Here is a 93810-nt window from a genome sequence, read left to right as displayed (position 1 = left end):
TGAGTCAACTAAATGGTAGTTATGAAATATTGAGAATACACGAGTATTTGGAAGGAAAATTAACTTTATTGAGGGAGTTTAGAACATGTCAGAAAAAGACGAATTTCAAAAAAATGAGATTAAATATAGTATTTGGAATACAAAAGCGGAAGAGATTCATTTAGAGGAGAATGTAAAAAATAGAGCAAATTCATTTAAGAAATCTATGAACAAGCTCGGTGAAGCAGCTAAGATGGATGATGAGGTTAATTAAGCTTTTAAAAAAGAGTTATTGCCCTTTTGTGGGGAGCTGCCTCTTTGCTTTTGAGACACCCCCCATTCCTGTTTTATTAATAATTACCTACTAGAATCTCTATCTTGTTCCCTTTCATCCCCTACTGCAATAGGATTGTCCGGGTATGTAATCCAATCACTCCAGCTCCCTGCGTATAACTTAATATTTGAATATCCTGCTTCATTCAAAGCTAAAATATTTGGACATGCTGAAACTCCAGACCCGCAATAAACGATAATTTCCTTTTCTAAAGGAATATCAGAAAAATGGGCAGTAAGCTCTTCCCTCTGCTTCAAGCTTCCATCTTCATTCAAAATGTCCTTCCAAAAATAATTTCTTGCCCCAGGTATATGTCCAGCTACGGGATCTATCGGTTCGGATTCGCCAAGATAACGCGAATTCTCTCTTGAGTCAATTAAAATTGTATCAGGGTGATGAAGCTTTTCCTTCACCTCAACATGATCAACCCATTTCCATTCAGGATTTACTCGTGGATGTAACGTTTTCCCTGAAGGATTAGGTACGGCATTGAAAATTGGGTTGTTTTCACTTGTCCATTTTTTCCAGCCTCCATCCAATACAGCAGCATTCGATACTCCGATATAGTGAAGCAGCCACCAAAGCCGTGAAGCGATCATTCCGCCTTGATCGTCATAAATGACAACGTGGGAATCATTATCGATTCCAAGTTCACCTAATTTTTTCGCTAATAAGTCTATATCTGGTAAAGGATGACGTCCTCCATGCTTGTTAATTGGAGCTGAAAGATGTTTTTCAAGATCTGCATAAACAGCACCTGGTATATGACCTTTTAGATACTGGTTATAACCTTCCTGTGGTTTGCCTAAATTAAAACGTGTATCGACGATGACCAGTTGGTTATTCTTTCTATCAATTTCACCAGCTAGCCATTCTGTACTGACAATATTTTTCATAGTCATTCTCCTCGTAAAATATTTTTCAAGTGCTTTTTCAAGTTTATTAGATTTGCGTTTTAACTATCATATCATGTTGTCTCATAAATTTTATATTTTCATAACTCATCCAAACTTCCTACTAACATTTTACAACATAGCGGCAATCCTTCATAATAATAGTAAGCTTTGTTTTGAATCGGAGGGAGAACATGAGAATCGTCATTGCTGGTGGGTCTGGGTTTATTGGACGAATATTGACTGACACCCTTCTTCACGAAGGACATGAAATAGTGATCTTAACAAGGAAAAGGCAAATTTCTTCAAAAAATGTTACATATGTACAATGGCTTGAAAACGGTACTTCTCCTGAAAGAGTGATTAATCATGCAGATGCCATCATAAATTTAGCTGGTGTTTCCATTAACGCAGGCAGATGGAATACTGCCCATAAAAAGCAGATTTATGACAGCCGGATGAAAGCAACAGATGAGTTAGTGCGAATTGTTGCCGCTTTGGCCGAAAAGCCGTCTGTTTTTATCAATGCCAGTGCGATCGGTATTTATCCACCTTCATTTGATACTATATATACAGAGGATTCAGTAGAACCAGCAACTGATTTTCTTGGTCAAACAGTCTATGACTGGGAAACAAAAGCAAAACAAATAGAGTCTCTTGGAATTCGTACTGTTTTGATGAGATTCGGTGTTGTGCTTGGTAAAAAGGAAGGTGCGCTTCCTCTTATGGTGCTCCCATACCGATTATTCACAGGCGGTACAGTTGGCAGTGGTGCACAATGGGTGTCTTGGGTTCATGTGACAGATGTTGTCAGAGCTATTGCCTTTGTGATAAAACATGATGCGATTCATGGGCCTGTCAACGTCACAGCTCCAACCCCAGTAAAAATGAAGGAATTTGGAAAGACAATTGGTTCAGTTTTACGTCGCCCCCATTGGCTTCCTGTCCCTTCATTTGTGATGAAACTTATTCTCGGACAGAAAAGCACACTTGTTCTTAAAGGGCAGCATGTGATCCCTAAAGTATTACTTGATAATGGGTTTGAATTTTCATTTCCTTCATTATATTCTGCTTTGGAAGATTTGCTGAAAACGAGGTAATTGAATTCATTTTATTTATCACAGTAGTCACCCTTAAGAAGTCCTAAAACATATGCCAAACGTTTTTGGACTTCTTACATTCTCATAGTGTTTAAAGTATCTTTCCCACCCTGTTTAGCGAGTAATTAGCCAATTTATTTTTTCGGCTAACAAGGTTGAAACGTTTTCGTTCAACATACCTTCTTTCGTATGTGCTGGCGTAAAGCAGCACACCTTCCCGTTTCCAAAGAAATGCTTCCAGCCTGCAATGGTATCTCCTGCGACCCCCGTACTCCAAAGATCTACTTCGGTTTTAGCTTGATCACAAATCACAAAATATTGTTCATCAGAGAGTAAAAATGTCTGTTCTTTTGTATTTTCTTTATCCTTATATCGATATGTAACCTCTTGAAGTCCTGGCGGATGGTAATCAAAATAGCCACGCAGCATTTGAATGTACTTGCTTTCACTTGGGTAGCTGGCCATACCGGCATGCCAAGTGAGTAGATTTCCTCCTGATTCAACATAGTTTACTATTTTCTCATCCAATTCATCAGTTAACCATGTGATCACATGCTCATCCTTTGGGTTTAGCCGGTTCATTTTTGCGTTGATCAATAATGTTGGTTTCTCATCAAGCGCATCTGAAACTTCTGGATGGGTTATATAGTGAACATCAATCTCCGCTTTGTACGGTAATCTTGATAGAGCTGCTTCTAAACCAGCTTTCGCATCTTGAGCGTCATGCCAATAATCACCTAATAAAGCTGCGATTTTTATCATTCTTTTTTACACCTGCCATTTCATTTTTTCTTGTTTCTTTACTACTAATCTATCCTTTTTTATTAATCTTTAAAACTTTATCTTGCTTGGTATAGTTACATTGTTATAATAGAATTAAAGCGCTACCATACTACTATGTTACTAAAGGAGAAGAGAAAATGAAAACGACTACAAAACCTAACAAACCGATTGTCGAGCATATTTACACTGCTGACCCATCTGCACATGTTTTTGAGGGTAAAATTTATATTTATCCTTCACATGATATTGACCATGATGGACCTACAAATGATAATGGTGACCAGTATGCTATGGAAGATTATCATGTATTGTCGATGGATAACTTCGCTTCACCATGTGTCGACCATGGAGAAGTCCTTCATTTGCGCGATATTCCATGGGCAAAAAAACAGTTATGGGCACCAGATGCTGCTTATAAAAACAATACGTATTATTTGTTCTTCCCTGCTCGTGATCATGATGAAATCTTTCGAATTGGTATTGCAATAAGCTCTAATCCTGCCGGTCCATTTTCACCTCAAGAAACTTACATTCCTGGAAGCTTCAGTATCGACCCAGCTGTGCTAGTTGACGATAATGATAAGGCCTATGTTTATTTCGGCGGACTCTGGGGCGGACAATTAGAAAAATGGCAAACTGGCAGCTTTGATCCAAATGGAAAAGAACCTGCTCCAACAGAGCCTGCATTAGGGCCGATGATTGCTGAATTAAGCGAGGACATGCTTCGTTTTAAAGGTGACCCTCAGGAAATAAAGATTGTTGATGAAGCTGGAAATCCTATCCTTGCAGGTGATGAAGAAAGAAGATTTTTTGAAGGTGCATGGGTTCACAAATACAATGGATATTATTACCTTTCCTACTCAACAGGGACTACTCATTACATTGTCTATGCTATGAGTAAAAATCCATTAGGACCTTATGTGTATAAAGGAAAAATCCTCACTCCTGTTATCGGTTGGACGACTCATCACTCCATCGTGCAATTTGAAGATAAATGGTATTTGTTTTACCATGATAGCTCGTTATCAGGCGGGGTTAACCATAAGCGCAGTGTAAAATACACTGAACTAACCTACAATGAGGACGGCACGATTCAAACAATTGATCCTTATAAAGAATAGTGTAATTTAGATGGGCACACTTAGTTGGTTGATTAATTCAACTAAGTGATTGCCTCATTATAACCTCCTGCAAAGACATTAAAATTCACTTCAAGGAAAACCTTTACCATCGAAAGTTTTAATCCCCTGTTTGCACCAGTAATCTAAATCTTTCTTTTCTAATGTACCAATCCCCCTGCTTTTTGTGAAAGCACCTTCATCACTATATTTATTCTATAGCAAATCGGTTTTTCCTTGGTTTTTTCTAAAAAGAATTTTCTAAAAATGAGAATTTGCATGTTGCCTGTTTTCCACTATTTGTATACTTAATAAACATAAAAAAGAGACGCTATCCTAGTAAAAGGAAGCGCCTTTCGTCACATCAATTTTTCTAATTTCCCACTAATCCAGCTGAAACTTTTTTATTAGAAGGCTTTTGTTCAATTTTTTCTTCAGCTTGTCGTACACGCTTAATGAAGAATGCGAGAATTAAGGCTACAGCCGCGATAAATGCTGAAATGTAGAACGAAAAATTAATTCCGTCAAGCATTGCTTCCATCGCAATTTGATGCTGCATTTGAGCAAGGGCAGCTTCTGTTGGCTGACCGGTAAATTGTTTTGTTGCCTCTGCAGTTAAATCAGCAGCTGCTGATTCTGTACGGTTTGACATGATCGTAACCAATAAGGCTGTTCCGATCGCTCCTGATACCTGGTTCAATGTATTGTTCATCGCGGTACCATGAGGGTAAAAGCGTGCCGGCAATTGATTTAACCCGTTTGTTGAGACCGGCATCATCACCATTGAGATCCCGAACATGCGAATCGCATGTATGATCATTAAGTGCGTGTAAGTTGTCTCTAATGTTAACGTACTAAAAAGATATGTCGTAACTGTGGTAATCGTTAAGCCGGTAATCGCTAGAATTTTTCCGCCGAACTTATCGAATAATCTTCCAGTGACCGGTGACATTAGCGCCATAACGAGTGCACCAGGAAGCATCATTAGCCCAGCATCAAATGGTGAAATGCCGCGAATGGTTTGTACGTAGATTGGTAAAAGAAGCATGCCTGAAAACATGGCCATGTTTAAAACCATTGAAATCGATGATGACAAGGCAAACATCGGATACTTAAAGATTCCAAAATTCAACATTGGACGTTCCTGTTTCGTTTGACGCAGGATAAATGCAAATAATGACAAAACGCCAATAATGATTGTTAAATAGACATACGGACTATCCCAGCCTTTGTCACCTGCAGAGCTAAAGCCGTATAGGATACCGCCAAAACCGATGCTTGAAAGGATAAGTGAAACTAAATCAAGACGAATATCCATTTTTTCCTTCTTATCTTTAAGCAAGAAAAAACCAATCAGTAAAATCACGATGGCAATTGGTGTGATGAAGTGGAAAAGCATTCTCCAATCATAATGCTCAATGACCCATCCTGAAAGAGTCGGGCCAATTGCCGGGGCAGCCATTAAAATTAATCCAAAAACCCCCATCGCCGTTCCCCTTTTTTCAATTGGAAAGCTAACAAGCATCACGTTCATTAAAAGCGGCATCATGATCGCCGAACCAGACGCCTGAAGCATGCGTCCCGCTAATAAAACAGCAAATATATCGGTAAAGCCAGCCACAATCGTACCGATCGCAAATAATCCCATCGCAGATAAGAATAGGCGGCGAACAGAATATTTCTGAATTAAGAAGGCCGTTGTTGGAATCATCACGCCATTTACTAACATATACCCCGTTGTCAGCCATTGTACAGTCGCAGCATTAATGTCCAAATCCTTCATTATCGAAGGCAGAGCGATATTTAATAGTGTGTTATTTAAAAATGCAATAAAAGCACCAATCATAAGAATCGCTAAGATCCCATAGTTTGGTCCTTTCGCTTGTTTGATCGTTTGATCCACATAATTCCCCCTCTAAACATAGAGTTCAATTTTTATACCTTCAGTTCACGCATAGAATATAATATACTAACGGTTCAAATAATGCAATAAAAAAATTTCCCTTTAAGATAAGGGTTTGTGGATTGCGAAAAAAAAAGGTACTATTAATTTATACTTGCGGTACAAAAGGGAAAACAGCAATCATTTCATATTTATCTAAAGGTGATGTAGAATGAACAATCGAAAACAGCATGTGATCAAAATGGCCCACCAATTATTTATTGAACGAGGATTTCAAAACACCTCGATTCAAGATATTTTGGAGTATAGCGGCATTTCAAAAGGCACTTTTTATAATTATTTCCCATCTAAAAATGAGTTATTAATTGCTCTTTTTAAGGAAATTTTTAAAAGAATTAAAAAAGAACGTAATGAATTATTAATTGGCCAAGATCGCTCCAATATTGATCTATTTATTAAACAACTTGAATTACAATTAAATACAAATAATAAAAATAAATTATTTACTCTTTTTGAAGAAGTTCTCGTTTCAAATGATGCCGAGCTGAAGCAATTCATGAAAGAAGGCCAATTAAAGATGCTTCACTGGGTTTACCAGCGTTTTCTAGAAATTTTTGGAGAGGACAAAAAGCCCTATTTGTTAGATTGCGCTATTATGTTCATGGGGATTTTACACCATAACGTAAAGTATTATCAAATGGATCATGATTTGAATACAGGTGTACACGAAGTCGTGCGTTATAGTGTGAATCGAATTAAAACGATTGTTAAGGAGCTTGCTGAAACAGGTGAACAATTAAACAAGCCAGAGCTTTTAGAGTGCCTTATACCTGAATTAAGAAAAACAGAGCCCGCCTTTCAAGAAGAGCTTAAGCAAGTTATCGGTATAATGAAGAAAAATGTGAGTGATCATAAAGATCACGCAAAATACGTCGAACTTTTAGATTTTATTTGGGATGAATTTAGACACGGTAAGGATCCCCGTCAATTTTTGATCGAAAGCACACTTTTATATTTGAAGAAGGGTCAGGCATTGTTTGAGAAAGAACAGCTTGAGAAACTTGAACAGCTTGTTTCTCGTTTTTTTACTGTACGAGATGGGATTGAATGAGGGATAACGGGTGATATATTTTTCTACAACGAAATACACAACAACAAATGCATATTTATTTCATTGATCGCAAACACTTTAACTGTTACATATGAAAAGGAGGTCATATAATGGATGTAAAGCGCGCACAAGAAATTGCAAATTCTTCAACTATGGCGAATGTCACGTATAACGGGGCGGGAATCTATATTGAGCATGTAGATCAACAAAACGGAACTTGTACAATCCACCCACTCGATGAACCAACTAATAAACAAAGTGTACCTGTATCAAGCCTTGTTGAAATGGAATAGTACTTCAGCAATAAAACACCACTTTTTAGTGGTGTTTTCCTTTTTGTGCAGAATATAAATCATCCTATAAATTGTTATGGGCTATTTTACTCTTGCTTTGTCTTAAAATGATCAAGACATTCTTTACAAATACAAGATCTTCTCAATTGATGCTCAGGTAACAGGTCAAAGATTTCACGTGGAAAACACTCTTTGCTGCACCAGCATGATTCATAACCACAGTTATTGTATTTTCCGCAAATTGGACATTCCATTGGTTTGATGGTTCCCTCAAACATGTGCAGCACCCGCTTTCCCTTTTAAAAAATTACTGTGCTCCTGCTTCGATTAAGATTTTAGCCGTTTTAACATCTTATTGGTAAGTTGCAATCATTAGTGCTGTTCGTCAATGTCCCCAAATTTTGATTTTAAATAATGATAAACTCCATCTTCGTCACAAGTAAAATTTGTTACATCATCTGCTATTTCTTTTATTTTATCTGGTGCATTTTTCATGGCTACTGCATATCCGGCAAATCGTAACATAGGAATATCGTTATCACTATCACCGATTGCCATGATTTCATGTTCTGACAAATCAAATCGCTTTAACATTTGTTGAATGCCTGTTGCTTTATTCACATTTGCAACCATTAATTCAACATTATGTTCTGAAGATACAGAAATAGTAAAGTCAATTTCGTTCTTTAATAGATCAAGCTCATTTTTCCATTGATTGATATGTTCTTTTGTTCTAGAAAAGAAATAAAACTTCGAAAAGCGATTTCCCTCTATTTTTTCTGTCCAGTTAATTTCTTCTTTAATCGCTTGTTTCCGGGAAAGCCATTCATTAATACCTACGCTGTCAGGCTTCGGCTCTCTAATTTCGTGTTCAACATACGGTTGATCCTGCTTTAAGGTAATTCGGGCTTTTCCGTATGGGAAAAGCTCATAATATACTTTGTTTTTCCTTGCCTTGTCGATAACCATTTCAACTAGCTCTAAAGAAAGAGAATGCTCAAAAACGACATCCTTTCCGACGTATCCAGCCATGCCATTCGAGGTAACAAGCCCATCAACTTGAAAGCCTTCTGGCACTACGCCTTCTATTTCATCAAATGATCTCCCAGTTGCGATAAATACATAGATTCCTTTGTTTCGCAATGTATCAATGATCTCTTTTGTATGTATGCTTACCTGATTATAATGATTTAATATTGTTCCATCCATGTCTAAAAAGATAGCCTTAGGCGTAAACACCACGATCATTCCTCCTGCAAAAAAGTTAATTAGGAAATTATACACCTTTTTGTACGTTTAACATATGAAAAGCGCAGGCGCCTTGCTCGGCCTAGAGTTAATAAAGCGATCATACATAGAAGGTATACTGTACCCTCCACTCATAAGTGGCAAAACTCTAGTGGTGCTAAGCGCAGGCGCCAGGCATAAAAACTATGTTAGAATTTCTTTTTTATTTTTAAAAACAGAGGATCAGATCCCTCCAACACAATATACTGGAGGAGTCAGACCCTTACTTAATCAGACCAAGAAAAGACTATACGGTCAATTCCTTTGTTTGCGTGACTTCCTGAGGCTGCTCCTTGATGAGAAATCCTCCAATTAATCCAATCAATGAAAAGATAACTGGAATCATGAAGCCGTAAAAATATCCGACACTGCTTTCTGCAGCATGAAAATGGTCAAGTACCTTTCCAAAAAGGCTCGGCAGCAGGACGGCACTTAAAAAGCCGCCCATATTTGCAAATCCAGAGGCAACCCCTACCTCTTTCACATCAAACGATTGACGCACAACGGCAAATGTTAAGGCACTAGCTCCATTTCCATAGCCGATCAGTAAAAAAAGAAACATAAGCATAATGATTGGCGGCTTTCCGCTAAATAAGAGAAACGCGGACCAGCTCAAAAGAATCAAAAGATGGACAAGGATATAAGGTTTTTTTATTGAATGATAACGACTTGATATCCAGCTTGTTAACGGAGCGCCTATAAGTGCTCCAATCAGACCAATCATAATAAATTGACTCGCACCAGATCGGGACATATCAAATATATGCATGCCATATGGTACAGCCCATGAACCAATGAAGCCTACATAGGTTCCGACAGCGCCAAAGTGACAGAAAAATGCTGCCCATGCTTGACGATTGGAAAAAATCCGATTCAGAATGACGAGCGTTTTCTCACGTTTTTGCTCAGCCTTAACAGATAATGGTGTGCTTACAGGATGGCTCTTGTGCATACGGTTTGGCTGTTTAATGAGCACAATATAGAGAAGGATTCCACAAAGGCATAATAGGACACCCATTGTTAAGAAAGAAGTTCTCCACCCTGTTAAGGCAATGAAGACAGAAAAGGGCACTGTGGCCATCAAAAAGCCCAGACTTCCTGTCATTCCTGCCATACCGAGCAATTTGACAAATTCATTTCCTTTAAACCATTGGCTTAAAATTAACACTACATTCACCCAAATTGTTGCATCACCTGTTCCTACTATTAATCTAGCAAGAAGCAGTACTGTTTCATTTGGGGCAAGACTATAAATAACCGTTCCTAAACCTGTTAGCAGTGTTCCCACGATAAGAAAGAAATTTGGCCCATAACGATCGGACAAAATTCCAATGGGAACCTGCAAACCAGCATAGGCAAAAAATTGTATACTTGTAAGCAATCCGATGGTGGCTGCTGTCACATTAAAATCATGCATTAATTGATCGGTTATGAGTCCAGGTGCTGTTCTTTGACTCACAATAATAAAGTAAGTAAACAATACGCTGGCAAAAACGATCCATCTGTATTTGCTATTTTGTTTGTTCATTTGTCCTTAACTCCCGTTTCATAGATTCCTTTTCTATTATACTCCATTTAACTAAACGTTTGTTTAAATTTACTAAAACTTCATCTTTTCTTGATTTTTTTATAAAAATAAAGGAAATTCCTGTACAACTCCTTTAGTTGTTTGTTACGGTTTAATTTCCTGGGTAAGCGCATAAACTGACTATTTTCTGCAAAAGATTTTACCTTTTTTCGACATTTTTACATTGCCCGATTAAGGTGAGCGTCACAACATCCCTAAATTTCTCATAGAATGAATTGGGGGTGATTTGATGACGAGATGGTTGAAGGCTGTCATTTTGATCTATCTCTCAATTTTGTTTTTTGGCAGTTTTTTGGTGATATGCGGGTTATGGCTTGGAACATTTGAGAAATCACTGCCTTTCCTTTCCAAAATTAAATTTTTCTTATATTATTTCTTCGCCGGTGCAATTGGTGGATCACTTCGACATCTTTATATGTTTTGTTCTCATTACATGAAAGGTGAACTAAACGACTATAGAGTGTGGGTTATGTATATTTTTTACCCTATCTTTGCAACAGGAACGGCAGTTGTTGCAGTCACTTTAATACAAAGCGGGATTTTCTTAATTGAATTCACTGATTTTGAAGACACCCCTTACGGACAAATCAGCCTTTCCTTTCTAGTAGGTTTCGGATTTAACCGGTTTTTAAATAAACTGAATTCTATCTCTAAAAATCTCTTTCAAGCAAAAAAGCTTATGAATAACAAAAGTTTAAATAAGAATGATGAGTAAGAGGATGGGACAATTTAGGCATAGTCCTCTTGCTTTTACATATTTATTTCACGAATGAGGGAGATTTTTTTCTCTTGTTTACATAATTATATTCTTGAAAACTAAACTTTGCTGATACCTATCCTGGGAACAACTCAAAAAGCAAGGATTCCCTTATTTAAATAAAGGGATCCTTGCTTTTTACACAAATTCTTTATTTGCCATCCACCACTTCTTTTAAAATCTCATACGAACGTTTTTGCTTGCTTGGATCAAAAATATAGGAAACAGCCATGATTTCATCTACTCCATATTTTTCCTGGAAGCTTGTCAATTGCTCTCGAATAGAATCTTTCCCCCCTAAAAGCGTCACACTGGACATGGAAGTCACCATCTCTTTTTCTGGCTGACTCCAAATATGATCCATATTTTCAACTGGAGGACGCATTGGCATTCTAGAACCTCTGACAACATTCAAGAAAAATTGCTTCATCGTTGTGGATTCAAATTCAGCCTCTTCATCGCTTTCCGCAGCAATCACATTCAGACATACCATCATATATGGGCTGTCAAGGTATTCGGATGGCTGAAAGCGCTGGCGGTAAATCGAAATAGCTTCTTCCATATATCGTGGCGCAAAATGGGAAGCAAACACATATGGCAAGCCCAATTTTGCCGCTAAATAAGCAGAATCTGTGGAAGAACCAAGAATATAAATCGGAATATTGGCCCCCACACCTGGATATGCTTTGACATAACCTTGACCCTCTTCCGGACCAAAATAGGTAAGCAAATCATTGATATCATTAGGAAATGTATAAACAGAATCATTTTGTGATCGTCTTAATGCACTTGCTGTCATCATATCAGTACCAGGTGCCCGGCCGAGACCTAAGTCTATACGATTTGGGTAAAGTGCGGCCAGTGTTCCAAATTGTTCAGCAACGACTAACGGAGAATGGTTTGGCAGCATAATACCACCAGATCCTACTCGGATATGGTCTGTATGCTCCAATGTATGTTTAATCAAAATAGAAGTGGCTGAACTTACAAGTGTAGGTGTGTTGTGATGCTCAGCAATCCAATATCTCGAATAACCCATTTTCTCAGTCGCTTGAGCCAAATCAACCATTGCATCAATGGCATCCTTCGTCCCCTGTCCTTCACGAATAGGAGCAAGATTTAAGACGGAAACGGGAATTTTTATATTTGACATGTAAATGATTCCTTTCGTAATAAAGTTACATTACTATAGTAACAGGTAGAAGGACGGAAACAAACTTAAATGCTCGTGACTCAATTGAACATACTTTTTATAAAAAAAGCGCAAGGCGCCTGCCTATCGGCGACAAGCATAAGTCAAACAGGAATAGAAGGTGTTCTTTACCTTCAATTCCTGTTTGACTTATGACCTCGAGCTGATGGCGCCTGGAGCTAGATTCAGAAACGCAAGCTATGGTTAAGAAAATATATAAATTCTGATAGTATAACAATATAACCCTACCTTCAACAAAGGCAGGGTCTTAATTAATCATTCACTCCTGTAGTAAATATCCCTTGTTTATACCATGAGGAAAACGTTGAAACGACCTGCTTTCCTAATAAATAACCTCCTATTGCATATGCTTCCCCTCGTTCTTTAAGTGCTTCTATAATTAGAGAATTTTCATAAATAGTTAAGTCATATGGACGATATTCTGTTTCACCATGAAAAGCTTGGTTCAAATACGAAACAGCTTCGTTTAACGCATGATTGCCTCTATCCATCACTTCATAGAAGGAAACGAATCCATGCATAACACCATTGTAACGAATGGCTTTAACAGCTACGCCGCTCTCGGACAGCCGTTTACCGTATGCTTCACCTTCATCACGTAATGGGTCGAACTCTGCTGTAATAATGAGTGCAGGCGGGAGATTTTCAAGAGAATCAGCATGTAGTGGAGATGCATAAGGATGATTCCACATTTCCTCATCAGGGGTATAATACTTCCTTGCCATTTCCATCACATTTCGTGACAGAAGATAATAGCCGCTGTCATATGTTTCCCTCGAAGAAAACGCGATATCTTTAAAGGTAGTTAACGGATAAAAAAGGGCTTGAGCTGTAATCTTAGGACCGTTTCTGTCACGAGCCATCATCGAAACAGCAGTTGCGATATTACCGCCTGAGCTGTCTCCAACAACTGCCAGCTTAGTTGGATCACCATGAAATGCAGTGGCATTCTGGACAGCCCAACATAATGCCTCAAAACTATCTTCAACAGCGGTTGGAAAAATAGAATCAGGTGCCACACGATAGCCGACAGAGATGACGACACTGCCTGTTCTTGATGCGAGAGCTCGTACTATATTATCATGGGTATCAATACTTCCATATCCCTCCATAAATGCACCACCGTGATAATACATAATAATGGGATGTGGTCCTTCTGCCTTTGGTTCATAGATTCTGATTGATATTTCTTCTCCGTCAGACATCGGGATGTTTAATGTTTCTCGTTTATACGGCGGAGTGCCTGAGCTTGTAAAAAGCTTTGGGGCTTTCGTATCTGTTGTAACTAGGTTTTGATTAACGGCATGTAATAATACCGCGGTCTTTACTGGTACTATGCCAGCTTCTGTTTCCCTCCATTGCTCAACAAAAGCAATAATAACTAGACTACAAAATAATAGAATGCTAACCAACAAGAGGAAGAAGCGTTTCATTCGTTTTGTCATATCATTAGCTGTTTAGCTCTGCCCTCCCTATTAAAATTTGCTGAAGTCTAATTGATCGATTTAATGTTATCTATTTAAGTATAAATGATAGAATCCTAGAAGAAATCAAGCAATTTCAGGAAGAACACCTCTTTAAAAGGCAGCAAAAGGCTGCCGGAAAACCGGCAACCTTTTATCGGCTAAACTATTAAAGGATGATTAGATAATACGTGTTGTTACAATGCCTTGAATAAGCTTAATTTTTTCTTCTAATTGAGGAATGATCTCCCCGTTTACTTTATTATCAATATCAATTAATGTGTATGCATACTCACCACGGCTTCTGTTTACCATATCTGCAATGTTTAAGTTATAGTTTGATAACGCTTGTGTAATCTGTCCAACCATGTTCGGTACGTTTTTGTGGAATGCGGCTACACGACGCTTCCCTGTATAAGGAAGTGAAGCGTTCGGGAAATTCACTGAGTTTTTGATATTTCCTGTTTCTAAGAAGTCCTTCACTTGGCGAGCGGCCATAATCGCACAATTTTCCTCAGATTCTTGAGTAGAAGCACCAAGATGCGGGATTGGCACAACATTTTTCATTTTAAGAACATTTTCATTTGGGAAATCTGTCACATATTTACCAACTTTTCCACTTTCAAGCGCTTCTTTCATATCTGCTTCATTCACAAGTTCACCGCGTGAGAAGTTCAAAATATGAACGTCATCTTTCATGATGCCGAATGTTTCTTTGTTGAACATTCCTTTTGTGTCATTTGTTAATGGTACGTGAACCGTAATATAATCAGAGTTCGCAAAAAGCTGCTCAAGTGTCATTGCGCGCTGTACTTTTCTTGATAAGTTCCATGCTGTATCTACAGAGATAAACGGATCAAATCCAATGACATCCATATCTAAATCTAGAGCATCATTTGCAACAAGCGCACCGATTGCACCTAAGCCGATTACTCCTAAAGTTTTTCCTTTAATTTCTTTCCCAACGAATTGTTTTTTCCCGGCTTCTACAAGCTTTGGAATTTGATCGCCTTCCCCTTCTAACGTCTTAGTCCAAGCCACACCTGCAAAAAGGTTACGAGAAGAAGCCATTAATGTTGTAAGGACCATTTCTTTTACAGCGTTAGCATTCGCACCAGGTGTATTAAAAACAACAATCCCTTGTTCTGTGCATTTGTCGACAGGAATATTATTAACACCAGCTCCTGCACGTGCAATGGCTTTTAAATTGCTGACAAACTCCATTGAATGCAAGTTAAAGCTACGTAAAACAATGGCATCAGGATTTACACTATCATTGTCAATCTTAAAGTTGCCTTGATTGAATACATTAAGCCCGACTTGTGCAATATTGTTTAGGGTTTTGATTGTTTTTACTTTTTCTATCGTTGATGTGCTCATTTTGATTTCTCCTCTTTTCCTTTATATTAGATTTTAAATTTTATGAATATTTATATTTTATTAGAATAATGCAAATTCAGGCGAGTTTCAACCTTAAATATCATTTCCTAATAAACAGAAAGAGGTAAGGGAAGTATTCCCTTACCTCTGCCCAGGCGAACGGCTTCGACACTATGTGCTCCCTCACGGTTATCCGTGTTTCGCCAGTTACACATAGCCTTTTCATTTCTTTTATTTTAACATATTTCTTTCTAACTTCAAGTACATTTTGCACATTTTAAATGCTGATTGAACTAGTAAGCGCTTAGATCGTCGTCCTTAAAAGAATTATGTTGCCGAATAGCCATCATTTTTTGTCATTTCTTTCAATTCATCGCCAAGAATTGTCATTTTCTCTTCAATATACTGCTTCAAGAGTAAATCTAATTTTATTGAAAATGATATATATTCACCGTTTGCCGGACCCTTTTTTGTATATAAATCGTTTAAGTGGTTTTTTAGATTATATATTTCCAATAAAAGATTCATATTTTCTCTTTTGACTTGCTTACTTCCTTTCATCATACACCTCAGAGACTAATTAATTTTTTATGATTTTGGAAGGTGATGACTAAACCCGACAGAGTTGTACGAATCAGAAATTCCAAAACCTATACGATCGTACCATAGTCGTTTTTTGGTGAAAATATGTATAAGTAAAGTAAAAAAATTTAGAAAAATCTATCGAAGTAGTGATATAGCTTTAATTTTACTTAATATGCTAATACAAGAGATCAAATGTTGATAGATAACGGTTTTAAATAAGAAATAGCAAGAATGGATTATTTTATTCCAATAGTATCAACATAAAAAATAAAAATTTTCAGAATCCAGTGATGCAAAGGAGTTAGCAAGTTCCGAACGGATAATCGTTCGACATATAGTAGGAATAAGTTAGTAAAGTGCAGAATTTATTTTTCGAATCGCATAAAATCAAAAGGAGAAAAGAAAATGAGCGAAACGAAAATCAACACAAAAAATAAAGGGAAATTTGGAAAAGCTATTCAAGTGCGTTTAGTATCTGACTTAAAAAAATCACAGGAATACTACCATGATGTCCTCGGTTGTAAGGTAGATGATTGGGGTCACGCAGAACGGAATGGCATGATCGTTTTGCTGCAGCAGGCGAACTCCCCTGATGATGTAAGACCAAATGCCTTGTCAAAAAAGCGGACAGATTATCCAACTGAATGGGAAGGACCTGAATACGGATGGGATACATTTATTCATATAAGTTGGGACGAATTGGACGAATTAGTTGAAGAAGTCCGTGGAAATGGAGGTCATATAGCTGTTGAGCCGTTTACTGATGTACACGGCAAATGGGAGTTTAAAAATTCTTATATAAAAGACCCGGATGGGTATAACATTGTATTGGGTTCTATGCGTGAGATTCAGTGATACAATAGGGATTTGCTTAATACTGATTATACCTTGTATAGAAAAGCTTCTAACTATTTAAAATTGTTGAGCTTTCTCAAAAGGGTCTTACCCATTGATTTCGGGAAAGCTTTACAGGTGGATATTTACCTATTTATTTTATCATAATGTTAATTTAATTAAACGTTTGTTTAAAACACTGTTCATCTAGCGATTATTTTGAGCAGAAATTGAAATTTTATTGCCAAAACAACATAATTCAATCATCCTCCATTGCAAAAGAAACATCTTTCTAACTCTGCAATTGGTTGCTACACTTTATAGAATTTCCTGGGCAAGCGCAATAATTGACTTTTTCCAGCAATAAAGGATAGTATTCGTGGGTTTCAATTCACCGTTGAAATGATCATTACCCTGAATCGTTGCGCCAGTCTCCATTAGTTCCTTTAATTGTTCGATTAAATAATAGCTCACATAAAAAATTATTCTTATTTAGGGTAATATTATGCTAAGTTAAAATTAGTATCTTTTTACACCCATATAAAGAAAGGTTAATATAGAGAAAGGAATGAATCTAAAAATGTTAACGTTTATTCTAGTGGTTCTCATGTTATTCCTAATCCCTGGCCCTGCGGTTTTTCTAACCATATCTCAAACAATTAAAGGTGGAACGAAAAATGGAATTGTTACAGGGTTAGGAATTGCTCTAGGTGACTTAGGGCATACTTTTGCAGCCGTACTTGGACTATCCGCTATTTTAATGACTTCTGCCCTTGCTTTTGAAATCATTAAATATTTAGGTGCGGCATACTTAGTTTATTTAGGGATATGTGCTTTGATTGAAAAATCGAAAACAACAAAGAAACCTGTTATAAAAGAAGGTAAAACGACTGCGTCCTTTCGACAGGCTTTGTTCATTGAATTACTTAACCCAAAGACGTCATTATTTTTCTTAGCCTTCTTGCCACAATTTGTGCAGACAAACGGAATTCCCGTTACCACACAACTATTAGTCCTTGGATTAACCTTTGTGTTTATGAGTATATCTTATACAACACTTTTAGTTTTTCTAACGAGTACTGTAGGTAATAGGTTCTTCTCTAAAACGAATCGATGTTCTCACTGGATTGGAAAAGTAGTAGGGATTGTATATATAGGTTTAGGTTTAAAATTGGCTCTACAAACACAAGAATAAAAAGCCTGTATCATGATTACTTGGTAATCTAAGATATAGGCTTTTTTATTAACAATTTGTTACCTTCCTTACTATATAACTTCAATAAAGCTGTTCCTAATTAAACGTTTTCCTAAGAACAATTAAACTTCCTTCTTTTCTCTTACAATTGCATCAGCGCTTTCAGACTTTTCTTTAAATAAAATAAAGAAGAAAATGGCGACGATCGCTGCAAAACCTGCCGGGTATAACCAGAAGTTTTTCCATTGTAATAGTGCTTCACTTCCTTGGGCAGTTACCGTCGAATTGAAAAGTTCACCAGCAATAAGTGAACCGAAGAACATACCGATCCCATAAGTAACTAATACGATCAAGCTTTGTGCTTGTGCCTTAACTTTTTCATCTGCCTTTTCTTCGGCGTACATAAAGCCCGTTACGAAAAAGAAGTCATAGCAAATTCCATGTAATGCAATACCAATGTACATAAATAGGGCTACTTCTTCTGGTGCACCAAAACCGAAGAAGACATAACGCAATGTCCAAGCAATCATTCCAACGAGTAGCATATATTTGACACCAAACCGTTTAAAGAAGAAAGGAATTAACAGCATAAATAAGGTCTCGGACATTTGCCCAATCGTCATCACACTTCCAACATTATCAAATCCAACAGTACCAAGGAATGGTGATGCGAATGAATAATAGACAGCTAGCGGTATGCATATTAACATGGAGCAAACAATAAAGATCAAATAATTTTTATCCTTTAACATCGCTAATGCATCAAGGAAAAGCAAATCGCGAACAGATAACGGTTTGCCCTTTGCCGGCGCAGGTGTGTGCGGTAATGTAAAACTGTACACTCCGAGCAGTAATGAAACAGCAGCAGCAATTTGGAAAATAATGATGTTATCTGAATAACCTAGTTGACCGATTATGATCCCGGCAACAATCCATCCGACTGTTCCAAACACCCTTATATAAGGGAAATGTTTAGAACCTGACTCTAGATTTTGAAAGGCAACATTATTTGTTAGAGCAATTGTCGGCATATAACAAACATTATAAATAAAAAGAATCCATAATAAAGCGGTTGCATTTCCTGATTCGATCAATCCAGGTACCATCCATAAGAGCACGGCCCCAATCAGATGCAGGATTGCGAGAACTTTTTCTGATGGAAAAAATCGGTCAACCACCATTCCAAGAAAGAAAGGTGCCACGATGGAGGCAATTGCGGCTACTGAATAGGAAATGCCGATAATCGAAGACAATCCGTAATTACTGAGTACCAATCCTGCCGTAGCATACCAGGCACTCCAAACAAAAAACTCCAAAAACATCATAGCTGATAGTCGTGGGACAATAAGAGCATTTCTTTTCATCTGTCATCCACTCCTTTAAAATGTCTTATAAAAAAGATATGTACAACTCTTCAAATTAAACCAATTTTTGAAATTTCTTTTTCCTTTTTTAATAGTGTCAAAAAGCCGCAGCCAATTCACTGCGACTTTTCTTCACACCGATTAAAATGTCTCCATAAGGTGGGTGATGGCTAGAAAAACAAACATAATGACACAGCCAATTAGCACACTGTTTGCTACCCATTTATTTCGGTATTCGGCTGCTACTTTTTTTGAATTAAGTAAAACAACTAATGAAATGGCTAGAAAAGGCATGAATAAGGCACCTAATGCCCCATAAATAATAATTAACTGTACCGGTTTTCCAAAGAATAATAGCAGCAATGGCGGAAAGCTAAGCCATGCTAAGTAAAAGCGATAGGCTGGATCTGTTTCCTCAACAGCTTTTGCTTCATAAGCTTTATTTTTACGAGCCTTTAAAATTCTTATAAAATCCGCAAAAAGATATGGAACACCATTCCAAACACCTAATAACGAACTAAATGCTGCAGACCAAAATGCAATTAAAAATAGCCAGCGCAGCGGTGCTCCGAATTCATCTCCAAGCATTTGAGCAAGTGTCACTAAGCCTTGATCGCCGCTGATTGTAATACCGGTACCAAATAAAAACTTTGCTCCGATTATTAGAGATGCCATTGTAAAAATGGCAGTGACTGTATATGCAACCTTTGAGTCTGTTCTCATGGTTGAAATCCATCTGCTGCCTTGCCAATTCTTTTCTTTCAGCCAGTATCCATAGGAAGCCATTGTAATCGTCCCTCCAACACCGCCAATTAATCCAAGCGCCATCATAAACGAACCCTCTGGAACCTTTGGAACAAATCCCCCGGCAAATTCACCAAGACTAGGCAAAAATAAAAGAGCCGTACCAATAATAGTAATAAACATAATCGCAATTAATGCTGTCATTATCTTTTCGAAGAGAAGATATCTTCCAGTAAAGACGAGGAGGAAGCCTATAACTGAATGTACAATCGCCCAGCCCCAAATTGGCATAATCGGAAACATGGCTTCCATCGCCATCCCGCAAGTTGAGGCAGCAGCAGCTCCATAGACAAAACCCCATATGATCGAATACGTGCTAAAATATCCAGTCGCCCAGCGCCCAAGGGAGCGCCACCCTTCTAAAATCGTTTTTCCAGTTGCCAAATACCAGCGGCCAACCCCTTCATTTAAAAAGTATTTTAGAACAGAACCAACGATAATTGCCCATACAAAGGTCATTCCAAAGGATGTCCCTAAGACAATAGCGGTAATCATATCGGCAGTTCCCACACCAGTTGCAGCGACAGCAAGACCTGGTCCAACATTGGACAATTTCTCCTTTATCGTGCTTGGCCCTTTATATGTCTGACCTGGTTGTCCCCCATTTTTTACCTCTATTTCGTTTTTCATCGTTTTACCCCCTAAGGTTAAAAGTTGTCTGCCATTCCCGCTTCTTTCACCCTAAATACAATTTTCAAAAACAGTGGCAATTCCCTGTCCTCCAGCAGTACAAAGTGTTGCTAATCCATATTTTTTCTTTCGTTTACGCAGTGCATGAATCAATGTGACACTGATTCTCGAGCCGCTGTTTCCGATCGGGTGACCTAAGGCGATGGCACCACCGTTGACATTCACCTTTTCTAAAGGACATTGAAGTTCTTTTATGACGGCAAGTGACTGTGCAGCAAATGCTTCATTTAATTCGATCAGATCGATATCGTCTAACGATAACGAAGCAGATTTCAACGCTTGTTTAGAAGCATGAACAGGACCGATGCCCATTCGATCAGGCGCTACTCCGCTTACTCCCATACCGATGATTTTGGCTAGCGGTGATAAATTGTACTGATTGAGTACCCGCTTTGACACAAGCAAAAGCATGGAAGCGCCATCATTTAAACCCGATGAATTACCTGCCGTTACGGTTCCTCCTTCCAAAAAGACAGGTTTAAGTGCAGAAAGCATGTCAAGATTTGTTTCTCTTGGATGTTCATCCTGTGTAAATGGCTTTGGTGCTTCTTTTCTTTGTGGCACATAAACAGGGATAATTTCATCTTTAAAAAGACCGTTCTGAATAGCAATTGCTGCCTTTTGTTGACTATTCAATGCGAATTCATCCTGTTCCTTCCGACTTATGTCATAATCCTGAGCAAGATTCTCAGCAGTTAGTCCCATTGTTAGTCTACCGTACATGTCTTGCGGCTGTGAACCCGGCTGACTTTCTTTGTTAGGATCTAACAATTCAGCATTCCCTGAGCGATATCCAAAGCGGGCATTTCTCAAATAATAAGGGGCGGTACTCATACTTTCAACCCCGCCGGCTATCACCGCATCAGCCATTCCTGCTTTTATGCTCATGTATGCATTTTGGATCGCTTGCATTCCTGAGCCGCATTGGCGATTGACAGTATATCCAGGTATTGATTCAGGAAACCTTGCTGAAAGGAGAGAATAACGTGCAATATTTGATTGGTCTTGTGTCTGCTTTGCCTGACCGATAATCACCTCATTGATTGACTCTATTGGAATCAGCTGTTTTGAGCGAAGATCTTCATACAATGGTAGCAATAGCTCATCTGGCTGAATATTAACCAAAGCTCCTCCTAGTTTCCCAATCGGGGTTCTTTGGGCACTTACTATATAAACCTCATTTTCCATGTTTCATCCCTCCTTAATTGTATCAGCGATAGCAAAATCACTTTCTGTTTTTCTTTTTACTTCATCAAGAGTTACCCCTGGCATCAGTTCAATAAGTGTCAGTATGTTATCTTGCCTTTCAAATACAGCTAATTCCGTGATGATCATATCTACCTTCCGATTGGAGGTGATTGGGTATGTGCATGTTTTAACAAGCTTAGGCTCCCCCTTTTTATTTGTATGGTTGGTTGTCACAATAATTCTTTTCGCTCCGCTCATTAAATCCATTGCCCCACCAACACCCATTATCGTTTCACCAGGTATTGCCCAATTGGCAATCAATCCCGATTCATCTACCTGAAGCGCACCTAAAATGGCAACATCAATATGTCCGCCGCGGATCATCGCAAATGAATCCGCACTGTCAAAATAAGCGGCTCCGTTCGCTTCACCTACTGGCAGCTTGCCGGCATTAACCAGCAATGGATCAATCTCTTGCTTTAGGTCATCAACCCCTAATAAACCGTTTTCTGTGTGTAAAAAAATCGAAGATGAATCAATATACTTGCTGACAAGTGTCGGAATCCCAATCCCAAGGTTCACGATGTGTCCATCCTGTAATTCTTTAGCTGCTCGCATGGCAATGCTTTCTTTCGGTTTTAAAAGCGTGTTCATCTTATGATCACCCCTTCTTTCGTTAAGATTTTTTCACTATAGATTAGCGCATCAACATAGAGATGAGGTGTCACAATTTCCTCGGGATTCAGCATTCCTGTCTTAACAATTTCATCTACTTCAACAATCACATAATCGGCAGCTGTTGCCATTATCGGGTTGAAATTTCTTGCTGTTTTATAGTAGGTCAGGTTTCCTAATTCATCTGCTTTATGTGCTCTGATAAGAGCAAAATCAGCTTTAAGAGCAGGCTCAAAACAGTATAATCGGCCATCAATGTCTCTTATCTCTTTCCCCTTGGCAAGCTCGGTTGAGACAGAGGTTGGTGTATAATATCCACCTATGCCAGCACCTCCTGCTCTTATTGACTCGGAAAACGTTCCTTGAGGCAAAAGCTGAACATCGATCTTACCAGCATGATACATTTCAGCCACCTCCCGATTACTTGTGAAATAGGAACCGATTGCTTTTTTGATCTTTCCTTGTCTCAGCAGCTCCCCAAGTCCCTTACCTGCCTCCCCTAAATTATTACTAATAATGGTTAGCTCATTGGCGTCATGCTTTGTAAGTGCATCAATTAAGGTTAGAGGTGCTCCAACAAGCCCAAATCCGCCTACCATAATTGTTGATCCTTTTGTAATTGGGCGGGTCGCGTCTTCAATCGCTCTCTTTTTTCCCACTCTTTTTCCTCCTTTATATTTTGTAAATGACTGTGATTCCTTTTTCAACAGCTCATTTTACTACTTAGCGCTGGACTTTTCGGAGTATACAAAAAGCCCAGTCTTGGCCATAAGAAAAAGGAAATACAAAACATTTCCTTACTTCCAATGGATAAGCTGGGCTTTCTTAATTCGTATGAAATGGGTATATTTCATCATTAAGAAGACACTATCCGTCCGTAAGTTTGTTAGCGTTTTTAGTTACGTCTAATTTATAGTAACAAATGAATCTAGCAGGTTCAAGACATCTCTTCAATTTTTTTCTTTTTTTCTATATACCGTTTATATGCAGCTTTTAATGCGACAATCACTGAATTTGTTGATTGTGTATAGTAATGAGCTTCTATTCTCTGGATGAGTGAATCTAATCCGGTTGACAAATCATACCCAACAATTAATCTGCTCAAAAAATCACGTGCTAAATCTGTTACAAAGGTAAACTCTGCATTTACAATGACATTCGTTTCAAAATCAATTTCCAACACAATTCCAGACGTTTTATAAATTTCAAACATTGCACTGCCTTGCGGGGCTTTTGCATATCCAGTTACTAATACTGTTTTCATTTTAAATTGTTTAGTCATGATCGTTAGCATCCCCTTTATCTTTAACATTCTTCTGTTTTATTTTAAAGGAAAAGCAGAGGAATTGATATTTATTAATCATAATATTATCTAAAATATAATGATAACTCTTTTCCAATAATTACGTTTGATAAACACTACATTTCTTACTATACTAATAGTTGTACGATAACTGATTTAATGTTCAGGTAATCGCTGCAGTATTGAGATTACTGCAGAGGAAAGTCCATGCTCGCACAGTGCTGAGATGCCTGTAGTGATCGTGCCTAACGAATTAATAAGTTAGGGCAATTTGGCTTTATAGCTGAATTGACGGCGGGAAAAAACGCCTAAGTCTTCTAAGATATGGCCGAGTATCCCTGAAAGTGCCACAGTGACGAAGTTTATTGGGAAACCAATAAGATGGAACGCGGTAAACCCCACGAGCGAGAAACCCAAATTTTGGTAGGGGAACCTTCCTGAAGGAATCCAAACGGATGGAAGGACAGAGTCTGTGCTCTGTAGATAGATGATTGCCACCTGAGTACGAGGGTAAAACCGCTTCAGTACAAAGGAACAAAACATGGCTTATCGAACATTAATCGAACAGGAACGTACACGCAAAACCTTCATTGGAAGGTTATTTTTTTTGCTTAAAATACTAAAAAAGCGCGTCAGCAATTATGCTGTACGCACCTATTAAATAGCAAATGCATGATTTCCAATCGTTTTCACTACTTCTCGAGTTAAAATCCAATCGCTCGTTGCTGTTTCCGGGTTATAAAAATATAACAACTCATCATTTTTATCTTCATTCTTCAACGCTTCTTGTACAGCTTTGTGCGCTTCTTTATTAGCAGGTTCATTAATGGAGCCGTTTTGAACAGGCTCAAATGCATTTTCTTCATAAATAACGTCTTTCACTGTATCCGGGAATTGTTCGTCTTCAACGCGATTCAATACAACAGTTGCAACGGCAACCTTTCCAGCAAATGGTTCACCCTTTGCTTCTGCATGAACAAGTCGTGCAAGCAAATTCTCTTCTTTTTTCGTAAGTGTTAGAGTTTCCTCTTTCTTTTCAACAAGCGCCATTGGTTCTATATCTGATTGTTCATTTTCTAAAAAACGTACGTCAATCACTTCTGATTCCTTCATTGCAATATCTTCTATCACTTCTGGATCCTTCATTTCAATATCATGTTTTTCCAAAATTAATTGCAGCGTGTCACCAGTCTCAATCACATCTACTTCTTCAGCATGTGATGAATTTGTTGGAAAAACGATATATGAAAGTACAAATGCAACGGAAAAAGTTAAAATAAATGATTTTTTCATATTGTAAACCTCCTGTTTTTCTTTTTTTAAATTGAAACAGGCCCAAGTACAAGGCTAACAGGTTTACAAGTACAAAACATTAGTGAATGATTGGCATTTTTACCAATGTTGTTTAATGGAGATGAAAGAAGATTTCGATTCACTGTCTCGTTTCTTTTATATAAAAATAAAAAAGGGTAACTCTATTTGATTCGAGTTGCCCTTATCTTTGTGCTACATTATTTATTTAACTGTTCTGTTTCCAAGCGTCCGGCACCGTACAAACGGTATGCACCATGCATGGTCGGTCCAACATATTCATTTAGCTTCCAGCCATGGCGGATCGCTTCTGTAATAAAAGCTTTTGCAACGTCAATCGCTTCTAAAACTGATTTCCCTTTTGCCAGTTCGGCTGTAATCGCAGCAGAAAATGTACAGCCTGCACCATGAATATAGGTCGTATCGATTTTTTCATTTTCATAAAGCTTGAATTCATTGCCATCAAATAATAAATCAACAGCTTTGTCATGTTGTAATTTGCTGCCGCCTTTGATCACAACATATTTGGCACCAAGCTGATTAATTTTTACTGCCGCTGCTTTCATTTCATCAATGGTTTTGATTGGTCCAATTTGCGCTAATTGACTTGCTTCAAATAGGTTAGGAGTCACAACTGTTGCAATCGGTACGATCACCTCTCGCAATGCATCAGCTGTATCAGGGTTAAGAACCTCATCCTCTCCTTTACATACCATGACAGGATCGATGACAACCTTTTCTAATCCAGCCTCTTTTATTCTTCTTGCAGCTGTTTCTATCGTTTCAACTGTACCTAGCATCCCTGTTTTTACAGCATCGATACCGACGGACAAAGCTGTATCCAGCTGCGCTTCCAAGGCATCATTTGAAATCGGAAAAACACGATGATGCCAGTGATTATTTGGGTCCATTGTTGCGATAACGGTTAAGGATGTCATTCCATATACGCCTAGCTCTTGGAACGTTTTTAAATCTGCTTGTATTCCTGCACCACCGCTTGTATCAGATCCAGCGATTGTTAATACTTTTTTCATTGTCATTTTATGTACCTCCAAGTTGATTAAATCAATTCGTTAGTTATGATTGTGATCATACTGATTATTTTAATATGATACTCCTGGCATTCCAAAAAGTCACGCATCAATTAGCATACCGATAGCTTCGTTTGAAATCCCTTTGAATTTTAATAAAAATTTTATTGCGTCACAGAGAAATTCCCTCGCAAATGATTAGAATGGGCTATTTCCCTTGGTTTTACAACAAATCGTATGAAAATATCCCTCCAATAGTGGAAGGATTATACTACTAATAATTAATAGTTCATTATTGCTTTCCAAAATTCTTTTGCTACAGCTTGATACCCATCTGAGCTTAAATGGATATCATGTGGATTTGGAATATAGTCTTTTTCTTGTTTTTCGATCACTTTTTCTGTCGGTACGAAGGTATCATTGGCCGCTTGTGAGACACCTTGGATAGTTTGATTTAATGCATCCAATAATGGCGATAACGCTTCTTGCTGGTCTTCAGGTAAGTGTGGGAATGGATGATAGTAGCCCATGACATACACGTTTGCATTTGGATTTAGTTTACCGATTTTATCTAAAATAACATATAGATTCTTTTTTATGCTTTCTAACGTAACTTTTGCCTGAGCTGGGTCCTGTTGGATCTGAGTTAATGAAGTGAGTAAATCATTAGCACCAATATCTAGTGTAACAACCTCTGCTTGTTTGATAGCTTCTTGAATTCCATTTTCATTTGTCATTAATTGATTTATGACATTAACTGTTTTAAATCCAGATACCCCAAATTTTGTTAAATCAACATGATAATTGGATTGTTCAAAACGATCCACTAAATAATCAGCATATCCATCACCAAGCTGTCTATATGGTGTTTGTCCTGCTGCAAGAGAATCACCTAATGAAACATAATCCACTTGTTCTTTATTTAGTTCCTTCGCGAATGAACTAACTGGTAATGCCGCAAAAATCGCTCCCATAATTAAGAAGCTTATAATCTTTTTTCTTCCGTTCATCCTATTCACCCTTACAATATGATCTTTGCAGAAGATTTCATTAAAAACATAATTCCTTCTGTTTTTTATGTAATATGTAATGCTTTTCAAATTTTAATCACTTTTTCCATATTTAATTGAATTAATTTTTTAATATTCCTAAATATTCCGTCCAAGGACCAACATCTTCCTTGTATCTTTTAGCCATTACCCGGACAATTTGAGCAATATGTGTTAAATCATGAACAACCCAGGTTGAAAGCAATTCTCTTATCTTCACTACACCAAATGACGGGTGAAATCCCGTTATTTCAAGTTGGGTATCAGAAGCGATAAGCTTCTTTAGTTTTGATATGTTTTGCGTTCTTCGTGTTTTAAATTCATGCAACTTTTCTTCAATCGAACTTTCAGAATATTGATTCAAGTGAGAAAAACGATCAAAAACAGGAAATGGTTTGCTTTCTCCTTCCCGAAGAATCATTGCTAATCTTGGTATCCAGTTATGTTTTTCGCCTTCAATCAGATGATCAATTACTTCGAAGACATTCCAGGAACCTTCCCCTTCATTACATTGCAACCAGTTATCAGATAAACCTACTAAAAAAGACTCCAATGTTTTCGGTGTCCGCTCAAGTAACTCAATCGCTTCTTCCATTGTAAAATTCATATCATGGCTCCCTTCTAACAGCGCATCAAAGAAAAGGACAACGCAAAATCGTTGCCCCTTGTAACTATTTTTTAATCATTAACATCGAGTTCGCATTTACTTGAAACTCATAAGGAACTTTTCGTTCTTCCACAACAAATCCCATTTGAGTAAGATCGGTTATTAATTTATCAAGATGTTCATATCGATTCCCTTCTAAATCAACCAATGGAAAAATACGAACTTCCTCTTTTGTCACCCTTAATAATTCAGTAACCGTATTTTTATGAAAATCGAAATTTAATCTGTCTGCATAGGTAAACAAAAAATGGGCAGACAGTAGAATATCAAATTCCGCATCTTTAAATGGCAAAAAGGGCAATGTTACAGGAACATATCTTTCATTTGCCTCTTTCATATCATCGGTACATTCGTTTAAGGCTCGTAAACGGTGTTTTCTAAGGGTATCAATATTTTGAAAGCAATCCCAAACATAATTGCCTTTTACTTGTTCCATGTGCTCCATCGCGTGTTCGATATCTTGAAGACCTTTCTTTTTCAGATCCTCTCTTGAATGATAATAGGCAATGTCACAGGCAGTAACATTAAAGCCTAAATGATTACCGACAGCCGTAAACGAACAAGCCCCTGCCGGACAATCAAGTATCTTCTTTCCTTTTAGCTCTTCCTTTGAAAGCGAGAACATCTTCATGTATTCTTCAAAGGTTCTTCCGATAAAAATAATTCGTTCTAAAGCTAATTTTGCACTCTGCTCAACTCTGCTCAACTCATCTCACCTCTTCATAAAGAATTAACTACATATTATCACAGCTAATTGGAAATGTTAACCTATACATTCTTATAGTGGCTTTCTTTTTGAGAAAATTCCATATAATGATACAGAAGGGATCATTGAGGATACTTTAAAGGGAATGGATTCCTATGGTGTTCATTATTCTGAAGAACTTGTAAAAGGTGATTTAGATCCACAAAGTCAGCAAATTGCTGAAGAAGTGATTGATACGAGTCGGAGACATGTACAGCAATTGAAACAATTATTACATTAATATCGAAAAAGAAGACCATTCCATTTTGGTCTTCTTTTTAAAATGAATGAAATTAATGTTCCTTACTCTGTACTTCTGTTTTTTCTTTAGATAAAAACCAACCGCCTAATGCGATCAGAAGCATAACAGCCCAGAAGATGGTATTCCATATTGGTCCTTCAACAAAATCATGTGAAATAATATGAAGAGCTGGATGAGCTAATGTATGCATTAATAGCTTAACCCCAACCCATCCAACCAAAAGCATAGCAGCTGTTTCAAGGCTAGGTCGTTTTGTTAGTAGCTTAACGAAAAATCCTGCTGCAAATCGGATGACAATCAGACCTGCTATAGCACCTAATAATATAACAATAAATTTAGCAGCATCCATACCGCCGATATTCCCCATTGCTGTATCTGGCAAGGCAATAACAAGAGCAACTGCAGCTAAAATTGAATCTACGGCAAATGCAATATCAGCTAAGGCAATTTGTGCAACAGTCATACGATAGCTTCTCACTTTTTTCTCTTTTCCGTCATCATGCTTTTTAAATAAATGCTTTAGCGCAATAAATATTAAATAAGCAGCACCGATTGCTTGAACTTGCCAAACATTGTAAAGAAACGAAATAATAAAAATGGCACCAATTCTAAAAATGAAGGCTAATAACAACCCAATATTAATCGCTCTTTTTTGCTGTTCTGCAGGTAAATGCTTTGCCATAACAGCTAAAACCAATGCATTGTCAGCAGATAATAAGCCTTCTAAAAGAATCAAAATCAGTAAAACCCAGCCATACTCCAATAATAAAGTGAGTTCCATCTTATCCTCCTAAGAAATAGTAATTACTTTTATGTTAAAGATAAAAACAAACGATTTTTTAGTGAAAACAGTTGTCTTTTCTTTTTACAATATTGTCCCGATTTCTTTCATTGCTTATGCAAAGATCTGACAGGTAAATACGTGAAGTATTCTATGATCTTTATTACCCATTTTTCATCCTAATCAATCTTTAGCTTCATTTCATCTACTTCATACGCATGACAAGTTAAATAGTTTCATATTTTTTTAGATTAAACGATTTTTTTCATGAGTTTTGTTAATATTCTCATGCTAAAATAAGACCAATTCGAACTAACATCTTTTATAATGGTTCTAATAAGCTTGTGAGGTGAAACATATGAGAAGTAAGGAAGAAATGATGAACCTGGGAATGAATTTTGCCCTTCAATGTGAAAAAATTAGAATCTTTACTCTAGAAGGCTCACGAACAAATGCAAATATTCCGAGCGACGAATTTCAGGATTATGATTTTAGTTATTTTGTTACAGATATAAACTTTTTTAAAAAAAATGATGATTGGTTAAACTATTTTGGTGAAAGGATTATGATGCAAAAACCAGAAGCAATGGAATTATTCCCGCCTGAATTAGGAAATTGGTTCTCGTATATCATGATTTTTAAAGATGGCACAAAAATCGATCTCACGCTTATTCCACTAAACGAGTATAAAGATTATTTTAAAAACAGTGATGGACTTGTTGAAGTGCTTTTAGACAAAGATAGGTTAATAAAAGAAACCGTAATTCCAACGGACAGAATGTATCATATTCAAAAGCCCAGCGAACAATCGTTCATTGACTGCTGTAATGAATTTTGGATGACTTCTACCTATATTGCAAAGGGTCTTGCCAGAAAAGAATTCCTCTTTGCTGCCGATATGATAAACGGGCCATTTCGCCCGAATTTACTCACGATGTTACGATGGAAGGTTGGAATTGAAACTAAATTTTCACTTAGTATTGGCAAATCAGATAAGTTCTTACATAAATACGTCTCTGAAGACATATGGAATACTTTAATAGCGACATATGAAATGGGTTCTTATCAAAAAATGTGGCATGCACTTTATACGAGTTTTAATCTATTTAGAGAAACTTCTCACTTTGTCGCCCAAACTCTTGGGTTCCGCTATCCGGACTTTGATGAAAAAGTAAGCGCTTATATAGAAGGAATTCGTCAGAAATCCATACAAGAATAATTAAAGGGACAGTCCCCCAAACACAATAGTAAGCTCCATATCTTTGTGTTATTTGGAGGATTTGTCCCATTAACGTTTCTTTAATCAGGTTTAGACTTTACCCAGGCTGCAATGTCATTTACAACATATTCTGGTATGTTAGCTGGTGTAAAGTATTCCATCGGTGTGCTCATTTCCCCTTCTCCTTCTGTAAAGAAGTGATTAAGCTTTGGATATAACCTGTATTCAACATTGGTTCGATCTGAAAGTTCTTTTTTCCAAATTGGTATTTCAACATCTGAAACAACCTGGTAATCGCGCTCGCCTTGAATAATTAACAATGGATCATTTTGCCGTTTTGCCATCTCTGCAGCTTTAATATCATTAATCGAATCCCAAAACACTGAATGTCCAAGCTGGAATTCCGCTGGCGGATTTTCGCCTGAAAAGTTTGGATCATTTAGCATCGCAAATTGTTCCTTAAAAAACGCAGCATCCTGTGGTGTCAATTGGCCAATTGAAAGAAGATAATCAAATTGATCAAGGATGACATCCTGAATGGTTCTTGCTGGTCCGCCCATGACGATTGCACCAGCAATATTATCTCTTTTGTCTTGGTTGATCATTTGCGGCACCATCATACCGCCTTGACTATGACCAAGAATATAGATTTGATCATCATCGATCTTCTTCTCTTTTTCAAGCAAACGTGTTGCTAGAAGAGCATCATTTGTAGTCTCTTTATCAACCGTGTGATATTGATCCGCCGTTGTTTTTACTGAATGCTCGAATGTTCGTTTATTATAACGCAAAACCGCAATACCGTTTGACGCTAGCCCATGAGCCAAATCACGGAATGGTTTTAAGGCATAGGCTGTTTCATCCTTGTCACTTGCCCCAGATCCTTGAACAAGAACGACTACTGGAAATGTTCCCTTTCCTTTAGGGATAGACAGTATACCAGGCAGTGCAAATTCACCTTTTCCGATCACAACCTCCTTTTCAGTAAACAAATCGGGATTGCTGTAAGCAGGCTCTGCTGCTGACGGTCCGAAAAAACTGTTTAATAAGAAATCATTGATCTTTCCGGTTTTGTCCACTCTAATTGTAAACGGATACGCCCCTCTTTCAAATTGAAGCACAACCTCTACATTTGTGTGGACTTTATTTGACTCTATCACCTCTGCTCCACCGATACCAGTGAATGCTCCTAATTGCGGGTGCAGCTGTTGTAAAACTGTGTTCCAGTAGATCTCCAACCATTGTTCAGAAATTGATTTCTTTAAGGCATGTGAAGAGAATTTTAAGGCTTGTCCATACTTACCTGCTTCCATAGCCGTCACAAATTGAACGGCATTATGTACAAAACGATCGTTTTGTTTATCTTTGGCAATATTAAGCCCTTTATTAACGGACTTACTTTGCTCTTTAGTAACAAACCTTGGTATGCCTAGTAGATTAATAGATTTCGATACCGCAAAAGCTTCTGTTTCTTCAATCAAATCCATTGATTGGTTGGTTGAGCTCAATCCAGAAACTGATTCCTTTCCCATTGCCATAGTGGGGATGCTTAAAGAAATCGTCAGCCCCAGTATCAGACATTTTTTTCGAAATGATTTTTTCAAAAGAATACCTCCCCTAAAATCTTTGCTTCTTTTCTATCACTCTTTTTATTACGTTTCTGATAGGAGGAGGTTTCATAATTTCCCTTTTTTTCAAAAAATAGGTTAAAAGAAACAGGATGATCTTGTTACAAAATGGAGACAAAGTAACAAAAAGTGGCATAAAAGTCCTTTGAGATCTTGTTAGATTTTAGTTGGAGAGAAATTTAACTGTTTAATAATTGCTGGCAATTCATTTAAATCATCTACAATTAAATCTGTATCGACATGATTCCATTGCACATCTTTTTTCCAAATTCCTTTGATTCCAACATTTTGAGCACCCCTTACATCGTTTTCAGGATGATCACCAACAAAAATGGCTTCGTGTGGTGGAACAGAAAGTTGATCTAATGCCTTTTTAAATAGAAGTGGATCTGGCTTTTTCATTCCCTCCCACTCGGAAATTAACATAACATCAAAATATTTTTCAATACCTAATGCCAAGATATTATCCATTTGAAATTGTCCAAAGCCATTTGTAATCATTCCTAATTGCAGATTACTATTTTTCAAGTTTTCCAGCATGTCATTCAGATGCGGGAAGGGTACACAGTTATTCTTGAATTCAACTATGTAATAATTAAGTAATTCTTTCCAAGTGATTTTTTCAATCTTAAATTCATTTACTAATTGTTTATATACCTCATCCTTCCAGACATAACCGCGTTTCTCGATTTCGATAAATCGTGAAACATACTTCTCTTTAGGTATGTGGCCAACCTGTTTATGTAATCTTTCATATTGCCGATTAATGAATAGATTTACCGATTCATCTCTATTTAATAACGTTCCGTCTAAATCAAATAGTGCTGCTTTGATCATCTAAAAATCACTCTCCTTTTTAAAGATTCTTTCTTGATTATTAAGCAAAATCCTTTTTTTTCACGCTGAATCATAAAAGCTTAAATTAGCTTTTATTAAAATAAAGAACCGCCATAACCCAAGCAAAGATTAAGACGATTCCTCATTGGATATTATTATTTCTCTACAGATTCAAGCGTATATAATGAAAGTTTCGGATTAGGGTTAACCCAAGCACTTTCAAATACAAAGGTCACTTTATAGTTTTCGTTATCACTGTATGTGACATAATACATTCCTTCTTGCTCTTTTTCGCTAACAGGCTCCCCAAGCAATTCCTTAACATCAGCTAAATGAATGGTTGTCAGCTGTGGATCGAAATCATCGATGGCTGTAATTGTTTTTCTGCCTGTTGAACCGTCATAAAGAAACCGAATATTCTTGCTCCAATAATTGGCTGCAACAGTACTTAAATCCTCTGCTGGACCCCATTCTTTTTCAACCTTTTTCAATGAATCCCCAACAGAAAATGAGCCGCTGCTGATCGTTTGCTGGGATTCATAGGCTAACCCCATGATTTTCCGAATCAACAGATCTGGGGAAGTCTCAGAGGGTTCTGAAGCAGCAGAAGCAAAAGCAGCCCCACTAAATAAAAGGAAAACCAATGTTAAAATTGAAAAGCCTCGAATTAAAAGATTACTTTTTTTCAAGATTATCCATCCTTTCTACAATTAATTATTCATGTAATTCCCTAGAAGACAGTTATCTCTGATGATAACAAAATCACTTAAACTTGAATCACCACTCCTTTCGTTTGTTTCAAATCATATATAAAACGATCTCTTTTCGGAAAAAGTCGCAAAAAAAATAAAAGTTAGGTCTCTTTTACTAAATAAAAAACCAAATGTCCTATTTATGGGAAATTTCCCAACTTACCCTTTTTTATCCATTTGATTGGTTCATAAATCTTGAGAAAGCCTGATCATATCCCTGCATTGGATACCGTTCTCGAATATTTCTTCTTGATAATGTCTAACGAAAAAATCTCTATCAATACCAATTATTCTAAACCCACACTTTTGATAAAGAGCAAGTTGATCAATGCTTGAATTTCCAGTACCAACTTCAATTGTTTTGAACCCTTTCTGTTTGGATGTTTGTATTGCATGGAGTACTAATCGTTTCCCAATCCCTTTTCCCTGCTCTTCTTCTAAAACCGCGATGTTTACCAATTCGACGGTTTCTTGTCTTGTCGGAAGAAGCACATAAACCCCAATCAAATGATTTTCCTTTTCAGCTATATAGCATTCTCCTCTATTCGCATACTCGTTAACAAAGTTTTGAGAAGGGTCAGCCATTAAAAGCAAATTCATTGGTGCTTTATCATCTCTATTTAGTTTTCTGATTTTCATATGGATCTCCTTTATCGAAGTTTTACTTTCCATTGATTTACCTTTTTCATGAATCTTTTACTCTTGTACTCCTTAACAATTAGATATAAAAAAGAACAGGCAAGCTGACCTGTCCAAATAAAAAGATGAAATTCAAACTACTATTCATTCAATCCCAGTGATGTTAGGTAATTCTTAACTAGTTTTTCAGCTTTTTCTTCGGAATTCACGCCAAAATCAGATGTCATTGTACGTGTTATTGCTAGTAATTGATCCTCTTTTATTCCTGCTGTTAAAAATCGATCTACAACATAAGCAACTGTTTCATCAATCTCTTTTTCCATTAACAATCTAGTCATTTCAATTACTTTCCCCCTACCATACTAGAAAACAAAACATTAATATGACAAGATTTACTATACCGTGAAAAAGGTGAAAAATTTGTAAATTGGTGTCGTTGTCGAACGTTTTTTTTAGTTAGTTGTCATTTTTCCATTTTATTGTTTATTTGTTACTGGTTTCAGAGCATCTTCTAAGAATAGTTGGTATAAATAAAGAATAACTGATGATGAAACACTTAATAAAAAGAGTTGTATCCTAGTCATATTTTTCATTATATAAATTTTTAGCTTTTCAAATAAAGTTACCCACTCAAATTCTGACATCAGATGGTGGAACAATTAATGTATAAAAATACATAGTATCGTCAGAACTCTATATAACATACATTATAAATCAACTAGAACATTAACAAAAGGAGCTGTTACACTTGCGTTACACAGTCATTACAGGACAAATCCCGAGTCTTCCTGGGTATGAAATGGCCCATTATCTTTACCCTTCTGGTTATCATCCTCATCTTGTTCCATATATTTGGTGGCAGCCATCTTTTACAGTACCTGGTCAACATGGGATACACCATGTTTATTATTTAAGATGACGCCGTAGTTTTCATTTTTTGAAGCGACTTACCCTTTTAAATATAGAATCACAATAGCCAAAATGATAAATCCAATTAGAAAAAATGGTCCGATTCCTGAAGTATATACGATGTGAATTTTAACGTAAAGAACTATATTAACGATAAAAATGATAAGTAACAAAAAACTCAATAACATGATTACGTGTTTATGTTTATTTCTATACAAACTATCAGCCCCTTTTTGGAAGCTAGTTTTTAGATCTTAATTAATATCATTCACCTTACCCATATGTTTTGCCTTTATCAAACTTTATGAAAGATATACCTTGTATTATTCTGGAAAAAAATCTATGCGTCCCCCTTTAAAAAAACTTGTTTTATCATTTTTGTTTAAAAACAGTATCATCATTCAGTTTCTTAAAGATCTGTATAATAACTTTTTCCTTTTAATTAAACCGGTATTTTTTCAATAAATGAATATTATTGCTATTTAAAGTTCATTTTAATGGTAAAACAAGTACGAGGTACTCATATGATATTTGATACATTTTCTGAGTTTTATAAAAAAAATATGAATTTAAATGAAGAAACCATCCAGGCTTGGATTGATAAAACATTATTTACCTACCATTGGTGGTTAGGTGTTATACTGATCATTGTGCCTTATATCCTTTGGTTTAAATTTAGAAAACGAAAAAGTGCTGATAGACTTCATTATGCTGGACTCTTTGTTGCATTAGCCTCTTCAACTTTGGACTATGTGGGGACGTTTTTTGGATTATGGAAGTATGATTATGAAGTTATTCCGATTGTGCCAACCTACACCCCCTTTAGTTTTGCTATTTTGCCTATCACGGTGATGTTTATTTTGCAAATTAAGCCAAAGATTAATCCATTCCTTAAGGCCTTTGCTTTTGCAGTATTTTCTTTGATTGCTTTACCAATTGTAAAGGGAATTGGAATATATGACCCTGTAAAATGGAACTACTTTTATTCATTTATTATTCAATATATCATGTATCTTATTGCTCATTACCTTGGTACAAGAAACAGATTTGCTGAACTAAAAGAACAAAAATAATAGGTGAGAAACAACATTCCCACCTTTTTTTGTGTTTATAAAACAAACTGCCAATCTTCTAATCCTTAAAGTGATCAGGGTGTGACAGACAAATGCTTAAAATTCAATTAAGTTTTCTTTTTCACTAAATATTTCATTATAATAAATCCAATCACTAAGCCTGGTATCAAACTCAACATCGGAAGCCAGACTGGGCCAAACAGGATTCCGAAAAAGTGCAGCTTCGATGAATAAATACATCCAACGGTTACAAAGTAAGCTGCAAATACAAAAGGTAAAAAAGAATACGCTTGTTTTCCTCCGCCTGCATCCTTCCATGCATCCCAATCCCACATCGAATAGAAATATAAATCATACCAATCTGGAAGATTACTCGTGCTTAAAATACGTTCTGACAAATTACTATTACTCTCAATTTCTATCTTTAATCGCTTAGCAAGCGGCTGAACAGTTTTCATCGCACGCTTATATGGACTCGAAATAATCCGCTCAACCGTGAAATCAGAGAAAAAGTTAGATAGTTCAATTGCTTGATTAAAACCGCGGACTGTAAGGTCTGCATCGGCTTCCTGCCCATTAGCTTCACAATGTCTTACAAGATAAATGATTTTCACCTAAACCACTCCATTATTAAATCGTAAACACGAACCTTTATGTCCAATGCGGGTTCCAAACTACTTCCCATAAATGACCATCAGGATCTTGAAAATGTCCGGAATAGCCACCCCAAAAGGTTTCATGTGCAGGATCTGTGATGACAGCACCAGCTTGTTTAGCTTGCTCCATGACCAAATCGACTTCTTCTTTACTGTCTACATTGTGACCAATTGTAAATTCGGTCGCGCTTGGAGCTGTCAAAGGTATTTTTGCTTCATGAGAAATATCCTTTCGATTCCATATTGCAAGCTTTAAACCCGACTGCAGATCGAAAAAGGCAACAGCACCGTGCTCAAATTCTTCGCCTTCGATTCCTTTTGTCGGCAAACCTAGTCCGTCACGATAAAATGTTAACGACCTTTTCAAATCATCTACACCTAACGTAATCACTGTAATTCTCGGTTCCATTTTTACCTCCATATAAAAGCTATGTATTTATATTTTTTACTGATTCAGTTGAATTTCTTAAATTATGGCTGTAAATCATCATTTAAGCAAAATTCGATTCTTTGTCTAAACCATTGAGGTATGTAATGATAGAAACAATGGTCCCCACATAAATCCTTTACTATTTTTCTATATATTACCATATGAACAATTGTTGGGTCAAAATTCTCTAACTTATTTACTAGAAACATAGCTAATTAGTACATTCTACAGCTATTCTTTGTTCGTCAGAAAAAAAGTGTTACCATTTTTACGGTAACACTTTTTACTAAATGTATTAAGCTGAACGTTTTTCTAAAGAAGCATGCTTGTTCTTTTCTTTAAGACTTAGCATTACAATAAAGGATACGCAGTATAATGCTGCTAAATAAGTCATGGCGATTGTCATATCATAGCTTTGCAAAATATATCCGACAAGAATTGGCGAAAGGCCGCCAACGGCTCTACCAAAATTAAAAATTGTATTCGTTGCGGTGCTGCGAATTTTAACAGGATAAAAACTGCTGATTAATGCACCATATCCAGCAAACATTCCGTTAGAGAAGAAGCCAACGATCGCACCGCCGATTAAGACACCTGCACTTCCTTCAGCAAACGAATATAAAAATACTGCTGATGCTGAAGCAAGAAGAAATATTCCGTATGACCGTTTTGCACCAAATCGATCCATAAATTGTCCAAAGGTCAGCATTCCGATAATCATTCCAACAGCTGTACTGATTGTCCAAAGCGCTGAACCGGAAACCGACAATCCTTGTGATTGTTGCAGCATGGATGGCAGCCAGATCATCAATCCATTGTAACCTGCGATCTGCACAGTTGCCATAATCGCTAAAGATAATGTTGTAAAAGCAATTCTTGGTGTTTCAAATAACTGCAGCAGTTTACCTTTCTCTTTTTTGCTTTCAACTTTCTTTTCTTTTTGAGCAGCTACCCATTCCGGTGATTCATCTAAGTTTTTGCGTACAAGATAAGCAAAAATGACGGGTAGGACACCAACAAAGAATAATGCTCGCCAACCGAATAAAGGAAGAATCATCGCACTAAGCAAGGCTGCAAGAATAACGCCATATTGTGCACCGACACTTACATATGAAGAAACTCTTCCTTGTTTATTCTTTGGCCACGCCTCTGCAACAAGCGCCATCCCGATGCCATATTCTCCACCAGCACCTAAGCCGGCAATGAATCGATATAAGTAAACCTGTTCAATATTTGTAGCTAGTCCAGTTAAGGCTGTTCCAATTGCAAACAAAATAATAGTATAAGTGAAAATTCGTACTCTCCCAAATTTATCAGCTAAAATTCCGAATAATACACCACCAATTAGCATTCCAATATTTGTTATGGAAGAAATAAGACCGCCAGTAGCTAAATCAATGTTAAATTCGGATATAATCATTGACATCGCAAATGAGATAAACATGATGTCCATGCCTTCCAATGTTAAACCTGCTACAGATGCAACGACTGTTTTTTTACGATAATTCATTGTAGTTCCACCCTCCGTTGTGATCTTGTCATATCTCTTTTTACTTTGAAGGAATGGAGTTTGAATTCATCCATTCTCTTTTCAAGCCTCACGGGACTCTGATTAAAAGAGGTACTTATTAATAAACTTAAAAATGCCCTTTGGTCACAGAGGACAAAAGGGCATAATAAGACATACATGAATCCATAAATTAGTTTTCACTTGCCACCCTTTTCGGCCTCTCTGGACCGTATTAAAGGTAAAAATATTATTTTGATATTATACTAACAGGTTTAACAAGCTGATTCAATAAAAAAATGATCTTCCCACGTCTTTGGAGAAAATTGTGATTTTTAAAGATGGTATTTTCTGGACTATCCTTCAATTTAATATTTTTCCTATATTTACTTTAACGACATATTTGTCATACTCGTGACATATAATGTATCAATCTCATAGGAAGGAGGAGAAACCAATGGATAATCGGATTTTCTTATTCCTTGCTACGATTTTATCAGGTTTTGCACTTATTAAAGTTCCTTTAGCTGGCTCATTCCTTGAAAGCGTTTCACCATTTACTAATATTCTCGGCATACTAACTGTTTTAGTCTTCTCACTCGTCTTACTTTATCATGGCGTAAAAGGTTTATTTAGTAAGTAAATACGTTTTAGGAAGGCACTCTTGATGGGTGCTCTTCTTTTTTAAAAACATAAGTTTTAATTAATCTATATCAAAAGAAATAGGTGAGGAAAACATGTTTGCTGTTTATTTTTTTGAAAACAAAAATCTTTTATTAAGTCAGCTTCTTAGACGTGTTCCAACTGATGGTGAGGAATTAAAAATTAAAGGCCGAAAAGGTAAAGTCGTAAATGTTACGCAGATAGATGAAAACAAATTTTTTGTACAGCTTCAATTAGAAATTGTAAATAAAAATAAACTTAGTTTAGAACAGGTAAAAAAGAAAAAACGATAATGCATATTGAAAAACGCACATGAGGTTTCTATGTGCGTTTTTCTATTTAAACAATTAAAAATACATCCTAATGATTCTTTTTATTTCTGCCACCCGACTCTGAATCAATTGATGTGAAATTGGCAAATATGGTTGGAGCTCTTTCCAACTTTCCTTCATATCTTCCTCTGAATTGTTCAAAAGCAATATACGACTTCCATAATCTGCAATCTCCTGCAGACACCAGCGATAAAAATAAAATTCGAATATTTCCTCATCTATGATTGTATTGGGACGTTGCATAAGATAACTTGTTAAAAAGCGTTTAAAATCAACTGGTTCTCCATCAACTTCAATAAAGTTCATAAGGTCTCGTTCTACAGGCGCTATTTTGATTTCTCCCCAATCAATGATAAATAATTTCTCATCGTTATCACGTAATATATTTGCAAAATTAGCATCACCATGCGTCATCACAAGCTCTACTGGTAATGCAGAAAATTTCATTTGCATTGTTTTCATTTTCTGTAGGACTTTTAGTAAATCATCTCTTTCGTTCTTAAATAATAAAGCTGTTTTTTCCTTATAATCATTTTCCCTAAGATCATGATGTGCTGATATTTGTAAAAGCTTGCGAATTGTTCCCTCAAAAGGATTTTCAAATTGTTCTATTGGGATTTGTTCAAATACTCTACAGTCTATTGAATGTAAATCTGCCATCAGCCTAGAAATCGGTTCTAAATAAAAGTTAAAATTTTTTTGATCATAAATGGAGCTACCGTTAATGTATGGGAAGAGCGAAATGGCATTATCGTTTATTTTTAACAACTCTTTCCCGCTGCATGTGGGGATTGGCGCTACTACATACTTCTTACCATATTGATGGCAAAGAGTAGAAACAACTGATAATGCAAATGAAAGATAATTACTATCATCCATTTTTTCAACTTTTGCAAAAAAGCTTTTCCCGCTCTTAGCTTTAATATGGTAACCATACCCTCCCTCTCCTTTTGGAATGAAATGAACCCCATTTATTTTCCCAATTGGGTAAGCTTCTTCTATTATTTGTATAAGGGTTTCAGTATTAATCCCGGAGTTATCTCTTTTCATATTGCCTCCCTCCTATATATCATAAAACGAACAAAAGCGAAAGCGCCTCGATCAGCCTAGGGCAAATAAGACGAATTGGAATAGAAGGCGTTTTTTGCCTTCAATTCCAATTTGGCTAGACCCTAGAGGGGCTAGGCGCTGGCAGTCAAAAACGCGACGTCCTGTCGCACTGACTGCACTTGCACATCCTATGCTTCGGAGCTGGATGTCAAAGCGCTTATCTACAGTTCAAGAATTTTATATTTTCGTGAACGAAGAAAAAGGCTGCTAGTAAAACAGCCTCAATAAGATTTTAAACATCCTGACTTATTTTCTGGACGAAATATTAATTCCTGCTTTCTTTTTAAGAACTTATACTAAACTCAGGAATCTCAATTTTTACCTCACTGCCTTGTTCAGATGAGCGTAAGATGCCATCGATAATCGCTTGGTTAATGACAATTTGTTCCCCAGGGATTGGCGCAGGTTTTCCTTCCTTTATTGCCACAACAAAGTCGCGAACTTTTTCATAGAAAATATTTAGCTGATGATTTTGTACAGGAATCGTTGATTCAGCATGATGGCCTTTTATATCATGGAATAGGCTGATTGAACCGATTCCCCCATCCCATACACCGCTCCAAGGACCGCTGCCTGCAGGAGTTAGTTTTAAGCCGGCGTCAGTTCCAAGGAAGATCGTAGGTCCAAGAGAGTCCATATGCATTGCCCATGATATTTTGAAATTCAACACGATGCCGCCTTCTAATCGGACCATCGCCACTCCAAAATCTTCTACCTCAAACTTATTCGCTTCAGGATGATAGAGCGGATTTGTTCCAAAATGGTTAGACGTATAAGCTGATACAGTAAGTGGCTTAGGATAGCCAAGCGCATTTAAGGCAAGATCCAGTGAATAGCAACCGATATCCGCCATAGCTCCTGCTCCTGCTAATCGTTTATTAATAAATGTTCCACCTGGCATCCCGCGTCGGCGTCCCCCTCCGGTTTGAACATAATAAACATTCCCTAATTGGCCAGATTGAACAATCTCTTTTACTGCCTGCATATTCGGATCATACCTTGGTTGAAAACCAACTGAAAGGATCTTATTCGACTTTTGTGAAGCTTCAACCATCTCAATTGCTTGATCTAAGGTAACAGCCATTGGCTTTTCAACAAGCACGTTTTTCCCAGCAAACAGAGAATCAATGCTTGTGTTGTGATGGGCAACATTTGGTGTACAAATACTGACTCCATCAATATCCATTTTTAATAGCTCTAAGTGATCATCAAATCCCTTTGCTTCTATTAATTCAAGCTGTTCAATAAATTGCTCTGCCTTGCCCGGAATGACATCGGCTACAGCGACAATTCTTACATCCGGCATTTGCTTATAGGCTCTTGCATGGGCAGCGGCAATTCCACCGCTGCCAATAATACCGATATTGATTGTATTAGACATCTACTTTCCCTGCTTTCTATTCGGTCAGCTAACAGTATTGATCGGTTGATAGCCTGCCGCTTGATAAATTCTTTCAGTTAATGTTACGACTTCTTTTGCAAATTCCCCTGGGACCATTACTTCTTGATTACCTAAAATGGCCTCAATAAAGCTTTTATCCGAATTAGTTGTTTGCATTGGGAGCTCAGGTTCAATCGCTTCTTGACCTAAAAGCCTGAGCGTAATCTTCCCATTATCATAGAAAATTGCTCCATTTTCCCCACAAAAAACATAGGTTTCATGCCAGCATGGGGCATTTCCGATAATATTCAGTCCGGCAACTACATTATTTTCAAAGCGGATTGCGGTAAATGAATCCTGCTCGACAGGTGTTTGATGCAGCTCCATTTTTGCTTCAACTTCAAGAGCCTTTAAGCCTGTCGTCCATAAAAGAACATCAACAATATGACTGCCTGAATCCATCAGCATACCTCCACCTGATAACGAAGGATTTTGCCGCCAAGTCCCCTTTGTTAAATGTTTCCAATCTTGATATAAAGAAGCAGTGATTGATGTAAGCTTGCCAATTTTGCCGTTAGCAATTGCTTCGCGTATATAAAGGAAAGCCGGTTCAAAATGTCTTTGGTAGGATACTTGGAGCAGCTTGTTTGCTTCCTTCGCTAACTCGATAAGCTCTTCTGCTTCTTTTAATGAACAGGCCATCGGCTTTTCAATCAGAACATGACAACCATGGTTGATGCTATCAACTACATGCTGATAATGAAGGGTATGCGGTGAGCAAATTAACACCGCATCCATCGGGATATCCTCAAGCATGTCTTGATGGCTATCAAACTCTTTAACACCTTCAAGGTGAAATTTCTCAATTAACGTCTTCCGATTGTTCTCATTCGGATCAGCTACTGCAACAATATCAGCATGTTCGATTTCACCTAATTGTTTCACATGCAAGTGAGAAATGCCGCCTGTGCCAATAATACCTAACCTTATTCTTAACATCTCGATCACCCCGTTAACATTCTTTTCCGACATGCAGATTGGAAGCGAAACAAACTTTTATTAATTTGTAACGAAAGAGGATTGTTCTTCAAAATAAACAGCTTTACCTGTTTTAGCAGATTCATAGATTGCTTCTAAGATTTGTGTAACAACAAAAGCTTGTTCAGGTTTTACGACAGGCTCTGTGTCATGAATGATATTATCAATCCAAAGGCGGGCTTCTAAATCTGCATCTGATTCTGCCTTTCCATCGTAAAAGGCCACTCCGCCTGGTCCAAGATCAACTTTTGTCGTGTAAAGCTTACCGAAGCTTTCACCATTGATTCTCAGTCCATCCTTCATATCAGCGCCACCCTCTGTTCCGCTAAGTGAGCATTTTGCTTCATCCACATCCAAAGAATTTAATGCCCAGCTTGATTCCAACACAATCGTTGCGCCATTTTCCATTGTGATAAAGCCAAATGCAGAATCTTCAACAGTAAACTTTTCAGGATCCCACGGTCCCCATGCATTTGCTGCATTTTTCTTTTGGCTTAATTTATGGTATGTCGAACCCATAACAGATTTAGGCTTATAGTTATTCATCATCCACAAGGTTAAATCAAGTGCATGTGTACCAATATCAATCAATGGTCCACCGCCTTGTTTTTCTTCATCTAAGAATACGCCCCATGTCGGAACTGCACGGCGGCGAATCGCATGTGCCTTCGCATAATAAATTTCACCTAAATCTCCGCGTTCACATACTTTATGTAAATGCTGGCTATCTGGACGGAAGCGATTGTTATAACCGATTGTCAGCTTTTTACCAGAACGTTTTGCAGCCTCTAGCATTGCTTTTGCTTCAGCAGATGTTTTTGCCATTGGCTTTTCACACATTACATGCTTCCCTGAATCAAGCGCCGCTACTGAAATTTCTGCATGGGAATCATTTGGCGTAAGGACATGCACTACCTCAATTGTTTTATCTTGAAGAAGATCGCGGTAATCGTCATATACCTTTGCATCTGGTGTACCGTATTCAGCCGCCGCTTTTTCTGCTCTTTCTACTAAAATGTCACAGAATGCTACTAGTTGAACATGTTTTAATTTTGATAAGCTTGGCATATGCTTACCGTTTGCGATTCCTCCACACCCGATAATGGCTACCTTTACTGTTCTTGTCATTTTCATTTCCTCCTAGATTTCTTTATTTAAAGTAAATTTCAAGATGTTCTTTAGCTTTTATAATTCCTTGCTGTTCCTTCTCCATAGAGCCCCAATAACGATGATCTTCCAATTCAATACTAATTGGTCCTTCATAACCGATCTTTTCCAAACGAACAGCTACTTTCGCCCAATTAACATCCCCTTGTCCCGGAATTGTATATCTCCAAGGCCCTTCTGAAAAATCATAGTGAACGCCAAAGGTGGCAGCAATGTTACCGCATTCATATTGCTCATCAAATAAAATTTCGGTGTCTTTGCCATGACAGTAATTAATTCTGTCGCCAAAATCACTCATGACTCTTAGATAATCAATCCCAAGTCTAACTAAATGTGATGGGTCATAGTTAATCCCAAAATGTCTCGAAGGGATCGCATCAAACATGGCTCTTAACATTTCAGGTGTACTGCCCAAAGTTGGATAGTATGGCGCTGGTCCCGGCCAACCTTCTAATGCAAGATAAATCCCTTCTTGTTCTGCATGTTCGACAATACTAGGAAACGTTTCTTTCCAAATTTCAAAAGCATCTTTGCGTGACATCGTGATATCCTCAGGAACAAGACATATAAACATCACTTTCCCGCCTAGACGAGAGATTTCTGTTATTTGGTTTTTAAGCGCTTCCACAGCTTCTGTCCGTGCAGCCTCATCTTTACTTAAAAGCTTCGTTTGTCCAACAGCTCCAACACCATCAATCGAACCTACTTCAAGTCCGTTTGCCTCAAGGACCGCTTTCACTTCTTCGTTATAATAAGGAACATCAATGACATCAATGCCAATGCTAGAAGCCCACTTTGCTACGGATTCAATTCCGTCAGCACCAATTTTTGGTGGAATTCTCATACCTATTTTCTTCGTCATGCCAACAACCTCCTGCTATAATCATATATTTTTATAAAACTATTTAATTCCACTAAACGTGATTCCTTGAATAAACGTTTTTTGTAGAAAGAAAAACAAGATAATAATTGGTAGTGTCATCATTGTTGATACAGCCATCATTAATCCCCACTCAGTACCCATTTGCGTTTGGAATTGCTGAAGTCCTAATGACAATGTATATTGGGTTTCATCTGTTAAGTAGAGTAATGGACCGATAAAATCTGTCCAGCTGCCCATGAATTGGAATAACCCTACTGCTAGAACGGCAGGATTTGCCAATGGAAGCATAATTTGCCAATAAATTCGAAATTCGCTAGCTCCGTCAATTTTAGCCGCATCCCTTAAATCATTCGGCAGCCCTAAGAAGAATTGACGTAATAAAAAGATGTAAAAGGGTACGCCGAAAAAGGCAGGTACAATTAAAGGAAGCGGTGTTCCGACCCATCCCATTTTGTTAAAGATCAAAAATAATGGAATCATCGTTACCTGACCAGGAATCATCATGACCGCAATGGTAATGAAAAAAAACACATTACGTCCCTTCCATTCCAACTTCGCAAAGCTGTAAGCTACCAGGGGACATGTTAGAACAACACCAAGTGTACTTACTAGCGTAATCACAACCGTATTGTTTAAATAAGTAAAAAACGGGATATATTCCATTGCATCCAAATAATTTGACCACTGAAACGGTTTCGGAATCCATTCCGGCGGGTAAGAAAATACTTGAGTAATAGGTTTCAAGGATGTTGATACCATCCAGATAAATGGAATAATAAAGAAGCACGATGCGATAATTAAGCATAAATGTGACAAGGTTTTCTGAAATTTAATCTTCCCTTTTGCACTCATTTCATCTGACTCCTTTCTACTTCCCTTGGTAATGAACCCAACGGTTAGAAGTAATAAAGATTACAGCGGTTAGGGCCATAACAATGACGAAAAGGATCCATGCCATTGCTGAAGCATATCCCATTTGGAAAAATTTAAATGCATTATCATAAAGATGCATGACATAAAACGTTAATGAATTGGCTGGAGTTCCTTGCCCCTGGGTCATTGTGTACGGCAAGGTAAACTGTTGGAATGCCCCGATTGCACCCATGACCAAGTTAAAGAAAATAACTGGAGTCAGTAATGGCAATGTTACGTTTCTAGTTTTCTGCCACCAATTTGCACCATCAACCTCAGCTGCCTCATAGAGTTCCTCTGGAATATCGCCTAGTCCAGCAAGATAAATAATCACCGATTGACCAATTCCCCAAAGTGACATTAAAATGAGGGAAGGTTTTGACCATAATTCACTTCCAAGCCAGTTTGGTCCTTGAATACCAATCATATCAAGCATCCCGTTTATAAGACCAAAACCAGGATTTAATAGCCACATCCACAAAACCGCTAAAGCTACATGCGGTACGAGTGTCGGTAAAAAGAAAATTGTCCGATAAATAGCCATTCCTTTTATTTTCATATTCAACATCATTGCTAACGCGACACCGAATATAATACTTAATGGAACGAATAATACTGTGAAATAAACGGTATTATAAATTGATTTCCAGAATAAATCATCCTTGAAAAGATCTTGGTAATTTTTAAAACCAACGAATTCCCCAGGTTGCAGGATGCTATACGTTGTAAAACTGAAATAGATTGAAGCAATAAGCGGAAAAGCAAAAAACACTGTAAAACCGATAATCCAAGGTGAAGCAAAAAGCCATCCGTGAAGATTTGAATTGTTCGATAATTTCTTTTTCTTCACAACAACAGGTTCCTGAAGGCGAGTTTGTTTCGTTACTTCCGCCATATAGATCCCCCTTTCAACTAGTTAAGTAAGGAGGGTGACTCAAAATAGCTCTCGCCCGAGTCACCCCGAAACATTTATTTATACTTCTCGAGGGCTTTATTTACTGTTTCTGTCGCTTTATCAAGGTTTTCTTGTGCAGTTCCATTTCCTCTTACTGTTTTTTCTCTTGCATCGACAATTTCATTCCACAATAATTGACCTTCAGGGATTACCGGTCTACTATGTGAATTCGGTAAGATATCAATAAACGGCTTTAATTTTTCATTCTCTCCACGGCCTAATTTCTCATTAACTGCCGGGATAACAGAAAGGTCACCAGGAAGTTCAGAGAAGTATACCTCTTGTCCTTCTTCCGTACCAAAGAACTTAACGAATTCCCAAGCTGCTTCCTCATTTTTTGCACCTTTCGGTATAACAACCGCATGTCCGCCAGACCAAGTTGTAAAGTCAGTTCCAGTTGGTGTTGGGATTGGAGTTACACCATAATTTAAGTCAGGCTTGTATTTTTCAATCGCCGAAATCGTCCAGTTTCCATCAACTTTCATACTGATTTGTCCTGAAATGAATGGATCCATTGCTCCAGAACCTGCAGAACTTTCAAACCCTGCAATATCCTCTACACCAAATTTTTGAGCTACCTTCGCCATCCATGTTAATGCTTCAACTACCTTCGGATCGTTTGCAGTTACTTCACCAGTTTCTTCATTATAGAAATCTCCACCAAAGCTCCATCCCCAACCATATAGCCAGCCTTGACCATACCATGGGATAAAACCAATTTGTTTAAAGCGCTTGCCTTCTTTTTTCGTTAACTTTTCTGCAGCTGCTTCCAATTCTTCAATAGTTTTAGGAGGATTTTCTGGATCTAAGCCAGCTTCCTTAAAGTGATCTTTATTATAGTAAAGCATACGTGAATCTGTTGTATATGGCAGACCATATAATCGATCCTTGTAATTTGCTTCCTTCCAAGCATATGGATAATAAAGGTCCTCCGTTATACCGTCAGCTTCAGCCATATCTGTAAGATCAGTCAAAGCTTCTTGTGCAGCCCATGAACCAATTTTAAATCTGTCAAAAAGCGCAACATCAGGCGGGTTTCCACCAGCAACAGCAGTTAACAGCTTTTGGTCTGCTCCTTCACTAGCCTCGGTATAGACCATTTTTACTTTAATATCAGGATGTTTTTCTTCAAATGCTGCTACCATTTTCTTCAGTGCTTGTAAACCAATGTCAGTGGCTCCATGCCAGAAAGTGATTTGTGTCTGTCCTTTTCCATCTCCGCCTCCGTCTGAAGAACCTGATTCCTTTGAAGAACAAGCAGACAATACGATACTTAATATGAGAAAAATCGCTAATGTGAAAATACCAACCTTTTTACCCCTACATTTCATAAGACCTTACCTCCCCTTAGTTTGAAAATTTTTTATCACTTTCTAAATAAATAACTGATAGCCATCCCCCTTATTTAAAAACTTTATATATGTAAATCAAACCTGTTAAGGTATGATTTTACCCCTTTGTATGAATACGCTTACAACAAGTTGTAAAATATTTTCGCACCATGATTGTGCTCGAGATGTAATCTGTTTTAAAATGTTATGAAAGATTTAGTGCCTAATCATGTATATTTTCATATCAATTATTCATATAAAATCTACAAATATATCAAATGTTATAACAACTTTATATTTACAAGATTAGTATATCAATGTGAAATAAAACATGTCAATAATATTTTTCTAATTTTTTAAAATATTTTAGGGTTACAAATTATATGTATAATTATAATATAACAAATATATGTATATTTCTCTCCAAAATAGTATCCTGTTCATTTGGTAGTAGATGACAAAATAAAAAAGGGACTGTCCCTCTCCAAACATACACAAATATAGAAACCTGAACTTCATTTTTTTCTATATATTGTGTTTTTTAGGGGGATTGACCCTTTGTTTTATTTGGCCCATTTAAACTTGCTTAGTTTTTATTACTCTCTTTTGCGTAGATCTGCCATGTATGAGCTTAAATCCTACCTCTGAGTGAATAGGCGGTGTATCATTTTCACGAATATGTTTAATTAATATATCAACTGCAAGGCAACCCATTTTTTCTTCGTCTTGCCATATATGTGTGAAAAATGGTTTGTCGATAATATCGGTTGGAGAATCAAAGCATGCGATAGAATAATCTTCAGGTACCTTCTTACCTAATGAAACCAGCACTTCATAGAGTAAAACAGCGACTAAATATTCACTTGTTATAAATGCCGTGACTTCAGGGTTATTCTCAATTAAACGACGAATCTCACTTCTATCTTTTTCATCAACTTTCAGCTTTTCAAATTTTAAATTTGAATGGTGGTGTTTGGTACTCTCAATATTCAACAAGACCGTATCTGGTTTTATTCTTACACCCTTTTCAGCCATTGCGACATGGAAACCCATCAGTCTATCTTCCAGGGAGGATGTTCCATCTGTTGAAGGTGATAGATAGCCAATATGCTCATGCCCGAGTTCTAGCATATAATTTGTTAATTCAATAGAAGCCATTTTATTATTAATGCAAACTGAGCTTGATGGTATGCCTGTTAAATATCGATCTACTAAAACTAGCGGATAATTATCGATTACAAGTCTTAATAAGGCATTGTTATAATGCTTTCCCGGAGAAGGACAAAAGATTAATCCTTTAACACCAAGCCTTACTAATGAACTGATCGCTTCTTCTTCCAGTTCTGATTTTCCTAATGTTTGCTTCATGACTATCAATAGATTTTGTTTTGAGCAATATTTCTCAATTGAATCAAGTAATATTGAGCCGTAATCATTGCCAAATCCCGGAAGAATAAAACCGACTAAATCCTGTTTGGAACTTGAATCAGCTAGTAATAAATGATTCTCTTTTTCTACTGTTGATTGAATAATAGCTTGGTTCATTTCGGAAACGAAGGACCCTTTTCCTCGGTAACGCTCGATAATATTCCTCTGCGCTAACATATCTAATGCTTTTTTTGTTGTAATTCGGCTTACATTGAACTTTTCAGCTAGTTCATTTTCCGAGGGGATTTTGTCACCGGTTTTTAATGTTCCATTTTTAATTTCTTCTAAAATATCAAGGTATATTTTCTTATATAATTGGCTCATTTTAGCTCCTTACAAAGTTTAAATTGTTATATTTAATATAACAACTAAACCGTGCTTTGACAACTATTCAAATTTAAAATATTTGATGACAATAACTGCAGACATCTATTGGAGCTTGCTTTTCTCAAAGTTATGCTGAAATCGGAAAAATAATAATGGCCATACTAGTTCCAGCTTAACAAAAAACAATCCTATTCAATGAATTGTTTCACATTCTCTGCAAATGATTTAGAGGTTGTCGATTTCCCTACAACTAAAGTGTAATTGATCACAGTATGCTTAGGGATTTTTTCTCCCTTTAGTTGCTTCATTAACATATGAACCGCTATCTCCCCCATTTCTTCCTCGTGTTGACGGATATGGGTAAAGGCCGGTTCCTCTAAGCGATTTTCAGGACAATCAAAGCAGACAATGGAATAATCCTCAGGAATTTTTTTTCCTTGCTTTTCTAATACATACTTAAGTGTTACTGCCAATGAATATTCACTGACAATAAAGGCCGTAACGGAAGAATGTTTTTCTATGAAATGTTTAATGGCTAGAAAATCTATTTCTAGTTTGGAGTTCCCCTGTCCATCTTCAATGTGTTGCGGCAAGGAACTAATCAAATCAAGCAATAGAAAGTTCGGATTTAATTTTAACCCGCGCTTCGTGTAAGCAATATGAAAGCCTTGGAGTCTTTCTTCAATCGTAGATGTTCCACTTGGAGATGGTGACAAAAAGGCGATATTCGTATGACCCAGAGTGAAAAGATAATTTGTTAATTCTTCACATGCTGCCTGATTATTAGTACAAACTGAACTAGCTGGAATTCCATTTAAATATCGATCAACTAATACTAGTGGAAAATCCATTAAGACCAACCTTAATAATTCTGTATTATAATGTTCTCCGTGAACAGGAAAGATGATCATTCCGTCTACACACAATTTTACAAGGTCTTTGATGGCATTCTCCTCTTCTTTTATATGTCCTCGTGTCCGGCGGATAATCAAGCTGCAATTATTTTGCAGGCAAACTTTTTCAATTGTTTTAACAAGATTTAATCCAAAGGCATCATCGAAATCCGGGATCATTAAAGCGATTAGTTTACTCGTTCTTTTGTTTTCATGCCTTTCTTCTTCTGTTAAAGGTAATTCCCTTAATACACTCTCCTGTTTAGCAACAAATGAGCCTTTTCCTCTAATCCGTTCAATGATGTTGTTTTGTGCAAGTAAATCTAACGCTTTTTTTGAGGTGATTCTGCTTACTTGAAATTCATCAGCTAAGTCTTTTTCTGAAGGTACACGGTCACCTTGCCTTAAAAGTCCTTGCTTTATTTGTTTTATGATGTGTTCGTATATTTTTTCATATAAAGGAGTATTCATCTTTAGGTTCACCTTTTTCTGATTGTTATATATATTATATAAAATATAACATCCTAAAACAGACAGAACAAGTAATTAGCTTTACGTAACCAGTCAAATGTCCTACTTCATCAGCAAAGGAAAGTTATCGATGGCTTCTTGTATAATTTAACTAAATCTAAGCATTCTAATATTTGTTTAGGAGGTGAAAATGTTGTCTAAGCAAAATAATGATCAAAATATGCCACAAATGGGTTCAATGAAGAAAGAAAAAGGGTCGGGATCAGAGTATCATATAAAGCATGCTGATCATCTTGAGGGCTATGGTGAGCCATATAATAATGCTGAAGGTCCAAGTAGTACGACAACAAAGAGCCATAGCCAATAATGTTGTTAAGAGTGAATTCTATTGTTGTTCACTCTTTTTTATTTCGGGTAACTCAGGAGCCATCCCTCCTTTTTTAAATGGGGGAATTTAAATTCCCCGCTGCTCGCAATACTTATCAATGAGCTGTTCTATTTGATCCAACTCCGGATACTCTCCAGAAAATGTGAATTTTATTTCCTCAATATACTTTCCTTGATTTAATACATGAATTGCACCGTTTTGATTAATCACACTATATTCGGGTTCAAATCGGTAGCCATTTCTTTCAACAGCGCCCATTTTTTTCTCAGCTCCTTGTCAGGCTAATTGTTTACCTCCTTACTATTTCTTAAAAGCCGTTAAAAAAACCGCATCCCCGACAAAAAAGGAGATGCAGTTTTTTATCTCATATTAACGGGGAGTATATCTCCCACTGATGGAAGTCTCACTTTTATTCGTCTTCCTCTTCTGCTCTATTTGTTTGCGTCGGGAGAGTATCCCAGAAGCTTGTATCAGCCGTTTCAATTGAGCCGTCTGCAATTGCTTTTACAGCTGTCTCTAAAGTCGTAATCGTTTGTTTAATTAAATAACCATTGCTTTTTTGACCAAGTGCATAGGACTCAATATAATGATCTGACATTCCGCGCATCTCAAAAAGTAATGTTGAGATATCATATCGTATTGCTGCTCCATTACGACCGATATTGGCGCCATTCCCTCCGTTGTATTTTCCAATATGGCCCCAGCCTGTAACTTCAATGGCGTTGTATACTATTGCCCCCAGCTTTTTAGAGCCTTCTAATACTTCTGGTTTCACCTGCGAATTTGTTGGATAGAGGATTGAGCCTGATACGAGCTCGCCGTCTGTTTCACTGCGTGTTCCTTGATGATGTAAATCAATCATATAATCAATATCATACTTCGCAAACACATTTTCATGAAGTGCTCTTGCTTCTGCCTCCATTTCGCTGACAGGTTTATCATGTTCACGATTTAAATCAACTTCATTTGCATTATATCGAGTTAAGTGACGGTCACCGTCAGCTAAATAGTTATCAAGTGAGAAGTTAACATCACCCATTGCACCATCAGCATTTAGCATTGGGATTACGAGCACATTTACATGATCCAGGACATCTTTAAGTTTGTTCGTGCCTAAGTGTTTAATAAATTCAAGCGCCCCTTCAGTCGTTAGCTGCTCGTTGCCATGTTGCTGGGTTAAAAATAAAACCGTTGGATTGTCAGGGTTTGATAAGTATTTGGACATGTAAATATCACGGCCTTTAACCGTTTTACCGATGACTTCAAGCTCCATCGCAGATTGCTTAGAATCCTGTGTTTTCAAATAATCAACCATGCTTTCATATGTATGTAAATTCGATGTTTGAATGGAACCATTCCCCGTGTTTGGCCCATTGCCTACTGCGTTTGCTGGAATTGAAACAGCTGTAACTCCCCCTATTGCCATTAAACTAGATAATGAAATAGACAAAACTTTCTTTTTCATACTCACTTACAATTCCTCCCCTTCGCTACAACTTAGTTACTATTCTATCTTACTGGTTCACGTTGATAGAAGTAATAGAGTAGGCTACCTATTGTTTAGACATATTTCGATATCCGAAATATGTGAAGGTAGGATTGTTTTTTTACATAAATTGTAAGTTTATAGGAAATAGTGATTACGGATGATTCATAAAGACTATGTTATACTTAACTGTTGATATCTGTTCCAGGTGTTCGCTTTTCGCGAGTGGTCTGGGAGCCTCCTTGGTGCCTGGTGCATGTAGGGCCTCCCTTGACACGTTTTTCTAAAAGCCTTCTCACATATTCGTTCCAATCAACTTATGAGTTATAATAAACTCTACTAAAATAATCATTTTATTTATTATTTGAATCGATTCGTTTCCATTACTACTTAAAAATTTTCCAAGTTATTAAAGTGATCTAATCTAACAAAGAATTCATTGAGAAAATCATAAAATAATTTCTCTGTTGGCAGCAATGAACGGTGGATTGGTGTGATGACACCAACAGTTCGGGTAACATTTGGCTCAGTTAAAGGGATTTTCACGGTTGATCTTGGAATGGCTTCTACCAATGTGACCTCAGGCATAAGTGCTACCCCAAGTCCGGCTGAAACCAATCCCTTTAACGCATCGATATCATCACCTTCAAAGGCTACATGCGGAGAAAATCCTAGTTCATTGCAGGCATTGACAACGATATCACGAAACACAAATCCTTCCGGCAAAAGCACAAAGGGATCATCTTTAAGTTCCCTAAGCTTTATAGAGGATCGTTTTGCTAGTGGATGATGAATTGGCAGAAGTGCAACAATATGTTCTGTAAAGAGTATTTTCCTATCTATTTTTTTTTCTTCCATTGGCAGCGGACCTATTAATGCAAGATTAAAGTCACCTTTTATAACCCCATCAATAATTTCACGATAGAGAGCTTGTTTTAGTTGAAATTTTGCATCCGGATAACGCATCCGAAAAGCATAAATGACAGTTGGCATTGTATGCGCAGCCAAACTAATCGGATAAGCAATGCGAATTGTTCCCTTTTCAGGATCAAGATACTCTTCTACCTCTCTTCTCGCATCATCAATGACATTCATTGCATGTTGCATCCGCTCTAAAAAGATCTTTCCAATCGGGGTTAATTTTACCCTGCGTCCTTCCCGGATAAACAAATCTACCCCCAATTCACTCTCTAAATTAAATATTTGTCTGCTCACTGAGGACTGTGCAACATGTAGGGCATCTGCCGCATCTGTTACATGTTCACGCATCGCCACTTCCATAAAATACCGTATTTGTCTAATTTCCATCTTGCTACCCCTTTTCGATTCATGCAAAAAACGCATTAACTTTATCGATTCTTAATATTGATTCGATCATTTATTAAATTATAAAATACAACATAACAATAAATCTAACAAAAACGGATGACTTTCCTCGTTTTATGTTTTTTGAGACTGACACATAGGAGAATGATAACATGAAAACAATTGAACATGCAGAAAAAACATTTGTAAACAATGTCCAAAATTATGTGAGTCAAGTATATGAAAAAGTAAAAAAGCGAAATCCAAATGAACCTGAGTTTCTTCAAGCAGTTAAGGAAGTATTTGATTCGTTAGTTCCTGTCCTTGCTAAAAATCCTCAATATATTAAGCAAGCGATATTGGAAAGAATTGTAGAACCAGAAAGACTAATTTCTTTCCGTGTGCCATGGGTTGATGATCAAGGAAATGTACAAGTGAACCGCGGTTATCGCGTTCAATTTAATAGTGCAATCGGACCATATAAGGGCGGTCTTAGATTTCATCCATCCGTTAATACAAGTATCATTAAATTTTTAGGTTTTGAGCAAATTTTCAAAAACTCTTTAACCGGTCAACCAATCGGCGGTGGAAAAGGTGGTTCTGACTTCGATCCTAAAGGAAAATCAGATGCAGAAATCATGCGTTTTACGCAAAGTTTTATGTCTGAGCTAAGCAAATATATTGGACCTTATATCGATGTTCCAGCGGGTGACATTGGTGTAGGAGCAAGAGAAATTGGCTATATGTTTGGACAATATAAAAAAATGCGTAACGGATTTGAAGCAGGCGTTTTAACAGGTAAAGGCATAGGTTATGGAGGAAGTTTAGCACGTAAGGAAGCAACTGGATACGGTACCGTTTATTTTGTTGAAGAAATGCTGGCTGATAAAGGATTAAGCTTTAAAGATCGTACAGTGGTTGTATCAGGTTCTGGAAATGTGTCGATCTATGCTATTGAAAAAGCCATTCAATTAGGTGCTAAAGTTGTTGCATGCAGTGATTCGAACGGTTATGTTTACGACAAAGACGGCATTAACCTTTCAACTGTAAAACGTCTAAAAGAAGTAGAGAACAAAAGAATAAGTGAATATGTAAAAGAGCATCCTGGAGCAGTTTACATGGAAGGGTTTACTGGAATTTGGTCGATACCATGTGATATCGCTTTACCTTGTGCGACTCAAAATGAAATTGACAAGGAGTCAGCAGAACGTTTAGTTTCAAACGGTGTCATCGCTATTGGTGAAGGGGCAAATATGCCGTCAACTCTTGAAGCGGTTGAAATATTCTTAAACAATCATGTGCTTTTTGCTCCTGCTAAAGCAGCGAATGCAGGCGGAGTATCTGTTTCTGCATTAGAAATGGCGCAAAATAGTGCAAGACTTGCTTGGACATTTGAAGAAGTTGATGCAAAACTACATGAAATCATGAAAAACATCTATCGTGAAAGCATGAAAGCAGCTGAAGAATATGGTGCACAAGGCAACCTCGTTGTCGGTGCAAATATTGCCGGCTTTGTAAAAGTAGCAGACGCAATGGTTGCTCAAGGGGTTATCTAATAGTAATAGTAGGTAGAATGAAACAAATAAAACCATACTAAATCTAGTCTCTCTAGCATAACTAGTTTAGTATGGTTATACTCTTTTCCTTCTTAATTTAATAATTAATCCTCATATTCTTTCACAAATTCTTTAGTGCTTCTTACAGTATCGATCGGGCGAACTAAGCGTTCAATTTGATCGCGTTTTTCTTCTAAAAATGGAGGCAATGATAGTTTTTCTCCAAGTGTTTCATAAGGCTCGTCTCCCATAAATCCTGGGCCGTCTGTTGCAAATTCGAATAGAATTTGCGGAGCGACTCTCGCATATAAGGATTCAAAAAAGTGTCGATTTACATAGCCGGATGTATTAAAACCGAAGCTTTCCATACGTTTGATCCATTCCTCTAACACTTTACGGTCTTCCACTCGAAAGGCTACATGGTGGACTGTACCAAAGCCTTGTTGGGCTAGTGGAAGAACCGGGTTGTTTTCGACGATGACCTGTGCCCCGTTTCCACCTTCCCCTACTTCAAATAAATGGAATGATCCTTCTTGGGCCATTTCGTTAAATTGAAGCACCTTTTCCATCATTTCTTTGAAATAGTCAAAGTTTGCGATACGAATAAAAATCGGACCTAATCCTGTAATGGCATATTCTAGCGGAATCGGCCCTTTTTGCCATGGCGTACCTGCCGCAACACCTTGATTGTTTTCATCTGAAATCAATTGATATTGCTGATCATCGAAATCCACAAAAGAAAGAGTCATTTTACCAAATTGTTCTTTTATACCAGTATGCTTCACTTTTAAACGATCAAACCGCTTTTTCCAATACTCTATTGCTACGTCATTTGGCACACGAAATGAGGTTTTGAAAATTTCATTTGTCCCGTGTACACCTTTAGGGATACCAGGGAAGTCGAAGAACGTCATATCTGTACCTGCACTGCCTTTGTCATCAGCAAAAAATAAATGATATGTTTGAATATCATCTTGATTGACTGTCTTTTTAACTAAACGCATTCCTAATACATAGGTAAAAAATTCATAGTTTTTTTCTGCGCTGCTTGTAATTGCTGTTACGTGATGGATTCCTTTTAATCCGTTCATGTGAATTCCTCCAATAAAATATATCAAGGTTCTTTAGTATTTTACTTTTAATTAAAATATCTTTAATTCAAAATAAATTTATCATAGTTATGATTATCTGTCAACAATATGCTTCTTATGATTCGAATGCAACTTGATTTATATGTATGTAGCATTGTTTTAACTTTTGCAAAATTTGGCATACTATATAGTACGAATGCCATTAGTAAGATGGCTAACTATTTTGCAGAGGTGATATCAATATGACATTACAGCGTACGTTTATTATGGTAAAACCTGATGGTGTCAAGCGCGGTTTAATTGGAGAGATTGTTAAACGCTTTGAACAGAAGGGATTCACTTTATTAAACGCCGAACTAATGAAGATCGATCGTGCAAAAGCAGAAGAGCATTACATGGAGCATCAAGAAAAGCCGTTTTTTGGAGAACTGGTTGATTTTATTACATCAGGCCCAGTTTTTTCCATGGTTTGGGAAGGGGAAAATATTATTGAAGTATCCCGAATGATGATAGGCAAAACAAGTCCTTCAGAAGCAGTTCCCGGCACAATTCGCGGTGATTTCGCAAATACAAAAGCGGAAAATGTTGTCCATGGATCTGATTCACTCTTAAGTGCTGAAAGAGAAATCGCTAACTTCTTTGACCTGCTGGATGTCCGTTCAGATGACAATCATTATGGCGAGCGAAAATCTGGTTAATCAAGTCTAACAGTAAAACTAAGTCTTTTGTTGTTCCACAACGAAGGACTATTTTTATTATCCTTCATAGACATAAGTAACTTTTTTTGATTCATACTAATAACAGGTGATGAAAATGCCATGTCGATCAAATAAAGAATTAAATACGATGGTCATAAGTGCAAAAGAATGCACTGCAAAAGGGAAAGTTGCAGACTACATTCCTGCTCTTGGGAAGGCAAATCCTCATGATTTATCAATTGCGATTCACTTTCCTGATGGTGAATGTATATCTGCTGGTGATGTTCAAAAAAAGTTTACTCTTCAAAGTGTTTCTAAAGTCATTAGCCTGGCGCTCGTTTTAATGGATAGAGGCCGGGGGTATGTTTTTGAACGTGTAGGAATGGAACCAACAGGAGATCCATTCAATTCAATTGCAAAATTAGAAACGATGGCACCAGGAAAGCCATTGAATCCAATGATCAATGCTGGTGCACTTGTTGTGACCCATATGATCAAAGGGACATCTGTTGCAGATAGATTTCACCGGCTTTTATCTTTTATTCACGAGTTGGCAAATGATAAAACGATTAATTTGTGTGAGGAAGTAGCCAGTTCTGAATTTGAGACAGCTTATTTGAATCGGGCTTTATGCTTTTTTTTAAAACAGCATCAGATCATTGATGAAAATGTTGAGGAGCTGATCGATTTATACACAAAACAATGCTCGATTGAAATGAATTGCTTAAATTTAGCTCGTATTGGTTTGGTGTTTGCAATGGATGGACGTGACCCTCAGAGCGGCAGACAAATCATCCCAATTGATGTAGCACGAATTTGCAAAACTTTTATGGTGACATGTGGAATGTATAATGCTTCAGGAGAATTTGCGATAAAGATCGGAATACCTGCAAAAAGCGGTGTTTCAGGCGGAATTATGGGGTCTGTTCCAGGGAAATTTGGCATAGGAATATTTGGACCTGCTCTAGATGAAAAAGGAAACAGCATTGCAGGGATAAGATTATTAGAATTGTTGTCTAAAACATATAAGTTGAGTATGTTTTAACGATCTGCTGTATAAGTTGTTATTTCAAACATTCTTGTCTATGATATGAATTGGTACAGAGCAACCTGTGAATGACCGGTTGCTTCTTGATATAAAAAAAGCCCCTTTAAGGGCCAATATTTCTTTTTTGCTATGTTTTTTCTTCAGCTATTTCATCGCAGGGCGTTCTTTAGCTTTGTCAGATTCCCCGGCGTTTTTCCGTGCAGCCTCTTTGTTTTGGGCCATTTCTTCTACCGATTTTACCTTAAGGCGGGCTGCACCATGATAATCTTTTGTTGGGAGTAGGGTCCCTGTTGATAGTCTTTCTTTTGCTTCAGCAATTGCTTGCTTATATTGAGGAAGCCATTGTTCTTGTGTAACTAACATTTCATCAGTCATTTGCCAAATTTCCTTTGGATTGCAAACAGCACCAACGAGCGGATCCATCATCATTGCTTGACGAAGAAGAACATCGTCTCCATTTACTGCTGCCTCAACGGCAAGTCGCTGTACGGAAATGCTAACATTACAGACAGCTGCACATCCTAGTGGTAACTCACCTACATGCGGCATATTGATCCCATTTCGATCCACATATCCAGGTGCTTCGATAATCGCGTCAATCGGAAGATTTGAAATAACGCCATTATTAACAACATTAAAATGGCCTCTGTATACACGTCCGGTTTCTAATGCTTCAACTATATAAGAGCCATGCTCTTCCCCGCGATTTTCTTGCTTGTATTCCATCGCTGGTTCTTTTAACCAATTTGGAAAGTCTGTTTGAAACCAGTTCCTTCCCTCTGTACAGACTCGTAAATAACCGCCTGTTTCCCCATTGATCCAGCTTCCAAGATCAATCCAATCATTTATTTCTTCTGGACGCTTACGGTACCATGGTACATATTCACTTAAGTGCCCGTTTGATTCTGTACTATAGTAGCCAAACCTTCTTAGCATATCAATTCTTACCTTTTCAGTTTTCGAAAATTCAGGATGGTTTTCAAATGCCTCTAACATTTTCCCGGTAAGATCTTCGCCGTTATGCTTCACGCTAATGTACCAGGTCTGATGATTAATTCCTGCACAAATTATGTCAACCTCTTCCTTTTTTAAACCAAATGCATTCGCAATTTGTCTATGTCCGCCTTGCACGCCATGACATAAGCCTATTGTTCTTACACCGCCATATTTATTACATGCCCATGTCAACATGGCCATCGGATTTGCATAATTCAACAACAAACAATCAGGTTCTGCTACTTCCCGGATATCTTTACAAATCGAGAGCATTTCAGGAATTCCGCGTTGTCCGTACATAATCCCTCCTGCACAAAGTGTATCTCCTACACATTGATCAACGCCGTATTTGAGTGGAATATCAATATCATGCTGAAAAGCTTCAAGTCCACCTATACGGACAACAGAAAAAATATATCTTGCATCTCTTAACGCTTCTCTTCGATTTAATGTAGAATAAATGTTAATATCTAGTCCATTTTCATCGATATCTCGTTGACATAGCTGTGTAACCATCTCTAAATTTTGAGCATTAATATCTGTAAACGCGACGTCTATGTGTTGAAATTCTGGTACAGAAAGCAGATCCCGTAAAAGTCCTCTTGTAAAACCAATACTACCTGCCCCAATAAATGCGATTTTAAATGACATTTTATTCAACTCTCCTTTTTTTATGTCATTGTAACACCTTCAGGTAGTAAACGTTTTCAATTTAATAACTTATTTAATGAAAGGTATGTATAAAATCCTAACTTTTAAATGAATCAACTTCTAAATTTCGCAATATTTTGTTCGAAAGCTCTTCTGTATTCAAGGGGTGTTTGAGTTGTATGCTTTTTGAAAAGAGCACTAAAATATTGACGACTGTTAATGCCTATATAAAAACAAATTTCAGTAACTGGTATCTCTGTATCTGCCAAAAGCATTTTTGCTTTTTCCATTCGAAGGGAGGTTAAGTATTCCATAATGGTAGAGCCGGTTTGTTGTTTGAAAATTCGATGAAGGTATCCTGGATGAAGATTTACAGCTTGACCAACATCTTTTACTTGAATATCACAGTCGTAGTTGTGATGGAGATATTTGATCGTTTTATTTACGTATACATTTGCTTGGTAATGTGTATGCGTTTCTTTCATTTCTTCAGCAGTAATTCTTGCTAATTGCATGAAAAGTTGAGCCAAATGAAGCTGGATCATGATGTCTTTATCTGATTCCTTTTTGTCTAATTCTAAAACTAAATTTTTTAATGTATGATAAATTTCATTTGTATCCTTCAACACAATATACGGACGATTCAGTGATAAAAAAGTAGCGAATTTTTTGTTTTGGTTAGCTAAATCTTTAATTGATGGAAAACAACCTGTCTTCTTTATAAACGAAAATTCGATGTTCAGCATGCGACAGGGAGATTGTTGGTCAACTATTAACCGATGAGGAATATTGGAATCTAGTAAAATAAAGTCACCTTTTTTCATTGCGACTGACTTTTTTTCAGCAACAACTGTACATGTCCCATCAATTACATACATGATTTCTACCTCTTTATGAGTATGAAAGGCCATATCATGCTTTTCCCACGTTTTAAAATAATATGCAAAAACCTTAGGATGATAATCATTCAATACTAAATCACGTTGGTATAAACTCATAGTGTGCATAGCATCCTCCAAAAAAATTGCTTTTAAGTAGATAAGTAGATTGGAATAATTATAAATTTTTAAATTTGCTGGTACAAGATGAAGAACAGCTTATATTTACTTGGACGGTCCGATTTAAGAGTGCTCGAAACCAGTTTCCACTCCTCAAAAAAGTGTGGCCATAGATTTGGACGGTGTCTGACAGCTAAGTACCCTTTTTTCATCTATATAGATGATTTTACATAAAAAAATAGCAATCCATATGCTATGAATTGCTAAAAAAATTGCTTAGAACGTTAAAACTCAGGCAGCTGATCCAAATTATTTTCGCGAATTCCATCTGGCTCACTTCGCAAGATATCCCGACCATATTTATGAAAGACATCGACATGAGCAAGTTTTCCTGCTTTCGCTTCTTCTAAAGCTTCTAAATAATCTAGCTCTCTTCCTGATTCTGTTTGAAAAGCAATTAAATCGCCATCATCGTTTTTTCTGACAGCAACGATTTTTTCTTGGTTTGGTCTACTACTGTTTTCGTTTTCTTCCATCACTTCATTTGCATCTGTTTGATTTCGATACTGATTATAAGCCTGCTCGAAACGATCCAAAGATATCACCTCATTATTTGTATTTCCTCAAACAGTTCGTATTATTCTTAATAGAAAAATAAAAAGCTTTAAAAACTACCTGTTTGATTTCCGTTATATGCGCTCGCTTTCCACTTGTGGTCCAGGTCTCTCCTCAGCGCTTTTGTCTGCTTAGCTCCCTCTTGTCCCATTGCCAACCTCAGGAGGCTCGGATATCCTCTCCAACATCATGTTGCCGAATCAACAATAATCTTTAAATAGCAAATCTAAAAAAGGGCAACAACCTAAAGTGTCACCCTTTTTTTAACTAGTATTTATATTGTTTCATCACATCCTGCAATTCTTCAGCCATTTTAGATAAGGACTTTGCAGAGGAAGCAATTTCTTCCATAGAGGCTAATTGCTCGCTCTGGCTGCTTCAATTGCAGCATTTAATGCAAGCAGGTTTGTTTGGTGAGAAATTCCTGTAATATTAATATGTAAATATAATTTTTAATGTTATCGACCACCGTTTTGAGGGATATAAAAAAACTCAGCAGAATTTTTTATTCCACTGAGCAGTTTATAATATAAGAGACATTCCCGGTGCATCTAGTTCCCTTTCCTCAAATCCCAATTTTTTATAAAAATGCTGTTTGCCTTTTGCAGAAAAAAGCTGAATTGAATGGATCCCACTGTTTTTACATTTCGTTATAAGCTCTTCAACGATCTGTTTGCCAAGTCCTTGTTTTTGATATGTAGGATCCACCATGACATCACAGATTAGTGCTTGGTAAATACCGTCAGAAATCATCCGACCAAAGGCGATAAGCTGATCTTGATCATAAATCGAAATATGATACCAGCTATTATTCGCTGCTTGATAAAGCTGTTCTCTCGTATAATTTCCTTTTTTGCTCTTTATTAAGCCGCTTGCTTCATGAAGGTTTGCAAATTGCTCAAATGTAGGGAGTTTATCTGATATGAAAAAATTCATTATAATCACCTTTAAAAAAAGATTTCAAATTCAAATGTCAAATATATATCTTTATTTATACATCATCATGAATAAAAATTCAATTATAAATTAGGAAAAGTTTCATTCTTTTTTATAACAAAAATAGACGGGATTCTCCCGCCTATTTGGTTAAATAACAGATTTATGTTGTTTTTTCTCAATTGAAGTTTGTTCATGCTTTTCTTTCTCATCTTTTTCATCTGCTACTAAACCTTTTGTCGCACTCTTAAACTCTGTTAAAGTACGTCCAAAGGCTCGGCCAATTTCAGGAAGCTTAGAAGGACCGAAAATAATCAACGCGATGACAAGAACGAGAATTAAGCCTGGAATTCCAATATTTGAAATCATCCTGACACTCCCAAATTATTAATGATCTTTCCTATAATAGATTAATTCATCACTTTTTCACTAATTTTACCCTTTTGCTTTTCATGAGCACGACCATGTGCACGATTTCGGTCTTCCTCGACTTCATTAGATTTTTTCACGCCATATGGAACCTCATTTGCTTCTACTTTTTTCAAGCCCAAGCCACCTTTTTCATAAACAAATGAAGCTCTTGTTGAAATAGCGGCACCAGGTTCTGTAACAAATGGAATAACTCTATAATCAGCTTGCCACTTATCCGGTGTAACTGTACAGCGGACATAACCGCGATAATTATTGAAAAATTTAATATGTGGGTTTTCACCTAAAATATGATCTGTATCTGCTCTTTCATCAGATCCGTTTCCGCCAGATGTGATGGAAGTTCCGACAAACTCTGCACCAATTTTCTTAGAATTTTGATTGTTAAAATCTGATAATAGGTTCGAAGCCCAGCTTGCATGAACATCACCTGTAATGACGATTAGGTTATTCATGTTCTTGCTGGTTACGTAATCAACAATTCGCTGGCGTGCAGCCGGATAGCCATCCCAGGAATCCATGCTATAAATTGGCGCAGTGCTTGTCCCAAAATTCCATTTTGCGAAGAAAATCTGCTGTGCAAGTACATTCCAGTGAGACTTCGAACCGCCTAGATTGCGCAGCAGCCAATCTTCCTGGTCTTTTCCCAGAAGAGTACGATTAGGGTCAGTAGATTCCGGTGAAGGTGCTTTGTTACCGTCTCCATTCGCCTGATCATCACGGTATTGGCGTGTATCTAATACATTAAATGATGCTAAATTGCCGTATGAGAATTCACGATATAATTGCATATCCGCACCATTTGGCAACGAGGATCTGCGTAGCGGCATATGCTCGTAATAGGCTTGATATGCTGCTGCACGGCGTTTTATAAATGCTTCAACAGACTGGCCTTTTTCAGGAATGATATTAGCGTAGTTGTTTTCAACTTCATGGTCATCCCATGTTACAACCCAAGGAAAAGCGGCATGGGCAGCTTTAAGATTTGCATCTGAACGGTATTGTGCGTGACGATTTCGATAGTCTTCAAGAGTAATAATCTCCGGGCCGCTATGAGTACGAACATTTCCTGTTCCAGATACATATTCGTTTGGACCATACTCATAAATGTAGTCTCCTAAATGGAAAACAAGGTCGAGATCTTCTTTTGCCATATGCTCATAAGCTGTATAGTATCCATGCTCATATTGCTGACAAGAAGCAAATGCAAATGACATGCTTTTAACATTAGCACCAGCTTCTGGTAATGTTTTCGTTCTGCCTACAGGGCTAAGTTCGTTTCCTGCTTTAAAACGGTAATAGTAGACTTTATTCGGATTAAGTCCATCAACTTCGACATGAACAGAGTGGGCAAGTTCTGGTCTTGCAATTTCTGTTCCTTCTTTTACAATTTTACGAAAATCCTCATCTTTTGCAATTTCCCATTTAACACGTACTGATTCGTCAGACATCCCTCCGCCATTAAGTGGGTCTGGAGCTAGTCTTGTCCACAAAACAACGCTATCTGAAAGCGGGTCACCGGAAGCTACACCAAGTGTAAAAGGATAGTTTTTAAATTTTGGAGCAGCACTAACTTTTGTATCACCTAATCCAATCGAATTGGCAATCGTTAATCCTAGTGAGAGACCAGCAATTTTTCCTGCCCCTTGTAAAAAGTTACGGCGATTAAACTCCTTCTTTTCCAAACTATCCAAATTCAATCTCTTAATCAATTCATCAATAGGTCTTTCCGTCATCCTTATTTTCCCCTCTCTCAATAAAACTTTGATTCGAGATACATTATAGAGCGGATTTATTAAGGATTTATAAAGAATTGTTAAGAGTCATGCTTGTTGCTTTCAATAAAAATAAGCGAAATGTAACAAGACTTTTATAGTAGAAAATCTATTTTTCTATAAATAGTAAATTTTTTCAAGGCACGATTATATAAATTGTGACAAATTCCTCAACAATTTCCAGACTTTCCTTCCTATATTTTTTTACATTTTCTTTATACAAAGATAACAAAAACAGGGAAATTTTGTTGTTTCACATTCCATCTGAATGAAATCCGTGCTACATTAAAATAGCTTACTACTTAGATGAAGGGAGTTAGAAACGTGGAAAAAATAATTTATAACGGGAAATTAAGCGAACGAGCAAAAATAAAGGTTGATATTGAAGATCGCGGCTACCAATTTGGAGATGGTGTTTACGAGGTCATCAGGGTGTATAACGGCCATTTATTTACGGGAGATGAACATTTGCAAAGACTGATGGAAAGTGCTGAAAGTATTGGAATGAAACTCCCTTACTCCATAATTGAGATAAAAACACAGCTCAATGAGCTTATCCGAGTTAATCAGCTTAGTTCTGGAATTATTTATCTTCAGGTTACGCGGGGTGTTTCACAACGAAATCATCTATTCCCAAGTGCTGATACAGTTCCAGTATTTATTGCTTATACACGAGAAATGCAGCGCCCGACTGCAGCAATGGAGAAAGGTGTATCAGCTATTTCAGTAGAAGATATTCGCTGGCTTCGTTGTGATATTAAAAGCTTAAATTTACTTCCTAATTTACTAGCAAAGCAAAAGGCCTCTGAAGCAGGCTGCTTTGAAGCGATTCAACATCGGAACGGAGTTGTGACAGAGGGAAGCTCATCAAATGTTTCCATTGTAGTAGATGGAATCATAAAAACGCATCCTGCAACGAATTTAATTTTAAATGGGATTACGCGTAAAGTCATGCTTGAAATATGCAGACAAAATAATATTGAAATAAAAGAAGAAACGTTTACTATTGAAGAATTGCTTCAAGCAGATGAAGTTTTTTTAACTGGAACAACAACAGAAATTATGCCAATCATCGAAATCGATAAGAGTAAGATTGGTAACGGCACTCCTGGAACAATAACAAAACAGCTGCAAAGATACTTCAAAGAAAAGGTTGCTGAATGTTGTTCTGTACCTACAAAAGCACAATAACATCTCTCTTCCGGTTCATCATAAAGGACCGGATTTTTTCTTTAATCAACTTTTATGCTTTATAGGCTTGATTCTCAAGGGTAATAAATTGCTGATCAGTTGTCTCTTTGGCTATTTTTTTTGTTGCTTTAACCAACTGGTAAATATTATCACAACATTGTTGAGCACCCTTTACAAGTAACGGGACACCGATAAAATCGATTTTTAACCCCCTTGAAAAAAACCCTCCCATTGTCATTGCAATAGGAACGGTAGGAGATGTGTTTGAAAAAATAATTTTCTCATCAAAAGGATATTTATTTTGCAGGATTTGACATAAATCTTTTAATGCTGGTACAACCAATTTTGAAGATCTTCTTCCAATCGTATAGACTGAATGGCCTTCATCATCTATTCCATGAAAAATAATTTTACCGGAATCTTGTTTGGTTAATTTATTAAAGAATGGAACCGCTAAAATTTCTTCTTTTGTTAGTGTTCTTGTTGATGGTTTTAAAATGTTTAAATGGTATGCAGTAGCAAGTGCTGTCATATGAGTACCACCAAAATCATGATAAATATAAATCATTACCGGTTCCTCCATTTTATGATCATCTTTATTTAAAAAGGATAAAGCGAGTTTCCAAGAAATTAAGAATTTGGTTCCTTTTTTATCATCATTTCCTTGTAAATCAATTATTATGAACGATATGTTGAAGATTTTAAAGAAAAAAAGAATCTTCACCCGTAAGGATAAAGATTTCTTTTTGACTTACAATAATGAAAATTCATTTACCAATTCTTCAAAGCGGCAAAGTGTATTTTCGATCGGATATGGTGTTGTTAAATCGACACCCGTCTTTTTCAACAGTTCAAGCGGATAATCCGAGCTGCCGCTTTTTAAAAATTCCAAATAGGAACTGAGTGTAGTTTGATCTCCTTCAAGAATCTTCGTTCCTAAATGGATCGCTGAAGCAAATCCTGTTGCGTATTTATACACATAAAATGGTCGATAAAAGTGTGGAATCCTTGACCAGCCATATTTGACCTCATCATCAAAAACAATATCTTCTCCGTTGTATTCCCTGAATAACGTTTCATATGTTTGATTAAATACCTCCACATTTAATGGCATACCTGTTTCCGCCATCTCATGTGTTTTCTTTTCAAATTCAGAAAACATCACTTGTGTAAAGAATGTACCTTTAAATTGATCAATGAAGTGGTTAAGTAGATGATTACGAATTTCAGGATTTGTTTCATTTTCCAGCAAATAGTTTATTAATAATACTTCATTGACAGTGGAAGCGACCTCGGCAACAAAGATGCTATAGCGTGCTGTAATTTGCGGCTGATGTTGGGAGCTCAGCTTGCTGTGAACACCGTGGCCGCATTCATGAACTAATGTAAATAAGCTGTCTAAATCATCTCGGTGATTTAACAAAATATAAGGATGAATACCATAAATACCAAGATTGTATGCGCCAGAACGTTTCCCTGGGGTTTCCCTTACATCAATATACCTGGATTTCTTAAATTCCTTTAAGGTCGCAATATATTCCTGTCCTAGAGGCGCGAGGGCCTTGCACATGATTTCATAAGCTTCTTCATATGAAATGACTTGCTTTATCCCTTTTACAAGCGGAACACTTAAATCATATTGACGCAGCTCCTCTACTTGCAGCTTTTCCTTGCGAATTCTTGAATACTGATGCAGTGGTGCAATATTGTTTTTCGTTGTCGCAATAAGATTTTCATACACCTCTTTTGGTACATTGTCACCAAATAAGGCTTTTTCCAATGCTGATGGATATTGTCTAATTTTAGCTAATGTTACATTGTTTTTTATTGCTGCGGAAAGAGTTGAGGCAATCGAATTTCTAAGCTGCACATATGGCTTATAGTAAGCTTTATAAGCTTCTTTTCGCTTGTTTCTATCCTCATCTTCAATTAATTTTGCATACATGCCTCTTGTAAGTTCCACTTGTTTTCCATGATCATTCGTAACCTCGCCAAACTTAATGTCAGCATTATTCATCATCCCAAATGTATGGCCAGGGGCAGACAGTGCTTCACTTAATTGGGAAAGGATCTCCTCTTGCTCCTTGTTTAATACATGTTTTTTGTAGCGAAATGATTCTAAAAGTTCTTGTTCGAAATAAGTTAATCGATCATCTTCTGCTATGTATGACTTTAACGTTTCTTCATCAAGATTTAATAAAAAGGGCATAAAAAAGGAGGTTGAAGAACTAACTTTCACATTCAGTTGTTTTGCCCGATCTAACAATGATTGTGCTTTCGTTTCTCGAGTATCTTCATCAACTGAAAGCATGGCAAATGCATATAGTTTATTCAATGTATAGGATAACTCTTCCTTTTGCTTAAGAAATTGATATAAAGTGTTGCCGTCAGTTATTTTTCCGTCGGATGCTTTAAGCTTTATTGCCATTTCCTCTATTTGCTGATAATCCTTTTCCCACTTCTGCTGGTCCGAGTATATATCTTTCAGATTCCATTTTTCCTGGAGAGGTACTTCATTTCTAGAATAGTACGTTGTCATTTAAGCACTCCTTTTTTCATAATTAAAATATATATTCTAAGTTAAATTAACAAATTCCTTTATTGCTAATCTAAGAGAATGTTATTAATAATCACTTTTAAACTGCATGTTGATATCAGCTGCGCACTGGTTGTGAAAAAACCACTTCAATTCCGCATCATATAATCTGCTGTTCTGATGGCCAACGCTACGGTTGTCAGTGTGGGATTCGCTGTACCGCTTGTTGGAATTCCGCTGTTGTCTGCAACAAATAGTCCTGTTATGCCATGGACCTGACCGTACGGATTTGTTACCGAGGTGTCTGGATCTGTGCCCATTCTGCAAGTTCCGGCATCATGAATCGCCTCAATTAATTCGCCAAATTCTTTTTCTACTCTTGTAGCCTGCATCGCTGTAAACATTTGTCTAAGCTTTTATTGGAATTGCCTTAGTTGTAGGTTCCTATATGAAAGTAACGATTATGCTCTTTATTCTTAAAGAGACTCGCTCACAAGTTCTTCAAATTAGAGGATAAACGGATGGTTATTTTCCCGCTTGCTTTTATATCATTACTTCTTACCCTAACAATGTTTTCGAATGAAATTGAATTTGGGGAAGCCGTATTTGTGGGCATGCCTTTGCTTCTATTGTTTTTCTAGTTATACCATTATTTTTTTTCACAATGGTTACTTTGTTAAAAAGGGGGAAATTAGATAAGACTCGGCGTGGTTAATCACTAACTATCAGAGTTAGAAAAAAATCGGCTCATCACCGATTTTAAACAGAGTCTCAATTCTTAACTAAACTAAGCGGGAATTCATATGTAAATCAACTAGATTGGCGAGTAATCCCTTAGTTCTTGCGCTTTATATTTTCCAGGTGAGCAACCTACAACCCTTCTAAATAAACGGCTAAAGAAAGCGGGATCATCATACCCAACTTTAATCGCAACATTAATTACTTTATCATCTGTTTCTAGCAAAAACTGCTTTGCCTTTTCGATTCTTATTTTATGAAGCATTTCGACTACGGTTTGATCAGTCTCTTGTTTAAATAATCTGTTTAAATGCCGGGGACTAAGATTAAATAGATGACACAAGGATTGAATCGTTATTTTTTGATCATAGTTTCTTGATAAATACCCACATATTCGTTGAATGAGGAGATCATTTTCACTTTTTCTCCTATGAGAATGGTTTTCCATCCCTTTTCTTTCGTTATATATCCGGGATAATTGGATCAATAGTTCCACAAGCTGCAAACGGATTAATGTGGGATAACAAGGATTTTCCCTTAAATATTCATGCATCATACCTTCAAGTAACGACAGAATCCTCGCAGAATTGCTTCCAGTTAAATTTAATAAGTGATGAAATCGCTCATTTTTATCTAAAAATGGATGAATGTAAAAATAATCCATCGATTGTGATACACCCATTTCTTTTAACCATGAATCCTGAATAAGGCTTGGCAAAAATAAACAATTAATAATTTCTAAACTTTGGCCCTTTTCGATCGAAAAGGTGTGAACCTCTCCAGGATTAATGATAAACACATCATTCGTTTTGATCATATAGGACTGTCCTTCAAATAGGTGCCTTGCTTCTCCTTGTACAACATAAACCAATTCAACAAATTCATGTGCATGGGCCGGCGGAATATTATCATAATCATGATAAAAGCGCTGGATCCAGAACGGAAATTCTTTTGTTTTCATGTAATCACTTGATTGATAGGTTGTTGCAGTCATTTAGATTCCTCCCCTAGATCTAGATTGAACATTTACCTCTAAGGTTGTAGCAATCGCAACGTGTAAGTGCTTACATATTCGAACAAATAAAAAATAGTTTTTTATGAACCTAGAGTCTTTGCTTATTCAAATAATTAGGTACCTCAATTACTGCTCCATTCTCCATTTGTGAACGAATGGCCGCTTCGATGACTTCCTGGGCTGCTAATGCATCCATACCAGAGCCCGTAATTTTCTCTGGAGGTACTGAATCGTTAACTTCTTGAATAAACGTGCCAATTCTATTTTTGAATGTGTCGTTAAATCCATTCATTCCATTTAATACTGAATTTCGAACAACTTTAAGTTCGTTGCTTTTGTGTGGGTAAAGGGTTAAGTTTTCAAATACATTATCAATTGTTAATCTCCCTCTATTACCTGCTACTTCACAATATTCAATTGGATGAAGATTGTCCATATCATAACTCCCGGTGAGATGACCAACCGCTCCTGATTCAAATTCTAGATTAATCGATGCCGTTGACCATACTGTTCTTCCAGGTGCTTTTGTCATGAACGCCTGAACTCGTTTAATATCACCTGCAAAATACCTGATCACATCAATTGAATGCGGATGAAGAGCCCGTAAATGAATCCAAGGGCTTGATTCATTTGGATTGCCAATGGTCAATTTCATATTAATAAACAACAGGGAACCAAGCTCTCCAGAATCAATCCATTTTTTTGCATATTCAGCTGATGGTACAAATCGGTGGTTTAGGTTGCATCCCAAGCGAACCTTTTTTCTATTGGCATACTCTACAATTTCTCTTGCCTCTTCGATGTTATTGGAAAGCGGTTTTTCAACTAAAACATCTTTCCCAGCTTCCATAGCAAGCATAGCTGGTACATAATGATGTGAACCATTTTCCTTCCCGCCAGTGGCGATGCTTATCACATCGATTTCTTCATTTTGAAGCATTGTTTTTAAATCCGTATAACCGGTTATATTATACTGCATTGCCACAGCATTTACTAATGCTTCATTCAAATCACACACAGCAACTAATTCAGCATCTGCATGTTCATGATAATAGCGGCAATGAATTTTCCCAATATTATTCACACCAACAACCGCTGCTTTTATCACAACAACCATCCTTTCCTGAAAGAAAAGGGACTGCATCAGGAAGAATCTGCCCCTCCTACATACCAAAATACAGAACTCACTAATGTTTTAGGCTCGATATATTTTGTTTGGAGAGTCAAACTCTAGAATTGAAACAGCCCCATTTTCACATATTAATTATTCTATACGCTTTCTTCTTTTTCCTTTTCTTGAAGCCTTTGTGCTGTACCAATCGAACCAATATACATAGAATCGTATGCTTCCTGAGATGTTTTAAAAGATCCGTGCTCCAAGCCATGCCAATTCAAATTCGTATACATCGGATTTGTTCTGCCAGTTTCAGCTTCACGTTTTGCTATATAAGCTTCCATTCTTCCTAACAGCAAATGGACGATTTCAGGCTCTTGATCTGCAACATTTGTTTCTTCCTTTGGATCTTTTATTAGATTGTACAATTCAATTTCCGGTTTAAAATGAAAGTCTGGTTCAAGCGCGCGGATCAATTTCCATTCAGGTGTACGCCAGCCATGCTTGCGCATCCATGTACATTCGGTTATATAAAATTCAGATTCCTGAACGAATATCTCCTTTTCTTTTTTTATAAGCGGCATAAGATTTCTGCCGTCAAATCGAATATCAGTTTCAATACCTATTACATCTAATATTGTCGGCATGATATCTTTGATTAAAGTGTTGCTTGTGATTCTTTTCCCTTCAGGCAATCTCTTAGGATATTTCATGATTAGCGGTACAACTAAATTATGTTCATAAAGACCGTGGTGATCATACCAGCACTGATGCTCATTTAAAGTTTCACCATGATCAGATGTAATAATAATTAACGTTTCTTCTTTAATTCCTAGTGTCTCAACAGTTGTAAAAATATTTTGGATACAAGCATCCATATAGGCAATTGCACCATCATATTGTGCGTCAACATAGTCTGCGTCTGTACAACCTTTAGGAATCCATGAAGTTAAGAAATCAGCAAATGGCTTAAATTCCTTCATCTCATTTAGAGATTCATTTTCAGGGTCAAATTCATTCCCATCATAAAACATTCGTTCAAACGGTTTTGGAGGCAAATATGGTGAATGGGGGTCCATATGCCGTAAAAATAAGAAAAATGGTTTTTCATCCTCAGCAAGTCTCTTTAATTCTGGGATGGCCACATTATTTAAATTTTGCGCCTTTGGGCAACGACCAGTTTCGTCTGGCATCCATGATTCAAAATCAATGTATTTTTGAAACCCTCTAGAGGATGGATTGCCGCTAAACCCAACACAGGTTGTATTATATCCGTGTTCTCCAAGCAATTCTGGCAGAGTCTTTACATGGCCTCCCAAAGGTCCCTTATGTCTAAGAGCGACTACATCAGTGCCAAAGCAGTCCATTCCAGTTAACATCGAAGCATAGCCTGGAGTGGTAGGAATACTTGGACTAAAATGGTTTTCAAATAAAATCCCTTCTTCAGCGACTTTATCAATATGGGGTGTTGTTAGCCGGTGATATCCATATGAACTCATCCGGTCTCTTCTTAGGCTGTCGATTCCAAATAGAATAATATTTGCATTTTTCTTCATTTGACTTTATCCTTTCTGAGCAAAATTTGACTCTCTGACACCTAAAGCTTTTAAGCATGCATTTAAGTAACCATAGCTCTCAGCAGCAACGATGGAAACATCTGCTAAGGAATGTTGATTTGCACCGATTACCTCTAAACAAACGGGACCGGAATACTGCCCATCAACCATTGCTTTGCAATAGGCAAATAAATCAATATCCCCTCTTCCACAAGCTTGGGTGCGAATGTCACCAGGGCCTTGTGTGCGACCCTTACAATCACGAATGTGAATATGCTTTACTCGTTTAATCACTCTTGCTAATTCTTCCTCGGGATTTTCATTTCCTCGATAAATATGACTCGGGTCCATATCAATGCCAAATGCCGGGGAGGATATTTCATTCATTGCCCTTAGTGTAGTTGGTGTATTAAAAATTGCGTTTCCGACATGTGCTTTTACGCAAAGGGTTACACCATAGCCCTCTGCTATTTTAGATAATTTGTAAAGAGTTTCTATAGACTGCTGGAGATCGCCTTCAACGCCCGACTTTCCGCCAGGTCCTACATTGATGACAGGGATCCCGATTTCTGCTCCTGCCTCAAATGCCTTTCGTAATCTCTCTTCATTAAGTGAAGCAACCTCCATTGATAACAATTCAAGGCCGTTCTCCAGGGCGATTGATTTTATGTCATCAGCCTGTTCCTTCCAACGGTCTAATTCCAAATGTTCACACATGCCTTTTATTGCTGAAATTTCTACGCCATCATAGCCGCATAAGGCAATTTGCCTTGCTGCAGTTGCAAAATCAAAATCTTTAAATAACACTGAGTTAACGCCAAGTTTAATCATTTTATCCCTCCTGAAATGAGCTCTATATCTTTAACATCAACAATTTCACCTGTTTCAAATGATCGTATTGCCGCTTCAATGATCAATTGTGCTTTAAGAGCATCTTCTCCAGAACCATCGACCTGATCATATGAAACACCCGCAATTAACTGGTCCACGAATGAATTGATGCGGGATTTAAAGGTTTCCGGAAATGCTCTCATTCCTCCAAGATAGCTGTAGCTTTCTGTTTCGATACTTGTTCGCGGATAGAAGGTAAGCTGTTCACAAGCATCTTCAAGAACAAATCTACCTTTAGAGCCAACTACTTCACATAGCTCTAAACCATAGCTTGCACCTGCGTCATAGCTTCCAACTAAATTTCCGATCGCACCATTTTCAAATTCAAGGATTACTTGAGCATTTGACCATATCGAACGGCCCTCACCTTTCATCATAAAGGCACCTACTCTTCTTACATCACCGCAAAAGTATCGAATGACATCAAAGGAATGCGGATGCAATGCACGCATGTGGAACCATGGCGAAGTTTCGACCGGATTGTTGATCCACATTCTCATATTGATCATATGAAGCTTGCCAAGACGCCCATTTTCTACCCAATCCTTTGCTTTTTCAGCAGCAGGTGTAAAGCGATGGTTCAAGTTAACCGCGTATGGGATTTTATTTTGACGGGCAAGCTCAACCATTTCTTTACCTTCTTCAATATTGTTAGAGATCGGCTTTTCCCCTAGTACAGGAATCCCGGCTTTTAGTAATTCTATTGTTGGCAAATAGTGTTCTCCGCCATTTTCCTCCCCTTTAGTGCAAACGCTTACAAGATCAAGTTCCATATTGCTATTTAACATTTCCTGCACACTGTAAAATGCTCTTCCGCCAAACTTGTTTGAAGCTTGATCTGCTTTTGCCTTTACAATATCACAAACTGCTACAATTTCAGTATTTGGATTTTCTTTGTAGACAGAAGCATGTATGCTTCCGATATTCCCAACTCCTACAATCGCAACTTTTAAAGTCATTGTTCACCCTCCAAAAAATGAATTGCTATCTAATCAAAAGAAAAAATCTATATGAATACTAGACTAAAAACATATAACATTAATCTTCTAGATTTCTAGCGGATAAGCCATTGTCGTAAAAAGCGCAAGCTCTGCTTGTGACGTATCCAATCTGCTGTGCTGAACAATTATTGGCACATTGCTATCAACTTTGATGGCATAAGGAACATTTCTAGGAACTTCATTTCCTTCTTGGTCTCTAATCTTATCCAGCCGAATATGATGCGTCCTATTTGACCCGCATTCTGTTATAAAAGAGTCCATAGGCTCTCGGTCTTCAAAATAGAATGTAAGTTGAATGTCTGCTTGACGCTCAGTTAAATTTAACACGCAAACTGCCTCATGACTGATTTGATCCCCTATACTTTTCGGTTGAAGAAAACCATCAGGGATAATCCAAGTCTGTTTTCCAATCAAATCCACATCTCCCTTCCCCGTATTTTTGGATGAAAAATAGAACAGCTATTTTTACAAAAATACGTTTTTCATAGTTGAATTAATTAAATGATAGCTCATTCATGCCTATACATCATAGCCCATCCCGCCAAAACGAATGGTCAATCTGGCCATTTTGAATTCAACCTTTGATCTTATCCTTTTCTTTTATGTTACAAAATTAAAAAATACAACTAATTCAGCCTTCTGATCCTATACTTTTTCCGGTACTTTGAAGGCGACGTTTTTGTTACCTCCTTAAATGTGCGATAAAAATGGCTAATATCCTCAAAGCCCACTTTACTTGAACCACATGTCATTTCAGATCCATCAAACCTGACAAAAGATGAAAAATTACAAAATGGGTTGTTCCCTCTTTTAGCGTATAAAATATAAAAAAATAAGGCGCAAGATGATCTTGTGATTGCGCCTTTTTTAGATATAAAGTACTTATATTTTTACAGCACCGGAAGTTAAGCCCTTCATAAACAAGCGCATCGTAAATAAGAACAGTATTAATAATGGCAATGATGCAATTGTATAGCCCGCAAACATTGGCCCATAAAGAGTTTGTGAAACAAATTGGCTTTCAAATTGGATAAGTCCAACCGTAATCGGAAATTTATCAGGATTACTCATTAAGACAAGAGGCATCATATATTCATTCCAGATCGAAAGTAAATTCCAGATGGCCATTGTTCCAATAATTGGCTTTGATAATGGCAGGACGATTTGCCAAAATACACGAAGCTCCCCACATCCGTCAATGCGAGCAGCCTCGAATAATTCTTCTGGCAAGGATGCAAACGATTGTCGGAAAACAAAGATGGTAAATGCTTGGCCGCCTGCTGCAAAAGCAATGATTAGACCAATATAGGAATCTAACAAACCAAAGCTCTTGATTAATAAGAAAAGCGGAATTAACGTTAATAAACCTGGGATCATTAATAAAGCAACAACAGACATATAAAGGAAATTTTTCCCTTTATATCGTAAGCGGGCGAATGAATATCCTGCTAAGGCGGAAGTGGCAATTATGATGATTACGCTAACCAGCCCTATAAGTACGGAGTTGAAAATATACCCTCCGATTGCTTCCCATGCGGTTGCATAATTTTCAAAGTGCAGGGGAAATGTGATGCCAAAGAAATTACTATAAAATTGACCATTTGTTTTAAACGAGGTGATGATCATATAAAAAAATGGGTATAGCGAAATAAAAGCTAAAAAAATGAGGAAAAGATGACTCCATAGATCCTGCCTTATTGTTTTTAGCATGTTTTTCTCCTTTCAAATATTATGCTTTGTATTCAGTGCTAGGGTTGATATATTTCATTTGAACCCAAGTTAAAATGAGAACAATAACAAATATAATCATTGATACTGCCATTCCTAACCCAAATTCTCCATTTTGGAAAGCAAGGAAATACATATATAAGCCAGGCACGTATGATGAATATCCAGGACCTCCATTTGTCATAACCAATGGCAGCGTTACATTCTGAAGAAGCTGAATAACTGTTAATATTAAAATCAATTTAACTTGTCCCATTACTAATGGAATTTCAATTTGGAAAAATCTCCTAATCCTTGTAATTCCATCAAGCTTGGCTGATTCATATACACTTTCTGAAATGGATTGAAGACCAGCATAAAAGATAAGGAGATTAAATGGCACAACAAATGGGAAGCCAACAAACATTAATGCATATAAAGCAATATTTGGATCACCAAGCCAGTTTTGGATCATCCCTTCTAAGCCCAATGTTTTCAATAATGTATTTAATACTCCTACATTTGGATCATACATAAAACTCCAGATCATAAACATGACAATTCCCGGAACTACTACAGGAATCACAAATAATACCCTGTAAATATATTGCATACGTTTGCTCTTTAAATGGAAAATCATAACTGCAACAAGTAACGGAACCAATAATTCCACGATGACCTTTATCACTGTCCAAATACCAACATTTTTCATCGAGATTAAAAAGATCTCATCTTTAAATAATCGTATATAGTTTTGAAAGCCTGTAAATTGCGGCTGATTAAACCCATCCCAGTTTGTAAATGAAAAACCAATAGCAATCAATGCAGGATAGTACATAAATGTAATTAAGAGAATAAAAGATGGAATCAGCATTCCGTAGCCAGACTTCCAGTTGTATCGTAATTTTCCTGTTTTCTTTTTCCTCTTTAAAACACCCCTATTTTCAATTTGCTGGACTGTATCGGGCATGTTTTTAACCTCTCCTTTCTAATCAGAAAGCAGGCTTATAAGATTTATGCAGTAGGGATATTCCAAGCTAACCTATCTTATAAGCCTTTTTTAAACCAGCTTTGTTTCACTATTTATCGAGATATTTTGATAAATCCCAGTTGTTTTGCTGAATGAGTGAATCAGCTGTCTTTTCCATTTCCTGGTCTGCTATCTTTGCAAACTCCTCTAAAGAGATATCCCCCAAAATATAACTTTGGAACGCTCGGTAAATGGCATCTAATTCCTTCTTTTCGAGGTTTATCCCGCCAAAAACGCTTTGCAGCGGTTTGTTTGCAAGATCTGATAGTTCGCTTAGCTCTTCAATCGGTTTGGTTCCTGCAACTGTAGGAACATTTTCCCCTAATTCATTGACGATTTCTTCATTGTGCTCAGGTGTTGTGATATACATTAACCAATCAACAATTGCCTTTTCCTTTGCAGGTGTTAATGAATTGTTTGCTTGTTTTGATGGAACAGCATATTGGAATGAAGCACTAGGTCCTCCGATCGCTGCTGACGAATCAAAATCAGTGGCAAATTTTGATGTTGCTGTATCTGGAAATGGATTCTTAAAGGATGACCATTCAAAATCAGGATTTGCTGATTTGATTTGCTGTGAAGCCCAAGAACCATCGAAATACATTCCAACTTCACCAGTTAAAAATGCAAGCATGGTGCCTTGTCCATTTGAATCTCCGCCGGTGAAGTCAGGCTGCCAATATTGAGAGAAATCTTTTAGAATTGGCCAAATCGCCATCCATTTTTCATTCTCTGATCCAAAAACGCCCTTTTTAATCGCAATCACCTGATCCTGATTGGTAATCCCCTCATTCCCTGTATATCGAAGATCGTTATATTCATCCGCAAAGAAATTTGTAAAGAACAATCTGGTAAGCCATGTAATACGATCAGTACCTGTAGGAGTTGATGCAAGATTCCATGCAAAAGGAATATACCCAGCATCCTTTAATTTTTGACATGCCTCAATAAACTCTGACCAGGTTCTAGGCATTTCCGTAATTCCAGCTTTTTTGAATGCTTCAACATTGTAATAAGTAGCTGTACCGACATAATCCCCGTTGATGACATAGGTACTTCCATCTGCTGATTTTGTGTCAGAAATGATTTGACTATTTAAAAGTTCATTCCATGGTTTATTGTCTGCGTATGGGTTGGGCTTGTCCAAGTATTTTGATAAATCGGTCAAAGTTCCTTTGGCCAATGCTGTGTTTGCATCATACCACTGAGTCCAAATGATATCAGGCAGCTGTCCTCCGGATGCTTTCGTTCGTACCCATGTCATATAATCTTGATCAGCGGGTAAGCCTTTAATAAATTCGATTTTAACACCTGTTTCCTTCTCATACTCCTCAGCTAGTTTCTTTAATACTGTCGCAGGCTTTTGATTGGCATTTAATACTCGGTTTGGACTATAGGTTCCTGCATACATTTTAATTGTTCCTTTAAATTCTTCATTAGACTGACCAGTTTCTTCAGGAGAAGAGCTTGGCACAATACAGCCGGTTAACAACGAAGTAATCAATACCGTAATAAATGAAACGAACCAAAATTTCTTGAATCTCTTCACTGCGATCCCCCCATTAATCTGAAATTTTATAAGAAAAAATGAAACAACGATATTTTAATAATTTTAATATTCTGATTTTAATCGACATAATGGCCTTATCATTAAAAGAGATTATCTTTGTACTTTCATATCAATCCTTTCGCGTTTAGGATTTAATTTCCACTCATCCCATGTGAGGCCATATTCCGAAAGAATTTTTACTATCCTTCTTTTGAAAGGAAGTCCCTCTTCTCGTAACACCACCTTCATGGGATCTTCGTGACCTCCAAGCTTCGCGTCAACCCAATTTGCTAGTTTCTGTTTATATATCTCAACCTCCCCTGGCAAAAGAGCGGATAGATTCCTTTCTTCACTTGGATCGTTAGACAAATCATAAAGCTCAGAAATAGGTCTCGTAAAAGGTCCTGAATCGTAGGTTTCAATATATTTATACCTTGCTGTTCGAATGCCTCTTGCTGCCTGCCATGCACATTCGCTTAAGTAGATCTCAGAGTGATGCTCGGACTTTTTCCCTTCAATTAACGGCCATAAGCTTTTTCCATCAAGACCTTCGGGCAACTCAAGGCCAATCGCTTCTAAAATGGTCGGCATTAAATCAGCATGTTGAACTAATCCTGTTGGTCTTACACCTTCTGAAATCATACCAGGCCAGCGAATAATTAACGGAATGTGGACTGTTGACTCATAAAGTCCGCAATGATCCCAATAAATATCATGCTCTGTTAAGCTTTCTCCATGGTCCCCGAATAAAACCAGCATCGTCTCATCCAGAATACCTTGATTCAACAAAAATTCATCTAAATCTTCAAGCAAATCATCTAAATATCGAATTTCCGCATCGTATAAAGCGCTTACATATTCGGTATCGGTAATATTTCCAAGCAAATCATAATGATGATACTTAAAAAATGGATAGGCGGGATGATTAAGTGCTGGCTCCATACTTTTATTTGAAGGATCATATGGGTCTTTACCTGCATCATAAAATAATGGAATATGTTTTTCAGGTGGTAAGTATGGTGTATGAGGATCCCAGTAATGAAGAAAGAGAAAGAAATCCTCATCTTTATGTTCCCTAATCCAAGGCTTTGCAAGATCATTAATCGTCTGTCCATCAATCCATCTTGTTTTTCCGATCGTATTCATATAATACTGATAGCCTCTCGCAAACCATTCTTTTAAATGATATAAATTATCTACTGCCGCAGTGGTAAATCCTGCTCTTCTAAGAATATCTGGCAGCCATGCGATTTCTTTTTTTAAATAACTAGATGGTGAACCATGTGAAACAACACCAGTAGTTAGTCCCACTTTTCCTGTAAAAAGACTTGTATGGGCAACCTCTGTTGGGATATCAGATGCGTATGCATTCTCAAATAGTGCACCTTGGCTTGCAATCTTGTCCAAATATGGACTTGTCGGAAGCTGATATCCATAGCAGCCCAGCCTTCTTGCACGAAGTGTATCTAATGAAATAAAAATGATTTTCAACATTTTCCCCCCTTAATCTTTGTTAATGGTCTATTACTGTCTGCTCCAATCAAGAAAATAGCGATATCAACATTTTGTCTTAATATAGCAATTTTTTATCATAAATTCTTTGCTTTCCTTATGTTTAATCATACTGTTATCATCAATATGAAATCATGGTCATTTCGGACATGTTACTGGTTGATCAAGCCAAAAAGAAATCGCTCATGAAATCAGGCAATATTTCCACACCCATTCATAGCGATTTTTTCTTGACTATAAATCTGCGACAAAATAACTTTGTTATCGTTCACAAAATAATGATAGACAAGTAAAAAAATAGTTATTAAAATAATGATTACTCAGTAAACTTTCAGCCAATTTTTATAAGGGCCATTACAAACATTTTTCCATATTAAGTTTTCGTCAGAATGAGGGGATGCTACGATGTTAAAAGACTGGAAAAAAATATTACTGCTTGCCATTCCTTCTATTGCCTCCTTCGCTTCTATGACACTTACTGGTACGATTAACCTTATCATGGTTGGTCAACTCGGGGCACTTGCAATCGCCATTGTTGGTGTTTCGAATATTATCATGTACAATGCTTGGGCGATTTTTTCAGGCATAGGTCATACAGTAAATTATTTAGTTGCACAAAACTACGGCTCTAATAATATGAAAAAAGGGATTGAGCGAACATACATAGCCTTTTATCTTTGTATGATCGCATCACTATTCATTTTCGTCGTTGGCTTGCTATTTCCTGGCGATATTTTTAGAGTCATGGGCAGCTCTACTGAGATGATCGAGCAAGGAAAAAACTATTTACAGATACGATTTTTTGCGATGATGTTTTCGATTTTCATCTTTGTCTTTCATGGCTTTTTCCGAGGTATTGGCGACACAAAAACACCGATGATCAGCTCGGTTATCGGAAACTTGATCATGATTTTTCTTACTTACGGGTTAACGTACGGACATTTTGGTCTACCGGAAATCGGCCTTGATGGCGCAGGGCTTGCGTTTTTAATCGGTGAAGTTGTTACATTTTTGCTATGTGCTTATGTCTATTTTTTCCGCCTTCATTCAAGGTTTGCTACCCGTAAAATTGTACCGTTTAATAAGTCCGAATCAAAACTCATATTTTGGGAAAGTTGTAAGCTAGGTATCCAGGAGTTTTCAATGAGTATGGCGATGTTTGTATTTACTGCTTTTGTAACTCGGCTGGGAACGAATGCGTTAGCTGCAAATGAAGTCGCCTTAAGCGTGATGAGTCTTGGGTTTATGCCTGCATTTGCCTTTGGTTCAACGGCGACGATTCTTGTAGGTCAGGAAATCGGGAAAGGAAAACCTTTAGAAGGCAGAAAAGCTGGTACAAACACAGCCATCTTGGGATGTATCTTTCTTTTTATGTTAGGGATTATCCAATATATACTTGCTGAACCTATCGCAAAAATTTATACCGATGATGTTTCTGTTTACGTGCTTGCATCCAAATTAATCATGATTTCTTCCTTTTTACAGCTGTTTGATGGGTTACTAAACTTTTATGCAGGCGGTCTAAGAGGAATCGGAGATACGTCCTTCTTACTAAAAACATCTCTCATTTTAGGATGGTTATTGTTTATACCGCTTAGCTATGTTTTAACATTTGTCCTAGAGCTTTCAAGCGTGGGGGCATGGATTTCATTATATACTTATTTAACCTTTTTTGGAGTTACGGTCATGATTCGATTTTATCGTCAGGACTGGAGTATTATTAAACTGAAGACCTCCAGTAATGAAATGCGGGAAAGTGTCAGCTGATCTGTACTTATCCTTCACTATTTTTTAAACAAAACAAGCTGAATCATATTCGACTCAGCTTGTTTTATTGTATACGCAGCCATTAAAACAACCCTCCATCTTCATTTGCCCTATTTAATAACCCTTCGAGCTCTGAAATAAAAGTCATTTGGTCATTGTTTAGTTTTGTAGTTGGAATATTAGGGTTGGCAATTATTTTACCATTATCCTCTTGTTCAATATTCAACTGAACATAAAAAGGCTCTGTTACCCCATCTAAATAACCTCTCCAAATATGCAGGGAATGCTCCTTCGTTCCTTTTGTTATCGGTTCTTTTTCAGAGAAAGTAATTTCCTTCCCATGAATTTCTTCTAATCTTTCGACTTTATGCAACCCATCTGTTAATGCATCATATATGGAGTTAAAATAGGTATTCGTATTTTCGATGACAACATTTTGGATCGGATCACCGACTTCCACTGAATAATAGATCGACATGGTTTCCACCTCTTTATTTTATTCTTCTAATCATTTTTCTCGATTTGGTGTTTTTTTAAACTTACTTCGTTTTTCGAGATAAAAAAAGCCTTCTGCCATTTTGACAGAAGTGCTTAACCATTCGTATTACCATTTAGCTATTGGTCTGCCAAAGTGGTTTGTAATGCCTCAATGGCCATTTTGGAATCATGTCCTTTTGCATATAATTTAAGGCTTCCTAAAAAATCATGAAGCTCGCTTGTACTTAAATAACTTTTAGCATTCAAAGTCTTTTTTCCAAACTCAATTAAAATATAACTATCAAATTGGTTTGCTCTTGAAACAATCCGAATTATTTTTTTATGATCGATTTTTTTACTCAGTAAACAATTCACGGCAGCAATCAATTTAATCCCTCCTAGTTAAATTTCATAAAAATTCATATGGAGCAGATAAGCGATCGAAAAATTCATCTGTGGTTGAAAGTTGAAAAGAGGGTGAATATACTGCAAGCTCCATATGACATCATGTTTTGTATTTTAAGAGTACAGAAAAATTTCACCAATAACTACACGTATGTTATGTTTCATTACGCACATTTTAGTTAAAGGTAGTTTATCTGTTATAAAACGTTACATTCATCTATTTTTCGTTCAAAAAAAGGCACTTCAAAAGTTTCCACCTTTAGAAGTGCCTCTTGCTATACTTAGTGACAATATTGTTCAACAACAGCCTTAATTCTGTTGATTCCATCCCATAAACTCCCTGGACCATCATAAACTAATGTAATCGGGCCGTCGTAGCCACTATATGCTACCAAGTCTAACGATTTTTTGTATTCGTCTTCATCAATTTGCCCTGACTTGTCATAATTCGCTTTAGCATGGACAGATTCTGCGTAAGGCATAAGGGTTTCAATAGAACGATATTTCTCTTGCGGTGAAAAATTCCCAAAATCCACTGTTAAACCAAGCTCCCCTTTATTTGAGTCGAGCAGATCCAGACAATTTTCTTTTGTGGAAGCAAGTTGTTTAAAGTTTTCGGTTACAATTCTTATTCCTTTAGGTTTAGCGTATTCTACTAGTTGTTGAAACCCATTTTTTGCGAATTGGATCGCTTCTTTGTTCTTAGGATTCGCCTCACCTGCAACGACACGAACACTTTTTGCCCCAACATTTGCTGCGACATTAATCCATTTCTTAATAAATTCTAGATCAGAGCTTCTTCTCTGAGAATCTTCATTGCTTATATCACCATAGTCAACTAACAGACAATGAAACGTAATACCCGATTTCACAAAGGCATCGTGAAGCTTATGTAAATATTCAGGTTCTATGCTTGGAAAATGGAAATGGCATATTTCTAATGAACGGAAATTTTGCTTTGCTAATTCATCCGGTAACTCTAAAAGTGTCATATTTTCAGGCTGTTCTTCTATTCTTGTTTTTTGACTTCTTTCGTTTTCATCCCAGTATGTCCACTTTAATGGACCAAGCTCTCTATGAAGACTCCAGGTTGTTAATGATAAATGCGGCATGCTGAAAACCTCCTTTTTAATGTTATATGTACATTCAACGAATCCAATTGCTGTTCCTCCTTTTAACACAAAAGAAATATCCAAATGAAAAAAGGTTATCTCAATAACATTCGGGCAGACCCCTGTGAGACAACCTCTTTTGTATAAAGATACTATTTAATTTTCAAAAGAAATTTTTCACCATTTCGTAAGTATGGTCGCAATTTAAACAATGGTAATAAATTGACATAATATCCTCGGTAATTTCATGCTTAGTTTCTTTTCCACAGTTTTCACAAACCTTTTGTTCATACACTTCCATTGAAAACACTCCTTTCATGATGGTGGTATGGAGTAACCATTAAAACTGAAGAATATCCTTATACTGCTTTCCATTCTTACCCATTATACTGGTCCGCACTGACTCATTCCTACACCTTGGCCATTCCCTTTCCTTTCATCATGTAAACACCTTTTGCTAATTGTAAAGAATCAATTAGTTTTTGAATAAATTCCCGCCAATCATAGGACGGATTGTCTTTAGTTTTACTTTATCAAGTACAACAGTAAAAGGGATCTGTCCCCAAAGTGAAGAACATTTTGTTCTTTAGTTGTGGAGAAAAGACCCTTTCGTTAGTTATTAATCTCAACTTATTATTAAAGTTTTTTTGCAACTTCATGGTCCGGTGATGTTCTATTTCCGGACGAAGCTTCATACCCTACCTGATAAGTTCCCTTTTTTGATTGTTTTACAGCTTCCGGCATTTTGTATTGCTCCAAATCATCTTGAAATTGTCTTGCACTAGGTTCTTTTTGCATGACTTACCCCTCCAGCATTGTTATTCTGCTTTTATTGAATCGGTGATCCGGTAGATGTGTGCTGAACAACCCATTCGCGAGTTACATCAGTAACATTTTGCCAATTAGGGATCCTATTTTGATGTTCTTGGATCCAGCTCATGCAAAATTGCGGATCAATACTATGCTTTTCACATTCTGCTAAAAATGACTGAACTGTTGATTCATTACAGTTCTCCCATGTCCCACACGTTTTTTCCCATATATCTTCCATTTTCTCTTGTACTGAACCATCGATTGATGAACGATTTCCATTTTGATCAGTCATGAGAATACCTCCTGATTTCATGATGCTTTCATAAACATACATCTTCATTTTGTCCCAATTTACAAAAAAAAATGTGGTTACCAATAGGAAACGCAAAATGAAATTGCAATTAATATAAAGCAAGAATATTTGGAGCTTATTAGAACCATCTTACATACTAACCTATTTTACCAAACAAACTGTTTTGTAAATCACTTACAAATTGTTTCAACTCTGCTTCTTAATCATTTATCAAAACGTAGGGCCAATCCTCCAAATCCCAAAGTCATGCTGCTTAAGAATTTCAGATTTTGTTAGCTTACCGGAACTGACTAAACGGATTTCATTAAAAATCCTTTTTCCAACCTCCTCAACGGTTTCCTTACCTTCAATAATGGTGCCTGCGTCTAAGTCCATATTTTCTTCCATTCTTTGAAACATTGGGGTGTTAGTAGAGATTTTAATAACAGGAGCAATAGGTGAACCTGTTGGAGTACCTCTGCCGCTCGTAAACAATACCACCTGTGCACATCCTGCAACCATCCCTGTCTTCACCTTTCATCAATTTACTTAAGAATGAAATATAGTGTTTAAAATGAATGATTGAGCTTTTACACTTGTGATGTGGCAGAACCAAAATTATTAAACTTCTACTCTATTGCTTAACCCAACTGACATCACATTAAAAACGCATACATTTTTGATTATAAGTGTTAATAGTACAAGTAAAGTTTATTATCATGCATTTGATCATGATACAACAATTGACCTTAACTTTTCACAGGCTAAACAATTTTATGGAAAAGTGAATTAATCATGATGAATTAGCAAAGGCTGTCTTAATGTGTCGTTCCTATCCGACAATGAGACAGCCTTTCCTAATTTAAGAGCCTTTAACAAAAACAGTTTTTATAGATGTGAAAAATTCAATCGCTGCCTGCCCTTGTTCGCGGGAATGGGAGCTTGATTGTTTCATCCCTCCAAATGGTGCTTGCAATTCAACACCTGCACTTTCAGCATTAATTCTCACAAGACCGGCATCCATATCTTCAATGAAATGGAGCATTTTTTGAATATTGGTTGTAAAAATTGATGCGCTTAAACCAAATTTTACATCGTTCGCGACTTTTATTGCTTCTTCCATTGAATCCACCTTAATTAAGGCAAGAACAGGTCCAAAAATTTCTTCTTGGGCAATTGTCATCTGGTTATCCACTTCATCAAATACAGTTGGTTCAATAAAGAAGCCATTTGCTCCATCCTTATCTACATAACGGTTTCCGCCAAGAAGCAGCCTGGCACCTTCTTCCTTCCCTTTTTCGATATAAGATAACACGGTTTTAAGCTGGTTTTCGCTGGCACATGGACCCATCCAAACGCCTTCTTCCAAACCATTTCCGACCTTTATTTCTTTGACTTTTGCAAGAAGCTTTTCTTTAAATACATCATATACATCTCGATGGATGATCACACGACTTGTTGCGGTACATTTTTGTCCAGTTGAATGAAGACCTCCACTTATGGTAGCTTCTACTGCTAAATCTAGATCGGCATCATCTGCAACGATTACCGGGTTTTTACCACCCATCTCAAGCTGGTATTTAGCTCCGCGTGCCAAAGCTCCTTGGCCAACAAGCTTACCAACAGCGTCAGAACCAGTAAAGGTGATGCCATTGATGCCTCTATGATCTACAATCCCTTGACCAATCACCGTTCCTGAACCTGTTACCATATTGATTACTCCGTTCGGCAGTTGTGCCACTTCAAAGCATTCCATCACCTTCGCAGCAGTTACAGCTGTCTCCTGTGCTGGTTTCAATACAACTGAATTACCATAAATTAATGCGGGGGCTATTTTCCAAATTGGAATTGCGACTGGGAAATTCCAAGGTGTGATCACTCCAACTACACCAAGCGGGGTCCGAGTTGTAAACATAAGCGCTTCTGCATCTGAGGATGGAATCACATCGCCAACCTTTCTCATCCCTTCTCCAGCATAATAACGCAAAATTGCAACACCTCGAGCGGTTTCTCCTTTAGCTTCTGGAAGAGTTTTACCCATTTCACGGGTCATTGTTTCAGCAATTTCATCGATACGTGATTCAAGAATATCGGCTACTTTAAATAAGTAATTTCCCCTCTCTGCCCCAGAGAGCTTTCTCCAGCTCTTTTGTGCCTCAGCTGCTGCTGCAACTGCTTCATTTAAATCCTCACGTGTTGACTTTTGTACATATCCCACAACATCATTACAATCTGCTGGATTAATACTTGCATCAACTTCTGAATTGGATGCTTTCACCCATTGACCATTCACAAAATTAAGATAGGTTTTTACCTCCGTCTTCGTTGCCATTTTGCTATTCCTCCTCTATTTATTTAGTGGTATATTTTCAATAGGAAAACAACTTCTAATGACTAGTTATTACTTTTGAAACTTGACTTTTCACTGGGTTACGTAAAACTCCGATACCAGATATTTCGATTTCAATCCTATCCCCATCTGCTAAGCTAAATTCATTCGGCGGAACAATACAAGTTCCGGTAAGCAAAACCGTACCAGGAAAAATGATATTGTCTCTTTTTAAAAAGCTAACAAGTTCATCAAATTTACGTTTTAACTGATTTGTATTTGCCTTCCCTTCAAATACTTGTTCTTCATTTCGAAAAATCCTACAGGAAATCTCAAATTGATAAGGATCTTCTACAGTTTCTGCCAGAAGAATGGCCGGTCCAATAGAACAGGATCGTGACCACATTTTTGCTTGTGGCAAATAAAGCGGATTTTCACCTTCAATATCACGACAGCTCATGTCGTTGCCGATTGTATATCCGATGATTTCGCCATCGTAATTAATGACAAGCCCCAATTCCGGTTCTGGAATTTGCCAATTTGAATCACTTCGTAGGAAAAGCTCACCATTTGGACCAATCGTTCGTTCTTTTGTTGATTTAAAAAAGATTTCCGGTCTCTTGGCGTCATAAACTTTATCATAGAAGGTCGTTACGTCAAGCTTGCCGTTTGTAGCTTCATAATTGCGGGCTTCCTTGCTTTTTAAATAAGTTACCCCTGATGCCCAAACCTCTGGTGCTTCAATGGGGACGAGAAGCTGTAAATCTTCTATCCTATCATTTAAAGGCAGACTATCTTCAATTATTTCGTTAATTAGTTCAACTGCTGACAATTTTCTCTTTTTAGCATGCTCCACTAAATCAACTGCATTTTCGTAAGGGAGTGAGAAAAGCTTATTTTGATTTGTTACTGCTGCCAGAATCACTTGTTCTTCTTTTTTAAAACGGATCAATCTCATGTTTACCCCTCCATTTGTTTTATCATATAAAACTAAGTTTTCATAAATGGATAAAGTAAAAATCCTATTTATCCATGCACCCATACCCTAATTTTTTTGACAATTCCTTTGCTTCTCTTTTTAATAGCTCAATATGCATGGAGATTTCCTTCTCATTAAAGCGCAAAAAAGGACTGGAAATGCTGATAGCCGCAATTACCTTTTTAGAATAATCATAGATCGGAATAGCTACGCAATTAACTCCTGGTTCATTTTCTTGTTGATCGCGCGAATATCCTTTTTCCCGAACCCCTTCTAGCTCCTTTAGAAAGCTTTCTTTTTCTGTGATGGTATAGTCAGTCCGCTTGACAAATTCATATCCATCCAGAATTTCCTCGATTTCTGCACTTGATTTAAAGGCTACCAGCGCTTTTCCAACCGCACTGCAATGAATGGGAATTCTTCTGCCAATTCGTGAATAAAGTGCACTGGAAGTAACTCCTTCTACTTTATCAATATAAACCCCTTCTTTCCCGTCAAGAATAACAAGATGAACTGTTTGCAGCGTTTCTTTTGAAAGTTTATCAAGATGGGGCTTCGCAAGTGGTCGAAGGTCCATACTTTGAATGACAAACTGACCACGCTCAAATAGCTTCATTCCTAAACGGTACTTCCCATTTTCAGGATTTTGTTCTATATAATGATGTGCCTGTAATGTCTTTAGCAGAGAATGAACGGTACTCTTATGTAGTTTTATTCGTTCACTTATATCGGTTATTTTTAATTCAGTTTCATATTCATTAAATAGGTCTAATATTGTTAATGCTCGTTCGACAGATTGAATAATAGGCAATGGTATACCCCCTTATAAACATACGTTCCTTCTACGGATGATCTTGTATACATTTTTTGCATCAAGTATTAAAAGGAGTATACTAGTCAATATTTTTTTATTATGTTGACTCGTCGACCACCTCCTATTATCATGCGCTTTTTTAGCAACGCTTTCTTAATGTAAAGGTAAGAAACACCTTATTGTTTTACATTATAAAACGTCGTTTTTTATAATCATCTACACTTGCATTATATTTGAAAACACTTACATAAGTCAATTCATTTGTCAGAATGTTCTTTGTATTTAACGCTCAATTCGACAACAAACTTGCTTTATTTCTAGACTTAAACAATTAATGAATGGCCGGAAATGGATATTTCCGGCGTAAAAATGTACCTTCGTTATTGGTCAGGCATCCTCTAATGATTGTTTTAAATCTTCGATTAAGTCTTCTGAATCCTCTAAACCAACAGAGATTCGTATTAACCCATCTGTTATGCCTAGTTTTTTTCGTCTTTCTGCCGGAATGGAGGCATGTGTCATGAAAGCTGGTATTGAGATAAGGCTTTCAACAGCTCCAAGGCTTTCAGCCAGAGTGAAAAATTTTACATTTTCCAGTACTTTTTTCGCTCTTTCAGCACTTCCGACATCAAATGAAACCATACCGCCGTAGCCTAAAGCTTGCTTTTTTGCGATTACATGATTCGGATGGGTTTCTATTCCTGGATAATATACCTTTGAAACTTTATGATGATTTAATAAGTAAGCAACGATTTCCTTAGCATTTTTTTCATGTTCTTCCATCCGAATGCCTAACGTCTTAATCCCCCGCATTAATAACCAGGAATCCTGTGGACCGAGAACACCCCCTGTAGAGTTTTGAATAAAATGAAGCTCCTCACCCAGAATATCATCATTTACAACAACAAGTCCTGCAACGACATCACTGTGTCCTCCCAAATATTTTGTTGCACTGTGAAGGACAAGATCTGCCCCTAATGCCAACGGATTTTGCCAGTATGGAGTACTAAAGGTATTATCTACGATTGTTAATAGACCATTGGCTCTTGCAATATTTGCTGCACCTTCTATGTCCGTGATTTTTAATAATGGATTGGTTGGCGACTCGAGAAAAAGGGCTTTTGTGTTTTCTTTAATCCCTTTCTTTAAGTTATTTAGATCACTTGTATCAACAAATGTTGCCTCAAGTCCAAATCGGTTTAGCACCTTCGTCATCACTCGGTATGAACCGCCATACACATCATCTGTCAGTAAAATATGATCTCCATGATTAAACAACATCATGATTGCCGTCATCGCAGCCATCCCAGAACTAAAGGCAAATCCTCTCTTCCCACCTTCCAATTCTTTTATCAATTCTTCCAGTGCGTGCCTTGTAGGATTACCTGTTCTAGAATATTCGAACCCTCGATGATTTCCGGGACCATCTTGCTTAAAGGTGCTTACTTGATAGATTGGTGTGCTCACTGCGCCTGTCTGTTTGTCTCCAACAATACCTGCATGAATCAGTTTTGTCTTTTTCTTCATTCTACAGTCCCCCCTGGTAAATGGCTTTGCTTACATATCTCTCACTTGAATCAGGAAAAATCACAACTATGTTGGTATCCGTTTTTGCTTGTTCTGCTTCTTTTATTGCTGCAGAAAATGCAGCCCCGGAAGAGCTCCCAACAAGCAATCCCTCTTTAACCGCCAGTTGTCTAACCATAGAAAAAGCATCCTTATCATCAATTGTATAAATAGAATCAAAGTAGCTTCGATCCATATAAGATGGAAGAAATTCCATTCCAATGCCCTCTGTTTTGTGAGGGCCAGGCGGTCCGCCGTTTAAGATGGAACCATTTGGTTCAACAATGACTGTTTTTATCCTCTGATTCCTTTCTTTTAAATACCTTGCTGTTCCCATAAACGTTCCTCCCGTACCAGCACCAGCTACTAAAATATCAATCTTTCCATTGAGCTGCAGCCAAATTTCAGGAGCCAATGTTTTATAATAAGCAACTGGGTTTATAGGGTTTTCAAATTGGTTCGCATAATAAGCATCTGGAATTTCATTTCTTAACTCTTTCGCTTTTTCAATCGCTCCCTCCATGCCAAGCTCTGTCGGAGTATTGATAATGGTTGCTCCAAGCGCTCTCATTAATTCTTGTTTTTCAAAACTAAATTTTTTCGGAACACAAAAGATCACGTTAATTCCTTTATTTACTGCTGCCATGGCTAAACCAATTCCGGTATTCCCTGCAGTGGCTTCAATAATAGTCCCGCCTTCTTTAAGTGCACCACTTTTTAGTGCCTCATTCAGGAGTTCTTGTCCCAGCCGATCCTTAATACTTCCGCCAGGATTAAAAAATTCTAACTTTGCGAAGATCCTTACTCCTTTAGGAATTGGAAACTGTGTTATTTCCAGCATCGGGGTCTGACCGACTAATTCGTGAATGCTGTGAACTACCTTCATCAAGTCACACCTCTTTTTTATAGATTTTTAACTTTCCTGAGAATCAAACTACTTGTATGCTAAACTTTTACAGCATCAATAATCCAGACAAACCGATTGCATCTATGGAAGGTAACTTGAAAATTATTCATTTCAAGAGTTTGTTGCATGAAAGGAATGGTCGTATAGTATTCCCTCTGTAAATCCTCAGCAAGTGTAAAGAATTTTGCCGCTTTTGCTTCTTTAATCGCTTTTTTATGATCATCGCTAGTCGTTGATTATTGCAGTTGAAATGAGCCACTTATGCGGAGTTTTGAGCCAGTCATTGCGGAGAAAAGAGCCACCCTTTGCG

Annotated in this window: 95 protein-coding genes, 1 other RNA gene, 3 pseudogenes and 1 riboswitch; of the genes and pseudogenes, 21 read left to right on the top strand and 78 right to left on the bottom strand. The window is 37.2% G+C overall.

Annotated elements, in window-relative coordinates; genetic code table 11:
- The first annotated feature begins 85 nt into the window (after window positions 1–85).
- Window positions 86–253 carry a hypothetical protein gene (locus tag Q1B07_RS12115; protein ID WP_299089855.1) on the top strand — a complete coding sequence of 56 codons (168 nt, stop codon included), beginning with the start codon at window positions 86–88 and terminating at the stop codon, window positions 251–253.
- Between the two features lie 83 nt (window positions 254–336).
- Here Q1B07_RS12115 and Q1B07_RS12110 read toward each other — a convergent pair whose 3' ends face one another.
- The gene (locus Q1B07_RS12110) at window positions 337–1209 is read right to left on the bottom strand and encodes a sulfurtransferase (protein ID WP_299089856.1); all 873 of its coding nucleotides are present in this window, start codon (window positions 1207–1209) and stop codon (window positions 337–339) included.
- 191 nt (window positions 1210–1400) lie between these two features.
- Here Q1B07_RS12110 and Q1B07_RS12105 point away from each other — a divergent pair, with 191 nt between their 5' ends.
- Window positions 1401–2306 carry a TIGR01777 family oxidoreductase gene (locus Q1B07_RS12105; protein WP_299089858.1) on the top strand — a complete coding sequence of 302 codons (906 nt, stop codon included), beginning with the start codon at window positions 1401–1403 and terminating at the stop codon, window positions 2304–2306.
- A gap of 114 nt (window positions 2307–2420) precedes the next feature.
- Here the strand turns inward: Q1B07_RS12105 and Q1B07_RS12100 are convergent, their stop codons facing one another.
- Window positions 2421–3068 carry a ThuA domain-containing protein gene (locus Q1B07_RS12100; protein WP_299089859.1) on the bottom strand — a complete coding sequence of 216 codons (648 nt, stop codon included), beginning with the start codon at window positions 3066–3068 and terminating at the stop codon, window positions 2421–2423.
- A gap of 158 nt (window positions 3069–3226) precedes the next feature.
- On the opposite strand from Q1B07_RS12100, the gene Q1B07_RS12095 reads away from it, so the two are divergent.
- Entirely contained in the window at window positions 3227–4210 is a 984-nt protein-coding gene (locus Q1B07_RS12095) for a glycoside hydrolase family 43 protein (RefSeq protein ID WP_299089861.1), read from the top strand.
- A 370-nt stretch (window positions 4211–4580) separates the two neighbouring features.
- Here the strand turns inward: Q1B07_RS12095 and Q1B07_RS12090 are convergent, their stop codons facing one another.
- Window positions 4581–6110, bottom strand: a complete 1530-nt coding sequence (locus Q1B07_RS12090) for a DHA2 family efflux MFS transporter permease subunit (protein WP_299089862.1) — start codon at window positions 6108–6110, stop codon at window positions 4581–4583.
- Between the two features lie 211 nt (window positions 6111–6321).
- Between Q1B07_RS12090 and Q1B07_RS12085 the strand changes: the two genes are divergently transcribed.
- Together Q1B07_RS12085 and Q1B07_RS12080 are read left to right on the top strand one after the other, a co-directional pair.
- Complete coding sequence (locus Q1B07_RS12085; RefSeq protein ID WP_299089864.1) at window positions 6322–7221, top strand: TetR/AcrR family transcriptional regulator; 900 nt, start codon at window positions 6322–6324, stop codon at window positions 7219–7221.
- 110 nt (window positions 7222–7331) lie between these two features.
- Window positions 7332–7514 carry a small acid-soluble spore protein H gene (locus Q1B07_RS12080; RefSeq protein WP_299089866.1) on the top strand — a complete coding sequence of 61 codons (183 nt, stop codon included), beginning with the start codon at window positions 7332–7334 and terminating at the stop codon, window positions 7512–7514.
- Between the two features lie 86 nt (window positions 7515–7600).
- Here the strand turns inward: Q1B07_RS12080 and Q1B07_RS12075 are convergent, their stop codons facing one another.
- The 3 genes from Q1B07_RS12075 to Q1B07_RS12065 form a co-directional block, all read right to left on the bottom strand.
- Window positions 7601–7768 carry a cysteine-rich CWC family protein gene (locus Q1B07_RS12075; RefSeq protein ID WP_299090046.1) on the bottom strand — a complete coding sequence of 56 codons (168 nt, stop codon included), beginning with the start codon at window positions 7766–7768 and terminating at the stop codon, window positions 7601–7603.
- 118 nt (window positions 7769–7886) lie between these two features.
- Window positions 7887–8756: a Cof-type HAD-IIB family hydrolase gene (locus Q1B07_RS12070; protein ID WP_299089867.1), complete on the bottom strand. Its 870-nt coding sequence runs from the start codon at window positions 8754–8756 to the stop codon at window positions 7887–7889.
- A 292-nt stretch (window positions 8757–9048) separates the two neighbouring features.
- Complete coding sequence (locus tag Q1B07_RS12065) at window positions 9049–10329, bottom strand: nitrate/nitrite transporter (RefSeq protein WP_299089868.1); 1281 nt, start codon at window positions 10327–10329, stop codon at window positions 9049–9051.
- A gap of 289 nt (window positions 10330–10618) precedes the next feature.
- On the opposite strand from Q1B07_RS12065, the gene Q1B07_RS12060 reads away from it, so the two are divergent.
- The gene (locus tag Q1B07_RS12060) at window positions 10619–11104 is read left to right on the top strand and encodes a hypothetical protein (RefSeq protein WP_299089869.1); all 486 of its coding nucleotides are present in this window, start codon (window positions 10619–10621) and stop codon (window positions 11102–11104) included.
- A 193-nt stretch (window positions 11105–11297) separates the two neighbouring features.
- On the opposite strand, the gene Q1B07_RS12055 is transcribed toward Q1B07_RS12060, so the two are convergent.
- The 4 genes from Q1B07_RS12055 to Q1B07_RS12040 all read right to left on the bottom strand — a co-directional run bounded on the left by Q1B07_RS12055 (window position 11298) and on the right by Q1B07_RS12040 (window position 15766).
- A complete protein-coding gene (locus Q1B07_RS12055) occupies window positions 11298–12299 on the bottom strand; it encodes an LLM class flavin-dependent oxidoreductase (RefSeq protein WP_299089870.1) in 1002 nt (333 codons plus the stop codon).
- A gap of 311 nt (window positions 12300–12610) precedes the next feature.
- Window positions 12611–13804, bottom strand: a complete 1194-nt coding sequence (locus tag Q1B07_RS12050) for an alpha/beta hydrolase (RefSeq protein WP_299089871.1) — start codon at window positions 13802–13804, stop codon at window positions 12611–12613.
- Between the two features lie 198 nt (window positions 13805–14002).
- Entirely contained in the window at window positions 14003–15202 is a 1200-nt protein-coding gene (locus Q1B07_RS12045) for a phosphoglycerate dehydrogenase (RefSeq protein WP_299089872.1), read from the bottom strand.
- Between the two features lie 142 nt (window positions 15203–15344).
- A riboswitch (ZMP/ZTP riboswitch) is annotated at window positions 15345–15423 on the bottom strand.
- Between the two features lie 106 nt (window positions 15424–15529).
- Window positions 15530–15766, bottom strand: a complete 237-nt coding sequence (locus tag Q1B07_RS12040; protein ID WP_299089875.1) for a Spo0E family sporulation regulatory protein-aspartic acid phosphatase — start codon at window positions 15764–15766, stop codon at window positions 15530–15532.
- A gap of 426 nt (window positions 15767–16192) precedes the next feature.
- On the opposite strand from Q1B07_RS12040, the gene Q1B07_RS12035 reads away from it, so the two are divergent.
- Window positions 16193–16642, top strand: coding sequence for a VOC family protein (locus tag Q1B07_RS12035; RefSeq protein ID WP_299089877.1), 450 nt, complete (start codon window positions 16193–16195; stop codon window positions 16640–16642).
- Window positions 16643–17201: 559 nt separating this feature from the next.
- Window positions 17202–17816, top strand: a complete 615-nt coding sequence (locus tag Q1B07_RS12030; protein WP_299090047.1) for a LysE family translocator — start codon at window positions 17202–17204, stop codon at window positions 17814–17816.
- Window positions 17817–17938: 122 nt separating this feature from the next.
- On the opposite strand, the gene Q1B07_RS12025 is transcribed toward Q1B07_RS12030, so the two are convergent.
- The 6 genes from Q1B07_RS12025 to Q1B07_RS12000 all read right to left on the bottom strand — a co-directional run bounded on the left by Q1B07_RS12025 (window position 17939) and on the right by Q1B07_RS12000 (window position 23819).
- Window positions 17939–19180 carry a nucleoside permease gene (locus Q1B07_RS12025; RefSeq protein WP_299089879.1) on the bottom strand — a complete coding sequence of 414 codons (1242 nt, stop codon included), beginning with the start codon at window positions 19178–19180 and terminating at the stop codon, window positions 17939–17941.
- Window positions 19181–19321: 141 nt separating this feature from the next.
- Entirely contained in the window at window positions 19322–20614 is a 1293-nt protein-coding gene (locus Q1B07_RS12020) for an Nramp family divalent metal transporter (RefSeq protein ID WP_299089881.1), read from the bottom strand.
- 51 nt (window positions 20615–20665) lie between these two features.
- Window positions 20666–21862 (bottom strand): thiolase family protein, encoded by a 1197-nt coding sequence (locus tag Q1B07_RS12015; protein ID WP_299089883.1) that lies wholly within the window; start codon window positions 21860–21862, stop codon window positions 20666–20668.
- Window positions 21863–21865: 3 nt separating this feature from the next.
- Complete coding sequence (locus Q1B07_RS12010; protein WP_299089885.1) at window positions 21866–22516, bottom strand: 3-oxoacid CoA-transferase subunit B; 651 nt, start codon at window positions 22514–22516, stop codon at window positions 21866–21868.
- Window positions 22513–23196 (bottom strand): CoA transferase subunit A, encoded by a 684-nt coding sequence (locus Q1B07_RS12005; RefSeq protein WP_299089888.1) that lies wholly within the window; start codon window positions 23194–23196, stop codon window positions 22513–22515. Before Q1B07_RS12005 ends, Q1B07_RS12010 begins: the two co-directional genes overlap by 4 nt.
- Before the next feature lie 278 nt (window positions 23197–23474).
- Window positions 23475–23819: a DUF3870 domain-containing protein gene (locus Q1B07_RS12000; protein ID WP_299089889.1), complete on the bottom strand. Its 345-nt coding sequence runs from the start codon at window positions 23817–23819 to the stop codon at window positions 23475–23477.
- A 180-nt stretch (window positions 23820–23999) separates the two neighbouring features.
- On the opposite strand from Q1B07_RS12000, the gene rnpB reads away from it, so the two are divergent.
- Window positions 24000–24394: RNase P RNA component class B (gene rnpB / locus Q1B07_RS11995), an RNA gene on the top strand.
- Window positions 24395–24497: 103 nt separating this feature from the next.
- On the opposite strand, the gene Q1B07_RS11990 is transcribed toward rnpB, so the two are convergent.
- The 5 genes from Q1B07_RS11990 to Q1B07_RS11970 all read right to left on the bottom strand — a co-directional run bounded on the left by Q1B07_RS11990 (window position 24498) and on the right by Q1B07_RS11970 (window position 28604).
- Entirely contained in the window at window positions 24498–25133 is a 636-nt protein-coding gene (locus tag Q1B07_RS11990) for a cell wall hydrolase (RefSeq protein WP_299089890.1), read from the bottom strand.
- 218 nt (window positions 25134–25351) lie between these two features.
- Entirely contained in the window at window positions 25352–26191 is an 840-nt protein-coding gene (pdxK, locus tag Q1B07_RS11985) for a pyridoxine/pyridoxal/pyridoxamine kinase (RefSeq protein ID WP_299089892.1), read from the bottom strand.
- A 272-nt stretch (window positions 26192–26463) separates the two neighbouring features.
- Window positions 26464–27192 carry a GDSL-type esterase/lipase family protein gene (locus tag Q1B07_RS11980; RefSeq protein WP_299089894.1) on the bottom strand — a complete coding sequence of 243 codons (729 nt, stop codon included), beginning with the start codon at window positions 27190–27192 and terminating at the stop codon, window positions 26464–26466.
- Between the two features lie 121 nt (window positions 27193–27313).
- Window positions 27314–27838, bottom strand: coding sequence for a DinB family protein (locus Q1B07_RS11975; protein WP_299089896.1), 525 nt, complete (start codon window positions 27836–27838; stop codon window positions 27314–27316).
- Window positions 27839–27902: 64 nt separating this feature from the next.
- The gene (locus tag Q1B07_RS11970; RefSeq protein ID WP_299089899.1) at window positions 27903–28604 is read right to left on the bottom strand and encodes an SAM-dependent methyltransferase; all 702 of its coding nucleotides are present in this window, start codon (window positions 28602–28604) and stop codon (window positions 27903–27905) included.
- A gap of 145 nt (window positions 28605–28749) precedes the next feature.
- Here Q1B07_RS11970 and Q1B07_RS11965 point away from each other — a divergent pair, with 145 nt between their 5' ends.
- Window positions 28750–28884, top strand: coding sequence for a hypothetical protein (locus tag Q1B07_RS11965; RefSeq protein WP_299089901.1), 135 nt, complete (start codon window positions 28750–28752; stop codon window positions 28882–28884).
- Window positions 28885–28936: 52 nt separating this feature from the next.
- On the opposite strand, the gene Q1B07_RS11960 is transcribed toward Q1B07_RS11965, so the two are convergent.
- The gene (locus Q1B07_RS11960; RefSeq protein WP_299089903.1) at window positions 28937–29686 is read right to left on the bottom strand and encodes a TerC family protein; all 750 of its coding nucleotides are present in this window, start codon (window positions 29684–29686) and stop codon (window positions 28937–28939) included.
- Between the two features lie 358 nt (window positions 29687–30044).
- Here Q1B07_RS11960 and ant(6) point away from each other — a divergent pair, with 358 nt between their 5' ends.
- Window positions 30045–30905, top strand: coding sequence for an aminoglycoside 6-adenylyltransferase (ant(6), locus tag Q1B07_RS11955; protein WP_299089905.1), 861 nt, complete (start codon window positions 30045–30047; stop codon window positions 30903–30905).
- Window positions 30906–30985: 80 nt separating this feature from the next.
- On the opposite strand, the gene Q1B07_RS11950 is transcribed toward ant(6), so the two are convergent.
- The 5 genes from Q1B07_RS11950 to Q1B07_RS11930 all read right to left on the bottom strand — a co-directional run bounded on the left by Q1B07_RS11950 (window position 30986) and on the right by Q1B07_RS11930 (window position 35099).
- Entirely contained in the window at window positions 30986–32509 is a 1524-nt protein-coding gene (locus Q1B07_RS11950) for an alpha/beta fold hydrolase (RefSeq protein WP_299089907.1), read from the bottom strand.
- Window positions 32510–32689: 180 nt separating this feature from the next.
- Window positions 32690–33370: an HAD family hydrolase gene (locus Q1B07_RS11945; protein ID WP_299089909.1), complete on the bottom strand. Its 681-nt coding sequence runs from the start codon at window positions 33368–33370 to the stop codon at window positions 32690–32692.
- A gap of 155 nt (window positions 33371–33525) precedes the next feature.
- Entirely contained in the window at window positions 33526–34059 is a 534-nt protein-coding gene (locus Q1B07_RS11940) for a DUF4309 domain-containing protein (protein WP_299089911.1), read from the bottom strand.
- A gap of 249 nt (window positions 34060–34308) precedes the next feature.
- Window positions 34309–34761 carry a GNAT family N-acetyltransferase gene (locus tag Q1B07_RS11935; protein WP_299089913.1) on the bottom strand — a complete coding sequence of 151 codons (453 nt, stop codon included), beginning with the start codon at window positions 34759–34761 and terminating at the stop codon, window positions 34309–34311.
- A 140-nt stretch (window positions 34762–34901) separates the two neighbouring features.
- Window positions 34902–35099, bottom strand: a complete 198-nt coding sequence (locus Q1B07_RS11930; RefSeq protein ID WP_299089915.1) for a hypothetical protein — start codon at window positions 35097–35099, stop codon at window positions 34902–34904.
- A 410-nt stretch (window positions 35100–35509) separates the two neighbouring features.
- Between Q1B07_RS11930 and Q1B07_RS11925 the strand changes: the two genes are divergently transcribed.
- Both Q1B07_RS11925 and Q1B07_RS11920 read left to right on the top strand, forming a co-directional pair.
- Entirely contained in the window at window positions 35510–35680 is a 171-nt protein-coding gene (locus Q1B07_RS11925) for a hypothetical protein (RefSeq protein WP_299089917.1), read from the top strand.
- 514 nt (window positions 35681–36194) lie between these two features.
- The gene (locus Q1B07_RS11920; RefSeq protein WP_299089920.1) at window positions 36195–36743 is read left to right on the top strand and encodes a CBO0543 family protein; all 549 of its coding nucleotides are present in this window, start codon (window positions 36195–36197) and stop codon (window positions 36741–36743) included.
- A 107-nt stretch (window positions 36744–36850) separates the two neighbouring features.
- Here the strand turns inward: Q1B07_RS11920 and Q1B07_RS11915 are convergent, their stop codons facing one another.
- The 3 genes from Q1B07_RS11915 to Q1B07_RS11905 form a co-directional block, all read right to left on the bottom strand.
- Window positions 36851–37357 (bottom strand): histidine phosphatase family protein, encoded by a 507-nt coding sequence (locus tag Q1B07_RS11915; RefSeq protein WP_299089923.1) that lies wholly within the window; start codon window positions 37355–37357, stop codon window positions 36851–36853.
- 37 nt (window positions 37358–37394) lie between these two features.
- On the bottom strand, window positions 37395–37808 hold the full coding sequence (locus Q1B07_RS11910; RefSeq protein WP_299089925.1) for a VOC family protein: 414 nt from the start codon (window positions 37806–37808) through the stop codon (window positions 37395–37397).
- A 316-nt stretch (window positions 37809–38124) separates the two neighbouring features.
- On the bottom strand, window positions 38125–39339 hold the full coding sequence (locus tag Q1B07_RS11905; protein ID WP_299089928.1) for an MFS transporter: 1215 nt from the start codon (window positions 39337–39339) through the stop codon (window positions 38125–38127).
- Window positions 39340–39793: 454 nt separating this feature from the next.
- Here Q1B07_RS11905 and Q1B07_RS11900 point away from each other — a divergent pair, with 454 nt between their 5' ends.
- Together Q1B07_RS11900 and Q1B07_RS11895 are read left to right on the top strand one after the other, a co-directional pair.
- Window positions 39794–39979, top strand: a complete 186-nt coding sequence (locus tag Q1B07_RS11900) for a hypothetical protein (RefSeq protein ID WP_299089931.1) — start codon at window positions 39794–39796, stop codon at window positions 39977–39979.
- A 94-nt stretch (window positions 39980–40073) separates the two neighbouring features.
- Window positions 40074–40292, top strand: a complete 219-nt coding sequence (locus tag Q1B07_RS11895) for a hypothetical protein (protein ID WP_299089933.1) — start codon at window positions 40074–40076, stop codon at window positions 40290–40292.
- Window positions 40293–40346: 54 nt separating this feature from the next.
- Here Q1B07_RS11895 and Q1B07_RS11890 read toward each other — a convergent pair whose 3' ends face one another.
- From Q1B07_RS11890 to Q1B07_RS11845, 10 genes are all read right to left on the bottom strand, one after another.
- Window positions 40347–41381: a phosphotransferase gene (locus Q1B07_RS11890; RefSeq protein ID WP_299089936.1), complete on the bottom strand. Its 1035-nt coding sequence runs from the start codon at window positions 41379–41381 to the stop codon at window positions 40347–40349.
- Between the two features lie 343 nt (window positions 41382–41724).
- Window positions 41725–42822 (bottom strand): Gfo/Idh/MocA family oxidoreductase, encoded by a 1098-nt coding sequence (locus Q1B07_RS11885; protein ID WP_299089937.1) that lies wholly within the window; start codon window positions 42820–42822, stop codon window positions 41725–41727.
- A gap of 24 nt (window positions 42823–42846) precedes the next feature.
- On the bottom strand, window positions 42847–43821 hold the full coding sequence (locus Q1B07_RS11880) for a Gfo/Idh/MocA family oxidoreductase (RefSeq protein WP_299089939.1): 975 nt from the start codon (window positions 43819–43821) through the stop codon (window positions 42847–42849).
- Window positions 43822–43881: 60 nt separating this feature from the next.
- Window positions 43882–44988, bottom strand: coding sequence for a Gfo/Idh/MocA family oxidoreductase (locus Q1B07_RS11875; RefSeq protein ID WP_299089942.1), 1107 nt, complete (start codon window positions 44986–44988; stop codon window positions 43882–43884).
- A gap of 22 nt (window positions 44989–45010) precedes the next feature.
- Complete coding sequence (locus tag Q1B07_RS11870; protein WP_299089945.1) at window positions 45011–45889, bottom strand: sugar phosphate isomerase/epimerase; 879 nt, start codon at window positions 45887–45889, stop codon at window positions 45011–45013.
- 39 nt (window positions 45890–45928) lie between these two features.
- Window positions 45929–46762: a carbohydrate ABC transporter permease gene (locus Q1B07_RS11865; protein ID WP_299089948.1), complete on the bottom strand. Its 834-nt coding sequence runs from the start codon at window positions 46760–46762 to the stop codon at window positions 45929–45931.
- Window positions 46763–46778: 16 nt separating this feature from the next.
- Window positions 46779–47717 (bottom strand): carbohydrate ABC transporter permease, encoded by a 939-nt coding sequence (locus Q1B07_RS11860; protein WP_299089951.1) that lies wholly within the window; start codon window positions 47715–47717, stop codon window positions 46779–46781.
- Window positions 47718–47791: 74 nt separating this feature from the next.
- Window positions 47792–49108 (bottom strand): ABC transporter substrate-binding protein, encoded by a 1317-nt coding sequence (locus tag Q1B07_RS11855; protein WP_299089954.1) that lies wholly within the window; start codon window positions 49106–49108, stop codon window positions 47792–47794.
- A 576-nt stretch (window positions 49109–49684) separates the two neighbouring features.
- Window positions 49685–50860, bottom strand: coding sequence for a GntR family transcriptional regulator (locus Q1B07_RS11850; protein ID WP_299089956.1), 1176 nt, complete (start codon window positions 50858–50860; stop codon window positions 49685–49687).
- Between the two features lie 191 nt (window positions 50861–51051).
- Window positions 51052–52227, bottom strand: coding sequence for a GntR family transcriptional regulator (locus Q1B07_RS11845; RefSeq protein ID WP_299089959.1), 1176 nt, complete (start codon window positions 52225–52227; stop codon window positions 51052–51054).
- 190 nt (window positions 52228–52417) lie between these two features.
- Between Q1B07_RS11845 and Q1B07_RS11840 the strand changes: the two genes are divergently transcribed.
- Window positions 52418–52594: a hypothetical protein gene (locus Q1B07_RS11840; RefSeq protein ID WP_299832812.1), complete on the top strand. Its 177-nt coding sequence runs from the start codon at window positions 52418–52420 to the stop codon at window positions 52592–52594.
- An 87-nt stretch (window positions 52595–52681) separates the two neighbouring features.
- On the opposite strand, the gene Q1B07_RS11835 is transcribed toward Q1B07_RS11840, so the two are convergent.
- The 3 genes from Q1B07_RS11835 to Q1B07_RS11825 all read right to left on the bottom strand — a co-directional run bounded on the left by Q1B07_RS11835 (window position 52682) and on the right by Q1B07_RS11825 (window position 55409).
- A complete protein-coding gene (locus Q1B07_RS11835) occupies window positions 52682–52873 on the bottom strand; it encodes a YbxH family protein (protein ID WP_299089965.1) in 192 nt (63 codons plus the stop codon).
- A 151-nt stretch (window positions 52874–53024) separates the two neighbouring features.
- On the bottom strand, window positions 53025–54080 hold the full coding sequence (locus tag Q1B07_RS11830; RefSeq protein ID WP_299090048.1) for a M14 family zinc carboxypeptidase: 1056 nt from the start codon (window positions 54078–54080) through the stop codon (window positions 53025–53027).
- 411 nt (window positions 54081–54491) lie between these two features.
- Window positions 54492–55409 (bottom strand): LysR family transcriptional regulator, encoded by a 918-nt coding sequence (locus tag Q1B07_RS11825; RefSeq protein ID WP_299089967.1) that lies wholly within the window; start codon window positions 55407–55409, stop codon window positions 54492–54494.
- Window positions 55410–55579: 170 nt separating this feature from the next.
- Here Q1B07_RS11825 and gdhA point away from each other — a divergent pair, with 170 nt between their 5' ends.
- Window positions 55580–56962, top strand: coding sequence for an NADP-specific glutamate dehydrogenase (gene gdhA / locus Q1B07_RS11820; RefSeq protein ID WP_299089969.1), 1383 nt, complete (start codon window positions 55580–55582; stop codon window positions 56960–56962).
- A 104-nt stretch (window positions 56963–57066) separates the two neighbouring features.
- Here gdhA and Q1B07_RS11815 read toward each other — a convergent pair whose 3' ends face one another.
- Window positions 57067–58053 (bottom strand): ring-cleaving dioxygenase, encoded by a 987-nt coding sequence (locus Q1B07_RS11815; RefSeq protein ID WP_299089971.1) that lies wholly within the window; start codon window positions 58051–58053, stop codon window positions 57067–57069.
- A gap of 242 nt (window positions 58054–58295) precedes the next feature.
- On the opposite strand from Q1B07_RS11815, the gene ndk reads away from it, so the two are divergent.
- A complete protein-coding gene (gene ndk, locus Q1B07_RS11810) occupies window positions 58296–58751 on the top strand; it encodes a nucleoside-diphosphate kinase (protein ID WP_299089973.1) in 456 nt (151 codons plus the stop codon).
- A gap of 115 nt (window positions 58752–58866) precedes the next feature.
- Window positions 58867–59796, top strand: a complete 930-nt coding sequence (glsA, locus tag Q1B07_RS11805) for a glutaminase A (protein ID WP_299089975.1) — start codon at window positions 58867–58869, stop codon at window positions 59794–59796.
- A 147-nt stretch (window positions 59797–59943) separates the two neighbouring features.
- Here the strand turns inward: glsA and Q1B07_RS11800 are convergent, their stop codons facing one another.
- From Q1B07_RS11800 to Q1B07_RS11770, 8 genes and pseudogenes are all read right to left on the bottom strand, one after another.
- Window positions 59944–61446, bottom strand: a complete 1503-nt coding sequence (locus Q1B07_RS11800; RefSeq protein ID WP_299089978.1) for an alpha-glucosidase/alpha-galactosidase — start codon at window positions 61444–61446, stop codon at window positions 59944–59946.
- Between the two features lie 113 nt (window positions 61447–61559).
- Window positions 61560–62444: an AraC family transcriptional regulator gene (locus Q1B07_RS11795; RefSeq protein WP_299089981.1), complete on the bottom strand. Its 885-nt coding sequence runs from the start codon at window positions 62442–62444 to the stop codon at window positions 61560–61562.
- Window positions 62445–62728: 284 nt separating this feature from the next.
- The gene (locus Q1B07_RS11790; protein ID WP_299090051.1) at window positions 62729–62980 is read right to left on the bottom strand and encodes a DUF3892 domain-containing protein; all 252 of its coding nucleotides are present in this window, start codon (window positions 62978–62980) and stop codon (window positions 62729–62731) included.
- A 346-nt stretch (window positions 62981–63326) separates the two neighbouring features.
- Window positions 63327–63437, bottom strand: a pseudogene (locus tag Q1B07_RS11785) (hypothetical protein); the annotation flags it as partial.
- Entirely contained in the window at window positions 63416–63481 is a 66-nt protein-coding gene (locus Q1B07_RS27040; protein ID WP_366945190.1) for a hypothetical protein, read from the bottom strand. The pseudogene Q1B07_RS11785 and the gene Q1B07_RS27040, both read right to left, overlap by 22 nt.
- A gap of 100 nt (window positions 63482–63581) precedes the next feature.
- On the bottom strand, window positions 63582–63995 hold the full coding sequence (locus Q1B07_RS11780; RefSeq protein ID WP_299089984.1) for a GNAT family N-acetyltransferase: 414 nt from the start codon (window positions 63993–63995) through the stop codon (window positions 63582–63584).
- 150 nt (window positions 63996–64145) lie between these two features.
- The gene (locus Q1B07_RS11775; RefSeq protein WP_299089985.1) at window positions 64146–64364 is read right to left on the bottom strand and encodes a twin-arginine translocase TatA/TatE family subunit; all 219 of its coding nucleotides are present in this window, start codon (window positions 64362–64364) and stop codon (window positions 64146–64148) included.
- Window positions 64365–64405: 41 nt separating this feature from the next.
- Window positions 64406–66160, bottom strand: a complete 1755-nt coding sequence (locus Q1B07_RS11770) for an alkaline phosphatase (protein WP_299089987.1) — start codon at window positions 66158–66160, stop codon at window positions 64406–64408.
- Window positions 66161–66523: 363 nt separating this feature from the next.
- Here Q1B07_RS11770 and dat point away from each other — a divergent pair, with 363 nt between their 5' ends.
- Complete coding sequence (gene dat / locus Q1B07_RS11765) at window positions 66524–67390, top strand: D-amino-acid transaminase (protein ID WP_299089990.1); 867 nt, start codon at window positions 66524–66526, stop codon at window positions 67388–67390.
- 52 nt (window positions 67391–67442) lie between these two features.
- Here the strand turns inward: dat and Q1B07_RS11760 are convergent, their stop codons facing one another.
- From Q1B07_RS11760 to Q1B07_RS11700, 14 genes and pseudogenes are all read right to left on the bottom strand, one after another.
- Window positions 67443–67958: a DUF3189 family protein gene (locus Q1B07_RS11760; RefSeq protein ID WP_299089992.1), complete on the bottom strand. Its 516-nt coding sequence runs from the start codon at window positions 67956–67958 to the stop codon at window positions 67443–67445.
- A 183-nt stretch (window positions 67959–68141) separates the two neighbouring features.
- Entirely contained in the window at window positions 68142–69929 is a 1788-nt protein-coding gene (pepF, locus tag Q1B07_RS11755; protein ID WP_299089993.1) for an oligoendopeptidase F, read from the bottom strand.
- Between the two features lie 146 nt (window positions 69930–70075).
- Window positions 70076–70270: pseudogene (locus tag Q1B07_RS11750) on the bottom strand (GMC family oxidoreductase); the annotation flags it as partial.
- A gap of 470 nt (window positions 70271–70740) precedes the next feature.
- On the bottom strand, window positions 70741–71658 hold the full coding sequence (locus Q1B07_RS11745) for an AraC family transcriptional regulator (RefSeq protein ID WP_299089995.1): 918 nt from the start codon (window positions 71656–71658) through the stop codon (window positions 70741–70743).
- Window positions 71659–71767: 109 nt separating this feature from the next.
- Complete coding sequence (locus tag Q1B07_RS11740) at window positions 71768–72787, bottom strand: Gfo/Idh/MocA family oxidoreductase (RefSeq protein ID WP_299089997.1); 1020 nt, start codon at window positions 72785–72787, stop codon at window positions 71768–71770.
- Window positions 72788–72948: 161 nt separating this feature from the next.
- Window positions 72949–74349 (bottom strand): sulfatase, encoded by a 1401-nt coding sequence (locus Q1B07_RS11735; RefSeq protein WP_299090000.1) that lies wholly within the window; start codon window positions 74347–74349, stop codon window positions 72949–72951.
- Window positions 74350–74355: 6 nt separating this feature from the next.
- Window positions 74356–75180, bottom strand: coding sequence for a sugar phosphate isomerase/epimerase (locus tag Q1B07_RS11730; RefSeq protein WP_299090002.1), 825 nt, complete (start codon window positions 75178–75180; stop codon window positions 74356–74358).
- Complete coding sequence (locus Q1B07_RS11725; protein WP_299090004.1) at window positions 75177–76199, bottom strand: Gfo/Idh/MocA family oxidoreductase; 1023 nt, start codon at window positions 76197–76199, stop codon at window positions 75177–75179. Before Q1B07_RS11725 ends, Q1B07_RS11730 begins: the two co-directional genes overlap by 4 nt.
- A gap of 87 nt (window positions 76200–76286) precedes the next feature.
- On the bottom strand, window positions 76287–76655 hold the full coding sequence (locus Q1B07_RS11720; protein ID WP_299090007.1) for a sensory rhodopsin transducer: 369 nt from the start codon (window positions 76653–76655) through the stop codon (window positions 76287–76289).
- Between the two features lie 212 nt (window positions 76656–76867).
- A complete protein-coding gene (locus Q1B07_RS27035; RefSeq protein WP_366945185.1) occupies window positions 76868–76993 on the bottom strand; it encodes a helix-turn-helix domain-containing protein in 126 nt (41 codons plus the stop codon).
- Between the two features lie 130 nt (window positions 76994–77123).
- A complete protein-coding gene (locus tag Q1B07_RS11715) occupies window positions 77124–77951 on the bottom strand; it encodes a carbohydrate ABC transporter permease (RefSeq protein ID WP_299090010.1) in 828 nt (275 codons plus the stop codon).
- Window positions 77952–77970: 19 nt separating this feature from the next.
- Window positions 77971–78918, bottom strand: a complete 948-nt coding sequence (locus Q1B07_RS11710; protein WP_299090013.1) for a carbohydrate ABC transporter permease — start codon at window positions 78916–78918, stop codon at window positions 77971–77973.
- Window positions 78919–79027: 109 nt separating this feature from the next.
- A complete protein-coding gene (locus Q1B07_RS11705) occupies window positions 79028–80527 on the bottom strand; it encodes an ABC transporter substrate-binding protein (protein ID WP_299090015.1) in 1500 nt (499 codons plus the stop codon).
- A gap of 111 nt (window positions 80528–80638) precedes the next feature.
- Complete coding sequence (locus Q1B07_RS11700; protein ID WP_299832803.1) at window positions 80639–82021, bottom strand: sulfatase; 1383 nt, start codon at window positions 82019–82021, stop codon at window positions 80639–80641.
- 423 nt (window positions 82022–82444) lie between these two features.
- Between Q1B07_RS11700 and Q1B07_RS11695 the strand changes: the two genes are divergently transcribed.
- Complete coding sequence (locus tag Q1B07_RS11695; protein ID WP_299832800.1) at window positions 82445–83806, top strand: MATE family efflux transporter; 1362 nt, start codon at window positions 82445–82447, stop codon at window positions 83804–83806.
- Between the two features lie 82 nt (window positions 83807–83888).
- Here Q1B07_RS11695 and Q1B07_RS11690 read toward each other — a convergent pair whose 3' ends face one another.
- The 12 genes and pseudogenes from Q1B07_RS11690 to Q1B07_RS11635 form a co-directional block, all read right to left on the bottom strand.
- A complete protein-coding gene (locus Q1B07_RS11690; RefSeq protein WP_299090021.1) occupies window positions 83889–84284 on the bottom strand; it encodes a hypothetical protein in 396 nt (131 codons plus the stop codon).
- A 137-nt stretch (window positions 84285–84421) separates the two neighbouring features.
- On the bottom strand, window positions 84422–84670 hold the full coding sequence (locus tag Q1B07_RS11685) for a hypothetical protein (RefSeq protein WP_299090023.1): 249 nt from the start codon (window positions 84668–84670) through the stop codon (window positions 84422–84424).
- A 299-nt stretch (window positions 84671–84969) separates the two neighbouring features.
- Window positions 84970–85800, bottom strand: a complete 831-nt coding sequence (locus tag Q1B07_RS11680) for a TIM barrel protein (protein ID WP_299090025.1) — start codon at window positions 85798–85800, stop codon at window positions 84970–84972.
- 163 nt (window positions 85801–85963) lie between these two features.
- Complete coding sequence (locus Q1B07_RS11675; protein WP_299090028.1) at window positions 85964–86101, bottom strand: hypothetical protein; 138 nt, start codon at window positions 86099–86101, stop codon at window positions 85964–85966.
- A 335-nt stretch (window positions 86102–86436) separates the two neighbouring features.
- On the bottom strand, window positions 86437–86598 hold the full coding sequence (locus Q1B07_RS11670; RefSeq protein WP_299090031.1) for a hypothetical protein: 162 nt from the start codon (window positions 86596–86598) through the stop codon (window positions 86437–86439).
- A 31-nt stretch (window positions 86599–86629) separates the two neighbouring features.
- Complete coding sequence (locus Q1B07_RS11665) at window positions 86630–86905, bottom strand: hypothetical protein (protein WP_299090034.1); 276 nt, start codon at window positions 86903–86905, stop codon at window positions 86630–86632.
- 231 nt (window positions 86906–87136) lie between these two features.
- Window positions 87137–87433, bottom strand: a pseudogene (locus Q1B07_RS11660) (altronate dehydratase); the annotation flags it as partial.
- 334 nt (window positions 87434–87767) lie between these two features.
- A complete protein-coding gene (gene gucD, locus Q1B07_RS11655) occupies window positions 87768–89237 on the bottom strand; it encodes an alpha-ketoglutaric semialdehyde dehydrogenase GucD (RefSeq protein ID WP_299090036.1) in 1470 nt (489 codons plus the stop codon).
- A gap of 55 nt (window positions 89238–89292) precedes the next feature.
- Entirely contained in the window at window positions 89293–90192 is a 900-nt protein-coding gene (locus Q1B07_RS11650) for a fumarylacetoacetate hydrolase family protein (protein ID WP_299090038.1), read from the bottom strand.
- Window positions 90193–90256: 64 nt separating this feature from the next.
- Complete coding sequence (locus tag Q1B07_RS11645) at window positions 90257–91024, bottom strand: IclR family transcriptional regulator (RefSeq protein ID WP_299090040.1); 768 nt, start codon at window positions 91022–91024, stop codon at window positions 90257–90259.
- Between the two features lie 390 nt (window positions 91025–91414).
- A complete protein-coding gene (locus Q1B07_RS11640; RefSeq protein WP_299090041.1) occupies window positions 91415–92554 on the bottom strand; it encodes a bifunctional cystathionine gamma-lyase/homocysteine desulfhydrase in 1140 nt (379 codons plus the stop codon).
- 1 nt (window position 92555) lies between these two features.
- A complete protein-coding gene (locus Q1B07_RS11635) occupies window positions 92556–93479 on the bottom strand; it encodes a PLP-dependent cysteine synthase family protein (protein WP_299090043.1) in 924 nt (307 codons plus the stop codon).
- Between the last annotated feature and the right edge of the window lie 331 nt (window positions 93480–93810).

The organism is uncultured Metabacillus sp., from assembly GCF_947503125.1.
Lineage (GTDB): Bacteria > Bacillota > Bacilli > Bacillales > Bacillaceae > Metabacillus.
The sequence above is the reverse complement of the archived record's forward strand: the minus strand, read 5'-3'. Positions and strand labels throughout refer to the sequence as shown.

Coding starts and splice junctions, on each gene's coding strand:
- Q1B07_RS12115 (WP_299089855.1), top strand. CDS start 86: ATGTCAGAAAAAGACGAATTTCAAAAAAATGAGATTAAATATAGTATT.
- Q1B07_RS12110 (WP_299089856.1), bottom strand. CDS start 1,209: ATGAAAAATATTGTCAGTACAGAATGGCTAGCTGGTGAAATTGATAGA.
- Q1B07_RS12105 (WP_299089858.1), top strand. CDS start 1,401: ATGAGAATCGTCATTGCTGGTGGGTCTGGGTTTATTGGACGAATATTG.
- Q1B07_RS12100 (WP_299089859.1), bottom strand. CDS start 3,068: ATGATAAAAATCGCAGCTTTATTAGGTGATTATTGGCATGACGCTCAA.
- Q1B07_RS12095 (WP_299089861.1), top strand. CDS start 3,227: ATGAAAACGACTACAAAACCTAACAAACCGATTGTCGAGCATATTTAC.
- Q1B07_RS12085 (WP_299089864.1), top strand. CDS start 6,322: ATGAACAATCGAAAACAGCATGTGATCAAAATGGCCCACCAATTATTT.
- Q1B07_RS12080 (WP_299089866.1), top strand. CDS start 7,332: ATGGATGTAAAGCGCGCACAAGAAATTGCAAATTCTTCAACTATGGCG.
- Q1B07_RS12075 (WP_299090046.1), bottom strand. CDS start 7,768: ATGGAATGTCCAATTTGCGGAAAATACAATAACTGTGGTTATGAATCA.
- Q1B07_RS12065 (WP_299089868.1), bottom strand. CDS start 10,329: ATGAACAAACAAAATAGCAAATACAGATGGATCGTTTTTGCCAGCGTA.
- Q1B07_RS12060 (WP_299089869.1), top strand. CDS start 10,619: ATGACGAGATGGTTGAAGGCTGTCATTTTGATCTATCTCTCAATTTTG.
- Q1B07_RS12055 (WP_299089870.1), bottom strand. CDS start 12,299: ATGTCAAATATAAAAATTCCCGTTTCCGTCTTAAATCTTGCTCCTATT.
- Q1B07_RS12050 (WP_299089871.1), bottom strand. CDS start 13,804: ATGACAAAACGAATGAAACGCTTCTTCCTCTTGTTGGTTAGCATTCTA.
- Q1B07_RS12045 (WP_299089872.1), bottom strand. CDS start 15,202: ATGAGCACATCAACGATAGAAAAAGTAAAAACAATCAAAACCCTAAAC.
- Q1B07_RS12040 (WP_299089875.1), bottom strand. CDS start 15,766: ATGATGAAAGGAAGTAAGCAAGTCAAAAGAGAAAATATGAATCTTTTA.
- Q1B07_RS12035 (WP_299089877.1), top strand. CDS start 16,193: ATGAGCGAAACGAAAATCAACACAAAAAATAAAGGGAAATTTGGAAAA.
- Q1B07_RS12030 (WP_299090047.1), top strand. CDS start 17,202: ATGTTAACGTTTATTCTAGTGGTTCTCATGTTATTCCTAATCCCTGGC.
- Q1B07_RS12025 (WP_299089879.1), bottom strand. CDS start 19,180: ATGAAAAGAAATGCTCTTATTGTCCCACGACTATCAGCTATGATGTTT.
- Q1B07_RS12020 (WP_299089881.1), bottom strand. CDS start 20,614: ATGAAAAACGAAATAGAGGTAAAAAATGGGGGACAACCAGGTCAGACA.
- Q1B07_RS12015 (WP_299089883.1), bottom strand. CDS start 21,862: ATGGAAAATGAGGTTTATATAGTAAGTGCCCAAAGAACCCCGATTGGG.
- Q1B07_RS12010 (WP_299089885.1), bottom strand. CDS start 22,516: ATGAACACGCTTTTAAAACCGAAAGAAAGCATTGCCATGCGAGCAGCT.
- Q1B07_RS12000 (WP_299089889.1), bottom strand. CDS start 23,819: ATGACTAAACAATTTAAAATGAAAACAGTATTAGTAACTGGATATGCA.
- Q1B07_RS11990 (WP_299089890.1), bottom strand. CDS start 25,133: ATGAAAAAATCATTTATTTTAACTTTTTCCGTTGCATTTGTACTTTCA.
- pdxK (WP_299089892.1), bottom strand. CDS start 26,191: ATGACAATGAAAAAAGTATTAACAATCGCTGGATCTGATACAAGCGGT.
- Q1B07_RS11980 (WP_299089894.1), bottom strand. CDS start 27,192: ATGAACGGAAGAAAAAAGATTATAAGCTTCTTAATTATGGGAGCGATT.
- Q1B07_RS11975 (WP_299089896.1), bottom strand. CDS start 27,838: ATGAATTTTACAATGGAAGAAGCGATTGAGTTACTTGAGCGGACACCG.
- Q1B07_RS11965 (WP_299089901.1), top strand. CDS start 28,750: ATGGATTCCTATGGTGTTCATTATTCTGAAGAACTTGTAAAAGGTGAT.
- Q1B07_RS11960 (WP_299089903.1), bottom strand. CDS start 29,686: ATGGAACTCACTTTATTATTGGAGTATGGCTGGGTTTTACTGATTTTG.
- Q1B07_RS11945 (WP_299089909.1), bottom strand. CDS start 33,370: ATGATCAAAGCAGCACTATTTGATTTAGACGGAACGTTATTAAATAGA.
- Q1B07_RS11935 (WP_299089913.1), bottom strand. CDS start 34,761: ATGAAAATCAGAAAACTAAATAGAGATGATAAAGCACCAATGAATTTG.
- Q1B07_RS11930 (WP_299089915.1), bottom strand. CDS start 35,099: ATGACTAGATTGTTAATGGAAAAAGAGATTGATGAAACAGTTGCTTAT.
- Q1B07_RS11920 (WP_299089920.1), top strand. CDS start 36,195: ATGATATTTGATACATTTTCTGAGTTTTATAAAAAAAATATGAATTTA.
- Q1B07_RS11910 (WP_299089925.1), bottom strand. CDS start 37,808: ATGGAACCGAGAATTACAGTGATTACGTTAGGTGTAGATGATTTGAAA.
- Q1B07_RS11905 (WP_299089928.1), bottom strand. CDS start 39,339: ATGAATTATCGTAAAAAAACAGTCGTTGCATCTGTAGCAGGTTTAACA.
- Q1B07_RS11900 (WP_299089931.1), top strand. CDS start 39,794: ATGGATAATCGGATTTTCTTATTCCTTGCTACGATTTTATCAGGTTTT.
- Q1B07_RS11895 (WP_299089933.1), top strand. CDS start 40,074: ATGTTTGCTGTTTATTTTTTTGAAAACAAAAATCTTTTATTAAGTCAG.
- Q1B07_RS11890 (WP_299089936.1), bottom strand. CDS start 41,381: ATGAAAAGAGATAACTCCGGGATTAATACTGAAACCCTTATACAAATA.
- Q1B07_RS11885 (WP_299089937.1), bottom strand. CDS start 42,822: ATGTCTAATACAATCAATATCGGTATTATTGGCAGCGGTGGAATTGCC.
- Q1B07_RS11880 (WP_299089939.1), bottom strand. CDS start 43,821: ATGTTAAGAATAAGGTTAGGTATTATTGGCACAGGCGGCATTTCTCAC.
- Q1B07_RS11875 (WP_299089942.1), bottom strand. CDS start 44,988: ATGACAAGAACAGTAAAGGTAGCCATTATCGGGTGTGGAGGAATCGCA.
- Q1B07_RS11870 (WP_299089945.1), bottom strand. CDS start 45,889: ATGACGAAGAAAATAGGTATGAGAATTCCACCAAAAATTGGTGCTGAC.
- Q1B07_RS11865 (WP_299089948.1), bottom strand. CDS start 46,762: ATGAGTGCAAAAGGGAAGATTAAATTTCAGAAAACCTTGTCACATTTA.
- Q1B07_RS11860 (WP_299089951.1), bottom strand. CDS start 47,717: ATGGCGGAAGTAACGAAACAAACTCGCCTTCAGGAACCTGTTGTTGTG.
- Q1B07_RS11855 (WP_299089954.1), bottom strand. CDS start 49,108: ATGAAATGTAGGGGTAAAAAGGTTGGTATTTTCACATTAGCGATTTTT.
- Q1B07_RS11850 (WP_299089956.1), bottom strand. CDS start 50,860: ATGAGCCAATTATATAAGAAAATATACCTTGATATTTTAGAAGAAATT.
- Q1B07_RS11845 (WP_299089959.1), bottom strand. CDS start 52,227: ATGAATACTCCTTTATATGAAAAAATATACGAACACATCATAAAACAA.
- Q1B07_RS11840 (WP_299832812.1), top strand. CDS start 52,418: ATGTTGTCTAAGCAAAATAATGATCAAAATATGCCACAAATGGGTTCA.
- Q1B07_RS11835 (WP_299089965.1), bottom strand. CDS start 52,873: ATGGGCGCTGTTGAAAGAAATGGCTACCGATTTGAACCCGAATATAGT.
- Q1B07_RS11830 (WP_299090048.1), bottom strand. CDS start 54,080: ATGAAAAAGAAAGTTTTGTCTATTTCATTATCTAGTTTAATGGCAATA.
- Q1B07_RS11825 (WP_299089967.1), bottom strand. CDS start 55,409: ATGGAAATTAGACAAATACGGTATTTTATGGAAGTGGCGATGCGTGAA.
- gdhA (WP_299089969.1), top strand. CDS start 55,580: ATGAAAACAATTGAACATGCAGAAAAAACATTTGTAAACAATGTCCAA.
- Q1B07_RS11815 (WP_299089971.1), bottom strand. CDS start 58,053: ATGAACGGATTAAAAGGAATCCATCACGTAACAGCAATTACAAGCAGC.
- ndk (WP_299089973.1), top strand. CDS start 58,296: ATGACATTACAGCGTACGTTTATTATGGTAAAACCTGATGGTGTCAAG.
- glsA (WP_299089975.1), top strand. CDS start 58,867: ATGCCATGTCGATCAAATAAAGAATTAAATACGATGGTCATAAGTGCA.
- Q1B07_RS11800 (WP_299089978.1), bottom strand. CDS start 61,446: ATGTCATTTAAAATCGCATTTATTGGGGCAGGTAGTATTGGTTTTACA.
- Q1B07_RS11795 (WP_299089981.1), bottom strand. CDS start 62,444: ATGAGTTTATACCAACGTGATTTAGTATTGAATGATTATCATCCTAAG.
- Q1B07_RS11790 (WP_299090051.1), bottom strand. CDS start 62,980: ATGGAAGAAAACGAAAACAGTAGTAGACCAAACCAAGAAAAAATCGTT.
- Q1B07_RS11780 (WP_299089984.1), bottom strand. CDS start 63,995: ATGAATTTTTTCATATCAGATAAACTCCCTACATTTGAGCAATTTGCA.
- Q1B07_RS11775 (WP_299089985.1), bottom strand. CDS start 64,364: ATGATTTCAAATATTGGAATTCCAGGCTTAATTCTCGTTCTTGTCATC.
- Q1B07_RS11770 (WP_299089987.1), bottom strand. CDS start 66,160: ATGACGGAAAGACCTATTGATGAATTGATTAAGAGATTGAATTTGGAT.
- Q1B07_RS11760 (WP_299089992.1), bottom strand. CDS start 67,958: ATGATTTATATTTATCATGATTTTGGTGGTACTCATATGACAGCACTT.
- pepF (WP_299089993.1), bottom strand. CDS start 69,929: ATGACAACGTACTATTCTAGAAATGAAGTACCTCTCCAGGAAAAATGG.
- Q1B07_RS11745 (WP_299089995.1), bottom strand. CDS start 71,658: ATGACTGCAACAACCTATCAATCAAGTGATTACATGAAAACAAAAGAA.
- Q1B07_RS11735 (WP_299090000.1), bottom strand. CDS start 74,349: ATGAAGAAAAATGCAAATATTATTCTATTTGGAATCGACAGCCTAAGA.
- Q1B07_RS11730 (WP_299090002.1), bottom strand. CDS start 75,180: ATGATTAAACTTGGCGTTAACTCAGTGTTATTTAAAGATTTTGATTTT.
- Q1B07_RS11725 (WP_299090004.1), bottom strand. CDS start 76,199: ATGACTTTAAAAGTTGCGATTGTAGGAGTTGGGAATATCGGAAGCATA.
- Q1B07_RS27035 (WP_366945185.1), bottom strand. CDS start 76,993: ATGACATGTGGTTCAAGTAAAGTGGGCTTTGAGGATATTAGCCATTTT.
- Q1B07_RS11715 (WP_299090010.1), bottom strand. CDS start 77,951: ATGCTAAAAACAATAAGGCAGGATCTATGGAGTCATCTTTTCCTCATT.
- Q1B07_RS11710 (WP_299090013.1), bottom strand. CDS start 78,918: ATGCCCGATACAGTCCAGCAAATTGAAAATAGGGGTGTTTTAAAGAGG.
- Q1B07_RS11700 (WP_299832803.1), bottom strand. CDS start 82,021: ATGTTGAAAATCATTTTTATTTCATTAGATACACTTCGTGCAAGAAGG.
- Q1B07_RS11695 (WP_299832800.1), top strand. CDS start 82,445: ATGTTAAAAGACTGGAAAAAAATATTACTGCTTGCCATTCCTTCTATT.
- Q1B07_RS11690 (WP_299090021.1), bottom strand. CDS start 84,284: ATGTCGATCTATTATTCAGTGGAAGTCGGTGATCCGATCCAAAATGTT.
- Q1B07_RS11680 (WP_299090025.1), bottom strand. CDS start 85,800: ATGCCGCATTTATCATTAACAACCTGGAGTCTTCATAGAGAGCTTGGT.
- Q1B07_RS11675 (WP_299090028.1), bottom strand. CDS start 86,101: ATGGAAGTGTATGAACAAAAGGTTTGTGAAAACTGTGGAAAAGAAACT.
- Q1B07_RS11670 (WP_299090031.1), bottom strand. CDS start 86,598: ATGCAAAAAGAACCTAGTGCAAGACAATTTCAAGATGATTTGGAGCAA.
- Q1B07_RS11665 (WP_299090034.1), bottom strand. CDS start 86,905: ATGACTGATCAAAATGGAAATCGTTCATCAATCGATGGTTCAGTACAA.
- gucD (WP_299090036.1), bottom strand. CDS start 89,237: ATGGCAACGAAGACGGAGGTAAAAACCTATCTTAATTTTGTGAATGGT.
- Q1B07_RS11650 (WP_299090038.1), bottom strand. CDS start 90,192: ATGAGATTGATCCGTTTTAAAAAAGAAGAACAAGTGATTCTGGCAGCA.
- Q1B07_RS11640 (WP_299090041.1), bottom strand. CDS start 92,554: ATGAAGAAAAAGACAAAACTGATTCATGCAGGTATTGTTGGAGACAAA.
- Q1B07_RS11635 (WP_299090043.1), bottom strand. CDS start 93,479: ATGAAGGTAGTTCACAGCATTCACGAATTAGTCGGTCAGACCCCGATG.